This window comes from Vreelandella neptunia, from assembly GCF_034479615.1.
Classification (GTDB): Bacteria; Pseudomonadota; Gammaproteobacteria; order Pseudomonadales; family Halomonadaceae; genus Vreelandella; species Vreelandella neptunia.
On record NZ_CP140255.1, the window covers coordinates 284,249 to 398,628 of the forward strand.

The window sequence follows — 114,380 nt, forward strand, 5'->3', positions numbered from 1 at the left end:
AACGTGCGCGCAACGCACCGTTCGTTGTTCGACGGCACCTTGCAGGGAATCGAGCTTACCGACCGCCCGGCGTTCAGCTTTCAAGGCCACCCGGAAGCGAGCCCTGGCCCGCGTGATGTGGCGCCGCTGTTTGATCGCTTCGTCGCTATGATGCAGGCACGCCGTTAACGCGTCCCTGGCATCATCGTATCGCCGTCTTTTGTCGCTCATCGTCACCATTTTTTGCGGGAACCGTTATGCCTAAGCGTACCGACATCAACAGTATTTTGATCATTGGCGCTGGCCCGATTGTGATCGGCCAGGCCTGCGAATTCGACTACTCCGGCGCCCAGGCGTGTAAAGCGCTGCGCGAGGAGGGTTACCGGGTTATTTTGGTTAACTCCAACCCCGCCACCATCATGACTGACCCGGCCATGGCCGATGCTACTTACATCGAGCCAATTACCTGGCAGACGGTGGAGAAGATCATCGAAGCCGAGCGCCCTGATGCCATTCTGCCGACGATGGGTGGTCAGACGGCGCTGAACTGCGCCCTCGAGCTGGAAAAGCATGGCGTGCTGGAGAAGTTCGGTGTCGAGATGATCGGTGCCAACGCCGATGCGATTAACATGGCCGAAGACCGCGATCTGTTCGATCAGGCTATGAAGCGCATTGGCTTGGAGTGCCCGAAAGCGAAAGTCGCCCACACCATGGAAGAAGCCTGGGAGATTCAGGCTGAGCTGGGTTTCCCGACCATTATTCGTCCTTCCTATACCATGGGCGGCTCCGGCGGCGGCGTGGCGTATAACAAGGAAGAGTTCGAAGAGATCTGTACCCGCGGTTTTGAGCTTTCCAACAACCACGAGTTGCTCATCGATGAGTCGCTGCTGGGTTGGAAAGAGTACGAGATGGAAGTTGTGCGTGACAAAAACGACAACTGCATCATCGTCTGCGCGATTGAGAACTTCGACCCCATGGGTGTGCACACCGGTGACTCCATCACCGTGGCACCGGCGCAAACGCTGACTGATAAAGAGTATCAGATCATGCGTGACGCCAGCCTCGCGGTGCTGCGCGAGATTGGCGTAGAGACCGGTGGCTCTAACGTCCAGTTTGGTATGGATCCCAAAACCGGCCGTTTGGTGGTTATCGAGATGAACCCGCGGGTGTCACGCTCTTCGGCGTTGGCCTCTAAAGCGACCGGTTTCCCGATTGCTAAAATCGCCGCGAAATTGGCGATCGGCTATACCCTGGACGAGCTGCAGAACGATATTACCGGTGGTCAAACGCCGGCATCGTTCGAGCCGTCTATCGATTACGTGGTCACCAAGATTCCGCGCTTCACCTTCGAGAAATTCCCCCAGGCCAACGATCGCCTGACGACGCAGATGAAGTCAGTGGGTGAAGTGATGGCGATTGGGCGTACTTTCCAGGAGTCGCTGCAGAAAGCGCTGCGCGGTCTGGAAACCGGTAACGATGGTCTCGATCCAATCATTACCGATTTTACGCCGGACAACATGGCGATTATCCAGGGCGAGCTGCAGGCCGCCGGCGCAGAGCGTATTTTCTACGTGGCGGACGCCATGCGCTCAGGTATGAGCGTCGACGACGTCTTTGCCCTGACCAATATCGATCCCTGGTTCCTGGTGCAGTTGGAAGATCTGGTGCTGACTGAAAACGCCGTCGCCAAACGCACGCTGGCTGACTTCTCGGCCCGTGAACTCTATCAGCTCAAGCGCAAAGGTTTCGGCGATGCACGCCTGGCCAAATTGCTGAATGTCAGCGAAAAAGAGTTCCGTCAAACCCGCCAGGCCGCCGGTATTCGCCCGGTTTATAAGCGTGTCGATACCTGTGCCGCCGAGTTTGCCTCGGACACCGCCTATATGTACTCCACCTACGAAGAGGAGTGCGAGGCGGATGTTTCTGACCGTCAGAAGATCATGGTGCTGGGTGGTGGTCCTAACCGGATCGGCCAGGGTATCGAGTTTGACTACTGCTGCGTTCACGCCGCCTTCGCCATGCGCGACGATGGCTATGAGACCATCATGGTCAACTGCAACCCGGAAACCGTCTCTACCGATTACGACACCTCTGATCGTCTCTACTTTGAGCCGGTAACGCTGGAAGATGTGCTCGAAATCGCCGATAAAGAGAAGCCGGTGGGCGTGATCGTCCAGTTCGGTGGTCAGACGCCGCTCAAACTGGCCCGTGAGCTAGAGGCTGCCGGTGTGCCGATCATTGGTACCACGCCGGATGCCATCGACCGCGCCGAAGACCGTGAACGCTTCCAGGTGATGATCGACAAGCTGGGCCTGAAGCAGCCGCCCAATGCCACGGCGCGCAGCTTTGCGGAAGCCTTCGATAAAGCCGAAGCGATTGGCTACCCGCTGGTGGTGCGCCCCAGCTACGTGCTGGGCGGCCGGGCCATGGAGATCGTCTACGACGCCTCCGAGCTTGAAAATTACATGACCCACGCGGTGAAAGTCTCCAACGACTCGCCGGTGCTGCTGGATCACTTTTTGAGTGCCGCAATCGAGATCGATATCGATGCGGTGTCGGACGGTCAGCAGGTGGTGATCGGCGGCATCATGCAGCACGTAGAGCAAGCGGGCGTTCACTCCGGCGACTCTGCCTGCGCGCTGCCACCATACTCCCTGCCTGCGGATGTGCAGGACGAGATGCGCCATCAGGTTAAGCAGATGGCGGTTGAGCTGGGCGTTAAAGGCTTAATGAACGTGCAGCTGGCCTGGCAGGATGGCGAGATCTATGTGATCGAGGTTAATCCCCGTGCTTCTCGTACAGTGCCCTTTGTGTCCAAGTGCATCGGCACCTCGCTGGCGCAGATTGCGGCCCGCTGCATGGCCGGTAAAACCCTGGCTGAGCAGGGCTTTGAGAAGGAAATCGTGCCGCACTTCTATAGTGTTAAAGAGGCCGTTTTCCCGTTCAACAAATTCCCCGGTGTCGACCCGATTCTGTCGCCGGAAATGAAGTCCACCGGCGAAGTGATGGGCTCTGGCGATACCTTTGCAGAGGCCTTCTTCAAGGCGCAGTTGGGGGCAGGCGAGGCCATTCCTGGGCTGACCGGTGAGCGTAAAGCGTTCCTTTCCGTACGCGAACCGGACAAGGCGGGGATTATCGAAGTGGCTCGTTCTCTGTTAGCATTAGGCTTTACGCTATGTGCAACACGGGGAACAGCGGCTGCTTTGGAAGCTGCCGGGCTTGCCGTGGAACACGTCAATAAAGTCTACGAAGGTCGTCCCCATATCGTCGATCTGCTTAAGAACGACGAAATCGCCTACATTGTGAACACTACTGAAGGTCGTCAGGCTATTAACGACTCTTCGGTCATTCGCCGTACTGCTCTCTCGCGCAAGGTGCCCTATGCGACCACTTTGGCGGGCGCTAATGCTGTTTGCATGGCGCTTGAGTACGGTAGGGAGATTACGGTGCGGCGCCTTCAGGATCTGCATGCAGGAGCAAGTCAATGAACAAGGTCCCGATGACAGTTGCGGGAGAAAGAAGCCTTCGTGAAGAGCTCGACCACCTGAAAAGCGAAGCTCGTCCGCAGGTGATCGCGGCCATCGCCGAAGCGCGTGAACACGGTGATCTTAAAGAGAACGCTGAGTATCACGCCGCTCGCGAGCAGCAGGGGTTTATCGAAGGGCGGATTCAGGAGATCGAAAGTAAGCTCTCCGTCGCTCAAGTGATTGATGTCACCAAGCTGCCCAAAACCGGCAAAGTGATTTTCGGCGTAACCGTATCGCTAATGAATCTGGATACTGATGCGGAAGTCACTTACCGTATCGTCGGCGAAGATGAGGCGGACATTAAGTCTGGTCGTATCTCGGTTACTTCACCGATTGCCCGTGCCCTGATCGGCAAGGAAGAGGGTGATGTCGTGGTGGTCAAAACCCCCGGCGGTGACGTGGAGTACGAAGTAGGTAGCGTCGAACACGTATGATACAAAACGCCCCTTCGATTGGCCTGCATTAGGCCGGTCGAAGGGGCGTTTTGGTGTAGCGGCGCTTTTTCTCAAGTGAGAGTGATCTTAAGTGAGAATAGTCTTAAGTCAGTGCCTAAAGCGGGCGTTTAGCGCAGGTTCAAACTAACGGTTAATGCCGTCCGTGGTGATTCTCAAAGCGGGTAACGTTAGACAGCTTCGGGTTCACCTGCGGGTTTCTGCGATAGAGCAGTGCCATTTTGCCAATGGTTTGCACCAAATCGGCACGGCTGTTGGCGATCAGTTCGGCTATCATGGCAGCACGATCATCCCGCTCAGGAAGGGCAAGCTTCACTTTGATCAGTTCGTGATCAGTGAGTGCGCGGTTAAGTTCTGCGAGCAAATTTTCGGAGACGCCGTTCTCAGAAACGGTGACCACTGGGTTAAGATGGTGGCCAATGCTACGAAATGCTTTCTTTTGTGCCTGTGACAAGCTCATGGTATCTTGCGGTATCCCGGTTAGCGCTTAACGCTCCATCTTACGGTGAAACGCCACCGAGTGAAAGCGATCGCGTGAATGCGCCCATCTCTTATTCCAGTGTTAGATTCCCACATGCAGCAAAAGCCCCCGAACCGAAAACATTCCGTTAGCAAGACCAGCAATAACTGGAAGAAGGAGCATTTTGACGACCAGTACGTGAAGCAGAGCTGGCAAGATGGCTACCGTTCCCGTGCCAGCTATAAGCTGATTGAGTTGGATGAAAAGGATAAACTGCTGCGTCCTGGTATGACGGTGATTGACCTGGGCGCCGCCCCCGGCGGGTGGAGTCAAATTGCAGCGGAAAGGGTCGGGCCTGAAGGTGTGGTGATTGCCTCTGATATTCTGGAGATGGATGCACTGGCCGGGGTGGATTTTATCCAAGGTGATTTCACTGAAGAGGTGGTGCTAGAGGCGATACTAAAACGCCTGGATAATCGCCGTGTAGACCTTGTGATGTCGGATATGGCCCCCAATATGAGTGGTATGGCGGCGATTGATCAGCCCCAGGCGATGTATTTAGTGGAGCTAGCGTTAGAACTTGCCCGCGAAACATTGTCACCTGGTGGCCGGTTTTTAGCTAAAGTATTCCAGGGGGAAGGGTTTGACGCCTATTTGAAAGAGCTGCGCGGCAGCTTTAACAAGGTAGTAACCCGTAAGCCAGACGCCTCCCGGGCGCGTTCCCGTGAAGTCTATTTTCTGGCCGAGGGGTTTCGCGGGTGACTCTGCTTAACATGAGAGGCTGCCCGTGTGGTTCATAGCCAAGATTTATCAGCGCGATTGCCAGACAGGCAAGCGCAACGTGTGTCACATTAGTCGCCATAAGTGCGCGTGACACAGATGGCCCGAGGCATAAGACGCTTTGGCAATGGTTGAACGCTTGATGCTGATGTAATGTCGTATTACTAGGCTTATTGGTAGAAGGCTTTATTAAGCATCAGGGTTTAACTGACGGATTCTTGTAATGAGGGTAGCCCCTTGAACGATATGGCGAAGAACCTGATTCTGTGGTTGGTCATCGCGGCCGTCCTACTGACAGTGTTCAACAATTTCAGTACGGAAAGCGCACCGCAAAACACGAACTATTCTCAGTTTGTGCAGCAGGTGCAAAATCAGCAGGTACGTAGCGTAACGATTGATGGTTACACCATCAGCGGTGAGCGCACGGACGGCTCTCAGTTCCAGACGATCCGCCCGGCGGCGGAAGATCCGAAGCTGATGGACGACCTGCTGAGCAACAATGTGACGGTGGTGGGCAAAGAGCCAGAACAGCAAAGTATCTGGACGCGGCTACTGATCGCCAGCTTCCCGATTCTGCTGATTTTGGGCATCTTTATGTTCTTCATGCGCCAAATGCAGGGCGGAGCCGGTGGTGGTAAAGGCGGCCCGATGAGCTTTGGTAAATCGAAGGCCAAGCTGCTCTCTCAAGATCAGATCAAGACAACCTTTGCCGACGTGGCGGGCTGTGATGAAGCTAAGGAGGAAGTAGAAGAGCTGGTCGACTTCCTGCGTGACCCAACCAAATTCCAGCGCCTGGGCGGTATGATTCCCCGTGGCGTACTGATGGTAGGCCCTCCAGGTACCGGTAAAACGCTGCTGGCGAAGTCCATTGCGGGCGAAGCCAAAGTACCGTTCTTCTCTATCTCGGGTTCTGACTTCGTTGAAATGTTTGTCGGTGTCGGTGCATCCCGTGTGCGGGATATGTTCGAACAGGCCAAGAAGCAGGCGCCGTGCATTATCTTCATTGATGAGATTGATGCCGTGGGCCGTTCGCGTGGCACCGGTATGGGTGGCGGTAACGACGAGCGCGAGCAGACGTTGAACCAGCTGCTAGTTGAAATGGATGGTTTTGAAGCCAACGAAGGCATCATCGTTATTGCCGCGACCAACCGTCCTGACGTACTTGACCCTGCGTTAATGCGCCCAGGCCGCTTTGACCGCCAGGTTACGGTCGGTTTGCCGGACATACGTGGCCGTGAACACATTCTGGGCGTTCACCTGCGTAAAGTGCCGCTGGGTGATGACGTAAAACCGCAGCTGATCGCCCGTGGTACGCCTGGTTTCTCTGGTGCGGATTTGGCCAACCTGGTCAACGAAGCAGCCCTGTTTGCTGCGCGCCGCAATAAGCGTCTGGTCAGCATGGAAGAGCTTGAGCTGGCGAAGGATAAGATCATGATGGGCGCTGAGCGCAAATCGATGGTCATGACCGACAAAGAGAAGCTCAATACTGCTTACCATGAGTCGGGTCACGCCATTATCGGTCTGGTCGTGCCTTCCCATGACCCGGTCTATAAGGTAACGATTATTCCCCGTGGCCGTGCGCTGGGTGTCACCATGTTCCTGCCGGAAGAGGATCGCTACAGCCTCTCCCGTCAGCAAATTCTGGGGCAGATCTGCTCGCTGTTTGGTGGCCGTATTGCCGAAGAGATGACGTTAGGCCCGAACGGTGTAACGACCGGCGCCTCAAACGACATCAAGCGTGCGACTGAGCTGGCCCATAACATGGTTGCCAAGTGGGGCTTGTCGGACGAAATGGGCCCGATCATGTACGACGAGGATGAATCGCATCAGTTCCTCGGTGGCCCGGGTCAGGGTGGTGGCAAGATGAAGTCTGGTGACACCACCACGCGTCTTGATAAGGAAGTCCGCAAAATCATCGACGATTGCTACGAGCAGGCACGCCAAATCCTGACCGATAATCGCGATAAGCTGGACGCTATGGCCGAGGCGTTGATGAAGTACGAGACCATTGATGCCACACAGTTGAAGGACATCATGGAAGGTCGCGAGCCGCGCCCGCCGGAAGGCTGGGATGACGGTGATTCGTCCGGTGGCGGTACGCCTGTCAACGATGACAAGCCGCAAGCGAAGGCTGAAGACGATGCTTCTTCAAATGCGTCTGGAGGCGATTCGTCTGGTGGTGACAGTGAAGAGGATGACGACGGGCCGCGTCGCCGTCCCTCAGATCCGCTAGGCGGCCCTGCAGGCCCATAATAGCCAGCACTGCCGTATGAGCAAAAGGCGCCCCGTCATGGGGCGCCTTTTTTGATATGCTGTGTACATAACGGCAATGTTTCATTTCTTGATCAGGCTGCAGCATGAAATCAATTCTGGACACGTCCTCTTCACGAAACGTAGAAAATGCTCGCCAACTGCGTTGCGGGCGTCATCTGCTGGATCTCTCCTTTCCCAGGGTAATGGGGATTCTTAATGTCACCCCAGACTCTTTTTCTGACGGAGGCCAGCACGTGGCATTGGATGACGCTTTGCGCCACGCCGAGCGGATGTTGGCCGAAGGGGCAGCGATGATAGATGTGGGCGGCGAGTCGACCCGCCCCGGGGCAACCCCTGTTAGCCCCCAGGAAGAGTTGGATCGGGTGGCGCCGGTGGTGGAAGTCCTGGTGCGCGAACTGGATGCGTTGGTGTCGGTGGATACCAGCTGCCCGACGGTTATACGTGAGGCGAGCGAACTGGGCGCTGGTATGATTAACGATGTGCGTGCGTTAGAGCGCGAGGGAGCCCTGCTGGCCGCGGTGGGTAGCGGGCTGCCCGTCTGTTTGATGCACCGCCAGGGCGAGCCGCAGGATATGCAGCAGTCGCCCACTTATCAGCGCCCGATTGAAGAAGAGGTGGCGGATTATTTGGCCCGTCGGATTGCTGAGTGCGAGGCGGCCGGTCTGCGCCGCAATCGTCTATTGGTTGACCCTGGTTTTGGCTTCGGCAAAACCGTCGAACACAATCTACGCTTACTCAAATACATGGAGTCTCTGCAATCGCTGGAGCTCCCGCTGCTAGTGGGTATGTCACGCAAAAGTATGATTGGAAAAGTGTTGGGCCGCCCAGTGGAGGAGCGTCTCTCCGGTGGTCTGGCGCTTGCTGCCATGGCGGTTGAGCGTGGGGCAAATATTTTGCGCGTGCATGACGTGGCTGCAACGGTTGACGCAGTCAATATGGCGTGGGCGGTACTACAAGAAGGCTGCGAGCCGCCGCTAAACAAGGAGTTTGACGCATGACAAGGCGCTATTTTGGGACGGACGGTATCCGCGGTACGGTGGGTAAATCACCGATTACCGCTGACTTTATGCTCAAGTTGGGCTGGGCGGCGGGTCAGGTGCTGCGCCGTGATAAAGGGCGAACGCGGGTTCTGATCGGCAAAGATACCCGGATTTCCGGCTATATGTTCGAATCCGCCCTAGAGGCGGGGCTCTCGGCAGCGGGCGTCGATGTATCACTGCTGGGGCCAATGCCCACGCCGGGTATTGCCTATTTAACGCGCACCTTCCGTGCCGATGCGGGCATCGTCATTTCGGCATCGCACAACCCTTTTGATGATAACGGCATCAAGTTCTTCTCCGCTGAGGGCAAGAAGCTTCCCGATGACACTGAAGATCGTATCGAAGCGATGCTGGAAGCGCCGCTGACCACGGCCGAGGCCGCGCAGTTGGGTAAGGCAACGCGTATCGACGACGCTGCAGGCCGTTACATCGAATTTTGTAAATCGACCCTGCCTGACCGGCTTAGCCTGCACGGTCTGAAAATCGTCTTAGACTGTGCTCACGGTGCCACTTACCATATTGCGCCCAATGTGTTCCGCGAGCTGGGGGCTGATGTCACCACCATTGGCTCTGCGCCTGACGGGTTAAACATTAACCAGCAGGTTGGCTCAACGCACCCCGCGGCTCTGCGTGCTGCCGTTATTCAGCAAAGCGCGGATTTGGGGATCGCCTTTGATGGCGATGGTGACCGCGTGCTGCTGGTAGATGGCGACGGGCGCGAAATCGACGGCGACGATATCCTCTACCTGATTGCCCGTGATCGCCACGAGCGTGGTTTGCTGCAGGGCGGCGTGGTAGGCACCTTGATGTCAAACTTTGGCCTGGCGATGGCGCTGGACAAGCTGGGAATTCCCTTTGAGCGGGCTAAAGTGGGTGACCGCTTTGTGATGGAGCGTATGGCCGCCAATGGTTGGGAGCTGGGCGGTGAGTCATCGGGGCATATTGTGTGCGGTCATGTGCAGACCACCGGCGACGGAGTCGTCTCTGCGCTGCAGGTGCTGGCACTGATGATGCGCGAGCAGAAGAGCCTGCCGACACTGTTAAAAGAGCTGGAAAAAGTACCCCAGGCACTGGTCAATGTACGTTTACCCGCTCATGCCAACGCCAAAGAGGTCATGGCATCTGCGCCACTTCAGCAGGCGGTGGCTGCGTTAGAGCATGAATTGGGCGATGAGGGGCGAGTGTTGCTACGTCCGTCCGGTACTGAGCCGCTTATTCGAGTAATGGTGGAAGGACGCGTTCATTTAGATGTCGATCAATTGGCGCATAGCTTGGCCGATCAGGTTCAAGCGCTACTTAATTAAATGTGTTCAGCTAACCGGTTCGGTAAACTGGTTTGGTAAACCCAGCTTGTGGTTATAACAGCGGTTGTCTTGACAAGGCCGCTCCTATACCATTTCGCTCCACCTTGAGTGAGGAGAGTCGATGCGTACGCCTTTAATTGCCGGCAACTGGAAAATGAATGGTTCCGTGGCGTTGATCAATGAGTTCGGCCAGGCCTTCTCCGCCGCCGTATCGCCAAGCAGTGTGGATGTGGTTATTATTCCGCCGTTCCCATATTTGGATGCGGCGCGCCATGCGTTTGAAGGTACGGTGCTGTCATTGGGCGCGCAAACGTTGAATCCCATTCACTCTGGGGCGCATACCGGCGAAGTAAGTGGCCGCATGCTGAAAGAGTTTGCAGTTTCCCATGTGTTGGTGGGGCACTCGGAGCGGCGTCAGCTCTATAAAGAGAGCGATGAACAGATCTTTGCACGCCTGCTCGCAGCATTGAGCGTGGATATCACGCCGATCCTCTGTGTGGGAGAGTCCCTGGAGGAGCGCGACGCAGGGCGCACGATGGATGTGGTGCTTCGCCAGGTAGGGCATGCGATGTCCCGCCTAGAGCCTGAACAGCGTAAGCAGGTGGTCATTGCCTATGAGCCTGTTTGGGCCATTGGCACTGGGCGCACGGCAACGCCTGAGCAAGCCCAGGACGTTATGGCAGGCATCCGTGCCTACCAGGCGGGTTTCGATAAGGGCCTCGCCGAGCAACTGCGTTTGCTTTACGGCGGCAGTATGAACGCAAGCAATGCGGCTGAGCTGCTTGCTCAGCCAGATATCGACGGCGGTCTAGTGGGCGGAGCCTCACTCAAGATCGATGATTTTTATGCCATTTGTCAGTCAGCAGGATAACGCCATGCAAGTTGCAATTCTTATGATTCATGTGGTGATTGCGGTCGCCCTGGTGGTACTCATTCTGCTTCAGCAGGGTAAAGGTGCCGAAGCTGGTGCGGCTTTCGGGGGTGGTGCATCACAGACCGTGTTTGGTTCACGGGGCAGCGGTAACTTTTTGTCGCGCACCACCGGCATTTTGGCGGCGGGCTTCTTCGCCACTTCAATGGCGCTAGCGTACTTTGCCACCCAGGCGGGCCAGGCACCGGAAGCGGGCATTCCCGATTCGCGTCTGATCGAGCAGCAGCAAAGCGTCCCGACGCTTGACGACAGGCCTGCGGACGTGGATAATACCGCGCCAGTGCTAGAGGAAAGCAGCGAGTAAGTAGTTTCGCTGTTAGACAGATAACGTTTCTTTAGCCTCCCCTGTTGCCGAAGTGGTGGAATTGGTAGACACGCTATCTTGAGGGGGTAGTGACCGTATGGTCGTGCGGGTTCAAGTCCCGCCTTCGGCACCATCTGTTTTGCTGGCACGCCAGCTTCCCAGAACGTTTCTTTTGTTACCAGATTGCCAGTTGGCACCTGAGGCGAAAAAGACAGCTTTAAGTAAGTGGTTCTTGAAGCAAGTAGTTCTTGACGTAAGTGGCTTTAGTGTCTATTATCGTCGACCTAGATTGATGCGGGGTGGAGCAGTCTGGTAGCTCGTCGGGCTCATAACCCGAAGGTCATCGGTTCAAATCCGGTCCCCGCTACCATTTTCTAGTAGCATGTTCTAGATTGTTATTTCTAAGACGTATTGGAAGTAACGGTCATCTCAGGCAAAGCCTGTTACATGTTGCTAAGACGGTACTGGAAGTAGTACTTAAGAAATGGTAAACAAGGTTTCTTTCAAAAAGCCCCTTCCAGTGAAGGGGCTTTTTGTTAGCAGCTTTTGGCTAGCAAGCGCGCTTGGTCGCTGTTTTATTGGCGCTCCCGCTTTGTTAGCCAGAATATCGTTAGCACGAATATCTTAATAGCGGATGTCGTCCGGAAAACCGGAGACACATTCCCGAGTAACGCCAATCAGCCACCTAGCTTTTCTAATAACTCCTGGCCAGGTGCCTGATGCAACGGCTATAGGAGCTTTGTCTGTGGCCACTAAACACGCTGCGCTTCACGCGCTAATCGAACCTGTTGTTGCTGCCATGGGCTTTGAGCTATGGGGCATCGACCATCTTTCCCAGGGCAAAAATTCGCGGCTGGTGATCTATATCGAGCGCGAGAGTGGTGTCAGCGTGGAAGACTGCGCAGATATTAGCCGCCAAGTCAGTGCCGTTATGGATGTAGAAGACCCCATTGCCGGTGAGTACCGGTTGGAAGTCTCCTCGCCAGGCATGGCACGTCCCTTGTATTCCCTGGATCAGTTTGCCCGCTTTCAAGGTCATCACGTCGCGCTGAAACTGCGCACTGCCTTTGACGGGCGGCGCAAGTATCAAGGGCTTTTGGTCGGTGTTGAGGGGGATGAAGTACTGCTACAACTGGATGGCGAAGAGTACTGCTTTCCAATTGAGAGTATTGATTCTGCTCACATTGTACCGCAGTTCGACGATTGACCGGGTGGCGGCGCTGCCGGCAGGCTGCCGGGGTGATGCACATAAGGATAGGTTTTCTGGCGAGGCATACGCATGAGTAAAGAAATTTTAATGGTCGTTGACGCGATCTCCAATGAGAAGGGCGTCCCGCGTGATGTCATCTTCGAGGCGGTAGAAGCCGCTCTTGCGAGCGCGTCACGCAAGCGTTTTGAAAGAGAAGAAGCCAATGTGCGCGTGCATATTGACCGTCGCACTGGCGAATACGAAACCTTCCGCACCTGGACCGTTGTGGAAGATGACGAATTCGAAACGCCAGATTACGAAATTAAAGAGAGCATCGCCGAACAGCGCGATCCGCCGCTGAAATTAGGCGATGTTGTCGAAAAAAACATCGAAAATGCGTCGTTTGGCCGTATTGCTGCACAAACCGCCAAGCAGGTGATCGTGCAGAAAGTACGCGAAGCCGAGCGGGCCGAAGTCGTGCGCCAGTATGCCGATCGCGAAGGTGAACTGGTTGCGGGCATCGTTAAAAAGACCACACGTGATGGCCTGATCATTGATTTGGGTGAAAACGCCGAGGCGTTTTTGCCGCGCAATGAGATGATTCACGGCGAGCGTTACCGCATGAACGAGCGGGTGCGCGCTCTGTTAGTCAAAGTGGATCCCGATGCACGCGGTGCCCAGCTTCAGCTATCGCGGACGTGCCCCGAGCTGATCATCGAACTGTTCAAAATTGAAGTGCCAGAGATCGCAGAGCAGTTGATTGAGATCAAAGGTGCTGCGCGTGACCCCGGTTCACGGGCCAAAATTGCGGTAAAAACCAATGATCGCCGCATCGACCCGGTCGGTGCCTGTGTGGGTATGCGCGGTTCACGCGTTCAAGCGGTCTCTTCGGAGCTGCAAAACGAACGCGTTGATATCGTGCTGTGGGATGACAATCCCGCCCAATTGGTGATTAACGCCATGGCGCCTGCCGATGTGGGGTCTATCCTTGTGGACGAAGACGCTCACGCAATGGATGTGGCGGTGGCGCAGGATAACCTTGCTCAGGCCATTGGCCGGAGCGGTCAGAACGTGCGTTTGGCTTCTGAACTTACCGGCTGGCGCATTAATGTCATGACCGAAGAGGAAGCGGAGTCTAAGCGCGATCAAGAGATTGATAGCCTGGTGGACTCTTTTATCCAGCATCTCGATGTTGATGAAGATGTCGCTCGCCTATTGGTGGATGAGGGGTTCACTACCCTGGAAGAAGTCGCCTACGTGCCGATGGAAGAGATGCTCGAAATCGAAGAGTTCGATGAAGATTTAGTCGAAGCGCTTCGTGCACGTGCGAAAGACGAGCTGCTGACGATGGCCATTGCCACGGAAGAAGCGCTAGACGGTGCCCAGCCAGCAGCAGATCTGCTGGAGATGGATGGCATGGAGCGCCACCTGGCCTTCATTCTGGCCAGTCGCGGCATCGTTACCATGGAAGATCTCGCCGAGCAGTCTGTCGACGATCTGGTCGATATCGAGGAGTTGGACGAAGCGCGCGCAGCGGCACTGATCATGACTGCCCGTGCGCCCTGGTTTGAAGTCGATGACGCATCGGATTCGAACACACAGTAAACAGGTCACGGGCTGAGGAGGGTCAATATGTCAGATATGACAGTTAAAGATTTCGCAGGAAAGGTGGGCCGTGATGTGCCTCGCCTACTAGAGCAAATGAAAGAAGCGGGTTTGAAACACGCTTCTGAAAGCGATGCTGTGTCTGAAGAAGATAAGCAGAAGCTACTGAGTTTCTTGAAGAAGAGCCACGGCGGTAGCGACACCCCTGAAGCGGGCAAAAACCGCATCACGCTGACGCGCAAAACCCGTAGCCGTATCAATACCGGCGAGCGCGGCAAAACCATTGAAGTGCAGGTACGTAAGAAAAAAACCTACGTCAAAAGCGCTGAAGATGAAAAGCCGAAAGCGCCGGAGCCTAGCTATACCGGCCCGCGCCAGCTAGTGGGCGATATGGCGGAAGCCGAAGCTGAGCGCAAAGTGTCTGATGCGCGTGAAGCCGAAGAAAAAGCCGCTGCTAAGAAAGCCCGCGCTGCACAGGTAGCGGAAGCCACCGCGCGTAGTAATAAAGAAGCTGAAGCGACGGCTCGCAGTAAAGAGTCTGAAGCCAAGCCGAAAGCGCCTGCTGCAGCCAAAGCACCGGCTACGCCCGACATTCCGGTGCCGAATCTTGAAATCGACGATACGCCGTCCGGTGACGATATGCCGCCAGCGCCGCCGAAAGAGGGCCGCACTGACCGTCGTACCGCTCCGCCTAAGAAAACGGCAGCGAAGAACAAAGGTCGCCGTGACGATGAAGATCGTGGTGATCGCGAAGAGCGCAAGCGCGGTGGCGGCGGTAAGAAGGTAAAACGTGCCGAACAGCGTCGCGGTGGTCGCCGTGGTGGCAATCAGACCGGCAATGGCAAGCACGCTTTCCAGAAGCCGACTCAGCCGATCGTGCGTGAAGTATCGATCCCTGAATCGATCAGCGTAGCGGAATTGGCCGACAAGATGTCGATCAAGGCCAACGAAGTGATCAAGGCCATGTTTAACATGGGCGCTGCGGTGACCATCAACCAAACCATCGATCAGGATACGGCTGCGATCGTGGTGGAAGAGATGGGTCATACGCCGAAGCTGGTGAAAGATGACGCGCTGGAAACGGAAATGCTTGAAGGCATCTCCTATGAAGGCGAAGAGATCACGCGCTCACCCGTTGTGACGGTGATGGGTCACGTTGACCACGGTAAAACCTCGCTGCTGGATTACATCCGTAAAGCGAAAGTGGCGACCGGTGAAGCGGGTGGTATTACCCAGCATATCGGTGCCTACCACGTGGAAGATAACCACGGTGGCGTGACCTTCCTGGATACCCCAGGCCACGCGGCGTTTACCGCCATGCGTGCCCGTGGTGCCAAGGCGACAGACGTGGTTATTCTGGTTGTGGCTGCCGACGATGGCGTGATGCCTCAGACGATTGAGGCGATTGAACACTCCAAAGCTGCTGAAGTGCCCATGGTGGTCGCGGTCAACAAGATCGACAAAGATGGTATCGATCTTGATCGCATCAAGAATGAGCTTTCGCAGCACGGCGTGATCTCCGAAGAGTGGGGCGGTGATACGCAGTTTGTTCACGTCTCCGCCAAGACCGGCGAAGGTATGGAAGAGCTGCTGGAAGCGATCCAGCTGGCCTCTGAAGTGCTCGAGCTTAAAGCGGTTCCTTCTGCGCCGGGTAAAGGCGTGGTGGTTGAATCACGTCTTGATAAGGGTCGTGGTCCTGTGGCTACCGTACTGGTTCAGAACGGTACGCTGAAAAAGGGCGATATCGTCCTGGCAGGTCTGCACTACGGTCGCGTACGTGCGCTGACTAACGAACTTGCCCAGCAGGTTGATTCGGTTGGCCCGGCCATGCCGGTAGAGATTCAAGGCTTGGGCGGTACGCCGGATGCCGGTGATGACTTTATGGTTGTCGCTGACGAGAAGAAAGCCCGCGAAGTGGCTAACTTCCGTCAAGGCAAATACCGTGAAGTGCGCCTGGCGCGTCAGCAGAAGGCCAAGCTGGAGAACATGTTCAGCCAGATGGGCCAAGACGAAGTGGCCAAGGTCAACATCGTCCTCAAAGCCGATGTGCAAGGCTCGCTGGAAGCGATCAAAGGTGCCTTGGAAGAGCTTTCCACCGATGAAGTCGAAGTGGCGGTGGTGTCCTCGGGTGTCGGTGGTATCACCGGTACCGATGCTAACCTGGCGCTTGCTTCTGAAGCCATCGTGGTCGGCTTTAACGTCCGTGCCGACGCCGCTGCCCGTGAGATCATCGAACGTGAAGGTCTGGATCTGCGCTACTACAGCGTTATTTACCAGCTGATCGATGAGGTCAAACAGGCGATGAGCGGTATGCTCGCACCTGAGTGGAAAGAAGAGATCGTCGGTATTGCTGAAGTGCGCGATGTGTTCCGGGCGCCGAAGATTGGTGCCATCGCCGGCTGTATGGTGGTTGAAGGCAGCGTGCACCGTAATAAGAAGATCCGCGTGTTGCGTGATGACGTGGTGATCTACGAAGGCGAACTCGAATCGCTGCGCCGCTTCAAAGACGATGTGCAGGAAGTGCGCAACGGCATGGAGTGTGGCATCGGCGTGAAGAACTACAACGATGTCCAAGTCGGCGATAAGATCGAAGTCTTCGACCAAGTGAAGGTCGAGCGTAGCCTGTAAGGCTGCGAGGAGCTAAACATGCGCGAATTTAAGCGTACCGACCGGGTAGCCGACCAGCTCCAAAAGGAGCTGGCGGTGTTGATCCAACGAGAAGTGAAAGACCCGCGTTTGGGCATGGTCACGGTCAGCGGTGTCACCGTTAGCCGTGACCTTGGCTACTCCGACGTCTACGTCACTCTGTTGGGTGAACAAGAGCCCGAGCGTATTAAAGAGAATCTGCAGGTGCTTAAGCGCGCTGCCGGTTTTCTAAGAAGCCAGATTGCCAAGCGCATCAAGCTACGTCACGTACCGGAGCTGCGTTTTCATTTCGATGAGAGCGTGGTGCGCGGTCAGCAACTTTCTTCATTGATTGATGAAGCGGTGACGACGGATCGTGCACGCTATCAAAACGATGATGATGACGATTATCAAGACGCTGGCCAAGACAGTGCCTCAGACGGCGACGCCCAGCAAAGTGAGGAAACTCGCTAGTGGCGCGTCAACGTCGCGGTTTGCCGGTTAATGGCGTACTACTGCTGGATAAGCCCAAGGGCGTTTCCAGCAACCATGCGCTGCAGCGTGTGCGTCGGTTGTTCCAGGCTCAAAAAGCCGGGCACACCGGCACGCTAGACCCGATGGCAACCGGGTTATTGCCGATTTGTCTAGGCGAGGCGACCAAGTTTTCATCGCACTTGCTGGAAGCCGACAAGGTGTATCGCACCCGGGTAGAGCTAGGGGTGATCACCGATACCGGCGATGCAGAAGGCACGATTATTGAGCAGCATGAGGTTCCCAGCCTAAGCGCCGATGACGTGGAAGCTGTGCTCACCCGTTTTCGCGGTGAGATTGACCAAGTGCCGCCCATGTATTCTGCCCTCAAGCATCAGGGCAAAAAACTTTACGAGTTGGCCCGTGAAGGCAAGCAGGTAGAGCGTGCAGCCCGGCGCGTAAGCGTGTATGATGCGCGCCTGCTATCGTTTGAAGGCACTGCTTTTGAACTGGAAGTAAGCTGCAGTAAAGGCACTTACATCCGCACGTTAGCCGAAGATATTGGCCAAGCGCTTGGCTGTGGTGCACACATCAGTCAACTAAGAAGGCTCAAAACGGGACCTTTTTTAGCCGACGCGATGTGGACGCTAGAGGCCTTGGAAGCATTGGCCGACCAAGCGGCACTGGAAGCTGAGCTGATGCCCGTGGATGTGTTGGTGGATCATTTACCGTTACTGACGGTAGACGACACCGCCCATTCTCGTTTGGCCCATGGCCAGCCCGCTGCTCTCGAAACCGGCGCATTAGCCCCGGACGAAGTAGCCCGACTTTATTACGCCGAGACGTTTATCGGCCTTGGCGTAGTGAAAGGTGCTCAGGAAGTGGCGCCTAAGCGACTGTTAAGTACCGTCGCTATCTCGTAAACAGCGTTGCAAGGAGGCGACCGTCTACGTGAAAATTGCAAGATCCGACGTGCACGTCGAAACGTGTACGTAGAAAACAGTAGCCTGAGACTGCAAATATGCGTGGTCTCAACCATTCATTTTTAGGCATATTGCTTACTGGAGAGACAGATGGCTTTAACCGCTGAGAAGAAGGCCGAGATCGTCACTGAATACGGCCGCGGCGACAACGATACCGGTTCCCCTGAAGTGCAGGTTGCACTGCTGAGCGCCAACATTAATGGCCTGCAGGATCATTTCAAGACCAACAAACAGGATCACCACTCGCGTCGTGGTCTGATCCGCATGGTTAACCAGCGTCGTAAGCTGCTGGACTACCTAAAGCGTAAAGATTTCGAACGCTATCAGTCTCTGATTCAGCGTTTAGGTCTGCGTCGTTAAGCCTTAACGGCAACGATTAGAAACGGGCAGCTCCTTGTGAGCTGCCCGTTTTTTTATGTTTCGTGTTTACGGCAAGTAGGGAACTGGTAGCCCTATCGCGCTCCAGCGCCTAGAATGGTAACGAGTCAAAACGACCTAAACGAATAGACAAGTAGATATTGATAATGCTGAAGGAAGTCGCTGTGAATCCGGTAAAGAAAACGTTCCAGTACGGTCGTAGCACCGTCACGCTCGAAACCGGGCGTATTGCCCGCCAAGCTACCGGCGCTGTCATGGTTACCATGGATGACACCGTCGTGCTGTGTACCGTTGTTGCTCGTAAAGAGGCAAACCCGAGCCAACCCTTTTTCCCCCTCTCGGTACACTACCAAGAGAAAACCTACGCAGTGGGCAAGATTCCTGGCGGCTTCTTCAAGCGCGAAGGTCGTCCCACCGAGAAAGAGACGCTGACCTCGCGGCTGATTGATCGCCCGATCCGTCCGCTGTTTCCCAAAGGCTTCATGAACGAAGTGCAGGTCGTGTGTACCGTTCTCTCTACCGACCGTAACCACGATCCGGATATCGCCGCACTGCTTGGCACCTCCGCGGCGCTGAGCATCTCTGGCGTGCCTTTTAGTGGCCCGATTGGCGCAGCCCGGGTTGGTTTTAACGAAGAGAAAGGCTACTTCCTCAACCCAACGGTTGAAGAACTGGCCTCCTCTGAGCTCGACATGGTCGTTGCCGGTACTGAAAAAGCCGTGCTGATGGTTGAGTCTGAAGCAAAAGAGCTGCTCGAAGATGAAATGCTGGGCGCCGTTCTGTTCGGTCACCAGGAAATGCAGGTCGCGATCAGTGCCATTAACGAACTGGTCGCTGAAGCGGGCAAACCGCGCTGGGAGTGGCAGGCCGCCGAAGAGAACCAGGCGCTCAAAGCCGCCATGGCCGATGCCTTTGAAGCTAAAGTGGGCGACGCTTACCGCATCACCGACAAAATGCAGCGCCAGGATGCACTGGCTGAGTTGAAAGACCAGGCGATTGAACAGCTGGCAGCCGATGAAGGCGAACCGGTTAACGACAAGTTCAGTAAAGATGACGTCAAAGGTGCTTTTGCTAGCCTGGAAAAACGCGTTGTGCGTTCACGGGTGGTCAAAGGCGAGCCGCGTATTGACGGTCGTGACAATCAAACCGTTCGTCCGCTGGCCATCGAAGTCGGTGTGCTGCCAAAAGCGCACGGCTCTGCCGTCTTTACGCGTGGTGAGACCCAGGCGATTGCCGTAGCAACGCTGGGCACGCTGCGTGATTCACAGCTAATCGAATCACTGGAAGGTGAGCGTAAAGACCGCTTTATGCTGCACTACAACTTCCCTCCCTACTCGGTGGGTGAAGCCGGCTTTATGGGTGGCCCGAAGCGTCGCGAAATCGGCCATGGCCGCTTAGCACGTCGTGGCGTGCAGGCAATGCTGCCGTCAGAAGACGTCTTCCCTTACACCATTCGTGTGGTGTCTGAAATTACCGAGTCTAACGGTTCCAGCTCCATGGCCTCTGTATGTGGCTCTTCGCTGGCCCTGATGGACGCAGGCGTGCCGTTAAAAGCACCGGTCGCCGGTATTGCCATGGGCTTGGTAAAAGACCCGGACGGTTTTGCGGTATTGACCGATATCCTGGGTGACGAAGATCACCTCGGCGATATGGACTTTAAAGTTGCCGGTTCCGAAGAGGGCGTCACCGCCCTGCAGATGGACATCAAGATCGAAGGCATCAACGAAGAGATTATGGAGCTCGCGCTGCAGCAAGCACTGACCGCGCGACTGAGTATTCTCGAGCAAATGAATGTCGTGATCAGCCAGAGCCGTAGCGATGTCTCCGACAACGCGCCGTCCATGGCAACGATTAAAATCGATCCAGACAAAATCCGCGACGTAATCGGTAAAGGTGGCGCAACCATTCGCAAAATCTGCGAAGACACCGGCGCCTCTATTGACCTCGACGACGATGGCACCGTGCGTATCTACGCGGAAGATAAAGCCGCCGCCAAGCGCGCCATCGACACCGTACTGGCGATTACCGCTGAAGCGGAAATCGGCAAGCTGTATCACGGCAAGGTCGTGCGTATTGCCGACTTCGGTGCGTTCGTTAACATCATGCCGGGTACCGATGGCCTAGTTCACATCTCGCAGATCGTTGCCGAGCGCGTTAACAACGTGCGCGACTTCTTGAACGAAGGCGATGACGTGATCGTTAAGGTGCTGGATATCGACAACCGCAACCGCGTTAAGCTGTCGATGAAAGAGATCACCGAAGAAGAGAAAGCCGCTTTTGCAGCGGAAGCAGCGGAAACCGAAGCGACGATTTAAATCGCTGGCTAGGTTTCTGACAACGCCCTCGTAGCCTCTGGCTGCGGGGGCGTTGTTTTTACTAGGTACTGTTTTGCTAAGTACTGTTTTTGCTAAGTATTGTTTTGATGTTAGCTAAAGCTATGTTCGCCGGGATTTAGACAGTCAACAGTCAGGGAGCAGCAGATGGAGCAGCAACAAGCGCCGCGTTGGTGGGCGGTGGTGGCCGTGATGATCGGCATTTTTTTATTGGTGACCGCGGAGCAACTGCCGATTGGGTTGCTTTCCCAGGTGGCGTCGAGCATGGGCGTTACCCCCGGCATGGCAGGCTTAATGGTCACCGTGCCCGGCGTGGTCGCTGCCTTTTCAGCCCCGCTGCTGCCGGTAGCGGTGGGGCGCTTGGATCGGCGCATTATGCTCACTGTATTGATGGCCGTGATGGTGGCCGGAAGTGTGCTATCGGCATTGGCCAGCAGCTTTATCCTGTTGCTTGCCGCCCGCGTGCTGGTGGGGCTTAGCATTGGTGGTTTTTGGGCGGTGGCGGGCAGTATTGCCCCACGCCTGGTGCCGGAGGCTCAGGTGCCAAAAGCGATGACGATGATTTTTGGTGGCGTCGCGGCAGCCTCGGTGCTGGGTGTGCCGTTGGGTACGCTGCTGGGGGATCTAAGCAACTGGCGGGTCGCCTTTGGGGCGCTGGGAGGGCTAAGCCTGTTAACGGCCGTTGCGCTGTGGTGTTGGCTACCGCCGCTACCACCGCGAGAACCTGTGCGTTTGCGGGTATTGGCGCAGCAGTTTAGCAATCGCGGTGTGCGAGTCGCGGTGTTAACCACCGCCTTTGTAGTGGTTGGCCACTTTGCTGCCTATACCTTTATTAGCCCTATCCTGCAAGAGATCAGCGGTATTTCCCAGCGCCATGTGAGCAGTCTGCTGCTGCTTTACGGGGCGGCAGGCATTGTGGGCAATATTGCGGCAGGCATGTTTGCCGGGCGCCACCCCTACCGCGCTGTGCTGGCGATTCCCAGCCTGTTGTTCATTGTGGTGGCTGTCTTCCCGCTGCTGGGTGTTCAGCCGAGCAGCGGCGTCATGTTGCTCATGATGTGGGGCGCGGTGTTTGGCAGCGTATCGGTCAGCATTCAAACCTGGATTATACGCACCGCACCCAACACCGAAGCCGCCACGGCGTTGATGGCGTTTACCTTCAATATGTCGATTGGTTTGGGCGCTATGCTGGGTGGGCGTATCGTCGATGGTACTAGCTTGCCCATTGCCATGTGGGCCGCATCCGGATTATTCCTGCTAGGCGCGCTACTGGTACTAAGCACGCCAGCCAAGGTCGTTGGCCAGAAAACACGTTGAGCCAAGAGGCGCAAAAAAAATGCCCCCACGATCAGCGGGGGCATTGGTTAAGCGCTTACCTCAAACAATAATCAAGGACGCTCGATAGCCAGTGCTACGCCCTGACCGCCGCCGATACACAGCGTCGCGAGGCCTTTCTTGGCGTCGCGGGCGATCATTTCGTGGAGCAGCGTGACCAGTACGCGGCAGCCGGAGGCACCAATGGGGTGGCCTAGGGCAATCGCGCCGCCGTTGACGTTCACTTTAGACGTATCCCAACCTAGCTCTTTGTTGACGGATAGCGCTTGAGCGGCAAACGCTTCGTTGGCTTCCACCAAGTCCAGGTCGTCCAGGCTCCAGCCCGCTTTTTCCAAGCAGCGGCGAGTGGCCGGTGCGGGGCCGATACCCATAATGGCAGGGTCAACGCCTGCATTGGAGTAAGCCGCTATACGTGCCAGTGGCTCTAGCCCCAACTGCTTAGCTTTTTCGGCGGAGCAGAGCATCACCACCGCCGCGCCGTCGTTGAGCGCCGAGGCGTTACCGGCGGTAACGGTACCGTCTTTCTTAAACGCAGGGCGCATGCCGCCGAGCTTCTCCGCGGTAACTTCCCGTGGGTTCTCGTCGGTATCAAACACCACCGGGTCGCCTTTGCGCTGGGGAATTTCCACCGGCACGATCTGACCTTTGAACTTACCTTCTTTGATGGCGGCAGCGGCTTTCTGCTGTGACGCTGCGGCGAACTCGTCCATCGCTTCGCGGGTGATACCGTACTTCTCGGCTAAGTTCTCGGCGGTAATGCCCATATGGTAGTTGTTGAAAGCGTCCCATAAGCCGTCGTGCACCATGGAATCAATTGCCTTCCAATCACCCATGCGCTGGCCGTTGCGGGAGTTGGGCAGCACGTGTGGAGAGGCGGACATATTTTCCTGGCCGCCGGCCAGAATCAGCTCGGCATCGCCGCAGCGAATTGCCTGAGTCGCGAGATGCAGCGCTTTAAGGCCTGAGCCACACACTTTGTTGATGGTCATGGCCGGTACCGAATCCGGTAGGCCGCCTTTGATAGCCGCTTGGCGCGCCGGATTTTGGCCAACGCCCGCGGTGAGCACCTGGCCCAGCAATACTTCGTCAACTTGATCGGGAGAAACGCCGGTGGAGGCGAGTATATCTTTGATTACCAAGGCGCCCAGGTCGCTCGCGGCAATACCTGCCAGGGAACCACCGAAAGCGCCTACAGCGGTGCGGCGTGCCGCAACAATGACTACTTCTTGCATAAAATGACTCCTCGAGTAATTAACAGACAGTCTGAAGCCAGATGCCCGATAGGCGTGCTCTGTCAGCCGTACTCTTTTATTCGTACTCTGTCAGCCGTCTCTTCAGCATAGGGGAAGGTGGTGCATGGCGGCAATACGCATTTATAGGCAAATAAAAACGGGCCAACATGTGGCCCGTCAGGAGAAAGCGTTAGAAGCGCTATGATTAGCCAAATTTTGATTAGGCTAGCTGCACTGGAATAATATTGCTGGTGTGGCTGACGTGGTTACCTTCCTGCAGATACACCAGCGCAGGCTGGTGATTTTCCAGTTCTGCTTCGGAGTAGTGGGCGTAGCTGCAGATAATGATCCGGTGGCCAGGGGCGGCGAGGTGGGCCGCAGCGCCGTTGATCGAGATAAGCTTGGAGCCTTCCTCACCGCGGATAGCGTAAGTGGTGAAGCGTTCGCCGTTCTCGACGTTGTAAATCTGGATCTGCTCATTTTCACGAATGCCCGCCATATCCAGCAGGTCGCCGTCGATGGCGCAGGAGCCTTCGTAGTTGAGTACCGCGTGAGTGACGCGTGCCATGTGCAGCTTGGCTTTGAGCATGATGGTATGCATGTGAGTTCCTATTTTTACCCGTTGTTTGTTTATTCTCTGGCAGCGCTGGCCGGGAGTCGAACAGTGAGGTTGTCGATTAATCGCGCCGGGCCCAGCTTGGCGGCGGCCAGCAGTACCGCATGGCGGGTCGCTAGGTTAATGGGGCCTAGCGTGGCATCGCGCAGTTCCAGGTAGTCCAGCGTAAAGCCCGCATCATACAGCGCGGTGTGGCCCTGGTGTAGTACCTTTTCGATAGGTTCTCCTCGCTCTAACGCATCGCGAAGCGTACACAGCGTGCGATAAAGCGCAGGGGCGATTGCACGCTCCTCGCTACTCAAATAGCCGTTGCGTGATGACAGTGCCAAGCCATCTTCTGCGCGCACGATGGGCACGCCGATAATCTCGATAGGCATGTGCAGGTCGCACACCAGCTTCCTAATCACAGCCAGCTGCTGGTAATCCTTCTCCCCAAAGCAGGCAACGTCTGGCTGTACCAGATTAAACAGCATGCTGACCACGGTGGAGACACCGTCGAAATGGCCGGGGCGTGAGCCGCCGCACAGCCCTTCTCCCACCACGGGCACATGCACGCGGGTCTGGGCGTCCAAGCCGTTGGGGTAGAGCGAGCTCACCGCTGGGGCGAACAGCACGTCGCAGCCAGCCTCGATAAGCTGCGCTTGATCGGCATCAAAGGTACGCGGGTAGCCGTCTAAATCTTCGCCTGGGCCAAACTGCATCGGATTGACGAACAGGCTTGCGACCACGATATCGGCGTGCTGGCGCGCGCAGGCGACCAGCGCCAGGTGCCCGGCATGTAGGTTGCCCATGGTGGGTACCAGGGCAATACGCTGGCCGCGTTGGCGGTAATCTCGCAGCGTGCTGCGTAGCTGATCAATGTCTCGCAAAGTGCGCATAGTCGTTTCGCATTAGTAACAAAGTGGGGCGATAGTTAAGGCGTCTTTTAAAAACGGCGCTTAAAAACAGTGATTAAAGGCTATTCGTCATCAAATGTAGATTTAAGATTGGTTGGCTATTTTGTATCTCACGATTCAGATCGCAACCACTAAGCCAGCTATCTGTTGTGGGAGGCCGCTTCAGCGGTGGTTCGACACTTCGACGAAGGGTGCCGCAGGCACCCCCTTGGCTTCATCATGCTAATAGCCCAAACATTCGCGAGCTGAAGCTCCCTCCCACAGGAACTATCCTCATGCTGGCAGAGTTAATTCCACATCGAGCGACGAAAAACCGATTAAAAACAGTGCTCTTGAGCCGGGAAGGCGCGGGTTTTGACCGCTTCATGGTAGTCCTGAAAAGCAGCTTGAATGCTATCAGCCTCGGCCATGAAGTTTTTTACAAAGCGGGGTGTGCGGCCATGGGTGATACCGAGCACATCGTGCATCACCAGAATCTGGCCATCGGTATCTGGCCCTGCGCCAATGCCAATCACCGGCACATCCAGCGCAGCGGTGACCGCTTTGCCCAGACTGGCAGGAACGCACTCGAGCAGAATCACCGAAGCGCCCGCCTCGACAAGTACTTTTGCGTCATTAATGATGCGTTCCGCTTGAGCGGCGTCGCGCCCCTGCACTTTATAGCCGCCTAGCTGATGCACGGTTTGCGGGGTTAAGCCCAGGTGGGCACATACCGGTACGCCGCGGCGGGTGAGTTCACGAATGCCATCGGCCATCCACGCTTCGCCTTCCAGCTTGACCAGTTCCGCTCCCGCGCGCATCACGGCACCGGCATCTTCCAACAGGCGCTCGGTGGTGGCGTTGCTCATAAAGGGTAGATCCACCATCAGCAGGCTATGGCCTTTACCACGTGCCGCGCAGCGGGTGTGGTAAACGATGTCGTCAATGGTGACGGGGAGGGTGCTGTTATGGCCCTGTAGCACCATGCCCAGCGAATCACCGACGAGCAGGACATCAATGCCTGCCTGGCTTGCCGCATGGGCAAAGGAGGCGTCGTAAGCGGTTAGGCAACTGAACGTCTCGCCAGCCTGCTTATAGGCCTGCAGCGTGCTTAGGGTGACGGTTTTCATGGCGTGCTCTCATGTTTTACGTGAGGCCGCTGCGACATAGGCAGCCGACCATTATTGATGCTGCATCCCTGCATGCGCGAAGTGGCGTAACCGGCAATTGTTACCTGAATGGGGTGTCGGTGTCGAGATTTGTGTCAAATGGTAGCGTTAGCCGCAACTAGGCGCAGGGTAAGCGTTCCAAACCTTGGTTCTCAACTTGCTCAAGCCACGTGGATAGCGGCTGTTGGAGGAGGTCTAGAGAGGGGGCGATCTCTGCGAGGGGGAGCAATACAAAGGCCCGGGCAGTCATTTGCGGGTGCGGTACGCGTAAACGCGGGGAGTTGATATGGTCATCAGCGTAGAGCAGCAGGTCAAGATCGAGCGTGCGGGGCCCCCAGTGGCGCTGGCGGCGGCGGCGATGCTGCTGCTCTAACGCCTGAAGCTGGTCGAGTAGCGCCAGCGGCGAGAGCCGTGTCTCCAGCGCTGCCACCGCGTTGATAAAGTCCGGCTGATCCTGCGGCCCCACCGGGCGGCTGGCATAAAGCGATGATGCTGCCACCAATCGACTTAGCGGTAGCATTGCCAGCTCGTTGAGGGCCTCGCGAACCTGCTCGATAGGCGACTCCAGATTGCTACCCAAGCCGATATAGGCGAGCTGGGAAGGCGCACCCACTACTCTGGCGCGCTCGGCTTACGGCGCCGTTTGCGACGACGGTCGCCCTGGCTGGCTGGGTCGCCGCCAACTTTTTGCAGCAGGCGACGCTGTTCGTGCTCATCGCCGCGCTGAAACGCCGTCCACCACTCGCCTAAACCACTGGGTATCTCGCCCGCCTGTTCGCGCAGCAATAGCAGGTCATAGCCCGCTCTGAAACGCGAATGTTCGCGGGTTTGAAAGGCCTTTTTACCGCGCCGCTGGGGTAGGCGCTGCTGTAATTCCCAAATTTCCCGCATGGGGATGCCAAAGCGCTTGGGAATCGACGTGAACTCTAACTGCCGGGATACCACCTGCTGAGCGGCTGCTTGAAGCGCGGGAATGGGCGGCATGCCTTCTTGTTCCAGCGCTTCCTGGCGATGCTTGACCGGGGCCCATAAAAACGCTGCCAGCAGGAAGGCCGGGGTGACGGGGCGCTCTTCGGCAATGCGTTTATCGGTGTTGGTCAGCGCCTGCTCAATCAGCTCTTCGGCCCAGGCGGCATCGGCCATGGCTTCTTCGGCCTCGGGGAACAGCATGCCGAACAGGCCGTAGTGGCTGAGTAGCCGGAAGGTGACCAAACCGTGGCCCGACATAAACAGCTTGAGCACTTCATCGAATAGCCGCGCTGGGGGAATCTGCAGCAGCAGCGGCGCCTGATCGTACATTGGCGCTTCGGTGGCGGGGTCTAGCGTGAAGTCGAGCTTAGCCGCAAAGCGCACCGCCCGCAGCATCCGTACCGGGTCTTCGCGATAGCGCGTCGCCGGGTCGCCAATCAGGCGCAGGGTGCGGGTCTTAATGTCCTCGGCACCATTGGCAAAATCAGTGATGCTGAAGTCGGCGATATTGTAGTAGAGCGCATTAACGGTAAAGTCGCGGCGCAGCGCGTCCTCTTCAATATTGCCCCATACATTGTCGCGCAGCAGCAACCCTTCATCGGACTGGTGGGCAATGTGGTCGCCATGCTCGTCTTGGGGTTTGCCACGGAAGGTGGTGACCTCAATGACCTCGCGGCCAAAGCGAACATGGACAATTCGAAAACGGCGGCCGATCAGGCGCGAGTTACGAAATAGATCGCGAACCTGCTCTGGCGTGGCGTTGGTGGCGACATCAAAATCTTTGGGCATCTTGCCAAGCAGCGCATCACGAATACAACCACCCACCAAATAGGCGTCGAAACCCGCGCCGCTAAGGCGATAAAGCACTTTTAACGCGGCATCGCTGATGTGCTGGCGAGAAACAGGGTGCTCGGACCGAGGGATGTTGCGCGGAGTGAGGGCGTTGGTGGTGCTCTCTTGGGGATCAAGCAAGGTTTTCAATTGCTCCCCCGGGCTGTGTAGGAAACGGGTAAATCCTTTAAACATGCGACGATTTCAACTCGCAGGTACGAAAAAATGGCCGTAAAAATAGTCGTTAGAAAACACGTCAAACGAGTACTGAACATAAACCACGAATGGCTGAGTGTAGCCGACCCTCTATGGCTTGCAAAGAGCGGCTTGCAAAGCATTTGACGCTGGCGGAGGCTAACACAGGTTTTAAGCCCAGGCTTTAAACACGGAAAGGGGAGGCTAAGAGAGCCTCCCCTGTCAAGCAATTAATCAGCTTCCGTGCTGCTATTTTTCTTCATGATGGCACATCGCCCTGAATACGCACCGCAGTCGGTAGGCGTAAGGATCACGATGGTTCCGACCGCCTCGTATTCAAAACAATAATCCAACCGCGAACTTTTCTCCCCCCGGGGAATTATTATTGGCGCCGGGGTGTACACGCTGACAGCTATTGTTGTTATTAGAATGCCAAGTCACGTTGTACGTCGCGTCCTTTCGGGCCACTTGCTAACTCTTATTGTTGTTCGCTGCGCTTGTGTTGCCTGCGCAAGCAAGTAATGAGACTCAAGCCTATTGTTCTTGTTAGTACCGTTATCTCTACCTGGCCCTGTTGTTTTTGTTGTGGCTCAGGTTCTGGCGAGGTCATGTTGTTTTTGTTGGCGACCTGGCGCTATGCCCAGTTTGTTTTTCTTACCCAGTAATACTGCAGACCCTGTGCCACCTATTTAATAAATTATAAATTTCAGAAGGTTGGAGTTTTTTAAGTCGCTGCGGAACTTTGCGGCGCGAAAAGTGTTACCCCTTTTCCGTCAGTTTGTGCGCGGCGTTGTGTGGGAAGGTAACAATGCCTGGGTAGCGAAAGGCAGAATATTTCTTATTTAAATCAGTATATTAGACGATGGTCGTAGGTTTGCTGTGGAGGCGCGAAAGGATAGTAGTGCCCAGGTGCTTAACCTGGGCGCCGGGCGGTTTTTTTGCGCGGTATGCCAAGCCGCTGACGCCTCTCCCAAAGGTTTTTACGGCTAATGCCCAGTTTTTGTGCCAGTTCGGTTTCACTCATCTGGTCTTGGTGTTCGAGGACAAAATGCTGAAAATAATCTTCTAGAGAGAGATCATCTTCATTCTCTTCAGCACTTTTATCACCGCTACCACTGACAGCAGATGTGCCGGACGAGCCAGAGGGCGGATGCGGGCGTGGGGTGGTCGGCGCTAGACCCAGGTCGTCCGGGTGGATCAGATGCCCCTCGGCCAGAATCACGCCGCGCTCAAGGGCATTCTCCAGCTCGCGAACGTTACCCGGCCAAGGGTAGTCGCGCAGATCCTGGCGGGCTGCGCGGGACAAACGCAGCCCCGTGCGTTCGTGGCGTTTACACGCCTTGTCGAGCAGAATGTCGGCGATTTCAAGCACGTCGTCCTCGCGTTCGCGCAGCGGCGGCAGCTCGATCTGCATCACGTTCAGCCGGTAGTAAAGGTCAAGGCGGAACTCGCCGGTTTTTGACAGCGCGCGCAGGTCACGATGGGTGGCCGCAATCAGGCGGACATTGACGTGGCGGGTTTCCACCGAGCCAATTTTACGGATTTCACCCTCTTGAAGAACGCGCAGCAGACGCGCCTGGGCGTCCAGCGGCAGCTCGCCAATCTCATCCAAAAATAGCGTACCGCCATCGGCGGCTTCGACTAACCCGGTGCGCGCTGCGCTGGCGCCGGTAAAAGCGCCTTTCTCATGGCCAAACAGCTCGGACTCGATCAGCGTTTCAGGAATCGCTGCGCAGTTGACGCAGATCAGCGGTGCCTTGGCGCGCTTGCTCTGCTGGTGAATGGCCCGTGCTACCAGCTCTTTACCGGTGCCCGACTCACCAAGAATCAATACGGTGACATCGGCGGGGGCGGTTTTACTAATGCGGGTGTAGACCTGCTGCATGGCAACGCAGTTGCCGATCATGGTTTGTCGGCTGCCGCCTGCATCGGTGATATCCGGCGGTGGGCTCTGCTGCATCGACTGCTTGTGTAGGATCCGCTCAACGGTCTCCAGTAGCTCCGCGTGGTCAAAGGGCTTGGCCACGTAGTCCACGGCCCCCTGTTTGAGCGCTTCCACCGCAGAGCGCATGCTGGCGTAGCTGGTCATGATCAATACCGGTACGGGGGCTGCGGCGGTAATTAGTGTGGTACCCGGCTCGCCCGGCAGCCGCAGGTCGCTGATGATGAGGTCGAACCCAGTGAGTTCAAGCTGGCTGGCCTCCTCAGCGCTGCCTGCTTCGCTGACCGTATAGTCGTGGCGTTCCAGAAGGCGCTTTAACGCGCTGCGAATAATCGCTTCATCTTCAACAATCAGAATCCTGGGCATGGGTTGGCTGATCATCCTGTTGGTAAAGCGGCAGCCATAACGTAATGGCCGTGCCGCGAGGCTGTCCGGGGGGTGGCGAAGCCACGTCTATTTTACCCTGGTGCTCATTGATAATCTGGTAGGCCAATGAAAGGCCCAGACCGGTGCCCTCGCCGGCGGGTTTGGTGGTGGTAAAGGGCTCGAATAGGTGCTCACGCACGCGTGGATCGATGCCCTGACCGTTATCGGTTATCCGCCACCAGGCAAGCTGCTCGTGGCGTCCTGCGGTCATGTGAACTTCTCCCCCCTTGCCGCAGGCATCCCGGGCATTGCTCAGCAGGTTGACCATCACTTGCGTTAATCGCTGGGCATCGCCGCGCACCACCACATCGTCGGGCGTTTCATTGGTTAAGGTAACATCCTCTCCCGAGCGGGCGAGGTGGATCAAGTGCAGTGCATCTTCGCTAATTGATGCAAGTGCCACGGGTGAGGCAGGGAGCGGTACCGTTTGGCGCCCCCCATGGGCAAAACCCACCAGTGAGTTAACGATTTTGGTGACCCGTTGGGTTAGCTGCTGGATTTGCTCGGCGGTCTCCAGCAAGGCCGGGTCGTTGGTGTCGTAGCGTAGATTTTGCGCCAGCGACGAGATGCCGGTAATCGGGTTGCCAATTTCGTGGGCGACTCCAGCCGCTAGCTGGCCGATAGAGGCTAGGCGCGCGGCATGCACCAACTCATCTTCCAACCACTTCATTTCGGTATGGTCTTCAATCAGAATAACGCTTCCGCCACGGCTGTCATTGCCACTGAGAATCGCTTTGTGCAGGGTCAAAAAATAGTCTTTACCGTGCAGCGTGACCGCCTGTTTGTAGAGCGGTGTTGAGGTGGTCTCTAGCACCCCGCCGAGTAGGCTGGGCCAAGGGGCGGGTAGGCTGTCACGGCGTGAGCCGATCACGCTTTCACCGCTAATGCCCGAGAGTTGGGAGAGCGCCTGATTCCACATTAGCAGCTCATCATCATCGCCCAGAACACAGAGCCCCACTGGTAAATAGGCCAGGGTTTGGCGGTGGTGGCGGCGCAAACCGTCGAGTTCACGGGCTAACCCTGTCAGCCGTGAGCGGTAGGCTTCCAGGCGGCTTTCAACGAAGTGAATATCGTCGGTTTCCGGGGCGTCGTCGTGGCGGTAGGGTAGGTAGCGATCAACAATATCCCGCGCCACCGATGGGCCCATTAAGCCTGACAAATTGGCCTGGATACGGTCACGCAAGCGACGTAGCGCGTAGGGGCGGCGCTCCTGAGGGGTTAAATTGAGTGCTTGCAATGCCCGATTCACTTCACGGCTAGCCGCCTCATCGCCGAGGGCGTGGGCTAGGTGAGTAGAAAAGTCGCTCGCCGTCGCGGCTTCCAGTGGAAAGCGCTTGGAGCGGATAACCGCATCGACGGAGCACGCTTCTGCGGCGGACTGCTCCCCCTCAGAAATACGCGTGAACAGCGATATCACTATCAGCAGCAGAATATTGACCGCCAACGAGAGCAGCGTGACGTTGTACCACAGCGGCGCATCAGCGGCGGTAAATGGCGTAAAGGGGAGTTGTGGTGCCGGTAACGAGAGCATGAGCGGTAGCCATAGCCCCCATAGCCATACGCCGACGCCTGCGATGAGGCCAATAATCATGCCTTTACGGTTAGCGCCTGGCCAGTAGAGCAGCGCCAACATGCCGGGCAGACACTGGGCCATGCCGACAAACGCGGCTAACCCCAAGCCGATGAGACCATGGTGGCGGCCTACCCACTGGTAAAACACCCAGCCGCCGATAATCACAGCGACCACTAAGCCTCGGCGCAGCCACAGCAGCCAGCCGTAGAGATCACTGCGTGCCTCAGGGGGCCTCGCTACCAGCACAATATGATTAAGCACCATGCCTGAAAGCGCCAGGGCAATCATAATCATGGTGCCGCTGGCGGCGGCTAGCCCACCGATAAACGCCAGTGCGCCCACCCACCAGTGTTCGGTCATTAGGTAGGCGGCATAGGCGGTGATGGGTATGTCGGGATTAACCGACTGCGCGGCCCACCAGATCAGTGGTACAGGCAGCGCCATTAGCAGCAGAAACAGCGGCAGTGCCCAGCTCGCTTGTAGCAGGGTATGTCGCGATAGACTTTCTGCAAAACTGATATGAAACAGATGCGGCATCATAAACGCCGCCACAAAAAACAGCAGCAGGAGGGTGCGCCACTGGGCCGGATCAAGTTTGGGTGTCTGTTGCTGGAGGAGAGCCCCGGGGCCTTCCAGCCACAGCTGCAGATCGCCTGGGCCGTCAAACACTATCCATAGCGCCACCGCACCCAGCCCCAGCATGGCCAGCAGTTTAACAATGGATTCAAATGCAATGACGCTAAGTAGGGTGTCGTGGCGGCCATGAGACTGACTGTGGCGGGCACCGAAAATGACCGCAAAGGCGGCAATAACGGCGCAAAACAGCAGTGCAACGCTACCGCCCGCTTGGCTGGCGGTGATGATATTGATGGCTTCGCTCAGGGTTTGTACTTGAATGCCGAGCAGTGGCAGCACCGCCAGTAGACTGACGAGGGTGACCAGCGTACCTGCCCAGCGGGAGCGAAAGCGGAAGGCAAACAGATCCGCCAGCGACGTTAGTTGATAGGTGCGGGTGATGCGCTGGATGGGCACCAGCAGCACAGGGGCGAGTAAGAAGGCGCCCGCTGCGCCCAGGTAGTAGGCGAGGTAGCCAAACCCCGCGTTGGCCGCCATTTCCACGCTGCCGTAAATCGCCCAGGCGCTGGCATAAACACCCAGGGCAAGGATGTAAACAATCGGGTGGCGGGTAATGCGCACCGGCACCCAGCCGCGCTCCACCGCAAAACCGCAGCCAAACAGCAGTGCCAGGTAGCCCAGCCCAAGCAGTAGGACGCCGACTATCTCGACGTTCATCTCAACGTTCATCAAGCTTTCTCTTCTGCTCCAGCCAGAGGGTAAGCGCAATCAAGCCACCCCAAATCGCAAACGGTCGGTACCAGGCAGCCTCAGGATCGCTCCAGCCATTCATCAGGAGCGGAGAGAGCAGGTAGCCGCCAAACACCAAAAACAGCATGATGCGGTAGACGTACATATCAATCTCCTGCTGGAGGTGAGGGGGGATTTAAACGGTGTGCCGTTGGGCTTAAGCGTAACAACGACCAGTTCGCTACCGCCCAGTGTAGCTGAGTCGCGGGGGGCTCTGAGGCAAGTTCTTGGGGTGGTGCCTGATCAAGCGCTTCCAGCGCCTGAAAGAGCTGCTGGCGCACTTCCTGCTCGTCTTCTGCAAGAGCCGGGGCCAGGTTTTGCTTAGAGAGTTTCTGGCCTTCAGGGGTCACGATGAGCGGCAAGTGCAGGTAGCGCGGCTGCGGCAGCTGAAGCGCGCTCTGCAGTTGGCGCTGCCAAGGGGTGTTATCGAGCAAATCGAGCCCGCGTACCACATCGGTAATCTGCTGCTCGGCGTCATCCACTACCACGGCGAGCTGATACGCCCATAGGGCATCTTTGCGCTTTAATACCACATCGCCCAGTTCAGCCGGGTCAAACTGCTGATCGCCAAACAGTCGGTCTTGCCAGCGAATAGGGCTTTCGCCACGGTCGCTGCGCAGCCGCCAGGCCAGCGGTTTGTTCGCATCGCAAACGCCATCGCGGCACCAGCCGGGGTAAATATCAAACGCCTGCCACTGCTTACGCGAACAGCTGCAGGGATAGGCAAGGCCGAGTTGGATAAGTTGGTCAAGCGCCTGCTGGTAAGCATCGCCGCGGTTGTGCTGCCACATTATCGCTTCGTCCCACTCCAGGCCGAAGGTTTCCAGCTGGCGCAGGATAGTGCTCGCCGCGCCTTCAGGGCAGCGAGGTGGGTCGATATCTTCAATGCGCACCAGCCACTGCCCATCCGCTGCGCGGGCGTCTAAATAGCTGCCTAAGGCGGCGACCAAAGAGCCAAAGTGCAGCGGGCCAGAGGGCGTAGGGGCAAAGCGCCCCCGGTAGCGAGCAAAATCAATCATGGTAGCGTCATTGTTGAGAGGGGCTGATCATTCACAAAAAGCTATTCACAAAAAGCCATTCACAAAAACGGGCACCCTAAGGTGCCCGCGTTCGAGTAGCACGGTCTTTTAGCGCTCAGCCGCCTAGCTGTTTCTCTTTGAGTTCCGCCAGGGTTTTGCAATCCACGCAAAGGGTGGCGGTGGGGCGAGCTTCTAAACGACGAATGCCGATTTCAACGCCGCAGGCTTCGCAGAAGCCGTAATCGTCATCATCGATGTTATCTAGCGTCTCGTTAATTTTCTTGAGCAGCTTACGCTCGCGATCCCGGGTACGTAGCTCCAGGCTAAAGCCCTCTTCCTGGGTAGCACGGTCGGCGGGGTCGGCGTAGTTGTTCGCATCTTCCTGCAGGTGGCGTACAGTACGATCCACCTCTTCCATGAGATCCTGTTTCCAATCCAGCAGCAGCTGACGGAAGTGCGCTAGCTGCTGCTCGTTCATATACTCTTCACCCGGCGCTGGCTCATACGGGGTGAAGGACTTGGACGCTTCCGGTTTCTTTTCTGCTACTGGCATGGGACTGCCCCTTACATATGTGACTACTGATCGACCATGAGCGATTGTCACGATCTCACGCCAAAGGGATGCTTGTTTAGCTGAAAAATGACTGGGTTGCAAGCATAATGGTGAGCTTTCGACGAATGTTTGACCTTGAATATGACTAGCGCCATGTTTTAGTTAGTTTTTCAATATTTGTCCAGTTTCAAAAATGATTAGATGAAGGAGCCGTTATGGCCTGGAATTCGCGTGTCGATCACGTTGCCCCTTTTCGGGTCATGCATCTGCTGGAAATGGCCCAGGCGCGGGAAGCCGCCGGCTTTGATGTGATTCACCTGGAAGTAGGCGAGCCGGATTTTGCTACCCCCGAGCCGATTATCGCTGCCGGGCAGCAGGCGTTGGTCAGTGGCCATACCCGCTATACCCCAGCGGCGGGGCTCCCCGCGCTGCGCGAGGCGATCGCCGGGCATTACGCTGAGCACTTTAATGCTACGGTAGATCCAGCGCGTATTTTGGTAACCCCAGGGGCGTCGGGGGCACTGCTGCTGGCCAGCCAGCTATTAGTCGAAAGCGGCTCGCGGGTGCTGATGGCTGACCCTAACTACCCCTGCAACCGCCACTTTATGGCCCTGGCGGGCGCTGAGATTGATGCGATCTCCGTGGGGCGTGATAGCGGTTGGCAGTTGGATGCCGCCTTGGTGGCGCAGCATTGGCGTGAGGATACTAGCCTGGCAATGTTGGCTTCGCCCTCCAACCCCACCGGCCACACGTTGAGTGCGCAACAGCTCTCTGCAGTGCTGGCAGCGGTCGCTGAGCGCGAAGGCGAGGTCATCGTCGATGAGATTTATCAGGGCCTCAACTACGACGATGCGCCGCTGTCGGCAACGTCGCTCTCCGCCAACGCCTTTGTGGTCAACAGCTTCTCAAAATATTTTGGTATGACCGGCTGGCGCTTGGGCTGGCTGGTGGCGCCGGAGCATGCGGTAGAACCATTAACCCGACTGGCGCAGAATATGTTTCTGGCCGCGCCGACGCCGTCGCAGCATGCCGCCCTGGCGGCGTTTACGCCCGAGTGCCGGGGGATTCTTGAACAGCGCCGTGAAACCCTGAAAGAGCGCCGCCAGGTTCTGCTGGAGGGCCTTGCAGGCTTGGGGCTGGCACCGGATCTCCCACCCCAGGGGGCGTTTTATCTATGGCTGGATATCTCCCGCTACAGCCATGATAGCCAGGCCTTCTGCGAGCGCCTGCTGCAGGAAGAGAGCGTGGCGATTACCCCGGGTATTGATTTTGCCGTACGCGGCGGCGAACACCATGTGCGCATTGCGTTTACCAATGATGTGGCCCGCCTGGAAGAGGCAGTGGCGCGGATTACACGCTTTGTGGGCAGGCTGTGATGCTACCTTATCCGGCGCTGGTACCGGGCACGCTGATCAAGCGTTATAAGCGCTTTCTCGCCGATGTGCGTTTGGATGATGGTCGCGACGTCGTCGCCCACTGCCCCAATACCGGCTCAATGAAGGCGGTGAACGTGCCAGGGTGCCGGGTGTGGCTGTCACCCAGCGATAACCCCAAGCGCAAGCTTGCCTGGACGTGGGAGTTTATCGAGCTGCCCCAAGCCAGCGGGCAGGTGGCGCTCGCCTCGGTGCATACCGGCCGCGCTAATCGCATCGTGGAAGCGGCGCTGGAGGCGGGGGAGTTGGCACCCTTGGCGGGCTACGCCACTTTGCGCCGGGAGGTGAAAGTAGCCGACGCCCGCCTGGATTTTAGGCTGGACGACCCAGAACGGGGGCGGGCGTATATCGAGGTGAAGCAGGTCACCCTCAAAGAGCCGGACGGCCACGGCTACTTTCCGGACTCGGTAAGCGTGCGCGGTACCAAGCATCTGCATTCGCTGCGAGTGCTGGCAGAGCAGGGCGAGCGGGCGGTGCTGCTGTTTTGTGTTGCCCACGAAGGCATTGCTGACGTGGCCGCCGCTGCCCATATCGACGCGACTTACGCAGCAGCTCTCGCGGAGGCCTCGGCCAGCGGGGTGGAAGTGCTGGCCTATGGTATTGACGTGATCCGGGAGCAACAGCGCCCCATTGGAGTGCGGTTAACCCGTAGCCTGCCTGTACGGCTTTAAAGTGGCATGAGCTTGCCGAGGGCAGGTGACGCAAGGGCGCTGTGAACCCTTCCCTGGGCGCTACTTTCGCCATCCATGGCGAAAGACCCTTGCTTACACCAACCCTCGGCGCTTTGGATGCTAATTTACATGTTTCTAGGTACGACTTAGCGATCAATATAAAAACGCTGAATAAAGTTCACCGGCTCGGGGGCGGCGTTGCGGTCGTAGCGCACGCTTAGCTCAAAGCGCATGCTTTCATCTTCGCGCATGGTAAAAGGCGCCAGGTGGTAGGTCGCATCGCCGTCATGCACGGTGCGAAAGCTGAGCGACTCCTGAACGCCCGTCAAGCCGCTAACGTGGCCCTGTACGCTGGCGTTAACGGGGCGGGTGCTGCCATCGTCCTTGCGCTCGCGAACGCTAACATTGACTAGGCCGCGGTTTGCACTGCGCTGGAGGTTGTTCGCCTGGGCCACTTCCGGGGTCAAAAAGCTGCTGTTCACCGCGCTGTAGTGAATCTCGTAATCGCCCACGCTGACGAACTGCTCAGCGTTGGCCCCAGCGGCGGCTAAGAGCGTGCCGACAAGGGCGGCACCGATCATTAATCTGCGTAACATGGCGTGGCTCCTTGGATGATCGATAAGTTGAATGTTTAAGCCTAGCGTCGGCGAACGCGGAAAATGGCAATTTCACCAAATAGATTGGGCCAAAGCCGCGATTTCCAGTGACCTTGATGATCTCCCACGCCCACCGCGCGATCAACAATCATCAGACCCTTCTCGCGGCACAGATGCTCAAAGTCGTTGAACGTTGAAAGGTGGATGTTGGGCGTGTCGTACCAGGCGTGGGGCAGCGATTTGGATACCGGCATATAGCCGCGCAGACCCAAATGAACGCGGTGACGCCAGTAGGCGAAGTTGGGGAAGGTAATGATGCCCTCTTCGGCGACGCGCAGCATTTCATCAAGCATCTTGTCGGGCCGGCGCAGCGCCTGCAGGGCCTGGGTCATGATCACCTGATCATAGCTGTTATCGCAGAAGCTGCTTAAGCCGTCATCCAGGTTGTGCTCAATCACGCTGACGCCACGGGCGACGCAGGCATTAATGCCGTCGTGGTCGATTTCCAGGCCATAGCCGGTCACGCCTTTATTTTTCGCCAGCGTCTCCAGCAGTTCGCCGTCGCCACAGGCGAGGTCGAGGACGTGGGCCCCTTCGGGCACCCAGTCATAAATCAGTTCAAGATCGGCGCGCATCATGGCGTCTCCTCCAGGCTCGCTTTATCTTTACCCGCTTCATCTCCGCTCGTTTCGGCGAGATTAAGCTCGCGGGAAGCGCGGTTCATAAAGGCGCTAAAGATGGCGTCGTAGCGCGGCTCTGAGAGTAAGAAAGCATCGTGCCCATGGGGCGAGTCGATGTTGGCGTAGCTAACCGCTTTGCCCGCACGAATGAGCGCATCGACCAGCTCGCGGGAGCGCGAGGGCGGAAAGCGCCAGTCGGTGGTAAAGCTAACAATCAAAAACGGGCACTGCGCTGGGGCCAGGGCTTTGGCTAAGTCGCCCCCTTGGGTGGCAGAAGGGTCAAAGTAGTCCAGCGCTTTGGTCATCAGCAGGTAGGTATTGGCATCAAAGGCCGTGGAGAAGGTATCGCCCTGATAGCGCAAGTAGGACTCCACCTGGAACTCAACGTCAAAGCCAAAGTTGAGGTCGTCGCTACGCAGGTCGCGGCCAAACTTGCTGCCCATGGCGTCTTCTGACAGGTAGGTGATATGGCCTACCATACGCGCCAGCTTTAGTCCGCGTTTGGGCACGGTGTCGTGCTCAGCGTACCAGCCGTCAAAAAACTCCGGATCAGAGCGAATTGCCTGGCGAGCTACTTCGTTAAAGGCGATATTTTGCGCCGAGAGCCGCGGCGTGGCGGCAATCACCACCGCGTTGGCCACCCGCTCCGGGTAGGTCATGGTCCACTGCATCACCTGCATGCCGCCCAGACTGCCGCCCACCGCGGCGGCCCAGCGCTCAATCCCCAGGTGGTCGGCAAGCCGCGCCTGGCTGGCCACCCAATCGCTCACCGTGACCATGGGGAACTCAGGCCCCCACTGGCGGCCGGTGTCGGGGTTGTGGCTGACCGGCCCGGTGCTGCCATGGCAGCCCCCCAGGTTATTGAGCGACACAACAAAAAAACGGTTGGTGTCGATCGCTTTACCGGGGCCAATATGGGCATCCCACCAGCCGGGCTTGCGGTCTTCTTCGCTGTGATAGCCCGCGGCATGGTGGTGACCTGAGAGCGCGTGGCAAATCAGTACCGCGTTACTGCGATCGGCATTCAATGTGCCATAGGTTTCGTAAATCAGCTCGTAGGCAGGCAGCACTTTGCCGCAGGCGAGAGCGAGCGGCGTGTCGAAGCGTGCCAAGTGCGGGGTGACCACGCCGACGGAGCCCGCCGGTCGGTCTGCAAATGCAAGCGTATCTGAGTCAGGCATTGAAGGTGCTAGTCCTGCTGAAAGAGGGCGACTGAATTAGCTCTTGGAGTGCGGGGTTGGCAGTCACCATCACAGCCCGACCAGCGCGCCTGAAATGCCCGCCGCACGAATCAGGGAGCCGACCACCAAACCATCGATCAGGTTAATGGCGATAAACACCACGATAGGCGATAAATCGATCATGCCCAGCGCAGGGATCACCTTGCGCACTGGTGCCATAATCGGCTCCACCAGCTGCATGACGAGAAGAGCGCCTGGATGGCTGGCGTTGGGCGCTACCCAGCTCAAAATAATCATCACAATCAAGGCGAAGAAGTAGATTTTTAAAATCGCATTTGCCAACGCCGCCACACCGGCAATCAGCAGTCCAGCAATGGGCGGCATGCCAACGCCAATGACCATAAAGATGGCGATGATGCTAACCACCTTCAATACAAAACCTGCCGCTAAGGTGGCGAGGTCGAAGCGGCCAGCCACCGGGCCTAAAAAGCCTTGAAATAGCCCGACTACCGGCTGGGTGATTTTGACCACCGATTGGCTTAACGGGTTGTAGTAATCCGCCCGCGACGCCTGCAGCAGGAAGCGCAGCATGAGTAAAAAGAGGTAAATATTGATGAGGGTATTTACCAGCATTAACCCTGCACTGCCCAATTCATTGCCCATTATTATGTCTCCTTAATGATCCGGTAGCTTAACGGCTTTGTTAGCCGAATGGCTGTGTTAGCTGCCGCTTAGTTCCTTGGCCATTGCCTGGGCGCGGTCGGCGCAGGCCTGCATGGCGTCGGCAATCGTGGTGCGCAATTGTGCCTCTTCCATATGTTGAATGGCACGTTCGGTGGTGCCGCCCGGCGACATGACGTTCTGTTTTAGCGTGGCCGGGTCTTTATCGCTCTGCTGTGCCATGGTGGCGGCACCCAGCGCGGTTTGAATAGCCAGACGGCGCGCGGTGGCGGCAGGTAGGCCGAGTTTAACTGCGGCTTCTTCCATGGCTTCGAACATCAGAAAGAAGTAGGCCGGGGCACTGCCCGAAACAGCGGTGACTGCGTCTAATAGGGCTTCCTCTTCTACCCACTCCACAATGCCGACCGCTTCCATTAACTGGGTGGCCACTTCCCGCTGGGCATCGCTGACGTTGGCATTGGCGTAGAGCCCGCTGGCGCCATAACCGACCAGCGAGGGCGTGTTGGGCATGCAGCGAACCATGGCATTTTGGCCACCTAGCCACTGGTCGATTGTGTCGGCATCCAGCCCAGCGGCAATCGAAATTACCAGCGGTTTCTGGCGCTGAACGCTGTCGCGCAACGCTTCGCAGACGTTGCGCATGATCTGCGGCTTCACTGCGAGTACCACTACATCGGCCTCAGCCACCGCCGCATTGTTGTCGGTGTCGGTATTGATGCCTAAGCGTTGTTTAATCGCTGCCAGTTCGCTGTCATTCGGCGCGGTGGCGGTAATAGTAGAAGGCGCGACGCCGCTGTCGATTAGGCCGCCGATAATGGCGCTGGCCATATTGCCAGCCCCAATGAAGGTAATCTGATTCGCCATGGTAGGTGTCCCTTTAGTAAAAGTGTTCTACGTAAAAAAGTAAGCTACTTGTCGTCTAAGCCGATGGGCGAGCGCCGAAAATGGCGGTGCCCAAACGCACCAGCGTGGCGCCTTCCAGCACCGCCGCTTCTAAATCGTCGCTCATGCCCATCGAGAGCGTATCAAGGGGCGCGTCTGGCAAACTGCTTTGTAAGGCGGTAAAAGCCTCGCGTAGTGCTGCCAATGGCTGGCGCTGAGCGCTTATATCCTTTGCCGGTGCGGGGATCGCCATCAAGCCGCGCAGGTGCAAATTTGGCAGCGTGGCGACTTCCCTGGCCAATTCTTCTAACGCCTCGGGCAGCACACCGGCTTTGCTCTCTTCGCGGCTGATATTAACCTGCAGGCAGATATTAAGTGGCGCAAGGTGCGTTGGGCGCTGTTCGCTAAGGCGTTTGGCTATTTTTAGCCGGTCGACGCTGTGCACCCAGTCAAAGTGCTCGGCCACAGAGCGGGTTTTGTTGGACTGCAGGGGGCCAATGAAATGCCATACAATGCCGTCAAGGTCAGTAAGCTCGGTCTGCTTTTCCAGCGCTTCTTGCAAATAGTTTTCACCGAATTCACGCTGACCCAACTGCCAAACCTGACGAATCATCGCCGCAGGCTTGGTTTTGCTGACCGCCAGTAGCTTGGCTGCACCCTGGGAGCGCCCCGCGTTTTCTAATGCGTTATGCAGGCGTTCAAGCGCCTGAGCATATGAATGGCCGAGTGACTCGTTAAGCGCAATGTCTGTCATACTCAAGCACCTTACCGCAGCTGGGAAGAGAGATGGATATTACCGAACTGCTAGCATTCTCGGCAAAGCAGAATGCCTCTGACTTGCACCTTTCGGCCGGTTTGCCGCCCATGATACGTGTTGATGGTGACATTCGTCGGCTCAATGTGCCCGCTATCGATAATAATGATGTGCGCAAATTGATCTACGACATCATGAATGATCGTCAGCGGCGCGACTACGAAGAGCACCTGGAAATTGATTTTTCCTTTGAAGTGCCGGGGATCGCCCGCTTCCGCGTTAACGCCTTTACGCAAGCGCGCGGGGCGGGAGCCGTGTTTCGCACCATTCCTAATCAGGTGCTCTCCATGCAGACCCTGGGGCTCGGTGAGGTGTTCGAGCGCCTGGCGATGTTGCCGCGGGGCCTGGTGCTGGTGACTGGGCCAACGGGGTCGGGCAAGAGCACCACGCTGGCCGCGATGATCGATTACATTAACGATCATCGTTACGAGCATATTCTCACCATTGAAGATCCCGTTGAATTTGTCCACGCCAGCAAGCGCTGTTTGATTAACCAACGCGAAGTGCATCGCGACACCCATAGCTTTGCCGATGCGTTGCGCAGCGCGCTGCGTGAAGACCCGGATGTGATCCTGGTCGGCGAGCTGCGTGATCTGGAGACCATCCGTTTAGCATTGACCGCGGCTGAAACCGGCCATCTGGTGCTGGGGACGCTGCATACCACTTCTGCTGCCAAGACAATCGATCGGATCATTGATGTTTTTCCCGGTGAAGAGAAAGCCATGGTGCGCTCCATGCTCTCAGAATCACTCCAGGCAGTGGTGTCGCAATCGCTGCTTAAACGTCAGGGCGGCGGACGCGTAGCGGCCCATGAGATCCTCATTGCCACTTCTGCGGTGCGCAACTTGATCCGCGAAGACAAAGTGGCGCAGATGTACTCGGCCATTCAGACCGGCGGCAGCCTGGGCATGCAAACCCTGGATGCCGCGCTGTCTCGGTTAGTGAAAGACGGTACGGTAAGTTTGGAAGAGGCGCAGCTGAGTGCGAAGGGAACGCTGGCGATAAAAGATGAATAAAGACAGTTCAATTCAAGCGCCGTCTGTCGAGCTTTCGCCTACTCAATGGCTGCATGAGCTGCTCGATATTATGGTTGAGCAGAACGCCTCCGATCTGCTCATCTCTGTGGGCGCGCCGCCAAGCCTAAAAATGCCCGATGGCCTGGTGCCGCTGGGTCAGCAGCGTTTAACCACCCATCAGGTTAATGAACTGGTCACCCATGCGCTGCCGGAAGGGTTGCGGGAACGTTTTGCCAGTGAGCGAGAGGCGAATTTTGCCCTCAGTCGCGAGGGCAAAGGGCGTTTTCGGGTCAGCGCGTTTCAGCAGCGCAACCAGATGGCCATGGTGGTACGCAGCATCGCGATTGAAATTCCTCGCTTGGATGCACTGGGCGTACCGGAGCAGTTGGCAGAATTAGCTCAGGCCAAGCGTGGGCTGGTGCTGGTGGTGGGCGGCACGGGAACGGGTAAATCAACGACCCTGGCGGCGATGATTCAGCAGCGTAACGAGACCGTCGGTGGGCATATCATCAGCATCGAAGACCCGATTGAGTATTTGCACCCGCATAAGCGCGCCATAGTGAATCAGCGCGAAGTGGGGATTGATACCGAGTCGTTTGAGGTGGCGCTTAAAAACACCCTGCGCCAGGCGCCGGATGTGATTCTGATTGGTGAAATCCGCACTCGGGAGACCATGGAACACGCGCTGACATTTGCTGAAACCGGTCACCTCTGTTTGGCGACACTGCATGCCAATAACGCTAACCAGGCGCTGGAGCGCATCATTCACTTCTTTCCCCATGAACGCCATGAGCAGATATGGATGGATCTTTCGTTGAATCTGCGTGCGGTCGTCGCCCAGCAACTGCTGCCCACGCTTGCTGGTGGGCGCCGTGCGGCTATTGAGATCATGCTGCAGTCGCCGCGCATTGCCGACTTGATCCGTAAAGGGGAGGTCGCCGAGATTAAAGCAGCGATGGCCAAGTCCCGCGATGCCGGGATGCAAACCTTTGATCAGGCGCTGCATGACCTGCATCAGGCGGGGCATATCAGTAGGGAGGTGGCCATGGCTCACGCCGACTCGGCTAACGACCTGCGAATGCTGCTCAACGTCAGTGACGCCAAGGGGCGTAACCTGTCACTAGATGAACAGGTGCCTAGCCATCTAGGGCTGCGCGATGGCGATGATTACTGAGCGACTCTGAGTGCAGTTCTAAGCAACTCAGCATAAGCAATTCAGCAAAAGCTATGCAGCATAAATGCCGCCCAATACCCGGGGGCCCTGCGCGCCAGTGACCGAGGGCAAGTTGCCAGGCAGATGATTCAACCGCTGGTGAGCCAGCCAGGCAAAGGCGCCCGCTTCAATCCAGTCTTCAGGCCAGCCGTACGCCGCTGGCGAAGTGAGCGTGGCGCGAGGCAGGTGATGGGCAAGGCGCTGCATTAAGTAGCCGTTGTGAGCGCCGCCACCAGCAGTAATCAGCGCGAGCGGGCCACTATCTATCCGGAGCTGTTCAATCCCCTGGGCGACACTGACAGCGGTGAGTTCAGCCAGCGTCGCCTGAACATCGGCGGCGGCCTCCTGGCCGCTGAGATGTTTTTGAAGCCAATCCAGATGAAAGAGTTCACGCCCTGTGCTTCTCGGCGGTGGCTGCTGGAAAAACGGTTCTGATAACAACCGGGCTAAGAGCGCTTCATCTACATTGCCGCTAGCGGCCCAATCGCCGTCCTGGTCAAAGCGGCCGCCCTGGTGCAAGGCAAACCAGCCATCCAGTAAAACATTCGCGGGGCCGGTATCAAATCCGATCACTGGATCGGTCGGCTGGCTAGAGAGCCAGGTGAGATTGGCAAAGCCGCCTAAATTAAGCACCAACTGATGCGCGTCTGCTCGCCCAAATAGCGCCTGATGAAACGCCGGTGCCAGCGGTGCCGCTTGACCGCCTGCGGCTAAGTCTCTGCGACGAAAATCGGCCACCACCGTGCAGCCGGTGAGTTCTGCCAGCAAGCTTGGATTATCCAACTGCAGTGTATACGCCGGGCCGTCGCCGTGGCCTGCGGGGGCATGCTCAACGGTTTGGCCGTGGCTGCCGATGGCATTGATCTGTTCTATACCCACTGAAAGGGGGGCTAATAAGTGCTGCACGGCTTGGGCCTGGCATTGGCAGAACGCGTGCTCGGCTGCTGCGAGTTGCGCAAAACTGACCTGATCCGCATGACACAGCTTAAATAGTAGGCGATGAAGCTCGTCCGGCATCGGTTCTGCGTGGGTCGCCAACAGGCGCGGCGGCGAATCATTTTCGATGGCGATAAGCGCTGCATCAATACCGTCCAGACTAGTGCCGGACATCAGGCCAATATAGTAAAGCGGCGAAGCGGTAGGTGTTTTCATAAGCAGACTCGTACAAAGCGGGGCTAAAGCGCAGCCAAGGCTCAACCAAGGCGAACGAGCATGGTAACATCGTCGGCTATTTATCACCTGAGCCCGGTAAGGGCGGTTCTTTATAGTGGAGAGAGGCAATGAGTGAGGTGGATCAGGCTTTAGCGCTGCTGTCGCGGGGTACGCATGAAATCCTGGTAGAGGATGAGTTAAAAAAGAAGCTGGCTTCAGGCCGCAAACTGCGTATCAAAGCGGGTTTTGATCCCACGGCCCCTGACTTGCACCTGGGGCACAGCGTGTTGCTGACCAAAATGCGCCAGTTCCAGGACTTGGGGCACACGGTTATCTTTTTGATCGGTGACTTTACCGGGCGTATTGGAGACCCTACCGGAAAGAACGTGACGCGCAAACCGCTCACCGAAGAGGACGTGAAAGCCAACGCCGAAACTTATAAAGAGCAGGTGTTTAAAATTCTCGACCCTGAAAAGACCGAGGTGCGCTTTAACGCCGAATGGTTTGGCGAACTCTCCGCTGCCAAAATGATTGAGCTGGCTGCCCAAAGCACCGTTGCCCGTATGCTGGAACGGGATGACTTTGAAAAGCGCTATAAAGCCAATCAATCTATTGCTATCCACGAATTTCTCTACCCGCTGGTACAAGGCTATGACTCGGTAGCCCTTGAAGCGGATGTGGAGCTGGGCGGTACCGACCAGAAGTTCAACCTGCTGATGGGGCGTGAGATTCAAAAGCACTTCGGTCAGGAGCCCCAGGTAGTAATTACCATGCCGCTGTTGGAAGGGTTAGACGGCGTGCAGAAGATGTCGAAGTCCCTGGGCAACTACATTGGTGTCGATGAAGCGCCGGGATCGATGTTCAATAAGCTGGTCTCTATGCCGGATAGCTTAATGTGGCGCTATTTTGAGCTACTCTCTTTGAAATCGAACGAAGAGATTGACGCGCTCAAGCAGAGCGTTGAGCAGGGCGCGAACCCGCGGGATATCAAAATGGAGCTGGCCCGTGAGCTAATTGCCCGCTACCACGGCGATGAAGCAGCCGCCAATGCGCACAAGTCTGCGGGTAATCAACTGGCCGATGGCGAACTTCCGGAAGACCTGCCCGAAGTCACGGTCGATTTTGAGGGCAGTGAACAAGCACCTATTGCGGCAGTGCTCAATCGAGCAGAGCTCGCGAACAACAGCGCCCAAGCCAAAGATATGCTGGGTAATGGCCGGGTCAAGGTCGACGGCGACGTCGTTGCCAAAGACACCATGCTGGCGACAGGTAAGAGCTACGTTATCCAAGCGGGTAAGAAACGTTACGCCCGTGTGACGCTTATTTGAATTTTCTGTCAAAAAGCTCTTGCCAACCCGGCAGCGAATCCGTAAAGTACGCATCCGCTGCCGGGGACGCCAAGCGTTACCAGCGGTGCATAAGGTGTAAAAGCCTTGGTTTGTCAGGAAGTTAGAGCCGGTTTCATCGCTCGCTTCACTCGCTAAAAACAGCGGTTGACAAACACCAGGAAATGCGTAGAATACGCCTTCCTCGCTGAGGCAAGCCAAGTCAACGGCAGCCCGGTTGCTTTCACAGCAACCTAACAGCGAAACAGCTCTTTAACAATTTGATCAGGTAATTCATGTGGGCGCTTGCTGATGTTGGTGACAAATCACCAAATATCAAGGCAAGCGACTCAAGCAATAGGGTTTTAAAGGATTCGTCCTTTGGGATCTGTTTTGAATGAATTCGTTTGAACCTTGAGCCAAGTTTGATCCGCTTTTGTTGCCTTTGGGTGACATGTAAGGATCACATAGATCTTAAACTGAAGAGTTTGATCATGGCTCAGATTGAACGCTGGCGGCAGGCCTAACACATGCAAGTCGAGCGGTAACAGATCTAGCTTGCTAGATGCTGACGAGCGGCGGACGGGTGAGTAATGCATAGGAATCTGCCCGGTAGTGGGGGATAACCTGGGGAAACCCAGGCTAATACCGCATACGTCCTACGGGAGAAAGGGGGCTCCGGCTCCCGCTATTGGATGAGCCTATGTCGGATTAGCTAGTTGGTGAGGTAATGGCTCACCAAGGCAACGATCCGTAGCTGGTCTGAGAGGATGATCAGCCACATCGGGACTGAGACACGGCCCGAACTCCTACGGGAGGCAGCAGTGGGGAATATTGGACAATGGGGGCAACCCTGATCCAGCCATGCCGCGTGTGTGAAGAAGGCCCTCGGGTTGTAAAGCACTTTCAGCGAGGAAGAACGCCTAGTGGTTAATACCCATTAGGAAAGACATCACTCGCAGAAGAAGCACCGGCTAACTCCGTGCCAGCAGCCGCGGTAATACGGAGGGTGCAAGCGTTAATCGGAATTACTGGGCGTAAAGCGCGCGTAGGTGGCTTGATAAGCCGGTTGTGAAAGCCCCGGGCTCAACCTGGGAACGGCATCCGGAACTGTCAGGCTAGAGTGCAGGAGAGGAAGGTAGAATTCCCGGTGTAGCGGTGAAATGCGTAGAGATCGGGAGGAATACCAGTGGCGAAGGCGGCCTTCTGGACTGACACTGACACTGAGGTGCGAAAGCGTGGGTAGCAAACAGGATTAGATACCCTGGTAGTCCACGCCGTAAACGATGTCGACCAGCCGTTGGGTGCCTAGAGCACTTTGTGGCGAAGTTAACGCGATAAGTCGACCGCCTGGGGAGTACGGCCGCAAGGTTAAAACTCAAATGAATTGACGGGGGCCCGCACAAGCGGTGGAGCATGTGGTTTAATTCGATGCAACGCGAAGAACCTTACCTACCCTTGACATCTACAGAAGCCGGAAGAGATTCTGGTGTGCCTTCGGGAACTGTAAGACAGGTGCTGCATGGCTGTCGTCAGCTCGTGTTGTGAAATGTTGGGTTAAGTCCCGTAACGAGCGCAACCCTTGTCCTTATTTGCCAGCGAGTAATGTCGGGAACTCTAAGGAGACTGCCGGTGACAAACCGGAGGAAGGTGGGGACGACGTCAAGTCATCATGGCCCTTACGGGTAGGGCTACACACGTGCTACAATGGCCGGTACAAAGGGCTGCGAGCTCGCGAGAGTCAGCGAATCCCTTAAAGCCGGTCTCAGTCCGGATCGGAGTCTGCAACTCGACTCCGTGAAGTCGGAATCGCTAGTAATCGTGAATCAGAATGTCACGGTGAATACGTTCCCGGGCCTTGTACACACCGCCCGTCACACCATGGGAGTGGACTGCACCAGAAGTGGTTAGCCTAACGCAAGAGGGCGATCACCACGGTGTGGTTCATGACTGGGGTGAAGTCGTAACAAGGTAGCCGTAGGGGAACCTGCGGCTGGATCACCTCCTTAAACGATGCGTCACAGTCGGTAAGCGTCCACAATGAATTACCTGATCAGATAGCTGTTGTATGAGCAGTGATAAGCGAATGCTTTTCTAGCTTAGAAAAAGAAAAAGGTCTTCTTTTTTTAAAGTGAAAAAACGCTTATCACTGCTTATAGCAGTCGCTCTTTAACAATGTATATCATGCTGACAAGAACACTTCGCAAGAAGTGCTTCTTAAATTGTGATACGCGCAAGCGTATCCGGCAAAATGAAACGTGATTATTGCGAACCCCAGACTCCTTCGGGTTATAGGGTCAAGCAATTAAGCGCACACGGTGGATGCCTAGGCAGTCAGAGGCGATGAAAGACGTGGTAGCCTGCGATAAGGTTCGGTGAGGTGGCAACAACCTGTGACCCGGACATTTCTGAATGGGGAAACCCACTGGCCATAAGGTCAGTATCTTACACTGAATACATAGGTGTAAGAGGCGAACCAGGGGAACTGAAACATCTAAGTACCCTGAGGAAAAGAAATCAACCGAGATTCCCCTAGTAGCGGCGAGCGAACGGGGACCAGCCCTTAAGCATGTGAATGATTAGGCGAACAGATTGGGAAGTCTGGCCGTAGCGGGTGATAGCCCCGTAGTCGAAAATCTGATCATGTGAAATCGAGTAGGTCGGGGCACGAGAAACCTTGACTGAAGACGGGGGGACCATCCTCCAAGGCTAAATACTCCTGACTGACCGATAGTGAACCAGTACCGTGAGGGAAAGGCGAAAAGAACCCCGGAGAGGGGAGTGAAATAGATCCTGAAACCGTGTGCGTACAAGCAGTAGGAGCAGACTTGTTCTGTGACTGCGTACCTTTTGTATAATGGGTCAGCGACTTATATTCAGTGGCGAGGTTAACCGTATAGGGGAGCCGTAGGGAAACCGAGTCTTAACTGGGCGACACAGTCGCTGGATATAGACCCGAAACCGAGCGATCTATCCATGAGCAGGGTGAAGGTTGAGTAACATCAACTGGAGGCCCGAACCAGGATCTGTTGAAAAAGATTTGGATGACTTGTGGATCGGAGTGAAAGGCTAATCAAGCTCGGAGATAGCTGGTTCTCCTCGAAAGCTATTTAGGTAGCGCCTCACGTATTACCGCCGGGGGTAGAGCACTGTTTCGGCTAGGGGGTCATCCCGACTTACCAACCCGAGGCAAACTCCGAATACCGGTGAGTAGAGCGTGGGAGACACACGGCGGGTGCTAACGTCCGTCGTGAAAAGGGAAACAACCCAGACCGTCAGCTAAGGTCCCGAAATCCTGGTTAAGTGGGAAACGATGTGGGAAGGCTCAGACAGCTAGGAGGTTGGCTTAGAAGCAGCCATCCTTTAAAGAAAGCGTAATAGCTCACTAGTCGAGTCGGCCTGCGCGGAAGATGTAACGGGGCTAAACCAGGTACCGAAGCTACGGGTGAGTTCATATTTCGATATGGATTCGCGGTAGAGGAGCGTCGTGTAAGCCAATGAAGGTGAATTGAGAAGTTCGCTGGAGGTATCACGAGTGCGAATGCTGACATGAGTAACGATAAAGGGAGTGAAAAACTCCCTCGCCGGAAGACCAAGGGTTTCTGTTCGACGCTAATCGGAGCAGAGTGAGTCGGCCCCTAAGGCGAGGCCGAAAGGCGTAGTCGATGGGAAACGGGTCAATATTCCCGTACCGGACATGGTTGCGATGGGGGGACGAAGAAGGCTAGGTGAGCCAGGCGTTGGTTGTCCTGGTGAAAGTGAGTAGGCTTGGATCTTAGGTAAATCCGGGATCCTTTAAGGCCGAGACACGAGATGAACTGACCACGGTCAGGAAGTCACTGATGCCACGCTTCCAGGAAAAGCCTCTAAGCTTCAGATCATGTGCGACCGTACCCCAAACCGACACAGGTGGTCAGGGTGAGAATCCCAAGGCGCTTGAGAGAACTCGGGTGAAGGAACTAGGCAAAATGGTGCCGTAACTTCGGGAGAAGGCACGCCGGCGTAGGGTGATGAGACTTGCTCTCTAAGCCCGAACCGGTCGAAGATACCAGGTGGCTGCAACTGTTTATTAAAAACACAGCACTCTGCTAACGCGCAAGCGGACGTATAGGGTGTGACGCCTGCCCGGTGCCGGAAGGTTAAATGATGGTGTTAGCCGCAAGGCGAAGCTCTTGATTGAAGCCCCGGTAAACGGCGGCCGTAACTATAACGGTCCTAAGGTAGCGAAATTCCTTGTCGGGTAAGTTCCGACCTGCACGAATGGCGTAATGATGGCCACGCTGTCTCCACCCGAGACTCAGTGAAATTGAAATCGCCGTGAAGATGCGGTGTACCCGCGGCTAGACGGAAAGACCCCGTGAACCTTTACTATAGCTTCACACTGGACGCTGATGTTGCCTGTGTAGGATAGCTGGGAGGCTTTGAAACTCGGACGCCAGTTCGGGCGGAGCCAACCTTGAAATACCAGCCTGGCATCATTGGCGTTCTCACTCAGGTCCGTTATCCGGATCGAGGACAGTGTGTGGTGGGTAGTTTGACTGGGGCGGTCTCCTCCTAAAGAGTAACGGAGGAGCACGAAGGTACCCTCAGCACGGTCGGACATCGTGCATTGAGTGCAAGAGCATAAGGGTGCTTGACTGCGAGACAGACACGTCGAGCAGGTGCGAAAGCAGGTTCTAGTGATCCGGTGGTTCTGTATGGAAGGGCCATCGCTCAACGGATAAAAGGTACTCCGGGGATAACAGGCTGATACCGCCCAAGAGTTCACATCGACGGCGGTGTTTGGCACCTCGATGTCGGCTCATCACATCCTGGGGCTGAAGTCGGTCCCAAGGGTATGGCTGTTCGCCATTTAAAGTGGTACGCGAGCTGGGTTTAGAACGTCGTGAGACAGTTCGGTCCCTATCTGCCGTGGGCGTTGGATGTTTGAGAAGGGCTGCTCCTAGTACGAGAGGACCGGAGTGGACGACCCTCTGGTGTTCCGGTTGTCACGCCAGTGGCATTGCCGGGTAGCTATGGTCGGACGGGATAACCGCTGAAAGCATCTAAGCGGGAAGCCCCCTTCAAGATGAGACATCCCTGAGGCCTAGAGCCTCCTGAAGGGCCCAGCGAGACCAGCTGGTTGATAGGCACGGTGTGGAAGCGCTGCAAGGCGTTGAGCTAACGTGTACTAATGGCCCGTGAGGCTTGACCCTATAACACCCAAGGGGTCTGGTCGTAATGATGACGTGAATGAATGCCGGATACGCAGCGTGTGGCCCCAGCAAAAGAATGCCAGGGCGGCAGGCAATGAGACGATCACAATTTAGTTAAAAACAGTCAGCATGATGTACATTAACAGTTACGCCTGACGACCATAGCACGCGTGAACCACCTGATCCCTTGCCGAACTCAGAAGTGAAACCGCTTAGCGCCGATGGTAGTGTGGGGTCTCCCCATGCGAGAGTAGGTCATCGTCAGGCACTTATTTAACAAGAAACCCAGCCCATCGGCTGGGTTTTTTGTTTGCGCAGAAGAAAAGCATCTCATACTAACGTGCGATTTTCTGATATTTTATGCCATATATAACAATAGCTTGTGCATTCGGCATGGTATTGTTGCCACGCAGCATCTAGTATTATGTTGCACGTACCCAGAAGTAAATTCTCAGGAGGAGAAACGGTATGACGACGCAAGTAGCCAAGAAGTTAGCAATCGCTCTATTTATGGCTTTGATGGCGGGCGGACTGATCGCTTGTGACGATCAAGGCCCTGCTGAAGAAGCGGGTGAAAACATTGATAACGCCGTAGAAGATGCCGGTGAGAGCATGGAAGAGCTCGGCGAAGATATGGAAGATGCGGCCGAGAACTAAGCCGAGTGGTTGTTTGATGAGTTAACCGAAGCAGTCGCTGAAAAGCGGCTGCTTTATTGTTTGTATCGCGTCTATTATGGTTGCCTAAATAACGATAAAAAGGCGGAGGCAACGTGCTACTACAACGCGATAAAAGTTTGCTGTTAATGGTCGATTTCCAAGCGGGGTTACTGCCTGTGATTGATGGTGGTCAAGAAGCCGTTAACGAGGCTGCTTGGCTAGGCGAAATGGCGTGCCTGCTTGAGGTGCCGGTTTGGTTAACCGAGCAGTCTCCAGAAAAACTGGGGGGATCCTCGGCGTCACTGCTCGCCTGCCTAAATGACTATCAGCTCTGGCAGAAACAGCATTTTGGGGCCATGGCGGAAACTGAATTTCGTGAAGCGCTAAACGCAACGGGTAAAACACAGATTGTACTGTGTGGAACAGAAGCGCATATCTGCGTGCTGCAAACGGGATTAGGGCTATTAGACGCAGGCTACGAGCTGTACTGGCTGAGTGACGCCTCTGCCAGCCGCCGCCCGCAAGAGGCTGCGTTTGCCCGTGAGCGCGCCTGCGCGAGCGGTGCTGTGGCGGTAACGGCGGATATGGTGGCTTATGAGTGGCTTCACCGCTGCGATACAGCGCTGTTCAAAGAGGCGCACCAACGTTTTTTAAAACCGCGCGCGTCACGCCCCGTACGTTTCTTCTAGGCCGTTCGCTTTAGCGATCGGCTTCTTTACGGGTGAAAACAAAGGTATCACCCTGGGATGCCGCTGCATCGAAACGATAGCCTGCCACATCGAACGCCTTGAGTTTATCAGGATCGTTCACCTGTTCCTGGATAAGCCAGGCGCTCATCAGTCCACGTGCTTTTTTGGCATAGAAGCTGATGATTTTAAAGGTGCCGTTTTTCTCATCTTTAAACACCGGCGTAATGATCCGGGTATTAAGCTGCTTGGTATCTACCGCTTTGAAGTACTCATTGGAGGCGAGATTAACCAACACGTTGGAGCCGCTTTCAGCAATGGCTTCATTAAGTGCAGGTGCCAGGATGGGCTTCCAATAGGCATACAGATCCTTACCCGCACTGTTAGGCAGCTTGGTACCCATCTCCAGCCGGTAGGCCTGAATTAAATCCAGGGGCCGTAGCAGGCCATATAGGCCAGAAAGTATGCGCAGATGCGACTGTGCGTAACGGTTCTCCGCTTCGCTGAAGCTTTCCGCTTGCAGGCCGCTATAAACGTCGCCCTGAAAAGCCTGTGCAGCAGGTTTGGCATTGCTCAGAGTGAAAGGAGGGCACCACTCCTCAAAACGCGCCGCATTCAGGCCCGCCAATTTATCGCTGATACCCATGAGTTCGCTGATTTGCTGCGGCGAGTAGTCACGCAAAATAGTGATAAGCGCTTGGCTGTGTTTCAGAAAGTCGGGTTGTGACACTTGCTCTGTGGTCGGTGGGGTTTCAAAGTCCAGCGTTTTGGCGGGAGAGATAACGCTCAGCATCGCATGCTCCTGGTCGTGCCCTGATAAATAAAAGCCTGATATAAGTGGGCTCAGTATACCAAGCCTCGGCAAAGGCCGAGGCTATAGCGGTGATAGCCTTATGAGAGTTGGCTGTTTTTAAGGGGTGTTTGTTTTAAGGACAGGGATTGGGCATACGGCGGTGAATATCTTCGATTGCCTCTAGCACTTCGTTGTCCAGCTTGAGGCTCTCGCTGGCAAGATTGCTTTCCAACTGCTCCATGGTGGTCGCACCAATGATATTGCTGGTCAAGAAGCTGCGTGAGTTAACAAACGCCAGCGCCATTTGTGCAGGATCCAGCTCGTGCTTTTCAGCAAGCGCAACGTAAGCCTGGGTGGCCGCTTCGGCTTCGGGCGAAGTGTAACGCTTGAAGCGCTCATACAGCGTCAAACGACCTTTAGGTGGCTGCGCGCCATTCAGGTATTTACCTGAGAGTACCCCAAACCCTAGCGGTGAATAGGCAAGTAGGCCGACATCTTCACGGTGGGCAATTTCCGCCAAGCCGACTTCAAAAGAGCGGTTAAGAAGGTTATAGGGGTTTTGAATAGACGCCACGCGCGGTAAATCCAGCTTATCGGCAAGCTGCAGTGAGCGCATCACACCCCAGGGCGTGTCATTAGAGAGCCCAATAGCCCGTACTTTGCCTGCATCAACCAGCTCTTTCAGCGCATCAAGCGTCTCTTCTAGCGGCGTCGCATCTTCGTTTTCGCTATGAACGTAGCCTAGCTTGCCAAAGAAATTGGTTTGACGGTCGGGCCAGTGCAGTTGGTAAAGGTCAACGTAATCGGTATTCAATCTCTCCAGGCTTGTGTCGATGGCCTGATGAATATGCTCACGGGTTAAACGCGGCCCACCTCGTATATGGTCAAGCCCTGGGCCTGCTGCCTTGGTGGCTATGATCAGATCGTCCCTGGCGCCACGCTGCTTTAGCCAACTGCCGATATAGCGTTCAGTTAAGCCCTGGGTCTTGGCCATGGGGGGAACGGGGTACATTTCTGCGGTATCAATAAAATTGATGCCAAACGCCACGGCTCTATCAAGCTGTTCGTGGGCTTCAGCTTCGCTATTCTGCTCGCCAAACGTCATCGTGCCTAAACAGAGTCGACTTACCTCCAAGCCGGTTCTGCCAAGTGGGCGCGTTTGCATTTTTATCTCCTTACTAAGGCGGAATTGCCACAAGATAAGCCACCATTACCAGGCTGGTAAACGGCGTATGAATGGCATGTTAGCGAGGCTTATTGCAAGCAGCAAATTAATAGGGTTGAGTCGTCGCAAAGGCAGGCGTATGCTTGCCAGCCCATCGACCGGCTAAAGGCCGGTTTCTCGTGTGGTTGGTAGCTATTTTGTGACTGCTAGCCCAAGGTTCCAACAGACAGGCAGGGTGGTTTGCCATGCTGCAGGCATCAACGTTGTTTACTCGGCTAGAATTTCGCCTAGCTGAACGGCTGTTTCATAATCACTGGCTGTTGCCGCGTTCACCGCGCACCCAGCGTTTAACGATGCGCTTGTTTAAGCGCTGTGCGGAAGCGGGTCACCCTGACGCGCTCTCCGTTTACGGCCATATGCTGTTTCATCGCAGCCAGACGCCCCAGGACAAGGCGCGCGGAGCGCGGTACGTTCTGGAAGCTGCGCATGCCGGAGATGTAAAGTCACAGTACCAGGTGGCACAAATCCACGAGCACGGCTGTGCTCAGTACCCGCGCCGTGAAGATTACGCGGTGACCTGGTACGCACGCGCCGCCCAGTCTGGGCACTATCTAGCTGCGGAGCGGCTCGCTCGCGCTTATCGCCTGGGTGAATTAGGCTTGGCGGTAGATGGCGAGCGTGCGGCTTACTGGCAGCGACAGGCGGATCAGCCGACACTAAATAACGTGGCCGCTGCGTGAAGCGTTACCGCGTTCTAATTGAGTGAGGAAGGTTGTGTCCGAGACGCTACCCACAGTGCTAGATATTGAAGCGTCCGGATTTGGGCGCGGCAGCTACCCCATTGAAGTAGGCATCGCCCGTGCCGATGGAAGCTGCTGTGCTTTTCTCATTCAACCGCTGGAAGAGTGGACGCACTGGGATCCCAAGGCCGAACTGCTGCATGGTATCTCCCGTGATCGCCTTATTCAGGAGGGCTACCCGGTACGCCAGGTCGCCCACTGGCTGAACGATGAACTACGCGAGCTGGGTAAGGCGTACAGCGATAGTTGGGGGTACGACAATACCTGGCTGTCGCTGCTTTTTCATCACGCGGGCATGCTGCCGCGTTTTCGCCTTGAGGCGCTAAGGATTTTGCTTAGCGAAGAGCAGCAGGCAGTGTGGAGCGACACCAAAGAAGCGCTGATCGCCGAACAGGGGATTCACCGCCATCGGGCAGGTGAAGATGCCCGCTTACTGCAGCTGACCTATCAGCATACCCGCAAGCTCACCGAGCACCCGGGACGTTAGCCACTCTTCCCTCTCCAGTTTTATAGCTGGGCTTCCAGCACCTCGAGCAACTCATTGGGTGACGGTGCGTCGAACAGCATCTCCCGGGTGGGAGACGCCAAAAAGCCATGGCTGACCGTGCTGTCTAAAAATGTCAGCAGCGGTGAATAGAACTCGTCGATGTTCAACAACCCCATGGGTTTTTCATGCAAGCCTAGATAGCCCCACGTCCATATTTCAAACAGCTCTTCCAAGGTGCCAATCCCGCCGGGTAAGGCAATAAAAGCGTCGGCGTTGGCCGCCATAGTGGCTTTGCGTTCGTGCATATTGCGCACCCTAATCAGCTCGCTTAAGCCAAAGTGGGCCTGTTCGCGCTCCACCAGGTGGTCGGGCATGACACCAATGACTTCACCACCGGCCTCAAGTGCTGCGTTAGCCAGCTCGCCCATCAGGCCAACGCGTGCCCCACCGTAAACCAACGTGTGGCCGCGTTCAGCGAGCGTGCGTCCCAGTTGATTGGTCGCTTGGCGGAAGGCAGGGCTGTTACCTTCACGGGAGCCAAGATAAACGCAAATTCGAGCCATTCGTTTATTCCCTGTCGTTAAAAAATGAACGTGACTAAAACCGTAGTCAAAAAGAACGCGAGATTACTACGAGGCTTAGGTTAAAAGGGGCTTAGGGTAAATAGCGGTCTACCTGATAGTGCTCATCCATCCACTGCCCAATCACATTGTCACCGCACAGGTGATGGGCGTACTGGGTATGCAGGCAGCGTATCTGGTGCCAGTTGCTAATGCCGCCAATACCGCGTTTGGTCATCACATCGGTATAACCCAATTTAGCGACTTCTTCACGCTGAGCATCGCTCATAGCGTCCCAGCGAGCGGTCACATAGTCGCGATGGCTCTGTTGATAAGCCTCAAGAAACTCAGGCTCTTCCTGTAGGCGTTGTTCGAGCGCTTTGATAACCCCAACGGCTTCGATGCGGGAAATCTCAACTTTCAGCACATCGGAACAGAGCCAATACAGGGTGGGGAAGGGTTTGCCGTCGACAATCGGCGCCATGCGCAGTACTAGCGGTGTACCTTCACCGTCGGTAGCGGCTACCGCTTCGATACCACGCGGTGCGCGGCCAAGCTGCTGGGCAATAATGGCGAGCTGACGTTCGTCAGGCGCTTGGTTGGTGCGTATCACCATTGGGTTGGTCTCTCACGAACGGTCGTCTTGAACAAATTTAGTCGAGCGGCCAACGGCACGGAAAAAGCAGCGATTGAGCTGTTCAGGCGACGCGACATAGCACCACGTCCGCTCACAGTATTCAGCGGCTCGTGCCATTAGCACGTCATAAAGGCGATTGAAGGGGGCATCATAATCGTAGGGGTCGGCACCAAACAAGCGGATATGCGGATAGTCGGCAAAGCGCTCAATGAAATAGCGCTCAAGGTCTGCCTCCACGGCGCGATGCTGGGCGACGTTGTCAGGGTCTATCCAGAGGTTGTAGCGGATTGCCATTATAAGGCTCCTGTTGCCCCGGCAGCGCGGGGCAGCGTCAATCAGGCGGGCTCAGGCGCGTCTTGTAAGTGCGACGTTAGCGCCTCGCGCAGGTCACCCTCAATGGGCATGGCGCACTTGGCCTGGTGGTCATACTGCACCATAACGGTATGTCCCAGGTTAGTGAGCTTGCCGTGCTGCCGCGCCTCTTGGGTCACTGTAAACGAGCTATTGCCTAACCGCGTTAAGTAAGTACGTATTTCGATATCGTGACCGTAAAACAGTTCAGCCCGGTAGTCGACTTCCATGCGCGCCATAATCAAGCGCCACTGCTTAGGGTTTAAGTCAGGGGTAAAGAGTTTGAACAAGTCATTTCGGGCAAGCTCAAACCACGCTGGCAGGCGGGTGTTGTTAATGTGCCCTAAGGCGTCGGTATCGTAAAAGGCGGGTTCAATGGTACGGGTAAACATGGCTTGTCCTTGTTATGAAAAAAACAGCTATTAGTACGGTTAATCGCAACGGCAACGGTTAGGATTAACCCAAGCAAGCGCTTGGTCAAGAGGTCTTGGTCAAGCGATGCGGCGTTGATACCACGCAGTGAGTTGCATCCACCCCAACAGCCATAGCGTGGCAGCTGCGAAGCCAGCCAATGTTCCCCATAGCAACCCCAGCGTGCTGTAAGTATAGGAGACACATAGCGTGTAACTCAGTAGCGAGCCAAGTCCCATCGGGTAGTGTTTGATGACCGTGGCCACCGGCGCTGCCCCATGGTTCAGGTGTAGGATCAGCAAAAAAGGCAGCATCGTGACAGGAAAGGCAGCCAACGTTCCCGCCCAGGCGGGCGGCAGCCAGTGGGCCAGGCTGGTAATGGTAAATATGATCACGGTGGCGAGTGCGGCGCGGGCGGCAAGCGCCGGTAACGAAAACGTTCGGCTGGCGGGTATCCTGACATCAGCAATGTTGCGAAATAAGCTGCTGAACAGAGCAATGGCGCATAGCGTCACCAGCGTGCCGCTCAGGCGCGTAAAGTTAAACTGAGCGAGCAGCGTACTAACGGCGAGCCAAGCAACCAAACCGCCCGCCACGCCGCCAATGACACCTTTAACGCCCGGCTGTCGTCCTGCCATCCAATAACCGGCCCCTAGCGCCATTGTGGCCGTAAAGCCCGCCAGGGTATGCACCGCACTTTGGGTCGCAAACTGAGGGGAAATTTCCAAGCCGATAAAAAATAGCGCCAACGCCGTGCCTAATGGGTAGCCCGCCAGCAGGCCCGCCAAGCGCGGGCTAGCGCGTACGGCAATCGCGCCTAGCCCCAGCACCATACTGATCGAGAGCCCTAATTTCGCTAGCTGCCAAGTGAGAGGGACTTCAATCATGCGGGGTTTTCCTTGCTGTTTTTGTTTGGGTATTGTCAGCGCGCGCTTTTAATTAAACCAAGCGCAGGCCTTGCTGGTCACGCCAGGCGGCTTCAAGGGCATCTTGTAGGGGCGCTTTCAAGTGCGCTGGGAGCGCCTCATGAGCCGCTTGCAGTGAATCAAACGAGCGGTTGCGCAGCCAGCAGTACGCCCAGGCGCAGGCTTCGGCGTCGCTATCGGGGGTCGGGCGAGCGGGCATTTGATTGAGCAGAAAGACCGCCGTGCGCGGCGCCCATAGCGGCATTTCACCTAGCTCATCCTGGCTCCACTGCTCCAGGGTAGCGCCGCTGGGCGTGGCGTCGGGGGTGCCTAATTTAGCTACCCGTGCTGTTTCGGCCAAAATGAGCGCTAGCTGATCCGTATTCGCTTGCCCAAGCGAGCGCCATTGCCGCAACAGCGCCGATAGCCCCGCCCGCATCTTGGTATAAAAGTCATCTTGCGGCATGCTTGGCACAACCCCTATTGAATGAGTGAGATGTTTCATGGCCTACGATTTTGCCACGCCTGTGGAGCGACGCCACCCAGAAGGTGGCTGGGCATCGCAAAAATGGCACCGCTACGGCGACGACGTACTGCCTCTTTGGGTCGCCGATATGGATTTTCGCTCCCCGCCTGCGGTGATTGATGCACTGCAGGCGCGGGTGGCCCACGGTGTATATGGCTATGGCGAAGTGCCCGCTACGTTAACAGAAACCCTGTGCCAGTGGAGCGCCCACCACTACGACTGGCCCATTCAGCCGGAGTGGCAGCAGTGGCTACCGGGCGTCGTGCCGGCCTTGCATCTGGCCGCGTTAGCGCTGACCGAACCAGGCGACGGTGTGTTGACGGTGGCGCCGATCTACCCGCCATTTTTAGAGGTTGCAAAGCGTACAGGCCGATTGCCCCAGCAGGCGATGCTGGCAGCGCCCTCAACACCCAATGAGCCTTGGCAGCTCGATATTGCCGCCTTGGAGGCCGCTATTACGCCACGTACGCGCTTGCTGCTGTGGTGTCAGCCCCACAACCCTACGGGGCGTGTGTGGCGCCATGAAGAGCTTGCAGCGCTGGCTGAGTTAGTGGAGCGCCACGACCTGTGGGTGGTCTCCGATGAGTTGCACTGCGACCTGTTATTGGACGAAGGCGCTCAGCACCGCCCGTTAGCCGCGGCATTTCCTGAATTAGCGAAGCGCACCATTACGCTATGGGCACCGTCGAAAACCTTTAACCTGGCGGGCTTAACCAGCGCCTGCGCGGTGATTCCCGATCCTGCACTGCGTGAGCGCTTTGCGGCGGCTACCAAAGGGTTACTGCCCGATGGCAACGTGCTCGGCTTGGTTGCGGCGGAAGCAGCGTATCGACACGGCGAGCCTTGGCGCCAGGAGCTGTTAAGCGTGTTACGTGAGCATCGTGAGACGCTGCAGGCGCGCGTAGCGGCTTGGCCGGGCGTGCGCTGGAGTGCGCCGGAGTCCACCTATCTAGCCTGGCTGGATATGCGCGAGGCAGGGTTAGGCGATGCGCCCTACAAGACGCTGCTGAAAGAAGCGGGAGTCGCGCTTTCGGACGGAGCGGCCTTTGGCTGCCCCGGCTTTGTACGGCTTAACTTTGGTACTACCGCTTCCCAGCTGGAAGCGGCGCTGTCTCGTATGGATTCCCTGCTGAAGCGGGATTGAAAGCCTTCAGAAGACCTTAGTACAGCATCGCAAAGAGTTTGCGGCGGTAAGCAACGGTCAGCGGGTGGTCGGCGCCCAGTGCGTCGAACACCTGCAGCAGCGTTTTACGCGCCGCGTCATCGTTATAGGCGCGATCCTGCTTCATCAGCGCCAGCAGCGCTTCCAGCCCTTCATCGTAATGACCGTCGGCCACTTGGCGCAGGGCGCGCTGATACTGCGCTTCGCTATCGGTACGATCGCCCAGGGCCGCAATCTCCTCGGCTGAGAGTGCCTGCTCGCTAAACTCAATGCTGGCGCGTACGCCACGAGCGGGAGCCGCATCGCGCTCTTCCGGGGGCAGATTGTCGAGTACTTCACGGGCTTCGCTGCCGCGCCCTTCGGCCACCAATACCCGAGCGAAGGCTATCTGGTAAGCGTAGTGTTCGGGGTACTGGCCCATCAGGGTTTGATAAATCTCACGGGCAGCGGCGGTGTCTCCTGCTTTAAGTGCTTCTTCCGCCTGCTCTTCAGGAGTGGGCGGCGCTTCGCCGGGGGCTGGGAAGTAGCGATTGAGCCACTCGCGCACCTCTTTTTCCGGCAGCGCACCCTGGAATCCATCCACCAAACCACCCTGGCTAATCAGCTTCACATCGGGCACCGAACGCACGCCCAATTGGCCGCCGATTTCAGGGTTCGCTTCGATATCGAGCTTGCCGAGCAGGAAAGCGCCCGCGTACTCAACCACCAGTTTATCCAGCACTGAGAGGAGAGTGCTGCTGCCTGCGTTGGAAGGCGAGTAGCAGCCCAATAGCACCGGCACCTGCATGGACGCTTCCAGCACCTGCTGAATATTGCCAGCATTGAGCTCGATAATGACATCTTCAGGGCGCACCGCCGCCTGTTCAGCGTTAGGCGCGGTAGCGTCAGCACTTCCGGTATCCGCCGTAAGCGGCTTACCTGAGCGGGGATCAATAATCTGCATGGGTAGACTCGGCATCAAAAAATGAACAATAGTTCCCCATGATATGCAGGCATATGCCGGTGGATTCAAGGAAAAGGAGGGAAATAAAACTCACTGCTATTGGGTTTCAAGCGGCGTGAACCTGATAAAACAGAAACAGGGCGCGGTTAGGCGCCCTGGTGGAGCTACTGTTTCTGGCACTGTTTCTGAAATTGCTTAAGGAATGATGCGCTCCGCGCGTAGGCGGGCGAACAGGTCGAAAAACGCTGCGCGTGTTTCGCGGAAGTGGTCAAAGCCGAAGTCACGGGACTTGGTGACGTCGTTGACGCACTCAAGCTCGCGCCCCAGGTCGGCATCGGTGTGCCACCAGGAAGCCAGTTGGGTGACATCGGCTTCAACGAGCTCGTTTTGCTCGGCAATCTTGGCCCAGGTAGGCGCAATGTCGGCCATCTGGGTTTCAAGCGGCTGCGGCGTTTCGGGGCAGTCGGCGACTTCGAGCTCGAAGAACTCGCCAATCTCATGCCACAGTCGACGCCAGCGGAACACATCGCCATTGACCGTGTTAAAGGCTTCATTGTGGGCACCGGGCGTGGTCGCCGCCCACTCCATCTGCCGCGCCAACACCAGCGAATCGGTTAGATCGGTCAAGGCATTCCACTGCATCTGCGAGCCAGGGAAGGTGAACGGCTTGCCCGTGGCTTTGCAGATAGAGGCGTAAACCGCCAGCGTCACGCCCATGTTCATGGCGTTCCCGCGAGCATAGCCGATCACCGTGTGCGGACGGTGCACGTTCCAGCTAAAGCCGTCTCGCTCCGCCGTCGCGAACATGATGTCTTCGAGGGTGTAGTAAAAGTTCTCGCCAGGTACGCGGGGCGCTGATTCACGAAACGGCGTCTCGGTCTTGCCGCTACCGTAGTTCTCGAAGGCACCCAGGTACTGCTTGGTGCCGGTCACCAACGAGACGTGCGCCAAGCTTGCATCCTGCAGGGCGTCGAGCAAGTTGTGCATCATCGCGCCGTTGGCCTCGACGTTGGCTTTTTCATTTTCGCGCCGCACCCAAGTGCAATAAAACACGTGGGTGATGGGTAGCCCCGCTAATGCTTCCGCTGTGGCCTCGCGATCTAACAGATCGGCAGCGACGGGAATGACCCCTGCCTGTTCAGAAGGGCGACGAGATAATCCATAGACACTCCACCCGCTAGCGGTGAGGTAGCTGGCTAGGTTGCCGCCGGTAATACCGGTAGCGCCGACGACTAATGCGGTGCCTTTGCGCATGATTAACTCCTTTTGCAGACAATATTTTCGGAACGGGCAGTGGAAATGTGCTTTGTGCCCGATGAAAAGCAGTCTGGTCGCCAAGGATCATTGCTACAATTGGAAAAATCGCAAATCTTTATTGCGCTAGGAGCAACTTGATGGATCTCAATGCGCTACGCATCTTTGAACGCGTTGCCGCGACAGGCAGTTTTACCGCCACCGCACGTCACTTTCATCGGGCTGTGTCCTCTGTCTCGCGTCAGATTGCCTCTTTAGAGGAGGCGCTTGGCCAGCAGCTGTTCTATCGCCACACACGCGCCGTAACGCTGACCGAGGCGGGCTGGCGATACTATCAGGAAGTTCGCGAGATACTTGAACGACTCGACCTGGCGACAGAAGCGCTAACGGCTCCTAATACAGCGCCTAGCGGCGTGCTGCGCCTCAATGCTCCCGTGGCTTTCGGCCAGCGCCAAATCGTGCCGATTCTGCATCACTTCCAGCGCCGCTACCCGGCAATCAAAGCCGAACTGATGCTGACCGATCAACTGACCGACCCGGTGCGCGAGGGCATCGACATCACCTTTCGTGTCGGAGAATTGGCCGACTCCACGCTGGTCGCACGCCGCCTAGCGTCAATGAACTACGTGGTAGCCGCTGCCCCCGCCTATATACAGCGCTGCGGTAGGCCCAACAGCCCAGATGACCTTGAACACCACGACTGCCTGCTCTACCAGGGTGAAATGGGCCGCCAGCGCTGGTACTTCCATCATGCCGATCAGCCGCAAGCCTTCGCTTACAAAGTCGACGGCAGCCTGTATAGCAACGATGCCGAGAGTCTGGTGAGAGCAGCGCTAATGGGGCAGGGGCTGGTGATGTTCCCTACCTGGCTAATCGCTGATGAGCTAGCCTCGGGCAAATTGCTGCCCCTGCTCGAAGCGTGGCGTTGTGAAGTCGTGCCAGGCAGGCGCGATATCCACGTGCTCTACGCCCAGCGTCGGCTGCACACCCGCAAGGTAAGCGCTTTTCTGGATCATCTGTTTGAGATGGTGGGGCCTATGCCGAGATGGGATCGCTGGCGTGAGCAGCAGACGGTGTAAGTGTTCAGGCACGAAAAAAGCCGCTACCTTTCGATAACGGCTTTCCCAATGTTGGGTGGTGAGGGTCGCTGATTTTAAAATAAGAGAGAACCTATCTATGGCCTTCTGGGGTGATAAGGCGTTGAACCCAGCAGCTCTACTGAGCGCAACCGTCAAACTTCAGGCAATAAAAAAAGGCAGATCAGTAAGTAACTGATCTGCCTTTCAAAATATTGGTAGCGGGGACCGGATTTGAACCGATGACCTTCGGGTTATGAGCCCGACGAGCTACCAGACTGCTCCACCCCGCATCAACGTGTGGCGTATTCTACAGAAGTTTTAGGCGAAGTCAATAGCGGTATTAACACGTTCGGCGTATAGCGGTGACGCGCATCCTGCTGCAACATGGAGAGAGTGCAGCTATGCTTTAAATAGCCATAACAAAAAGCTTACGTTGGTGCATTACTCAAGCAAATAATGCACTAGGGTAATACAGGCGCAATCGCGCTTTTTCACAATGGCTTGTGGCGCAGCGTACGTGTTTTTAGGCTCAAGTCATTTGTCATTTCAGGGAGGTAGTCAATGGCCAATCAAGCCCCCGTCGCCTGGGTAACTGGTGGAACTGGTGGTATCGGTACGGCAATTTGTCGTTCGTTGGCAGATGCGGGATATTTAGTCGTGGCGGGTTATCGCAACCCCGACAAGGCTAAATCCTGGCTAGAAACGCAGCACGCTGACGGCTATAACAATATCGAATTGTCGGGTGTCGATCTTGCTGACCACAACGCCTGCCTGGAAGGTGCCCGCGAAATCCATGACAAGTATGGCCCCATTAGTGTGCTGGTGAACTGTGCGGGGATTACCCGTGATGGCACCATGAAGAAAATGACCTATGAGCAGTGGTACGAAGTGCTCGACACCAACCTCAATAGCGTGTTTAACACCTGCCGTAGCGTCATTGAGATGATGCTTGAGAATGGCTATGGCCGGATTATCAATATTTCATCCATCAATGGCCGTAAAGGTCAGTTTGGTCAGGTCAACTACGCGGCGGCGAAAGCCGGTATGCATGGCTTGACCATGTCGCTGGCACAGGAAACAGCGACCAAAGGGATTACCGTCAATACCGTATCGCCTGGCTATATCGCCACCGATATGATCATGAATATTCCTGAAAAAGTGCGCGAGGCAATCCGGGAAACAATCCCAGTGAAGCGCTATGGCACGCCAGAGGAGATTGGCCGATTGGTCACCTTCTTAGCCGATAAGGAGTCAGGTTTTATCACCGGTGCGAACATCGATATCAACGGTGGTCAGTTCATGGGCTAGTGGTTAGCCCAAGAAGAGAAGGCAAGCGGGAGGCTATAAGCCTCCCGTTTTCTTGCTAATGCCTAAGGTAGCGGGACGCGCGCCAGTCGGCTGAGCAGGTTATCCAACTCTTCCACTTCAGCATCCCATAGCGTGGCTGGCATTGGCCCTAGCGCCAATAGTGCAATCAAGATGTCGATCACTTCTTGATCACGGCTGCGCTCTTGGTTGAAGCCTTCATTCAAACGCTCTACCTGAATCGCCAGGCGCAGTGGCTCATCGCTTTGCCGCACACTACCCACGGCCAGCATCGATAGGTGCACTCTCAGCCTGGCAAGGGAATCGGCGATGCGAGCGCGATCAGCGTCTGATAGCGGTACCGCGACGCTATGGCGCTGTTGATTGCGCGCGTTATGCGCCTCATTAAAGGCGGTAGGGAGTGAGCTGCCGAGAACCGTTTGCGCTTCCACATCGCTTGGGGTTCCCTCGCTGAGGTAGCGCTGGTCAGCAGCCAAGTGTGCGTTCACTAACGGCATTATCGAGTGCCACTGTTGAACCGTATTGGCAACCGCCAGACGGTTTAAGCGTTCTCTGCGCGCACGCACGATGCCGCTCATCCGCTTCTGCATTCCTTCGCTGCGCCGATTGCGGGGCAACGGCTCAAGCTGGTTGGCCTGTTCGATAAAGCGCTCCAAGGTGGCCGACTCACTCGCTTCAATAGGCTGCCAGCTATCCATTGCGTCGATGAGGGTTTGCATCTCATCAAGCTGCTGTTGCTGGCGCGCCGCCTGCTCATTTTTATGCGCATCGCGCTGGGCAAAGAGTTGATCACACTCGTGGCGGAAGGTTTTCCACAGCGTTTGCTCTTCACCTTTGGGCGCCCGGCCTAGCGCTCGCCACTGCTGCTGCAGCTGTTTGGTCAGGTGAATGCGCTGGGCAAGAGGCTGGCTTGTGTCGCTGCGCAGCGCGCTCACTTGGCTGATCAGATCCCGTTTTTGCGCGGCGATCGTTTCAGCACGCTGATCGATCAGCGCCTGTAGCTGATGACGAATGGTACCAAAGCGCCGGCCAACGGCCTCGGAGCGTTCACGGGGAACGGGGCTATAATGGCGCCACTGGTGGCGCGCTTTGTCGCGGATTTGCCTTAGCACATCGGGATCGGCGTCTTCGGCAGGCTGGGCTAGCAGGCTTTCCAACTGATCGCATAGCGCTTCGCGGGCTTGAAGGTTGGTCTCACGCTCTTCGCTGAGCTGGTCTCGCCAGGGGGCGAGGCGCTCGTGGATGCGATCCGAGGCGCTGCGAAAGCGAGCAGACTGCTCGCGGTTAGCCGCTGCATCGCCCAGCGCTTTCCACTCTTTGACCAGTTGGCGATGGTGGCGGTCAAGCGCTTCTTCCGCCATGTGGAGGTCGTTAGCGAGAGTTTCGATGCTTTCACATAGCTGTTCGCGCTTTGGACCTGCGACAAAGCCCCGCCAGTCGCGTAATTCTGCAAGCCGGGCAGCCAAGTGCTTCAAGCGCGTTTTGAGCGGTTGAGCAGCGGGGCTTTCCAGCGCTTCAATGCGTTGTTTTAGCCGCTGATGCAGGCGGCTGGCGCTTTTAAAGGCGCCGCGCTCTAACAAGTGCTCAAAGGTGTCGAGTTCCGCGCCATGGGCCTCCAGTGTGGCGTTGTCTTCTGCCGGCTGCGAGGGCGCGGTGTTTTCAGCGTTGAGAGCCGCTTTGGCACGGCCGAGCAGCGCGGGCGGCGTTAGGGCCTCCGGCCATTGGCATTCGCTAATCAATTTAGCCAGGGTAGCGTGGTCGCCACCGGTCAGTGCGGTTTCGATGTCGGTGCTGACCGAGCACCAGCGCTGCCATGCCTCTAAGCACTGGTCGTAGTGATGAATCGCCAACGTGTAGCGCTGGCGCATAGTCTCGCTGGGCGGATGGATATCAGATAGCGCCTGCCAGCGTTGGCCTAGCAGTTGGCGCTGGGCGCGCAGGCTGTCGATATCCTGCACGGTCATGGCTGAGGCGTGGCGCAGACCATCAAGGGTTTCTTCGATGCCTTCGAGCAGCTGCTCGCGAGTGTTTTCGGCTTCTTCACGGCGCTCGTCGCTCTGCTGGCGAGCCTGCTCCTGGGTTTCGTGGTCGTGAAGCGTCTTGCGGCAAGCGAGTAGGGCTTGATGAAAACGCTGCTCCTGCTCCACGCTTGGCGGCTGAGTCAGCTGTTCCCACTGCCGTTCAAGGTGGCGAAAGCGCCCGCCGTAAAGCGGTTCCCAGGGGGCACGGGCGTGCTGCTCAAGCTGTTTCAGGAGCGTTTCGCGCTGCTGCTCTTCCGCCTCCAGCCACTGGGCGTCGCTGCGCAAGCGGTTGAGGCGTTCCCGTGCCAGACGAACCACCTGGCGGTCACGGCGTGCCTCTTTCAATAATCGCTTAAGCCCCTCCTCGTCCTCAATGCGCTCGGCGGCCTGATGGCGAACGGCGGCCACACCGTTGTGGCAAGCTTGATGAATTAGGTCATTCTCATCATTCAGCTTGCTCAGGGCGGTCAAGCGTAGATTAAGGTTGTCGCCCTGGAGGGCGACCGCGCTCAGCACCCGTGGCTCTTCTATCTGCTCGACCAATGTTTGGCGTTGGTGAAGGTCGGTATGTCCTTCACGCCCGCTGAGCCGTTGGCAAATGGCATTGAACCAGGCTTCATCCTGCTGATGGTGTGGGTAAGCGTCGACCAGGCCTACGCAGTCATCCAGGGCCAACAGAGCGGCAAGGCGAATCTGGCTGTCGCTATCTTGAGTGAGCGACTGCAGCGCTTGTCGCTGTTCTGCTTGCTCGGGGTTCAGTCGTTGGAGGGCCTGACGGCGTACCTCGGGGTCAGGGTGCTGCCACCGAGGGGCAAACAGGCGTCTTAACAGTCCGTGCATGGATCATCCTGCCAATATGAAATGCGTAGCATGAAAAAAACGGCTCGGTGGTTGCAGTCACCGGCGCTGTCGCTTAGCTTGGCCTTACTATGGTGTGACAGACGTCTAATTTCTAGGCCACACTGCTTCTAGACCACACTGTTTTTAGACTACAGTGTTTCTAGACGACGAAATGCGTGATAGTACGCTACCTTTATCTTATCTGAACATGACGGGGAGTTCGGCCATGAGCCTTAACGTGGATAGTGCCGCAGTGGCCTTTACCTTCAAAGGCGGCATGCTGCCGATGACCGTCATGGAGCTAAGTAGCGCTGATCCGGAGCAAATCCGGCAACAGTTGGCTGGCAAATTCTCCCAGTCCCCTGCTTTCTTTCAGCATACACCGGTTGTCCTCAGCGTGGAAAAACTCGATGAACCCCACTTAGCCCTTGAGCGCATTTGTGCCGTGTGCCGTGACCATAAGCTGTTGCCGGTAGCCGTGCGCGGCGGCACTGAGCCGGTTCGCCAATCGGCCTGGGCGCTGGGGTTGGGTTGGTTTCCTCCGGTGGCAGAGGGCCGCGCCCGGGTGCTGGAAAGTGTCAGTAACTCGCCAGTGCAAGAAGTCACCCGTGAGGAGGCAGTGAGCGAGGCGGAAGCGCCTTCGCTTGCCACGCGGCTTTATCGCGGTACCGTGCGGTCGGGGCAGCAAGTAAGCGCCTCTGATGGAGATTTAGTGGTGATTGGGGCGGTGAATGCCGGGGCAGAAGTGCTGGCCGCGGGAAGTATTCATGTTTATGGCGCGTTGCGTGGCCGTGCGCTGGCGGGCATTCATGGTAATACCCAAGCGGGTATCTACTGCCGAGAATTGGAGGCTGAACTGCTTTCTGTGGCAGGCAACTACAAGCGCTCGGAAGATATTGATGCACAGCTTCTGAGGCGGCCCGCAGAAGTTCACTTTATAAAAGAACAGCTTGAAATTAAGCCACTGAGCTAAGGTATTTGTATGAGGCTGCGTTGGTGCTTCATGCCTAGCGACGCCGAAGGCGCTATCCGTTACAGTATGGCATGTTGATGACATTGACGTTCCCGTTATGCGCAGAGCGCTGACTGACTCGCGCTCGCGACGAACGACTTCAAGAAGGAAGTGACTCTTGGCCAAGATAATTGTAGTGACCTCTGGTAAAGGAGGGGTCGGTAAAACCACTAGCGCGGCAGCCATCTCAACGGGGCTTGCGCTGCGCGGTAAAAAAACAGTCGTCATCGATTTTGATGTGGGCCTGCGGAATCTCGACCTGATCATGGGCTGCGAACGACGCGTGGTATATGACTTAGTCAACGTGATTCAAGGTGAAGCGGGGCTTAACCAGGCGCTGATTCGCGATAAGCGTGTCGAGAATCTGTTTATTTTGCCAGCTTCCCAGACCCGCGATAAGGATGCCCTGACCCAAGAGGGGGTCGCGGAGATCCTGGAGAAATTGAGAGAAGATTTCGACTTCATTCTTTGCGACTCTCCCGCTGGTATAGAGCGTGGTGCGCAGTTGGCCATGTACTTTGCCGACGAGGCGATTGTGGTTACCAACCCTGAAGTATCGTCAGTGCGTGACTCTGACCGTATTTTGGGGCTACTAGCCTCGAAAACCCGGCGTGCAGAGCAGGGCGATGACCCTATCAAAGAGCACCTGTTGGTGACCCGCTATAACCCAGAGCGAGTTACCTCTGGCGATATGCTGACGCTTGACGATATTCGCGAGATTTTAGCGATTAATTTGCTGGGCTTAATTCCTGAATCGGAAGCCGTACTGCGTGCTTCTAACCAGGGGGTGCCGGTAACCCACGATATCTCCAGCGACGCGGGCCAAGCCTATAGTGATACGGTATCGCGCCTGCTCGGTGAGGACATGCCGCTGCGTTTTCACGAATTGCAGCGCAAAGGCCTGCTGAGCCGTATGTTTGGGGGGGCGCGCCGATGAAATTACTGGAGTTCTTGAAGCGTGAGCGCAGGAAATCTGCCTCGGTAGCCAAAGAACGCTTGCAAATTATTGTGGCACATCAGCGCAGTCAGCGCGGCCAGCCCGACTATATGCCGATGCTGGAGCGCGAACTGCTTGAGGTGATCCGTCGCTACGTCCACGTGGATGACGACGCCATTCAAATTTCCTTGGACAGTGAAGACAACTGCTCGGTGCTGGAGCTTAACGTTACGCTTCCCAAGAGCTGAGCCTTCGCCTAAGTGCAAGAACTGAAGACGGGGCGAAAGGGGCGGCGGGTGTGCTAGGCTTGGGCTTTTAACTGCCCAGCGGAGTGATTGTTCATGGCGCCACCCAATGCTGCCCCTGCCAGTTTTCTATGGCATGACTATGAAACCTTCGGGGCGGATCCGCGTCGCGACCGGCCCGCTCAGTTTGCTGCCCTGCGCACTGATGCCGATCTGAACGAGATCGGTGAGCCGATCGAGCTCTACTGCAAGCCCGCCGATGATTACTTGCCTCATCCTGCCGCCTGTTTGATTACCGGTATTACCCCTCAAAAAGCTCAACGCCATGGTCTACCCGAGGCAGAGTTCGCTGGCGAGATTCAGCGCCATATGAGTGAGCCGGGCACCTGCGTGGTGGGCTATAACAGCCTGCGTTTTGATGACGAAGTCTCCCGCCATCTGTTTTACCGCAATCTGCTCGACCCTTATTCCCGTGAGTGGCAAAACGGCAATTCCCGCTGGGATTTAATCGATGTTGTGCGCGCCTTTTATGCACTGCGCCCGGATGGCATTGAGTGGCCGCTGCGCGAAGACGGCGCGCCCAGCTTCAAGCTTGAGCACTTAACCGCGGCGAACGGCATTGCCCATGAGGGTGCCCACGATGCGGTAGCCGACGTGCGCGCCACGATCGCCTTGGCCCGTTTGCTCAAAGCGCGCAATGCGAAGCTGTTCGACTATCTACTCGGCCTGCGCGGTAAACGTGCGGTGGCCAAGCAGCTCGACCTACCCAACGCCAAACCGCTGCTGCATATCTCCCGCCGTTATCCCGCCAGCCGGGGCTGTAGTGCGTTGGTCATGCCGCTGGCCGAACATCCAACCAACCCTAATGGGGTGATCGTTTACGATTTGAGCGTTGATCCCAGCGATATGTTGAGTATGTCGGCGGAGCAGATTCGTGAGCGCGTGTTTGTCAGCCAGCAGGATTTAACCGAAGGCGAGGCGCGTATTCCGCTGAAGGTGATCCATATCAACCGCTGCCCGGTGGTGTTTCCCGCCAGTGCCTTGAAAGACGTTGAGGGGCCTCAGCAGGGTGAGTATGGTGCCATCGTTGCGCGCTTAGGCTTGGATGTGGCGGCCTGTCGGCAGCACTGGAAAACCCTGCGCGATGCCAGCGGTGTTGCCGCCAAGGTCGCCGAGGTGTTTAGTGCAGGTTACGACGATGCGCCGCAAGACCCGGATCTAATGCTCTATTCGGGCAGCTTCTTCTCCGCCGCCGACCGTCAGCAGATGGAGCGAGTGCGAGAGATGGAGCCGTGGGATTTGGTGGGGCAGCGCTTTGCGTTTCAGGATCCGCGCTTGGAAGAGATGCTGTTTCGCTTTCGTGCGCGCAGTTACCCCGACACGTTGGAAGGTGAAGAGCGCGAGCAGTGGGAAGCATTTCGCTGGATGCGGATCAATGATCCGGCCTTGGCGGGCTTTACGCTTAAGGCGTTTGCGCGGGAAATTGCTCAGTACAATCAGCAAACCCTCACTGATCGTGAGCGCCAGATTCTGGAAGAACTGGTGATGTTTGTGGAAGCCATGATGCCGGCTCAAGCGTTTGACGCCTGAGGTGCTGAGTAAAAAAAACGAAACAGCTCTCTGCGGGGGCGCTATGAACCCCTCCCTGGGCGCTAAATTCGCCATCCATGGCGAATAACCCCCGCTTCAAGCTGATTCCGTTTGCTAGCTTCACGAGCTCTTATTTAGTTTTGGGCAGGGGCGAGCGCTTCTCACGATAGTCGCTGACATCACTAGGTTCGTCGCCCGGATTAAAGCGTATGTCCAGGCTGTGTTCGCGCAGCGATGGCCATAGGGCCTTAATATCCTCAAGGCTAACGTTCAGCACCAGCTCGGCCAGTTGGTCGCGTCGATCAAAGCGCACGTCTTCCAACGCGGTGGCTTGCCAGTAGCGGTTAGCCATGCCCGCAAGGCTGGTATCGCGCTGGCGCAACTGGTCGTGAACAGCCTGGCGATAAGGCGCTAAGTCAGCGTCGCTGAGTTGCTCAAGACGCTGGTTAGCCTCATCCAGAAACACATCCATACGCTCGGCAATGGTGCCGCTCTCCACGTCGGGTGATTGCACCATAAGGGCAATCCCTGGCGCTTCGAGCAGCGGCGAATAGCCAGCGTTCACGATGTAGCCGAGCTGCTGCTCGGTGCGCAGCTGTTGGTAGAACGGTGTCTCCAGCCACTGAGCGATCACCATGGTGGTGGCTTGCTCCTCTGGCGTCTGATCGCGGCCTTGCAGATAGCGCAGTACCAAGGACTCATCCCGAGAGCTGTGAGGGTGCAGCACGCTGTGCTCTTCACTCGCTGCAAGCGGGGTGAGGTTGGCAATATCGTCGCGCTTTAACCGCGGTTTTAGCCTGGCACGCATCAGCTGTGTCTGTTCACTTGCCAGATCCGCGTCCAGGTTGCCCACCGCCATGGCATCGACGTACAGGTCATCTAGAAAGCGCTGGCGAAAATCTTCCAGGTGGCTGCGGTCAAAGCGATCGCTGGCAGCGAGAAGCTCAGCGGTAGACCATTGTGGCGTGAGTAACGCTTCGCCCAGCGTGCGGCTAGCTTGACCGTAGAGCGACGCCTGGGGCGCGTTGCGCCACTCACGCTGCAGCTGATAACGCACGCGCTCGAAGGCACTGTCGGTGATTTCGGCGCTCTCTAATTGCTCAAGGGCTTGTTCAATCAGCGGGGTTTGGCCATCACGCCAGCCTGAGAACGATAGCGTCATGCCCCTGGCGTGGGGATAAGCGCTAAACGATTGCCCGGCCAGCCACGCTGGGTAGAGGGATTCATTCAAACTGTCGTTGAGCCAACTGGCGAGCAGCCGAGTGAGCACTGCTTCATGAGCTGAGTAGCTGGCGGTGGGGCTTTGTAGGCTGACCCGCCACTCAACTTTGGGAGTGTTAAAACGATCATCCTGCATATGCCAGGCGGTAAATGATGGTGTTTCGACTAGCAGGCTGGGGCGCTCATCCTGGCCTTCAAGCAGCGTCAGGTCACTGGCGATAAAGGGATTGGGCCCCGGAAGTGCCAAACCGCTCAGGGGCTGGCCCGGCTGTTCGGGCACTTGCTCGTCCCATTGGGTGTTGAACCAAGGTGAGACGGTGTTGCTTTCGATATCCGGTGCTGAGTAGAAGCGCAGCATGTTATCCGGCGTTAGCGCGTCAAGATAAGCCTGCTGACGCTCTGCATCGGGGCCATCCATGCGGTAGGCCGCGTACTGCACGTCCTCTACTGGGTAGCGAGATAGGCTCATGGAAAGGCGAGTGGCTTCCTGCTGCGGGGCGCCATACTGCTGAAAGCGGAAGGCCTGCTCATTGAGTTTTGCCTGCTCTTCGTAGCGCCATCCGGCGAGGCCATCATTGCGCAGTTGCTCAATGGCGGCAAACAGGGTGGCTTCAATATCGTCCAAGCGTTCGGCGCCTGCGGGCGTCAGGCTGATGGAAATAGTGAATAGCGCTTCGTTGCCATCGCCGCGGCCTACACCGGCGGAAAGCCCGTCGGCCAGACCTGCATCGCGCAGTACCGCTAACAGGCTAGCTTCACCTTCATCGCCAAGCAGGTGGGCGATTACCTGGGTCGGCTTTGTACGGTAGTCGTCAGTGGGGTCGGGTACTGGGAAGTAGAAGCGTAATTGACGACGATCCTGTAGCGACTGCCGCTCGATATAGCGGGGTAGCGTGTCTGAATCAACCAGCGGCGCGTCAATCGTCGGCACGCTTAAGTCGTTGTCGGGAATATCGGCAAAGCGCTCGGCTACCCACTCCTCAAGCGTATCGAGCGGCTGTGGCGCCACTACTGCCAGGTTCATAACATTGGCGTCGTAATGCTGGTGATAAAAATCGATCACCCGCTCGCGTAGCGTTGCCTCGCCTTCCGGCGGGCTGGCTAAGGTTTCCCGGCTACCCACGGCAAAGCCGGTGGTGGGGTTGTCAGGGTTGAGCAGTTGGTTGAGCACATCGTTTTCGCGCCGGGACTCATCACGAATACGCGCCATGTACTCCGAGTGAACGATATTGCGCTCGCTCTCCAGGTGGTCGGCGTTAAACAGCGGCGAGAGGAAAAATTCGCTGAAACGGTCAAGCGCGCCCGGCAGTGCCGAGGGCTCAATATCAAAAAAGTAATTGGTATCCTGCTGCGCGGTAAAGGCGTTGTGAGAGCCCGCGTTATTGGAAATATAGCGTTGGTAAGCATCAGATTCCGGGTAGGGCTCGGTGCCTAAAAACAGCATATGCTCTAGAAAGTGTGCTAACCCCTTAAGATCATCAGGATCTTGGGCGCTGCCTACCCGCACATTCATCGACGCTGCCGCCTTGTCCGCTTCCGGGTCGCTGACCAGCAGCACATTGAGGCCGTTATCGAGCGTTAAGACCCGGTAATCGCGGCTGTCATAGGGGCTAATGATCGGGGTGACCGTGTCAGCAATGGCATCGTTAACGGCGTCATCGGTGGCCGCGAAGGCCCGCGGCGTTAACGCCATGCTGGCGATAACGCCAATCACTGCGCACTGCGGGAAAACACGCCAGCGGGTTATGCAAGTGGATCGCAACATTACAGCTCCTGTGACACAGCCCAACGCAGCATCGACCCGGTAGGATGGGCACAGGCCGGTGACTGGTAGGCGGGATTATTGACATGTTTAGATACCGGAAAAGCGCCCAACAGTTCCAATGGTGCGGGTGCTAACAGTGAATTAAGCGTTTCGGTATCGGTGTCTGGGTTGAGCCAGGCGGATAACGCATGGCTGGGTATAGTGACCGGCAAGCGGTCGGTTAACGGCGACAACAGCAGGTTGGCGGGCACGGTGATCAGTGCAGCCGAGTCGGTAAACGCCGTTAACGTGGTGTGGTAGCGGCACCAGAGTGCACCCAGCAGCAGCGGCGCCCGGGATACCTGGGTCACTAAATAGGGTTGCTTGCTGCGTGGCTGGGTTTTCCATACATAGAAACCGCTCACCGGGATAACGCAGCGGCGCGCGCTAAAGGCATCGCGAAACATTGCCCGTGATTCAAGGGTTTCCGCCCGTGCGCAGTGGGGCGCGTGATCCAGCACCTCCAGCCAGGGCGGCGTCAGGCCCCAGAAAAGCGATGAGAGCCGGTACTGCCCCTGCTCTAAGCGAATAGCAGAGATTGGCCGACGAGGCGCTAGGTTGGGCGACTCAATCAATGGTTCAGGAGTGGCTAGCGTTGGCAATAAGCGGGTCAGCGGTAAATTTTGCACGTGCAATCGCCCCGTCATAGCTATCTCCTTAAGCAGAATCGTCGTGGAAGTGTACCTGGATGGCGGGGGACTTCGCGCAATAAAGCACGAAATGTAGCGTTTTAGTGTCGAAAACAGTGTTCGATGTAAGGTATCCTATCGTATCCCTTGCTCCCGCTAAAGCGCAGTGAGGCTTCCTCCTTGTTTGCCGTTGACCTTAAGAGATCGCCATGGCCCGTCCTAGACAGCATGCGCCCGATGCCCTCCACGCGCAGGTCATGCACGCTTGCGATGAGTGGTTGGCTGAGCAGCCAGTCCATGGTCTCTCGCTGCGTGCCCTGGCTAGAGAGGTCGGCTGCGCCCCCAGCACCCTACTGAAGCTATATGGCAGCTTCAATAACTTATTGCAGCACGTCAATGTAGAAACGTTGGCGCGTTTACAGCACACCATTACCAGCCTGAGCGACGATGCCCCTGAACCCTGGTTACGTTCGCTGGCGCGTGCCTACTGGCATTTCGCCGAGCAGGATTGTTACCGCTGGCAACTGCTGTTTGATTACCCGCTGGCCCAAGAGGGCGAGCTTGATCAGCGCCAGAGCGATTTGATCGAAGCGCTGTTTACCCAAGTAGAAGCATCGCTTAAAGCCTACCAGCCGGCGCTGGATGATCTTGAAGCTCGCCGTTTGGGACGCACACTGTGGGGCAGCGTTCATGGGTTAGTCCAGCTGGGGCTGAATGAGCGGTTGGGCTATTGGCAGGGGCAGCAATTAAAAGTAGATGAGCTGCTGGATCAACTGATGAGTACCATTTTGGCGGGCCTACGCCATCGTGAGGCGGCGACGTGACTTGGTGTGTCAATGCGGCACGTCAGGCGCTGCGCTGGCTGATTTTTGTCTCAATGCGCCTCTGCTACCGGCTGCAGGTGCATGGGCGTACCCATATCCCCAAGCAGGGGCCCGCGCTGGTGGTGTGTAACCACGTCAGTTTTATGGATGCCTTGGTGCTTGGAGGCGCTAGCCCCCGGCCGCTACGCTTTGTGATGGATCAGCCGATTTTTGACTCGCCTTGGCTTAAGTGGTGGTTCCAGCTGGTTGGCGCAATTCCCATTGAGTCTGAACGCCGCAGCCCCGGCGCTCTTAGGCGCGCCCTGGATGACGTGAGCGCAGCGCTGCGAAAGGGGCAGGTCGTGATGGTCTTTCCTGAAGGGCGATTGACCCCGGATGGCGAGATTCACGCCTTCCGGCGTGGCCTAGAGGCTATTCTCGCTCGGGACGATGTGCCGGTGATTCCGGCGGGGCTGGCAGGCTTGTGGGGGTCGTGGACCTCTCACCATGATGGCAAGGCGCTAAAGAAGTGGCCTAAGCGTTTTCGGGCGCCGGTGAGCCTGCACTTTGGGCCCCCGCTCAACCGCCTGGACGCCGATGACATAGCGCTGCGGCGGTTTCTCGAAGCGCGGGTTAGGGCGCTAAAGGCGGCGGCTGACCAAGATTTAGCCAACCGCCGTTAATTCGTTTATGACTGACTAGCGCCGTGGCGCCCGCAACTTTTGCCAGCAGCGCGCCGAGGTAATGAGATTATCGCGGATCTCCAGAATCTCCATGCGCATATTGCCGATCTGTAGGCATGCCGGGCCTTCTGGAAAGGCTTCAAGGTGCTCAAGAATTAACCCGTTGAGCGTTTTGGGGCCATCGGTAGGCAGCTGCCAGCCGAGCATCTTGTTAATCTCACGAATATTGGCGGTGCCTTCAATCACGTGACTGCCGTCGTCCTGCTGGTGAATTTCTTCATCCTCAGAGACATCGGTGGTGAACTCGCCCACGATCTCTTCCAGAATATCTTCCAGCGTAACCAAGCCCTCTACGTCGCCGTACTCATCCACCACAATGCCGATGCGCCGTTTCTGCTTTTGAAAGTTGAGCAGTTGGGTATGTAGCGGTGTGGATTCGGGAATGAAGTAGGGCTCACGAGCTTCCTGCACGATAGACGCTTTGGTGACTTCGTCCCGGGAGAGAAAGCGTGCCGCGTTACGTAGATGTAGCATGCCGATAATGTTATTGATATCGCCTTTATAGACCGGCAGCCGGGTGTGTTGGCTGGTACGGATCTGAGTCAAAATATCTTCGAGCGTATCATCCAGGTCGATACCCAGCACCTCGTGGCGCGGCACCATGATGTCGTTCACGGTGACGTTCTCAAGATCAAGAATCGACAGCAGCATCGCCCGGTGACGATAGGGGATTAGTGTACCCGCCTCGTGAACCACCGTGCGTAATTCGTCGCGGGTCAGGCTGTCGCCCCCGTTATCAACGCTTTTAACGCCTACCAACCGGAGCAGGCCGTTAGACATCACGTTAACCAGCCATACGAGTGGGTAAAGCAGCTTGAGCAGCGGCTCAAGGGCGTAGGAAGTCGGGTAGGCGATCCGCTCGGGTTTAATCGCGGCGTAGGTCTTCGGCGTGACTTCGGCAAAAATCAGAATCGTGATGGTCAACAGAGCGGTAGAGATTGCAGGCCCAGATACGTCGCCGAAGAAGTGAATGGCGATAATGGTCGCAATTGAGGCCGCCAGGTTGTTGACGAAGTTGTTACCGATCAGGATAACGCCAATCAGGCGGTCTGGACGGGTGAGCAGGCGCATGACCCGTTTGGCTCTGCGGTCACCGCTGTTGGCCTGATGGCTCAAGCGGTAGCGGTTAATCGACATCATGCCGGTTTCAGAGCTGGAGAAAAACGCAGAAAGCAGTATCAGTAAGGCTAGCAGGCCGAACAGTAACCCCAGGGGGAAGTCGTCGCTCAAGTCGAAAAGTCCTTTGTGGCGAATTAGGCTCGATTTGTAGAAGGTAGCGAGTAGTGTGTCAAGACAACCAAAGGCGTGGTTGCGCCCCGTTAGCGGTTGAGCCGTTATCGATTGAGCAGTATCTCAAGTACAAACTTACTGCCAAAGTAGGCCAACACCAGCAGACCGCAACCGCCCAGTGTCCAGCGCACGGCACGCATGCCGCGCCAGCCAAAGCGATATCGACCAACCAACAGGGTCGTGAAGATTACCCAGGCCAGTAGCGAAAGTACGGTTTTGTGCGCCAAATGCTGGGCAAAGAAGTTGTCCAGAAAAATAAGCCCGCTCGCGATGGAAAGCGTCAATAAAATAATGCCCGCCCACACCAGCTCAAAAAGTACCCGCTCCATGGTGGTGAGCGGCGGTAACGACTGCACAATGCCGCGGATATGATGGTGGCGTAGCGCCTGGTTCTGTAGACCGACCAGCACCGCTTGGATGGCGGCAATGGCCAACACGGCAAACGCCAGCGCTGAACTTATCGCATGCAACAAAATGCCCGGTGTAAGCCCGGTATGACCACCTTGATTCGGCAGCCAAGTGGCGGCGAGTAGCGCAATACCCGCCAGCGGGAAGAGTGCAATCCCGGCGTTAAGCACCGGTTTAAACAGGCTGGCAACTAGCACGACGTTGACCGCGACCGCCATCAGCAATGTGGCGCTGGTGGTAAAGCCGGGCAGTAGGCCAGGGGATTGGCCGACTAATTTGACCACCACAGGGATGTGTAACAGTAGGCCCAATACGGCGAGCAGGCGAACCATGCCCTGGCGGGGAGGCACTCGCCGGAACAGCGTCATGCCCTGCCAAATGGCAGCGGCAACATAAAGAACAAAAGCAATCGTGGCGAAAGGGAGCGCCTGCATGATGCTATCCGTGCGCCTTGCAGCGCGTTGCTGTGAATAAATAAACGAATTAAGTGTGATTACGATAGAGAATCTATCCAACTACTATAACTAATCCAAGCGGCGTCGCCCAGCGGGGCAAACGCATGAAAATAGCTAAAGACTCGGAGTAAGTATGCATGAATGCCAGGGAAAGCTGTAAGCAAGGGTCTTTCGCCATGGCCGGGAAAATGTTCCCGACAATTCCGGCATTTCCGCCATCCATGGCGGTCAGATGGCGACTTGCGCTGGTCGTTTGCAATAGGAACGCTGGCACTTGCCCATGGAGACTCAAAGCATGAGCGCGTATAATCTTTTTACTAATTAGTCCAGGGCGTGCGCGCCGACGGCAGTGACGGAGGCAGAGAGGCCCCATGTTCCAGAATCTAAGTGAGCGTCTTTCCCAGACGTTAAAGTCGATCAAGGGTCAGGCTCGCCTGACCGACGACAATATTAAAGATACCCTGCGCGAAGTACGCCGCGCACTGCTTGAGGCCGACGTAGCACTGCCGGTCATCAAGGCATTTATTGAACGCGTGCGCGAGCGGGCGGTTGGGCAGGAAGTATCCAAAAGCCTGTCGCCAGGCCAGCAGTTCGTCAAAATCGTCCAGCAGGAGCTGGAAGCGATTATGGGCGAAGCCAACGACGGCTTTGTGCTTAAGGGTTCCCCCGCCGTTGTATTGATGGCTGGCTTACAGGGTGCGGGTAAAACCACCTCTGTGGCCAAGCTGGCCCGCTACCTGCGCGAACGCGAGAAGAAGAAAGTCTTGGTAGTGTCTGCCGACGTTTATCGCCCGGCAGCCATCGACCAGCTTGAAACCCTGGCCAAAGAAGTCGAAGTGGACTTCTTCCCCTCGCGCTCTGACCAGCAGCCGGTAGCGATTGCCGAAGCGGCTATCAAGCACGCCAAGATCCAGTTTCACGATGTGGTGCTGATCGATACCGCCGGTCGCCTGGCGATTGATGAAGCCATGATGGCGGAGATCCAGGCGCTGCATAAAGCGGTCTCGCCTCAGGAAACGCTGTTTGTCGTCGACGCCATGACCGGCCAGGATGCTGCCAATACCGCCAAGGCGTTCAGCGAAGCGCTGCCGCTAACCGGTGTGATCCTGACCAAAGCGGACGGTGATGCCCGCGGCGGTGCGGCGCTATCAGTACGTCACATTACCGGCAAACCGATCAAATTTATGGGCGTCGGTGAAAAAGTCGATGCCCTAGAGCCGTTCCACCCAGACCGTGTCGCCTCGCGCATCCTGGGGATGGGCGACATGCTGTCGCTGATCGAGGAAGCCGAACGCACCGTCGATAAGTCCAAAGCCGAGAAGTTGGCTAAAAAGGTCAAGAAGGGTGACGGATTTGACCTGGAAGATTTTCGCGACCAGCTCCAGCAGCTCAAGAAAATGGGCGGTATGGGCGGTCTGATGGGCAAGTTGCCGGGTATGGGGCAGATGGCCGAGATGGCCCAAGGCCCCGGCCCTGAGAAAGAGCTGGGCAAGCTGGAAGCGTTGATTAACTCAATGACGCCTAAAGAGCGCCGCAAGCCCGATATTATCAACGGCTCGCGCAAACGCCGCATTGCCACCGGTGCCGGCCTGCAAGTGCCTGACTTGAATCGCCTGCTCAAGCAGCATAAGCAGATGCAGAAGATGATGAAGAAAGCGGGCCAGAAGGGCGGCATGCAGAAAATGATGCGTGGCATGTCCGGCATGATGGGCGGCGGAGGCCCAGGTGGGCCTGGCGGAATGGGAGGCCCCGGTGGCATGGGCGGCCCCGGTGGTCTGCCGCGGCGCTAAGCTTCTGCGGGCTCAGGTAACCTGAGCCCCTAAGTCCAGATCTAAGCCTGAGCCACATGACGCAGGTGTACGATCACGCTGCCATCTGGCTGACAGTCGTGCAAGGGGTAGCTGTAAGGTACCTTGCAGGCAGTCGGTACGCTGACACTGCCCGGCACTAAATTGTATTGAAACGCCGGGCTTCCGGCGATTCCAGCGTAATGCCCTTCCCAGTAGGTATGCAAAGGCTGGTGGATGTGCCCGCACAAAATGCGTTTGGGTGAGCCGCTAATGATCTCCATAAAGCGCTCCCTTCCTTCGATCAGGCTGTAAGGATCCCAGTGCGGGTTACCGGTCATAAAAGGCGGATGATGCAGAACCAGAAAAGTGACTGGCTGGGTGTGCTGAAGCTGCTTTTCTAGCCACGCCAATCGCGTATTGCACAGCGCCCCCCGTGCTTCTCCCTCTACTACCGAATCCAGGCCCAGCAGGGTGACGTCATGGGTGTCGATTCTGGATTGCATAAACTCGCCTGCTTCAAGCCCCGCCAACCGATTGCCCAGCACTCGCCGCATCGCTTCGCGTCTATCGTGATTGCCAGGCACTGCCAGAATGGGCATGGGGAGTGGCGCTAGCAGGTGGCGTATCAATTGATAGTCCTCATCACTGCCGCCGTCGGCCAAATCGCCACTGATAGCCACAATATCCGGTAAAGGGTTCAGTGTAAGCAGGTCAGCGATGATGCTTTCGACAACCTGCGCGATATCGGCGCGGGTTTCTCCCGTTTCGGAGCACTCGGTGAAAAGATGTAAATCAGATAAATGGGCAATCAGCATTTAGGTAAAACCTGGCAAAAGTTTGTTAAGAGGCCGGCAACGGCTAGCGGCCAATGCGGGCCAATACATCGGCTTTCAAAAAGCGCTCGATAATCAGCATGAAGCCGACAGAGGGGATCAGCAGTATTAGCGCGGTAATAGCAGCGACCTGATAGTTGCCGCCCATTGAGGCGTTGAACATGAGAAGCGGAAGCGTGGTGATTTCCGGCGCACCGACAAAAAACGTACCGGTGAACTCATCGATACTGTCGAGAAACACGAAGATCGAGGCTGCTAGTAGCCCAGGTAGGGCCTGGGGCAGAGTGATGTCGGCGAAACAGCGTAGCGGTGAGGCACCGAGGTTGCGTGCGGCCTCCTCCAGCGAGCGATCCACCGTTGCAAAGGTGGCCGTCGCAATCCAAACCGCATAGACGAGCCCGGGCAAAGAGTGCACCAGCACCACGCCGACCAGGGTGCCGTTAAGCCCCCACTGATAGAAGATGGCCGCGATGTTGACGAAAATCGGCAAATTGGGAAATGCTTGCGGCAACAAAAAAAGCAGCATGATGACATTACGCGCAGGCAGTGCTTGGCGTGCCAACGCATAACCCGCGGGTATCGCCAGCGCCATCGAAAGCAGTACCGCCAGCAGTGCAACGACCACCGTGTTAAACAGCGATACCCAGGCCCCTGCGCGAGGGCGAAATACGCGTTCCCAGAAGGCGAAGCCCCAGTCGGTCGGAAAGCGGTTCGGGTAGAACCACTGCTCGGCAAATGCCCACATGGCAAGATTCAGTAGTGGGCCAAAGACAATAAAAGCCACCAAGCCCAGCATCAAACCAAGCCCGATCTGCGCAAGTCGTTTAGATACCCTCATGCGGTTGCCTCCCGGCGTAGCGTTAGACGCAGATACACCCAGGCGGTCATGGCGGTTAGCGCATAGGAGAAAAGCCCTAAGGCGTTGGCGATGCCGTAATCACCGTAGTAGGTAATGCGGTGGGCCATCATCGAGGTCATCATGGTGGGGTTGCCGGCGATCAGCATAAGCGGCACGGATAGCACCGAGAGCATAGCGACCAGCGAGAGAATCAGTCCTACCCACAGCGTTGGCGCCGCTTGCGGCAATAGAATGTTGAAAAGGCAGCGCAACCGCCCCGCGCCCAGATTACGGGCGGCTTCAATATGACTGCGGTCGATTGCTGCCATGGCGCCCGCGAGCAGCAGCGTAACGAACGGGATCTGCTTCCAGGCGAAGGTGAGTACCAGTCCCCGCCAGTCGAGGAAACTCTGGGCGCTGTCTGCCGCCATCAAGCCCGATTCCACCAGCACCCCGTTCATCATGCCGTTAGTGGACAGAAACGAGCGCGCGAGCTGACCGGACACCACGAAAGGAATAAATAGCGGCCAGCGGTAGAGCCAACGCAGCATGCGCACTGCCCAGGGCGTGGTGCCCAGTACGAGATAGCCAGCAATGGCGATGGAGACCAGCGCGATTAGCGTAAGGGATGCCGATACAACGCCGATAGAGAACAGTACGTCGCGGCCATAGAGTGAAAATGCCCGGGCAATATGCTCGCTTGTCCAGGTGCCGTCGCTGTCACGAAACGCAGTGATGAGCGAGCGGGCCAAGGGCAGCGCATAGAGCAACGCAATGGCTGTCAACGCTGGCAGAACCAGCAGCGTGCCCAGGGCTGATTGGCTAAATGGCTTTCGCGGTGCGATAGCTGAAACTGCTATAGAGGATGAAGTGGTCATAAAAGCGTTCTACGAAGAAGGGGGCAAACGCCCCCTTGGTAATGGGCGGCCTAAACGTTAACGACTAACGTGGCTTTCGTAGGCTTCAAGGATGGCGCGAAAGTAGTCAGCCTGGGGCATCGAAAAGCCGCGGGCGGCGAGGGTCTCGGGTGACACGTCCGCGTAGAGCTGTTCCCACTGAGCGTCGCTTAGCTCGCCGCGAACATGCTCAGCGTCGATGCCAGGGAACCAGTTGAACTGACCAACGATGCCTTCGGCCTGAACCTCTGGGCTGGTTGCCAGGGCAATGAACTCGGCGGCCAGGTCAGGTTCAGCGGCGCGCTCGGGAATCGTGTAGTACATCGGTTGGCCGGGCATGCCGGGTTCGAGCAGCAGCAAGCGGAAGTTGGGGTTGAGGCGGCCATCGGCCTTCCAGGTGTAGTACATATCCATCCACACGGGCCCCATGGCGATTTCGCCGCGGTTCATGGCGTCCAGGGTGCCCGCATTGCCGGGCGTCATGGTGACGTGTTGATTAAATGTGCTCAGCTGGTCTAGCGCTGACTCCCAGCGTGCTGGCGCATCCTCTTCCCAAGGGCCGTTTTGCAGCGCATCGGCCATGTCGGTAAAGGCGTACATCCAACCGAACACAAAGCCGACCCCGGCCATGCCACCGGTAATGCCGTTATAGCCGAACTCGCCTGGATGCTCTTCAACCCAGTTGGCTAGCGCTGCGTAGCTTTCAGGCGGCTGTTCTAAAAGGTCAGGGTTATAGGCGATGGCGATCTGGCTCTGGAACATCGGCATCACGTAACCTTCGACATCGACGCCCAATGCATTGCGCGCGCTTTCCGAGTTGGCTAAAGCGCCGGTGGAAATGTCATCAACGTAATTGGCGAGCAGACCTTCTTGAACCATTTGCCCGGCCATGCGCTGGTGGACAACCGCCACGTCGACGCCCCAGGTTGCCTGGTCGCGCTGGGCGCTAAGGGTTTCATAGATAGCTTGACTACCAGCATCACCAGGGCCGGTACCCATTGCGCGCACGGTAACGTCGGGGTGCGTGGCCTCGAATCGTGGGGCGAGAAACTCGTTGATGTACTCAACCATGTTGTAATCACCCGCGGTAAACACGTTAAGCGTTGTGTTGGCCATGGCGGGGGCGGCGAGAGTGGCGGTTAACAAGCCGAACGTAAGCGTTAAGGGTTTCATGCGATATCCTCATGTCGATCAAGTGGCGGCAGTTGCCGTTCATCCGGCCCGAAGGGGATCAGAGCCGACTCAGGCACCTGAAGCGTCACGAAAGTGCCTAGAGCAATAGGGGAAGTGGCCGTGGCGCAGAGTTCTTCGCCCTCGGCCGTCAGCGAGACCTGATAGCCATCGCCGGTGTAAACACAGTCATTCACGCGCCCTTTGCGGGTAAGGGCGGCCTTGTTAGGAGCGGTATTGATCAACGCATCACGCGTCCGGAAGCCGAATATGGCGGCGCCTATGGCGCTGTGCGGGTCATGCTCTCTTCCGGTCACCGTGTTATCCACGCCAAGAAAACGTGCGGCGTTGAGGTCGGCGGGGTGCTGATAGAGATGTTGCGGTGAGGCAATTTGTACGATCTCACCCGCGCGCATTAGTACGATCTGGTCAGCCATCTGGAGGGCTTCCTCCTGGTCGTGAGTCACCATGATGGTGGTGATACCCAGCGACTTTTGCAGGCGGCGTAGCTCACCGCGCAAGCTGCGTCGGATGGCGGCATCCAAATTGGAGAGTGGCTCGTCAAGCAACAGCAGCGGTGGGTCAATGATTAGTGCACGACCAAGGGCGACTCGCTGTCGCTGTCCGCCGGAGAGCTGTGTTACCGCACGGCTCTCAAAGCCGCTTAATTCGAGTCTGGCTAATATCTCGGCCACCCGCTGCTGGCGCTCAGGGCGGGGGATTCCACGCAGCTTTAGTGGATAGCCCAGGTTGTCGCCAACGCTCATGTGGGGCCACAGGGCATAGGATTGAAATACCATCGCGGTCTGGCGCTTTTCGGGCGGCAAATGGGTAATCGATTTTGAGCCGAGACGAATATCGCCGCGACTCAAGGGCGTAAAGCCGGCAATAGCGCGCAATAGCGTTGTCTTGCCGCAGCCGGAAGGTCCTAGCAGGCAGGTGAAGCTGCCCGGCTCCACATCAAGGTGGATGCTTTCCAGAATGCGCTGCTGCCTGAGGTCAATTGTCACGTCACTGAGTGCCAGCGCTTCGGTACGCATCGGTCAGCCTCCGCTTTGAGAGTAATGTTAAAAAATGCTTTTGAACGCGCGTGCAAAGTTGCGATAAAACAAAACTACCGTGCATCTGTGACGCTTTGATGTAGCTTTTAAAACACTCCGGTGTCTGCTCACTAATGCTAAAATGGCCGGTGTTATCTCGTTGATAGAGCGGTAAAAGCGTGCCTGAAATAGTTAAATGCGGTGGGTTATGCCGGTGCGTGTAACCGCAGATGATGTCGCCAAAGCGGCCGGTGTATCCCGGGCAATGGTGTCGCGGGCATTTACCCCGGGAGCGTCGGTGGCCGTCCGGAAGCGAGAGCACGTGCTGCGCGTGGCTCAAGCTCTGGGCTATCGCCCCAACTTGATTGCCCGCGGTCTAACAGGTCAGCGTACTGGCCTGGTGGCCGTAGTGGCGGGTGAGATATCCCGGCCCTATGAGGCTTGGTTGCTGGAACACATCGTTCGAGTGCTGAGTGCCAATGGCTATCAGCCGTTGCTTTTGCCCGCGTTTCGGGATGCCAACATGACCGAGATGATTGACCATGCGCTGGCCTACCAAGTGGAGGGGGCCATTGTCGCCGCGGGATCGGTCAGCCGTGATATTGCTGATCGCTGCCAGGCATCGGGAGCGCCGCTGGTGCTGATCGGTCGGGTTCTGGAAAAAAACGGCGCCGATGCGGTGTGTTGCGACAATATAAAGGGCATGTGGCAGCTGGTGGAACGTCTGGTCAAGCAGGGGCGACGGCGTATTGCTTGGCTGGGTGGCACGGCAGATACCTTTTCGGATCAAGAGCGCCGTCAGGGCGTTGAAGAGGCATTGGCCCATTACGGCTTGTCACTGCAGGTACAGCGCCGGGGGGATTTCTCGCTATCGAGCGGGGTGAGCGAAGGGCTGGCGCTGTTGGATTCCCGTTTGGCACTCGATGCCATTATGTGTGCGAACGACGCCATGGCATTGGGGGTTGTTGAAGCTGCAGCGCAGCGCGGAATCAAGGTGCCGGATGACGTGGCTATTACTGGGTTCGACGATGTGCCCGGGGCTGCCTGGGGGCGCTGCCCGCTGACCACTGTGCGTAATCCTGTCAATGAGACGGCGCTTGAGGCGCTGCGCCTGCTCGAAACCCGGGTTCACAATCCAACCTGCGACAATCAGGTCATCAGAGTAGGCGTTACCCTTGTCCCGCGCAGCAGTGCCTAATGCAGCGGTTGACGCGTTGTGAGTTTTCTGGCTGTCAGGCTTTCCAAGTCGTGCGCATTTGCGTAGAATGCGGCCTCTTCATGCGTGGGTGTTGCCCAAATACGTCAAAACGTAGCAGTAGCAGCGCTCAATGAAGGCCTTTATGGTGCTAAAAAAGGCCGTGCAAGCCGCTTTTATGTGGCTGTATGCCAGTTTAGCGCCAAGCAAACAGCACGACGAGTGTTCCGATAGCGGTTAGCGCTATAAACACACTCTCGTAACCTCAACCGAAGGATAGTTATCGTATGGTTACCATTCGTTTGGCCCGTGGTGGCGCCAAGAAGCGTCCCTTTTACCACCTGACCGTTACCGACTCGCGTAACGCTCGCGACGGTCGTTTCATCGAGCGTATCGGCTTCTTCAACCCGGTTGCCCGTGGTCAGGAAGAGCGTCTGCGCGTTGACCTAGACCGCGTTGTTCACTGGCAGAGCCAAGGCGCCCAGCTGTCTGGTCGTGTTGCTGAGCTGGTAAAAGAAGCACGCAAACAGGCTTAAGCCTGCTTTTGAGTCTTGTTGTTCAAGACTTGTTGCGTGAGAAAGAAAGTGAGTGCTGGGTAGCTGAGGTCGTCGATGACGCGTTTTGAAATAAGCCAAACTGACGACACGCATGTGGTGCTAGGCAAGCTGACTAGCCCTTATGGGGTGAAAGGTTGGCTCAAGGTGTACTCCTACACTAGCCCAATGGACAGCATTCTTGAGTACCCGGAATGGTGGGTGCGCCAAGGTGAAACCCTGAAGCGCATAAGCATTGTTCAGGGACGTCGGCAGGGCAAAGGACTTGTAGTGCAGCTTGAAGGGGTCGATGACCGTAGTGCGGCGGAAGCATTAGCCCAAACGGATATCTTGATGCCCAAAGAGTCGCTACCTGAGCTTTCCGACGATGAGTACTATTGGCATGAGCTTGAAGGCATGGCGGTCTTCACTCAGGCCGGCGAGCGGCTAGGACGGGTAAGCTACCTGTTTGAAACCGGCGCCAACGATGTCATGGTGGTTCGCGGCGATTCAGACTCAATCGACAAGCGCGAGCGACTGCTGCCATTTTTGCCAGACGACGTCATTATTGAAATCAGTTCCCAAGAGGGCCGTATGGTCGTCGACTGGGATCCTGAGTTTTGACCAAACTTATGAACAGTTTGAGCAATGATGCATCAACCGACTCAGCTGAGTTGGATAGTGGCAACGCGCCGGAAACGGCGAGTGAAGTAGCAGTGCCTGCCATGTGGATTGGTGTTGTATCGTTGTTTCCCGAAATGTTTGACGCGCTAACGCAACAGGGCGTGGTCGGCAGAGCGGTAGAGAAACAGCGTATTGCACTGGAGTTTTGGAATCCGCGGGATTACGCCACTGACCGCCACCGCAGCGTCGATGACCGCCCCTATGGCGGTGGTCCAGGCATGTTGATGAAAGTCGACACCCTACGCGCAGCGATCTTTGCTGCACGGGAACGGGCGCAGCAAGCCACCGGCTTAGTGCCGACGGTGATCTACCTTTCGCCCCAGGGGCGTAAGCTGGATCAGCAGGGCGTTCAAGCACTGGCTTCCGCCGGGCCTTTAGTGGTCGTGGCAGGACGCTATGAAGGCATTGATGAACGCGTGGTGGAGAGTGACATCGATGAAGAGTGGTCGATTGGCGACTATGTGTTGAGCGGCGGTGAGCTGCCAGCGATGGTGCTGATTGATGCAGCGGCAAGGCTGATTCCCGGTGTACTGGGTCATCAGGATTCCGCTGTCGAAGACTCGTTTAATGACGGTCTGTTAGACTGCCCGCACTATACCCGTCCAGAAGTCATCGACGGGCGCCAAGTGCCGGATGTGCTGTTAAGCGGCAATCATGCAGCCATCAAGCGCTGGCGGTTAAAGCAGTCACTAGGCCGTACATGGCAGCGTCGTCCCGACCTGTTGGAAGGGCGGCCGTTAGATGCCGAACAGCGTAAGCTGTTGAACGAGTTTATCGAAGAACACGCTCTGTCAGCTAAAGCTGAGTAGGACAGAGCGGCGGTGCAGGGCGGGACATGCGCACCTGTGTCACCCATAACGACTCCCGCGTAGCTCGTTTCGAGCGCCGGGATCACGGCATCCGCCACCCATGATTGAGCGGACAAGCCAACACGTTATTCAGGAGTATGATGATGAGCAGCAAAAGCAAAGTGATCCAGGCGATCGAATCTGAGCAAATGGGCAAAGAAATTCCTCCCTTTGCCCCCGGCGACACCATTGTCGTTCAGGTAAAAGTAAAAGAAGGTACTCGCGAGCGTCTGCAGGCGTTTGAAGGTGTGGTCATCGGTAAGCGTAACCGTGGCCTGAACTCCGCTTTCACCGTGCGTAAAATTTCTCACGGCGTTGGCGTTGAGCGTACCTTCCAGACCTACAGCCCGCTGGTTGACTCTATCGAAGTCAAGCGTCGCGGTGACGTGCGTCAAGCCAAGCTTTACTACCTGCGCGAGCGCAGTGGTCGTTCTGCACGTATCAAGGAAAAGCTGGCTTAAACGCCACTGTTCCTCGGGCGCACGCTGTTCTCGAACAGGCGTCGCGCCCAGATACCAAGACCCCGTCACCGCTTTGCGGGGCGGGGTTTTGTTTATGTCGCTCAATAAAAGCGGCGGGAGGTGACTAACGTATGAGCGTTATCGATGCATTTTTAGATGCTCTCTGGCTTGAGCAGGGCGCCAGCGATCATACGTTAGCCGCCTATCGGCGTGATTTAACCGCTTGGCAAACCCACTTGGAGAGCCTCGGCGAAGCCCTTTTGGCGCCGCCACCGGAGCGCCTCAGTGAATGGCTGGCCAGCCGCCGGGAGGAAGGCTATCAGTTGCGCAGTAATGCCCGGCTGCTGTCGACGCTACGCAGCTTCTACCGCTGGGGGCGTTTGAACAACCAAGTGGAAAGCGACCCCCTCACCGATATCAAGCTGCCGCGGGTCATACCCGGCTTGCCCAATACCTTGGAAGAGGAGGAAGTCGAGCGTCTGCTCTTGGCGCCGGATACCGAGACTCCTTTGGGGATCCGTGACCGTGCCATGCTGGAGCTGCTGTACGCCTGCGGCTTGCGGGTATCTGAATTGGTCGGGCTCACCGGCGATGCGGTCAATCTGCGCCAAAACGTGGTTAGGGTGCGCGGTAAAGGCGATAAAGACCGCCTGGTACCCATGGGTGAAGAGGCCGCAGATTGGCTGGCGCACTATATGCAGACCGCACGGCTGGCGCTTATGAGCGACCCCACACGCCCAGCGCTGTTTCCTGGGCGGGGCGACAAAGCCATGACCCGACAAACCTTTTGGCACCGGATTAAAGTGCATGCCATCACCGCAGGGATTACCCGGCCACTGTCTCCGCATACGCTTCGCCATGCATTTGCCACCCATTTATTGAATCATGGGGCCAATTTGCGGGTCGTACAGCTGCTGCTGGGTCATAGCGACCTGTCGACGACCCAAATTTATACCCATGTAGCCCAGGCGCGCTTGGAAAGCCTACATGCTGAACATCACCCAAGAGGCTGAATTGATGATGCGTCAACGCCGTTTTGTAGCACTACCTTTACTGACAACTTCCTCGATGCTGGCGTGTTTGCTAACTGCCAGCCTACTATCTTCCGCTGCACAGGCTGACGACGTGGGAGATCGTTTGGCTGAATCACTGAGCGTCAATGGCCAGTCTATGCCCGTGAAAGCTGTCACCGAAACGCCTATGGATGGCGTTTATCACGTGCGGCTGGAGAGCGGCGAATCGTTCTACTCCAATGCAGACGGTAGCCACTTCCTGGTCGGCGACCTGTATGAAAATGCGCCCGACGGGTTGGTCAACTTAACCGAGCAAGAGCAGAACCAAGAGCGTGCCGATGCGCTGGCGGCAGTGCCTGAAAGTGAGTTAGTGATCTTCCGCGGTGCCGATGAGCCGAAAGCTACCATAACGGTGTTTACCGATCCCACATGTCCCTACTGCGCGCGGTTACACGACACCATTCCGGAGTTGAATGAACGCGGCATTGCCGTTCACTATATGGCGTTTCCCCGCGCGGGCATGGCCAGCCAAGCTGCCACCACGCTGCAGCAGGTTTGGTGCTCGGATAATCGCAGCGAAGCGATGACACAAGCCAAAGAAGGCAAGAGCATTTCCAGCGCAGCAGACTGCGACAATCCGGTGGCGGGGCAGTATGATCTGGGTAAGGCGCTGGGCGTACAGGGCACACCCGCGATTATTTTGCCCAACGGGCAGCTAGTGCCGGGTTTTGTGCCCCCCGAGCGACTCTCCGCCATGTTAGGCTTGGAAAACGGCTGAATCAAAGCACTGGAACAAAGAACGGAAACAAAGAAGAGTGCCGCGTAAATTAGACGGCGCACAACGCTGAGATACTGTCTTGAAGAGCGCTTTTAAAACCGCCTTTAAGACTGAATTTAAGACTAGCACCACCAGGTGCACGACACGAAAGGGGAAGTATTTTGAAACCGGTAAGAGTAGGTATTTGTGGTCTAGGCACTGTCGGTGGCGGCACCTTTAACGTATTGACTCGCAACGCTGATGATATTGCGCGTCGTGCCGGCCGTCCTATTGTGATTGAGCAGGTTGCTCACCGCAGTATTCATCCTGACTGCGATATTACCGGCATCAACGCTACCACTGATGTGTTCGAAGTTGCGACCAATCCCAATGTGGATGTCCTGGTGGAGCTCATTGGCGGTTACGATATCGCCCGCGAGCTGGTGCTCACCGCCATTGAAAACGGCAAGCACGTGGTTACCGCCAACAAGGCGCTGATTGCCGTTCACGGTAATGAAATTTTCAGGGCCGCTCACGAGAAAGGCGTGATCGTAGCCTTCGAAGCGGCGGTCGCTGGCGGCATCCCTGTCATCAAGTCGCTACGCGAAGGTCTGGGCGCCAACCGTATCGAATGGGTAGCGGGCATTATCAACGGTACCGGCAACTACATCCTTACCCATATGCGCGATGAGGGCCGGGCGTTTGAAGACGTGCTCGCGGAAGCCCAGGCGCTAGGCTACGCCGAATCTGACCCCACCTTTGATGTGGAAGGCATCGACGCCGCGCATAAACTGACGATTTTGGCCTCGATTGCCTACGGCGTACCGCTGCAGTTCGAGAAAGCCTTCACCGAAGGCATTTCACGGATCACCGCCGAAGATGTTGAGCAAGCCGACAACCTCGGTTACGTGATCAAGCATTTAGGTATCTCCAAGCGCACCGACCAAGGCCTGGAGTTGCGGGTGCATCCCACCTTGATTCCCAAAGAGCGCCTGCTAGCCAGTGTCCATGGGGTTAAAAACGCTATTGCGGTGATGGGCGATGCGGTTGGGCCCACGCTTTATTATGGCGCAGGTGCGGGTGCCGAGCCCACCGCGTCAGCGGTGGTAGCTGATCTGCTCGACGTTGCCCGTGATATCTCCACCGAGCACCGCTACCGGGTGCCATACCTGGCCTTCAGTGGTATCGACGAAGACGTCAGCCAACTGCCCATCATGCCGATGGAAGACATCACCACGGCCTACTATCTGCGCCTGCTGGCGGTGGACCGCCCCGGCGTGTTGGCGCGGGTGGCCACGATTCTATCTGAGCAGGGCATCTCGATTGAAGCGCTGATCCAGAAAGAGGCCACCGAAGGCGAACTGGTGCCAATCATTCTGCTCACGCATCGCACCAAAGAGAAGCAGATGAACGCAGCGATTCGCGAAATCGAATCCATGGCCGATATTGCGGGCCCCGTCACGCGTATTCGCGTGGAAAGCTTGAGCGAAGGGGAGTAAGCCTAGATGCGCTATATCAGCACGCGCGGGCAGGCGCCCGCGCTCTCCTTTGAAGAAGTAGTGCTCACCGGTATGGCCAGCGACGGCGGCCTCTATGTGCCGGAAACACTGCCTGAGTTCTCCCGGGAAGAGCTGGCCGACATGGCCGGGCTCTCCTACGCGGAAATCGCCTTTCGGGTGATGAAGCCGTTTGTGAACGGTGAGATCGACGATGCGACCTTCCGCAACATCGTGACCGAGGCCTATGCGACCTTTAATCACGACGCCGTGCTGCCGCTCAAACAGCTGGATGCCAATCACTTCCTGCTTGAGCAGTTCCACGGCCCGACGCTGGCGTTTAAAGATGTAGCGCTACAGCTGCTCGGCCGCCTGCTCGACCACTTCCTGAAAAAGCGCGGCGAGCGTGCGGTGATCATGGGCGCGACCTCTGGCGATACCGGCTCGGCGGCGATTGAAGGCTGTCGCCACTGTGACAACCTGGATATCTTTATCCTGCACCCGCACAACCGGGTCTCGGAAGTACAGCGCCGCCAAATGACCTCGGTATTGGCCAACAATGTCTTCAATCTTGCCATTGAGGGTAATTTTGACGACGCCCAGGCGATGGTCAAAGCCAGCTTTGCTGATCAGTCGTTCCTCAACGGTACTCGCTTGGTGGCGGTGAACTCGATCAACTGGGCGCGCATTATGGCGCAGATCGTTTACTACATTGCCTCCGGCGTTGCCCTGGGCGCGCCGCACCGTGAAGTGAGCTTCTGCGTGCCGTCGGCTAACTTCGGCAACGTGTTTGCCGGCTATATGGCCTACAAAATGGGTCTGCCGGTGAAGCAGTTCATCATCGCTACCAACGCCAACGATATTCTGCATCGTACGCTGACCGCCAACGACTTCTCCAAAAAAGAGCTGGCGGCGACGCTGGCTCCATCGATGGATATCGTGGTGTCGTCTAACTTTGAGCGCCTGCTGTTTGACGCCTACGATCGCGATGGCTTGGCCGTGGCGGCGCTGCTTGAGCGCTTCCAGCAGGAACCCACGGCCTTGGCCGATGCGCCGCTGGCCAAGCTGCGCGAGAAGTTCTCCAGCTACAGCGTGGACGATGCGACGATTCTGGAAGTGATTCGCGACGCCCATAAACGCACCGGTGAGATGCTAGATCCGCATACCGCTACCGGCTATCGCGCCGCCGAGCGGGCCCGGGCAGATCAGTCAACGCCGATGATTACCCTTGCCACTGCGCACCCGGCTAAATTTGCCGAGGCCGTAGTGAAAGCGGGCTTCCTGGGCGTGCCACTGCCGCCGCATATGGAAGACCTGATTGAGCGCGAAGAGCGCTATACGGTACTCCCTGCGGAACTTGCCGCCGTGCAGCAGTTCGTTGCGGAAAACCGGCGTTAACGAATTAATGACCTCAGTGACTGATTTACCCCATCGCACGCTGTCGTCTAGCAAGAGCGAGCCACGCTTAGAGCCTCGTCCAGTGGACGAGGCGCTCTATGCCCGTGCCCAGGCGGAGGGGCTAAGCGAACTGCAGGCGCGTTTGCTGGCCTCGCGCTTACCGGGCTACAGTGGTGAGTTGCTACCGTTAATCGCACCTAGCCTGCGTTATTTGGCCCACCCGGAGAAACTGGCTGACGGTCGCCGCGCCGCTGAGCGCATCGCTCAGGCAGTGGCAGAGGGTGAGGCTATCGGCATTCTCACCGACTACGATGTGGATGGCATTACCTCCCATGTGGTGATCCGGCGCACGCTGGTGGAGCTGTTTGGAGTCCCGGAAGGCAAGCTGCACAGCCTGATTGGCCATCGGATTCATGATGGCTACGGGATTAGCCTGCCGCTGGTAGAGCGCACCTTGGCGCAAAAGCCGTTTCCCACCTTGGTGATTACCGCCGATTGCGGCAGTTCCGATGAGCCGCGTATCGCACGTTTAAAAGCGGCGGGTATCGACGTGGTGGTCAGTGACCACCACGCTCTGCCCGTTGAAGGGCCTCCAAAGTCGGCATTCGCCTGTGTTAACCCTACCCGTGATGACTGTGAGTATCCCGACAAAACCATTGCCGGCTGTATGGTGGCGTGGCTATTGATGTCACTCGCCCGCGGCGTGCTGATTGAGTGGGGGGCGCTATCAGAGTCGACGCCCAAGCTGTCGCCCTGGCTCTCCTACGTAGCTTTGGGCACCGTGGCTGACTGTGTCTCCCTGGGCGGCAGCCCCGCCAACCGCGCGGTGGTCAATCAAGGGTTAAAACTGATCAATCGTATGGATGCGGCGTGCTGGCGGGCGATGGCCACGCGCTTAGGCGCTGACAGCGTGCCGTTTAACGCCGAGACGTTAGCGTTTCAGATGGGGCCGCGCATCAATGCCCGCTCGCGGCTGGACGACCCCTACGCGGCGCTGCACTTTATGCTGGCCGAGAACGATGGGGTCGCCAATCGTCAGCTCGACGTGCTGGATCAGGATAACCAGTCCCGCAAAGCGATTGAGGCCGATATGGCCGCCGAGGCGCGCACTCTTGCTACGGCAGCGCTTGACGCCGATGAGGCCGCCGTGGTGGTGCTGTTGGAAGACGGGCACCCTGGCGTACAGGGTATCGTCGCCTCGCGATTGGTGCAGGCCTACGGGCGCCCGGCGCTGGTGCTAACACAAGCCTCGGCACCGGGCATGCTAACCGGCTCCGGCCGCTCGATTGATGGGCTGCACCTGCGTGATGCCCTACAGCGTACCTTTGAGCTTGCTCCCCAGGCGTTACCGCGCTTTGGCGGCCACAGTGGCGCAGCAGGGGTGGGCGTGCCCAGGGATCAGCTTGACGCCTTTAAAGCGGCTTTCCTGCAGGCAGTGGGTGAGCAGTTAGAGGGACGAACGCTCTATCCGCGCCTATGGACGGATGGTGAGCTTTCTACGGCGCAGCTTTCCCTGACCACCTTGCAAGAGATCGAAACGCTCGGCCCCTACGGACGGGAATTCGATCCGCCGCTGTTTGAAGGCCGCTTTATTGTCGAGGCGCTGCGCCCGGTGGGTGCCGACGGCGCACACCTGATGCTGGAGCTTTCCACTGGCCCTGTGACCTGCAAAGCGATTTGGTTTCGCGCCTTAACGCCGGGAGAACTACCTGGGTTTAACGTGGGCGATACGCTGCACTGTGCTTACAAGCTTAACCGCAACCGCTGGCGCGGCCGCGAGACGCTGCAGTTGATGGTCGAACACGCCAGCCCTTGTTGATGTGTTCCTAATGATGCCGATCGGCACATTACCCTAGCAGTGCTGTGGTAAAATTAGGACACGTAGATAGGAGCGTGCATGGTCAGCAAAGTGCACAATCGCCACGATCATAGCTACAAATTACTCTTCTCTTACCCCGAAATGGTCAGAGACTTACTGACTGGCTTTGTTAAGGAAGCCTGGGTCGAGCAGTTGGACTTCTCGACGCTGGAAAAGGTTAGCGGCTCCTACGTCACCGAGGATCTGCGTGATCGTGAGGATGACGTCATTTGGCGAGTGCGCTGGGGCGATGATTGGCTCTACGTCTATCTACTGCTGGAGTTCCAGTCTTCCGAAGACAAACATATGGCTGTGCGCATAATGACGTATCAGGGGCTGCTGTATCAGGATCTGATTCGTCAGGAAGCTTTTACGCCGAGCGGAAAGCTGCCACCGGTCTTGCCGATAGTCCTCTACAATGGTGAGAAACGTTGGACAGCGGCACAAAACGTGGCGGAGCTAGTCGAACGTGTACCGGGAGGGCTTGAGCGCTATCGACCAGACTTGGCGTATCTGCTTCTCGACGAAGGTGCTATCGTCAATGACCCTGCGTGGTCGGATCAAATGCGAAACGTGGCGGCTGCGCTCTTTCGGTTAGAGCACAATCGTGACGAGCAAGACATGCTGGAGGTGCTCGGAGCCTTGGTTGAGTGGCTCAAGGCGCCTGAGCAAACTGGTTTGAGGCGTGCGTTTGTGGTGTGGATACGCCGAGTGCTATTGCCTAGTCGGGCAGCTGTGGTGGAGTTACCTGAATTCTCGGATTTACAAGAGTTACACGAGGTGCATGACATGCTGGCAGAACGAATCAAACAATGGCCTGAGCGTTGGGAAGAGAAGGGTCGTATGAGTGAAGCCCGCGATAACCTGTGCTCTCTAATCAGGCTGAAATTTGGCGAAGTGCCTCAATGGGTAGAGCTGCGTGTAGAGCAGGCCGACCACGCACAGCTGAAAGCCTGGATGGACAAGATCCTGTTTGTCGATAGCCTGGATAAAATGTTCAAGCCGTAACATGGCTGGATGTAAGCTAACTTGGCTCTGCAGGCCATGGATATCCCGGTGCCAAACCAGTCGCGAGCTGAAGCAGCCTATAAATAGCTAGCTGAGTGGTATTAGCCTATGCAGTGAATCGCTGTCTGGCTAAAAATATTTAGCCAGCATGAGGTGCCGAATAACCATTTCACATCCTTAATAATTTAAGTAAGGACGCCCCATGCGCGTAGAAGATTTACCCCAGGATCAGCATCGCCCCTATGAAGATATGATGGCGATGCTGCTGGGCACGTTCTTTGTTGCGCTGGGGGTAACCTTTTACACCCATGCGGTGCTATTAACCGGTAGTACGGCAGGCTTGGCGTTGCTGCTTAGCTATATGACCAGCAGTGTGACCGGCTGGGGTTTTGGGGTGTACTTTTTTGCCATTAACCTGCCGTTTTACTACTTGGCGGTGAAGCGCATGGGCTGGAGCTTTACCCTTCGCACCTTTGCCGCCATCGGCTTGGTATCGCTGTTTTCAGAGTTAACCCAAGGCTGGGTGCAGTTTGCCAGCGTGCCCTCGATCTACGCCGCCTTGATGGGCGGCGCGCTGATGGGCATCGGTATGCTGATGCTATTTCGCCACCGCACCAGCCTGGGCGGTATCAATATCCTCGCGCTCTACTTACAGGATAAACATGGCCTGCGCGCAGGCTACGTTCAACTGGCGATTGATGGCGTTATCCTGCTAATTGCACTGACCCAACTGCCGCTGGATCGTGTGGGTTATTCGGTACTAGGGGCGCTGACGCTAAACCTGATTATCGCCCTGAACCATAAGCCAGGGCGATATATCGGAGTGACCTAAACACGTTTAGCCAAGCCAGAACCACCACACTATCAGTGCTATAAGCCCAAGGCCTGCCAGGTTGATCAATAAGCTCATGAGGATTCCTCCTGGCTGGCTTTCCATAGCCGCAAGCGGTTGGCGTTACTCACCACGGTGATGGACGAGAGTGACATGGCAGCGCCCGCAATCATCGGTGAAAGCAGCATGCCGGTGAGCGGGTAGAGCACGCCCGCCGCGATGGGAATACACAGTAGGTTGTAGCCAAAGGCGCCCACCAGGTTCTGTTTGATATTGCGCAGCGTGGCGCGGCTGATCTCTATCGCTGATGCCACCCCATGCAGCGAGCCGCGCATTAGCGTGATACCCGCGCTCTCAATGGCCACATCGGTGCCTTGGCCAATGGCAAAGCCCACATTTGCTCGGGCCAGCGCCGGGGCATCATTGATGCCATCGCCTACCATGCCAACGATTTCTCCTGCCTTCTGACGACGCTCTATCTCGGCGTGCTTGTCCTCGGGTAACAGCCCTGCTCGAAACTCATCAATGCCCACTTCCTGGGCAATGGCCTTGGCGGTGTGCTCGTTATCGCCTGTCAGCATAACGATGGTTAAGCCGTCTTTTTGCAGGCGCTTGATCGCGGCCACGGTGTCGTGGCGAAGCGGGTCGCTGATGCCAAACAGGGCGGCCAATTTGCCATCTACCGCCAAGTACACCAGCGTGCGGGCCTGCTCTTCTAGGGCGCGTGCTTGCTCTTCACCTGCCTTGAGATCCACCCCTGCCTCGCTCAATAGACGTGCATTGCCCAGCAGCAGCACTTTGCCGTCAGCAGTTTGCGCTTTTACCCCGCCACCGGTCACGCTATCGAAATCCTTAATCTCGGAAGGGTTGGCGTTGTGTTCCTCCGCGTAGGTCATTAACGCCGCCGCCAGCGGGTGCTCGGAGCCGCGCTCCAGCGCGTTCACCAGCGCGAGTGCCGTGGATTGTTCCACGCCAAACATCTGTGCATCGGTGACGCTGGGCTTGCCCTGGGTGAGCGTGCCGGTCTTATCGACCACTAGCGTGGTCAGCTTGCTGGCGGTTTGCAGCGCTTCGCCGCTGCGCACCAGCACCCCTTGCTCCGCTGCTTTACCGACGCCGATCATGGTAGAGATCGGCGTCGCCAAGCCGAGCGCACAGGGGCAGGCAATAATCAGCACGGTGGTCGCCGTCACCAGCATATGGATTACTTGGGGGGCGGGCCCTAGGTTGAACCACGCCAGGGCAGTCAATACGGCAATGATCATTACCGCAGGCACAAAAACGCTGGAGACCTGGTCGGCTAGCTCGCCAATCGGTGGGCGCGAGTTTTGGGCGCTCGCTACCTGTTCGGTAATCTGCCCCAGGCGAGTGTCGGTGCCCACCCGCGTGGCGCGATAGATCAAGCCGCCTTTGCCATTCACCGTGCCCGCGCTGACTTCATCTCCCGCGCTTTTGTCGATCGGCAGTGGCTCACCGGTAAGCATCGATTCATCGATATGGCTTTGGCCTTCAACAACGTCACCATCCACCGGCAAACGCTCACCGGGGCGCACCCGTACATGGTCGCCAGCACGCACCGCGTCAATCTCAATCTCCTGCTCGTGTCCGTCGCGAATCACCCGCGCCGTACGGCTCTGCAGATCGAGCAGACGCTTTAGCGCATCGCTGGTGCGGCCCCGGGCGCGTAGCTCCATGGCATTGCCGAGCAGAATCAGCCCGATCACCATCGCTGAGGCTTCAAAGTAGATGCCCTGGGCAACCTCGGGCAACCACGGCGCAAACAGCACCACGGCCATGGAATATAGCCAGGCGGCGCCAGTGCCCATGGCAACCAAGGTATCCATATTGGCCTGGTGGTGCTTGAACTGCTTCCAGGCGTTGACGAAAAAGTGGCGTCCTGGGAAGGCCAGAATGCCCAAGGTTAATAAGCCGATCACCAGCCAGTAGAGACGCCCCATGCCCATCGGGTGGGGGTGGAAAAAAAACATGCTCATCATCAGCGGAACCGCCAGTGCCAGCGAGATCGCACTTCCGCGCAGCCGTTTTTGGTACGTCTTGGCATCCTGCTCTTCACGAGTGCGTTCTGCTTCCCGCATATCCACAATCGGTTCGGCGCCATAGCCGGCTGACTCAACGGCGGCGATTAACGCTTGGGTCTCGGCACTGCCAAACACCTGGGCGGAGTGGGTGCCAAAATTGACGCTGGCGGTGTCGACTCCCTCCGTGCGCTCTAGTGCTTTCTGCACGCTCTTAACGCAGCTGGCGCAGGTCATCCCGCTAATCGCCAGGCGCTGTTTCTTGCCTTGCCCTTGAGGCTGGGAGTGAGCACTTGCGGTTTTTTCAGCTTCGGCATCAGCGGGTGCCGCGGTTTCTGGCTGCTTATCAGCATCGTCTGGGGCTGTTTCCTCCAGAGCTGCTTCGCCTGGCGGGTAGCCCGCCTCGGTCAAGCGTTGATCAAGCTCGGCGTCGGTTAGCGATGAAACAACCTCAAGGCGTTTTTCGCTAGGCGTGCCGACGACATCGGCGCTTGGGTCAACGCTTTGCACTGCCTCGCGCATACGCTTGACGCAGCCCTGGCAATTCATGCCAGGAATGGTTCGCGTGGTGGCCCCATTGGCAGGGCTTACGCTTGAGGCGGCTTCGGTAGAGGCGTCGCTCATGGGGTCTCCTTGGTAGACGTGGCGTCAGGAAAACTCTCAATCAGGCGGCACACGCTGTGGCCGTCGGGGGAGCCGTCGGGCATTTGCTGCCAGCTCTCCATGGCCTGTTCCATGCGTTCGGCTAGCGCTTCCAACTCGGCAATGCGTGCCCGAATTTGCGGCAGGCGGCTGGCGAGTAAGTCGCGTACCAATGGGCAGGGTGAGTCACCTTGGTCGGCGTGGGTCAGAATGTCGCGAATCTCCGCCACGCTAAAACCTAATTTGCGCGCCCGCTGAATAAACCGCAGACGCTCTAGGTCGGTATCTGAAAATAGCTGATAGCCGTTATCTGGATGGCGCTGGGGGGCAAGTAGCTGCTCACGAGCGTAGTGGCGCACGGTCTCAGCGGTAACGCCGCCCCTTTTGGCAAGCTCGTTCACTTTCATGGCCTGTTCTCCCGACCGGTCAAGTAGTGGTTATTCAGTGTAGAACCTATGGGTAACCCATAGGTCAAGGCCTCTTGGCTCTGTAAGCTGAAATGACTAAAACACTGATTTAAAACGACCGTGCGACTAATGTATAAGCCAAAAATAAAATAAAACGAGCGTTTGCCCTTGAACCTTTGGCTCAGTTGCGAGAAAACAGTCATGTAAAAATAAAGAGGGTGGATCGTCGGTATCCACTGGATCATCGGGAAGAGAGGCCCACTATGAATAATAAGTTTAATAAGCTCACCCTGGCTGCTGCCATTACGGCCGCTTTCGCCAGCCAAGCCCACGCGGGCGGGTATCAAATTAACGAGCAGAGCGTGAGTGGGCAGGGCTATGGCCATGCCGGGCGAAGCTCTAACATCCATGATGCAACCATTGTGTACGGTAACCCGGCGGGGATGTCGTTTTTAGACCGTGCCCAGGTGACTGCTGGTGGTACGTATCTAAATGTGAATACTGACATCTCTAATGTCGAAGCTTCCCGCTATATCGACTCTGGAGTCGCGCTTGGCGGCGCCCCAAATGGCAATCAGATCCCGGTCGGTAGCATTCCCGGAGGGAATGATGGCGATATGGTGCCAGGTACGCCGATCCCCTTTGCTTTCTATGCGCACCCAGTGACCGATCAACTGGCGTTCGGGTTTGGGGTGTATGCACCCTTTGGCTCAAAAACTGATTATGAAGATGATTTTCAAGGGCGCTATTTTGGCGACTACACCGAAGTCAAAGTGGTCAGTGCACAGCCGACGGTTTCTTACCGCTTTAATGACCAATGGTCAGTAGGCGCGGGAGTTACTTATAACCGTATAGAAGGTGAGCTACGCCGCCAGCTCCCCTCTGAGCCAACCTTTAATGCAGCGAACGATATCGACTCGCGGGTTGACGGTGAAGACGAAGCGTGGGGCTACAACTTGGGTGTTATCTATCGCCCGGCCCCTGAAACCACCTTGGGTCTGACCTACCGCTCGAAAGTAGACTACACCCTGGAAGGCGATTTTAGCGCGACTGATCCCATGGGTAATGTTCTGCGCTCAGATACCGCTAACCTGGATTTGACCACCCCAGAGACAGTTAACTTCTCGCTCACCCAGCAGATGACCGACCGTCTCAAGCTGATGTTCGGGGCTTCCTGGGTGCGTTGGAGCCACTTTGATCAAATTTTGGTTACCGGTAGTCAGGGTAATACGATTACCCAGGAAGTTCAGAACTACTCAAACGCCTGGGCATTTGCCACTGGCGGCGAGTACCAGTTAACGAAAACATTAGCGCTTCGTGCTGGGGTAACGTTAGACATGACGCCGACCAATGATGAGGATCGTAGCGTACGTATTCCTTCCGATGATCGACGTATTTTCTCGCTGGGGGCAGGCTGGAGTCCCACACCTGACCTGACTGTCGATGTGGCTTACTCCTATCTGTCAGAGCGCGGCACCTTTGTTGAGCAGGATCGTAGCGACCTATTGGCCAGCCAAGCGACGGGTGGCCAGCCGGTAGGCGGAGCCTCCTACTCAGCCGACTACAAAAACGAAGCTCACGGTTTTGGTGCTCAGTTAACCTACCGCTTTTAAGCCCTAGAGAGCCAAACCCCAATGAAACCCGGCGCAGGCCGGGTTTTTTATTACCTAGTGGCAGGCCATTGGATGCGGGGCGTGTCGGCTTTCGTTACACTATGCGCTTTTCTGATCGATACACCTCTGTACGATCCGAGTAGACCAAGCTAGGGCGATCCCATGTTGGAAACCAATCCGATTCACAACCAGCTCAAGAACCTGTCTGAGCGGACAGACGTTCTTAGGGGGTATCTTTGACTATGCCGAGAAGAAAGATCGGCTAGAAGAGGTCACCCGCGAACTGGAAGACCCCAATGTCTGGAACGATCCAGACTACGCGCAGAAGTTAGGCAAAGAGCGCGCCTCCCTCGAAGCCATAGTGGCCACCATTGATGAACTTGAGCAGGGACTTGGCGATAGCCGGGATCTGCTAGAGCTTGCCGAAATGGAAGAGGACGAAGGCACCGTCGAAGAAGTGTGCAAAGAGCTGGACAGCATGCAGGCGGCGTTAGAAAAGCTGGAATTTCGGCGCATGTTCTCCGGTGAAATGGATCAGAACAACGCCTACCTGGAAATTCAGTCCGGCTCTGGTGGCACCGAAGCCCAGGATTGGGCCAATATTTTACTGCGCATGTACCTGCGCTGGGCGGAGAGCCACGGCTTCAAAGCCGATATCACCGAAATCTCTGCTGGCGAAGTGGCGGGCATTAAGTCGGCCACGGTGCATATCCAGGGCGATTACGCTTTCGGCTGGCTGCGTACTGAAACCGGCGTGCACCGCCTAGTGCGTAAAAGCCCGTTTGATTCCGGTGGCCGTCGGCATACCTCCTTTGCCTCGGTATTCCTGTCCCCGGAAATTGACGACAGTTTCGAGGTAGAGATTAATCCCTCGGACTTGCGCGTCGATACCTACCGCTCCAGCGGCGCGGGCGGTCAGCACGTAAACACCACCGATTCGGCCGTGCGGATTACCCACGAACCGACCGGTATCGTCGTGGCCTGTCAGGGGCAACGCAGCCAGCACGCCAACCGTGATTTTGCCATGAAGCAGCTGAAAGCGCGTCTGTGGGAACACGAGATGCAAAAGCGCAACGCCGCCAAGCAGGAGGCCGAGGACTCCAAGGCTGATATCGGCTGGGGCAGCCAGATTCGCTCTTACGTGTTGGATGATCAGCGCATCAAGGATTTGCGCACCAGCGTGCAGTCCAGCAACTGCGATAAAGTGCTCGACGGGGATATTGATCAATTTATCGTCGCCAGCTTGAAGCAAGGTTTGTAATTTTTTTAGCGTTTGAACATGAACAGGGTGCCCCATGGCTAACCAAGACGCGTCTCCTGCAGACAACGAAAACCACCTGATCGCCGAGCGCCGTGCCAAGCTGACTGCTCGCCGTGAGCGCGCCGCTGAGCAGGGAAAGAGTGCATTTCCCAATGATTTTCGCCGCGACAGCTTAACCGTCGAGCTGCAAAATGCCTTCGGCGATAAAGACAAGGCCGAGCTTGAAGCGCTGGATCACCACGCCGCTGTGGCTGGTCGTGTGATGCGTCAACGTGGCCCCTTCATCGTCATTCAGGACGTGGCCGGGCAAATCCAGCTCTACGTGGATAAAAAGGGCCTGCCCGCCGATGTGCTTGAAGACGTTAAAAGCTGGGATATCGGTGACATCGTCGCTGCGCACGGGCCGGTGCATAAATCCGGCAAGGGCGATCTGTACGTGATGATGAAAGAGGCGCAGCTGCTCACCAAGAGCCTGCGCCCGCTGCCGGATAAGTTTCACGGCCTCACCGATATGGAAGCCCGCTATCGCCAGCGCTATGTGGATCTGATCATGAACCCGCAGTCGCGTAAGGTGTTTGAAACCCGCGCAGCGGTTATCAGCTCCATGCGCCGCTTCTTTGAAGCGCGCGGTTTTATGGAAGTGGAAACGCCGATGCTCCAGCCCATTCCTGGCGGTGCGGCGGCACGGCCGTTCATTACCCACCACAATGCGCTGGATATCGATATGTATCTGCGTATTGCGCCGGAGCTTTACCTCAAGCGTCTGGTGGTGGGCGGTTTTGAAAAAGTGTTCGAGATTAACCGCAACTTCCGCAACGAAGGGTTATCAACGCGCCACAACCCAGAATTCACCATGGTGGAGTTCTACTGGGCGTACGCGGATTACCGCGACCTGCTGGATATGACCGAAGCGATGCTGCGCACCGCGGCTGAAGAAGTGCTCGGTAACGCAGTGATTGAATATCAGGGGGCAAGCTACGATTTCGGCAAACCTTTTGCCCGCTTAACGCTGCGTCAGGCGATTCTTGATCACGGTGACGGCATTGCCGACAGCGACTTGGATTCGTTGGAGGCGGCGCGGGCAACCGCTGAAAAGCTCGGCATCAAGGTCAAGGAGAGCTGGGGGCTGGGTAAGGTGCAAACGGAAATATTTGAAGAGGTTGCCGAGCACAAGCTCGACCAGCCGACCTTTATCACCGAATACCCGGCGGAAGTGAGTCCGCTGGCGCGGCGTAATGACGCCAATCCCTTCGTCACCGACCGCTTTGAGTTCTTTGTGGGTGGTCGCGAAATCGCCAACGGCTTCTCCGAGCTCAACGATGCCGAAGATCAGGCTGAGCGCTTCCGTGCCCAGTCAGCGGAAAAAGATGCCGGCGACCTGGAAGCGATGTACTACGATGCAGATTACGTGCGTGCACTGGAGTACGGCATGCCGCCCACCGCGGGCGAAGGTATCGGTATCGACCGCCTGGTGATGCTGTTCACCGATAGCGCCTCCATTCGCGATGTACTGCTGTTCCCTGCGATGCGTCCTGAAGTGGACTAACACGCTACGATAACGGATGAAAAGTTGGTAAGGGCGCGTTATAGCGCCCATAATGGTCAACGTTTCGACGGCGAGGAGAATCCCATGAAACTGCTTAACCGCTCCGCACTGAGCGTCAGGCCGACCCAGCCCTTTGTGGACTGGATCAACGCGCTGGAACCCACCATGGGAGACGACGACCTGACCCTGGACGACGTCGAACGTGAAAGTACCATTTACCTGATTCCAGAGATGGATACCCCGGAAGCGCTGGAAACTTTTGTGCGCGACCGCTACGTGGAAATTCTCGAGACTGAGCTGCGCGCTTGGGAAGAGGACGAACGGCAGTGGCCGGATAAACTCGACTGGGCACTGTTCCAGGAGTTTGTGCGCGTCGAGCACAGCTACCTGGCAATAGACCTGGATGACGAAACGGCGTTAGAGATTTCAGAAGTCGATGATGCGCTACTGCTCGATAGTGAGCAGGACTAGCCGTTAGCGTGCTAGTATTTAGGCAAGCCTAGTACTACGTGAGCCCAGTACTACGTAAGCCCAGTGTTTGCCTACGCGTTTGGCTGGTAGCAGCTAGATAGCACACTGTTAAGTAGCGTACTTCGGAACCGGCTTAGGCCGGTTTCATCGTTTCTAATGCTGTGTCTTTAGAAGCAGTGGCTTTTAAAGCAGTGTCTTTAATCGTTTCGCGTTGGCCGTTTCGTTTAAGATCTCTCCTGCCTAGGAACGCTTGCATGCGACTGTTTGAAACCCGCCCCGGCGATGATGGCCTGCCTGGGCCTGAACGCGCCCTTGCCGTGCTGGCGCTGGTGACCGGCACCTTGATGGCGGTGGTCGACACCACCATGATCAATCTGGCGCTGCCCACTATCGCCGCCGACTTGAATGTCTCGGCATCCCGGGCGGTATGGATTACCAACCTGTTTCAGGTCGTTTGTGCGGCTTTTTTGCTCGTGTTTGCGGGCATTAGTGAATTGATCACACGTCGCAGGCTCTACCTGTTTGGGCTGGCCACCTTTGTCGCTGCCGCGCTGGGGGCAGCGTTATCGCGCAATTTAGAAACGTTGCTGGTGTTTCGTGCCTTTCAGGGGCTAGGCGCTGCGGCCACGCTATCGATTGGCCCATCGCTTTATCGCGCTATTTTCCCCTCGCGCCTATTGGGCAGCGCCCTTGGCTTGAGTGCCTTGGTGGTAGCCGGTGGCTACGCGGCAGGGCCCACGCTGAGTGGGGTAATCCTGTCCTTTGCCGACTGGCCCTGGCTATTTGCGCTGAATGTGCCGCTGGGCCTCTGCTCGCTGTGGCTCGCCAAGCGTGCGTTGCCCCGAGAAGAGCCACGCAAAGGCAGTTTTGATGTGGCTGGGGCGCTGCTCTCAATCGTTATGCTGGCCAGCTTCTTTATTGCCATGGACGCCGTGAGCCACGCCGCGCCGCTTTGGCAAAGCGGTGGCTGGGTGCTATTGGCGGTACTGGCCTGCGCTGGGTTTATTGCGCGTCAGCGTCGCGCACCGTATCCATTGCTGCCGCTTAGCGTGTTTGCCGAGCTGCGCTTTACACTGGCGGTATCTGCCTCTGGGCTTGCCTTTATAGGTCAGGGCCTTACGTTTGTAGCCCTGTCGTTTTTCTACCAGGAGCAGATGGGGTTTTCGCCACTGGAAACCGCTTGGCTGTTTACGCCTTGGCCACTGGCTATCATGTTCGTTGGCCCTGTAGCGGGGCGCTTAGCCGACCGTATTAATCCCAGTATTCTCTCCAGCGCAGGGCTTGGCCTACTTATCATTGGCCTGATTGCACTGGCGCTGGTCGATGAGTCGACCGGCGTGGCGGGAAGTCTATGGCGCACTGCGCTATGCGGTATTGGTTTTGGCCTGTTCCAGCCGCCCAACAACCGCGAAATGATGGGCAGCCTGCCACCGGAGCGCAGTTCCAACGTCTCGGGCGTCATGAGCACCACCCGAACCGTCGGGCAGTCGTTTGGCGTGGCTCTAGTCGGTGCTGCGTTGGCGCTAGGCTGGCCGGTACAGGTAACGCTCTGGCTGGGCGCGGCGACCACGCTGCTGGCGCTTGTGGCAAGCGTGGCGCGTATGCCGCTGGCAAGGCGTGCGTTACACGCTCGACGGGCATCGTCTGCGGGCCAGTAAGCGCGTACAATAAAACGGTTTGTGATCTCTCAAGGAGAACCTTATGACGCTGCAGACACAGATTGAGCAGAAGTTAACGGCACTCGCGCCGGACGTGCTGCAGGTTGAAAACGAAAGCCACATGCACAACGTGCCCGCGAACTCTGAAACCCACTTCAAAGTGACGCTAGTAAGTGACTCCTTCGACGGCATGATGCCGGTGAAGCGTCACCAGCAAATTTATGCGCTGTTGGCCGATGAGCTTTCCGGGCCGGTGCACGCCTTAGCGCTGCATCTTTATACCCCCAGCGAGTGGCAGGCACGCGGCGGTGAACGCCCGAATTCACCCAACTGTCGCGGCGGCGGGAAGTGAATCAAGAAGTTACACGGCGCCACTACCTGGATGCCATGGGGATTACCGCTTGGGCCGCTAAATACCAGTTGCCTAATGCGCTGCCCACCGAGGCCTGTGAGTGGGAGGATTCGACGCCTGCTCCTACGCCGCCTCGGGAGCGGCTACAGGCATTGCTGGACGACGCCCCGGCGCCCAAGCGGCAAACGTCCAAACCCCATACGCCCGAGTCTCAATCGCCCGATCCCTTGGCCTCAGGCGAAGCCATTGCCTCACCCTCGGCGGTGCGGGCACTGCTGGATCAAGACAAGCAGCGTGCGGACAAGCCGGGCCAACATAAGCCGGCGATTGCCAACCCGGATACGGCAGGGCCCCGCGCGGAGGCAGCGCGGCCAGCCAAACCTCTTAAGTTCGCGCTCTCCTGCGTGTGTCTTGAGGGCCGCTGGATGGTGCTGCAGGCGGGGGAGATGAGTCCTCTTGAACAGCAGCTATTGGCTAACCTGTTACAGGCCGCAGGCATTCAGCGTGGAGCGTTGCCGGAAGTGAGCCACTTCACCTGGCCGCAAATGGCCAACGCCTTTGCGGTGGAGGATCCTCTGGACGAAGCCCGGGAGGGCTTGGCGGCGTTTATTGCTGGAAGCGCGAGCCGACAGGGGTGGCGGCTAGAGCGATTACTCTGGTGGGGTGAGTTGGAAGCCAAGCCTGATGCTGAATCTGGGGCTGAACAAGCGCCGCTGGAGCGCATACTGAACGTAACTGAAGGCCACAGCCAAACGCTTTCGCTGCCCTTATGGCAGGGCCCTTCACTTGGGTCGCTTCTCGACGGTAGCCATAGCAAGCGTGACCTCTGGCCAGCGCTGCAGGCGCTAGGCCAGCTATGGGCGGCTGGCGCTAAGCAGACTGCTGATGGTCACTGAACTCAACGTTGAGCACCTGGCCCTGCTGATTGCGCTTGAGCAGCGGGCGCAGAGCGGCACTTCTGAGACGCAAATGCTGGCAGCATTGGGCAGCCAGGATACCTGTGTACTGGGCTGGTGGCAGGCTGAGCAGCTGTTAGGATACGCCATTGTGGCGCGACTGCCGTTTGAGGCGGAACTGCAAGCCATTGGGGTGCATCCAGAGCAGCGTTGCAGTGGAGGAGGTCGGGCGTTGATGGAGGTCGTGCTGTCCACCGCACGCGGCTGGCTGAGTGAGCGACTGCTGCTAGAGGTGCGAGCGGGGAATCTTAGCGCAATCCGACTCTACCAGCGCTGCGGGTTTAGCGAAGACGGGCGGCGCAAAGGCTACTACCCAGCGGCCAACGGGGCCGCTGGGCGAGAAGACGCGCTACTCATGTCTCAGATCATCTAAGTAGCGCAAAGCTAGTTACGAAGCGCTAGTTGTTTCTAGGCTGTCGAACTTGCTAAGTAGACTGTTGAGGCGACGCTCCCACTCTTCGCGCTCCTCTTTCAGCTTGGCGTTTTCGCCGCGCAGCTCTTCATTTTCCAGTTTCATCATCTCCAGTGCATCAACAGTGTCGGTGACTTTCTGTTCAAGCTGATTAAATAGCTCCAGACTCATGTATCTCTCCCTAGCGTAAAAACGAAAACCCAAAACAGGTCATAAAAAGGCACCCAAATAAACAAGCACAAAGCTTGTCAGTAGGGACGAATGAGGCGAGCGTAACGCCACCGCCGCGTGGCGGCAAGCGCTGTTTACGGTGCTTGACGTTGATAGAGCCTTGCCGTGCTTTCGCCCGCCTGGGTTTCGCGGTGCAATAGCCAGTTGGTGGGCACCTTGGGAGCGAGCGACGTCTCGGTTTCCAGGTAAATCATTGCCTCGTTATCAAGCCAGCCGCTATTTTCCAGCGCCGTACAACACGGCGCGGCCAATTGCTGATGGAAGGGCGGGTCGAGAAAGACCAGCGTATAGGGCTTGGCTGGGTACGTCAGGTAGGCTTGAACGTCGTTAACATGCACCGCGCTTGCGGTAATGTTGAGCGATGCCAGATTGGTCGACAGCTGCTCCGCTACTCGCGGGTTGCGCTCGACAAAATCGACCCAGGCCGCGCCGCGAGACACGGCTTCAATGCCCAGCGCGCCAGTACCTGCGAATAGGTCGAGTACCTGTTGCTCGTAAAGCTGTTGGCCGAGCCAGTTGAACAGCGTTTCACGCACGCGGTCTGGGGTTGGACGCAAGCCAGGGCTATCCAATATCGGCAACTGACGGCGGCGGAACTCACCGCCGATAATGCGCAGTTTGCCAGGTTGTTGAACGCCACGCCGAGCAGATGCAAGGCGGGGAGCAGAAGATTTAGGGGGGCGTTTTCGTGTCATGAAACGGATTGTAGCGGGCTGTTTATCCAAAGTCTTGGATTACGGTGTTAGCATAACCTTAATGTCCACACTTTATGTCGGGTAACACTCATGTTTGGTTTTTTTAAACGCAAGAATAAGCAAGATCCGCAACAAGCGCCTCAAGACAAGCAGGCGCAGGAGGAGCCGTTAAAGGAGCAGCCTCCAGAACAAGCCGATGAGCTGGACATTGCGACGCCCGAGACTTCCACTGACGTTGTTACTGACATTGTTGAAGAGACCTCAATAGCGCCGGAAACTTTGCCAGAGCCAGAGCCAGAGCCAGAGCCAGAGCCAGAGCCAGAGCCAGAGCCAGAGCCAGAGCCAGAGCCAGAGCCAGAGCCAGAGCCAGAGCCAGAGCCAGAGCCAGAGCCAGAGCCAGAGCCAGAGCCAGAGTTGACGCCCGCGCCCGCCTTGCAAGAGAAACCGGTGGCCACCAAAAGTGACCAGAAAGGCTGGTTTGCGCGTATAAAGTCAGGCCTGGGGAAAACCCGCGCCAATTTAACCGACGGCATCGCCGACCTGTTTTTAGGTAAAAAACAGATCGATGACGAACTGCTGGAAGATCTGGAAACGCAGCTGTTAATGGCCGACGTGGGCATTGACGCGACGACCGAGATTATTGGCCGCCTGGAAGCGCGCGTCTCGCGCAAAGAGTTGAACAACCCCGAAGCGCTCTACCGTGGCCTGCAAGAAGAGTTGTCCACCATGCTGGCGCCGGTCGCTAAGCCGCTTGTGCTTGAGAAGGCGGGCAAGGGGCCGTTTGTCATTTTAGTGGTAGGCGTTAACGGCGTGGGTAAAACCACCACCATCGGTAAGCTCACCCAGCGTTTTCAGCGCGAAGGCAAAAGCGTTATGTTGGCGGCCGGTGACACCTTCCGTGCCGCCGCCGTCGAACAGCTCAAAGTCTGGGGCGAGCGCAACAAGGTGCCAGTGATCGCCCAGCACACCGGCGCGGACAGTGCCTCGGTGATTTATGACGCGGTAGCAGCCGCTACCGCGCGCGGTGTCGATGTGTTGATCGCCGATACCGCCGGTCGACTGCATAACAAAAGCCACCTGATGGAAGAGCTGAAAAAAGTCCACCGGGTGATGCAGAAGCTAGATGACACCGCCCCTCATGAAGTAATGCTGGTGCTGGATGCGGGCACCGGGCAAAACGCTATATCCCAGGCCAGCACATTTAATGATGCCGTGCCGGTCAGCGGAATCACGCTAACAAAGCTGGATGGCACCGCCAAAGGCGGGATTATTTTCGCGCTGGCCAAACAGCTGGAAACGCCGATTCGCTTTATTGGCGTGGGGGAGGGTATCGACGATCTGCGCCCCTTCGAGGCCAATGATTTTGTCCAAGCGCTGTTTGACCGCCAAGAGGACGATGCCAGCGCATGATCGCTTTTGAGCATGTGGGAAAACGCTACGGCGGGCGCTTTGAGGCGCTGGCGCATCTTAACTTTCGGGTTGCCCGGGGCGAGATGGTGTTTCTTACCGGCCACTCCGGTGCCGGTAAAAGCTCGCTACTACGCTTAGTGATGCGCCTAGAGAAACCTAGCCGTGGGCGCGTCGTCGTAGCGGGGCACGATATCGCCCAGCTGCATGCCAGCCAAGTGCCATTCTATCGTCGCCAAATTGGCGTGGTTTTCCAGGATCATCAGTTGCTCTTTGATCGCAGCATTTTTCATAATGTTTCTCTACCGCTGGAGATTCAAGGGGTTGAACCTCGGGAGGCCGCCCGCCGTGTGCGTGCCGCGTTAGATAAGGTGGGGCTGCTGCATCGTGAAAAGGCGTTGCCCATAGAGCTCTCCGGGGGCGAGCAGCAGCGGGTAGGCATTGCCCGGGCGGTGGTTAATAAGCCCGCGTTGCTGCTTGCTGATGAACCGACGGGCAACCTGGATCCCCAGCTCTCGGCGGATATCATGGCGCTGTTTGAGGACTTTAATCGGATTGGTACCACGGTGATGATCGCCAGCCACGATTTGGCCCTGATTGCCCGACTGCGCCACCGCATCCTGCGCTTAAGCGACGGCAGGCTGGTAGCCGATGAGGGGGCGCTATGAAGTCATCTGCGACGCCCAAGCGTCGTCAGGGAGCAGCATTAAAAACGCCGCGCAAAGCCGCTGTTAAACCAGCGGTTGAGAAAGCCCAAGCACCCCAGCGGGGCGCCAGGTCGCAGCAAACGCGCTTTTCCAGCCGCCTGCGGGCATGGGGTCGCCATCACCGCAGCATGGCGTGGGATAGCTTTCAGCGCTTGATACGCTACCCGCTGGGTAACCTCCTGACCATGCTGGCGATTGCTATTGCGCTAGTGCTGCCTGCGGCGCTGTGGCTAACCCTTGACAGTGCGCGGTTGCTGGATGCAGAGCTTGATGAGAGCGCCACCCTAACGGTTTACCTGGAGTTGAGTGCCGATGATGCCCAGTCGTTGCGTATCGAAGAGGCGGTCAACGCGGAACCGGACGTGCTCGAAACTCATCTGATCAGCGCCGAACAAGGGATGGCGGAGTTCCAGCAGTCGCTGGGGCTCGATGATGCCTTGGCAGGGCTGGAGAGTAACCCGCTGCCTATCAGCATGGTGGTGCGCCCGGAAAGCGTTGACCCGGTTGCCATGCAGCAGTTGGCCGCCCGCCTTGAAGCGCTCTCTGGCGTTGATGAGGTGCGACTTGATCTGGCCTGGGTGGAGCGGCTGAGAAACCTGGCCGAGCTAGGCCGCCGTGTGGCACTGGCGCTAGGGGCGCTGTTTGGTTTAGGCGTGCTGCTGGTGGTCGGCAATACCATTCGCCTCTCGGTGGAGAGTCGCCGCCGGGAAATTGAAGTCGTGATGCTCATTGGCGCCACGCATGCCTTTGTGCGACGGCCGTTCCTATACAGCGGTGCTTGGTACGGCTTAGGCGGTGGGCTGCTGGCGCTGGGTTTGTTAGGCCTGGGCAATCACTGGCTTTCCCTGCCGGTATCCGCTCTGGCAGCCAGTTACGGGGCGAGTTTTTCTTTACCCCAACTCGACGTGACAGGCTCTACAATTCTGCTATCTTGCAGTACACTACTAGGCTGGTTGGGTGCCTGGTTGGCGGTGACTCGTCACCTTTCGAGCATTCGGCCAAGATAATTGATAGATTTTAGGCAGTTGATGCGATACTGCTGGTGATGCTTAACCTGCGAACTTTATGCTTGCATTAAGGTCTCACTAGCGCAGACATTCGTATGGCTGAATGCGCATGACTGAATTAGTATCACGGTTTTGTAATAGGTTATTGATAACGTGCTACGTCAACCACGATGGGTTACAGGGGAGACCACCTGCACATGAGCACTAGTCTTCTACCGGTGGGGCAGCTTTCGCCCGGCGGCGATCTGGGCGGTTACATCCGCGCAGTCAATGGAATTTCGGTATTAACGGCCGATGAAGAGCGCGAACTCGCTTATCGCCTCTATGATGAAGGCGATCTGGAAGCCGCTCGTCGTTTGGTACTGTCGCATTTGCGCTTTGTGGTGCATATCGCGCGTAGCTATTCGGGTTATGGGTTGGCTCAAGCGGATCTGATTCAAGAAGGTAACGTTGGCTTGATGAAAGCCGTCAAACGCTTCGATCCGAACCAGGGCGTTCGTCTGGTTTCGTTTGCCGTGCACTGGATTAAAGCGGAAATTCACGAATTTGTGCTGCGTAACTGGCGGATCGTTAAGATTGCCACCACCAAAGCCCAGCGCAAACTGTTCTTTAACCTGCGTAGTGCGAAGAAGCGTTTGGCGTGGTTGAACAACGACGAAGTGGACGCCATCGCCAAGGATCTCGACGTTAAGCCTGAGATTGTGCGCGATATGGAAGGGCGCTTGTCGTCTTACGATGCCGGCTATGATGCCCCGGCAGGTGATGATGAAGAGAGCACCTATCAAGCGCCTGTTCACTTCTTAGACGACGCCGCTTCCGACCCTGCCACGCAGTTGGAAGATAGCAACTTCGAGGAAGACTCGACGCGCCGTTTACAGCTTGCCCTTGAAGGGCTTGATGAGCGCTCGCGGGATATTCTTCAGCGCCGCTGGTTGGCCGATAGCAAAGAGACGCTGCATGATCTGGCCGATGTGTACGGCGTCAGTGCAGAGCGAATCCGTCAGCTTGAAAAGAA

103 protein-coding genes, 3 tRNA genes and 3 rRNA genes (2 of these 109 running past the window's edge) are annotated in these 114,380 nt (G+C 56.9%); 65 read left to right on the forward strand and 44 right to left on the reverse strand.

Features of this window, described 5'->3' with window-relative positions; all coding sequences use genetic code 11:
- The 3 genes from carA to greA all read left to right on the forward strand — a co-directional run.
- Positions 1–168 carry the 3' end of a glutamine-hydrolyzing carbamoyl-phosphate synthase small subunit gene (gene carA, locus SR894_RS01405; protein WP_223288912.1) on the forward strand. Its footprint begins 978 nt before the window's first position, so 168 of the gene's 1,146 nt are visible here — the last part of the coding sequence; its start codon lies off the left edge, out of view; its stop codon occupies positions 166–168.
- 68 nt (positions 169–236) lie between these two features.
- Positions 237–3,467, forward strand: a complete 3,231-nt coding sequence (carB, locus tag SR894_RS01410) for a carbamoyl-phosphate synthase large subunit (protein WP_133731595.1) — start codon at positions 237–239, stop codon at positions 3,465–3,467.
- Entirely contained in the window at positions 3,464–3,940 is a 477-nt protein-coding gene (gene greA / locus SR894_RS01415; protein WP_009287920.1) for a transcription elongation factor GreA, read from the forward strand. The genes carB and greA overlap by 4 nt, the downstream gene beginning before the upstream one ends.
- A gap of 151 nt (positions 3,941–4,091) precedes the next feature.
- Here the strand turns inward: greA and yhbY are convergent, their stop codons facing one another.
- Positions 4,092–4,418 carry a ribosome assembly RNA-binding protein YhbY gene (gene yhbY, locus SR894_RS01420; protein WP_022520713.1) on the reverse strand — a complete coding sequence of 109 codons (327 nt, stop codon included), beginning with the start codon at positions 4,416–4,418 and terminating at the stop codon, positions 4,092–4,094.
- A gap of 114 nt (positions 4,419–4,532) precedes the next feature.
- Between yhbY and rlmE the strand changes: the two genes are divergently transcribed.
- From rlmE to SR894_RS01500, 16 genes are all read left to right on the forward strand, one after another.
- Complete coding sequence (rlmE, locus tag SR894_RS01425; RefSeq protein WP_133731594.1) at positions 4,533–5,180, forward strand: 23S rRNA (uridine(2552)-2'-O)-methyltransferase RlmE; 648 nt, start codon at positions 4,533–4,535, stop codon at positions 5,178–5,180.
- 255 nt (positions 5,181–5,435) lie between these two features.
- Positions 5,436–7,451 (forward strand): ATP-dependent zinc metalloprotease FtsH, encoded by a 2,016-nt coding sequence (gene ftsH, locus SR894_RS01430; protein ID WP_133731593.1) that lies wholly within the window; start codon positions 5,436–5,438, stop codon positions 7,449–7,451.
- Between the two features lie 104 nt (positions 7,452–7,555).
- The gene (gene folP / locus SR894_RS01435; RefSeq protein WP_133731592.1) at positions 7,556–8,470 is read left to right on the forward strand and encodes a dihydropteroate synthase; all 915 of its coding nucleotides are present in this window, start codon (positions 7,556–7,558) and stop codon (positions 8,468–8,470) included.
- On the forward strand, positions 8,467–9,816 hold the full coding sequence (gene glmM, locus SR894_RS01440) for a phosphoglucosamine mutase (RefSeq protein ID WP_133731591.1): 1,350 nt from the start codon (positions 8,467–8,469) through the stop codon (positions 9,814–9,816). Before folP ends, glmM begins: the two co-directional genes overlap by 4 nt.
- A 121-nt stretch (positions 9,817–9,937) precedes the next feature.
- A complete protein-coding gene (gene tpiA, locus SR894_RS01445) occupies positions 9,938–10,687 on the forward strand; it encodes a triose-phosphate isomerase (protein ID WP_133731590.1) in 750 nt (249 codons plus the stop codon).
- 4 nt (positions 10,688–10,691) lie between these two features.
- Complete coding sequence (secG, locus tag SR894_RS01450) at positions 10,692–11,051, forward strand: preprotein translocase subunit SecG (protein ID WP_133731589.1); 360 nt, start codon at positions 10,692–10,694, stop codon at positions 11,049–11,051.
- Positions 11,052–11,097: 46 nt separating this feature from the next.
- Positions 11,098–11,184: transfer RNA gene (locus tag SR894_RS01455), tRNA-Leu, on the forward strand.
- 160 nt (positions 11,185–11,344) lie between these two features.
- Positions 11,345–11,421 (forward strand) — tRNA-Met (locus SR894_RS01460).
- A gap of 375 nt (positions 11,422–11,796) precedes the next feature.
- A complete protein-coding gene (rimP, locus tag SR894_RS01465; protein WP_133731588.1) occupies positions 11,797–12,258 on the forward strand; it encodes a ribosome maturation factor RimP in 462 nt (153 codons plus the stop codon).
- Between the two features lie 72 nt (positions 12,259–12,330).
- On the forward strand, positions 12,331–13,845 hold the full coding sequence (gene nusA / locus SR894_RS01470; RefSeq protein ID WP_133731587.1) for a transcription termination factor NusA: 1,515 nt from the start codon (positions 12,331–12,333) through the stop codon (positions 13,843–13,845).
- Positions 13,846–13,872: 27 nt separating this feature from the next.
- Positions 13,873–16,473: a translation initiation factor IF-2 gene (infB, locus tag SR894_RS01475; RefSeq protein ID WP_133731586.1), complete on the forward strand. Its 2,601-nt coding sequence runs from the start codon at positions 13,873–13,875 to the stop codon at positions 16,471–16,473.
- A gap of 18 nt (positions 16,474–16,491) precedes the next feature.
- Entirely contained in the window at positions 16,492–16,944 is a 453-nt protein-coding gene (gene rbfA, locus SR894_RS01480) for a 30S ribosome-binding factor RbfA (protein WP_133731585.1), read from the forward strand.
- Entirely contained in the window at positions 16,944–17,864 is a 921-nt protein-coding gene (gene truB / locus SR894_RS01485; RefSeq protein ID WP_133731584.1) for a tRNA pseudouridine(55) synthase TruB, read from the forward strand. Before rbfA ends, truB begins: the two co-directional genes overlap by 1 nt.
- A 150-nt stretch (positions 17,865–18,014) precedes the next feature.
- Entirely contained in the window at positions 18,015–18,284 is a 270-nt protein-coding gene (gene rpsO / locus SR894_RS01490; protein WP_007111823.1) for a 30S ribosomal protein S15, read from the forward strand.
- Positions 18,285–18,448: 164 nt separating this feature from the next.
- Positions 18,449–20,617 carry a polyribonucleotide nucleotidyltransferase gene (gene pnp, locus SR894_RS01495; RefSeq protein WP_133731583.1) on the forward strand — a complete coding sequence of 723 codons (2,169 nt, stop codon included), beginning with the start codon at positions 18,449–18,451 and terminating at the stop codon, positions 20,615–20,617.
- 165 nt (positions 20,618–20,782) lie between these two features.
- A complete protein-coding gene (locus SR894_RS01500) occupies positions 20,783–21,952 on the forward strand; it encodes an MFS transporter (protein WP_133731582.1) in 1,170 nt (389 codons plus the stop codon).
- 71 nt (positions 21,953–22,023) lie between these two features.
- Here the strand turns inward: SR894_RS01500 and SR894_RS01505 are convergent, their stop codons facing one another.
- The 11 genes from SR894_RS01505 to dksA form a co-directional block, all read right to left on the reverse strand.
- Complete coding sequence (locus tag SR894_RS01505) at positions 22,024–23,202, reverse strand: acetyl-CoA C-acetyltransferase (RefSeq protein WP_133731581.1); 1,179 nt, start codon at positions 23,200–23,202, stop codon at positions 22,024–22,026.
- A 220-nt stretch (positions 23,203–23,422) separates the two neighbouring features.
- Positions 23,423–23,803 carry an aspartate 1-decarboxylase gene (gene panD, locus SR894_RS01510; protein ID WP_007111819.1) on the reverse strand — a complete coding sequence of 127 codons (381 nt, stop codon included), beginning with the start codon at positions 23,801–23,803 and terminating at the stop codon, positions 23,423–23,425.
- Between the two features lie 29 nt (positions 23,804–23,832).
- Complete coding sequence (panC, locus tag SR894_RS01515) at positions 23,833–24,696, reverse strand: pantoate--beta-alanine ligase (RefSeq protein ID WP_133731580.1); 864 nt, start codon at positions 24,694–24,696, stop codon at positions 23,833–23,835.
- A gap of 335 nt (positions 24,697–25,031) precedes the next feature.
- The gene (gene panB / locus SR894_RS01520) at positions 25,032–25,823 is read right to left on the reverse strand and encodes a 3-methyl-2-oxobutanoate hydroxymethyltransferase (RefSeq protein ID WP_133731579.1); all 792 of its coding nucleotides are present in this window, start codon (positions 25,821–25,823) and stop codon (positions 25,032–25,034) included.
- Between the two features lie 157 nt (positions 25,824–25,980).
- Positions 25,981–26,475: a 2-amino-4-hydroxy-6-hydroxymethyldihydropteridine diphosphokinase gene (folK, locus tag SR894_RS01525; RefSeq protein WP_133731578.1), complete on the reverse strand. Its 495-nt coding sequence runs from the start codon at positions 26,473–26,475 to the stop codon at positions 25,981–25,983.
- The gene (gene pcnB / locus SR894_RS01530) at positions 26,475–27,857 is read right to left on the reverse strand and encodes a polynucleotide adenylyltransferase PcnB (protein ID WP_133731577.1); all 1,383 of its coding nucleotides are present in this window, start codon (positions 27,855–27,857) and stop codon (positions 26,475–26,477) included. The genes folK and pcnB overlap by 1 nt, the downstream gene beginning before the upstream one ends.
- Before the next feature lie 913 nt (positions 27,858–28,770).
- On the reverse strand, positions 28,771–30,165 hold the full coding sequence (locus SR894_RS01535) for a sigma-54-dependent transcriptional regulator (RefSeq protein ID WP_133731576.1): 1,395 nt from the start codon (positions 30,163–30,165) through the stop codon (positions 28,771–28,773).
- Positions 30,143–33,091: an ATP-binding protein gene (locus tag SR894_RS01540; RefSeq protein ID WP_133731732.1), complete on the reverse strand. Its 2,949-nt coding sequence runs from the start codon at positions 33,089–33,091 to the stop codon at positions 30,143–30,145. Before SR894_RS01540 ends, SR894_RS01535 begins: the two co-directional genes overlap by 23 nt.
- Before the next feature lies 1 nt (position 33,092).
- Positions 33,093–33,269, reverse strand: coding sequence for a hypothetical protein (locus SR894_RS01545; protein ID WP_007111811.1), 177 nt, complete (start codon positions 33,267–33,269; stop codon positions 33,093–33,095).
- Between the two features lies 1 nt (position 33,270).
- Positions 33,271–34,182 carry a tRNA glutamyl-Q(34) synthetase GluQRS gene (gluQRS, locus tag SR894_RS01550; RefSeq protein ID WP_133731575.1) on the reverse strand — a complete coding sequence of 304 codons (912 nt, stop codon included), beginning with the start codon at positions 34,180–34,182 and terminating at the stop codon, positions 33,271–33,273.
- Between the two features lie 115 nt (positions 34,183–34,297).
- Entirely contained in the window at positions 34,298–34,735 is a 438-nt protein-coding gene (gene dksA / locus SR894_RS01555) for an RNA polymerase-binding protein DksA (protein ID WP_007111809.1), read from the reverse strand.
- Between the two features lie 215 nt (positions 34,736–34,950).
- Between dksA and SR894_RS01560 the strand changes: the two genes are divergently transcribed.
- Positions 34,951–36,111 (forward strand): aminotransferase class I/II-fold pyridoxal phosphate-dependent enzyme, encoded by a 1,161-nt coding sequence (locus SR894_RS01560; RefSeq protein WP_133731574.1) that lies wholly within the window; start codon positions 34,951–34,953, stop codon positions 36,109–36,111.
- On the forward strand, positions 36,111–36,839 hold the full coding sequence (gene sfsA, locus SR894_RS01565; RefSeq protein ID WP_223288910.1) for a DNA/RNA nuclease SfsA: 729 nt from the start codon (positions 36,111–36,113) through the stop codon (positions 36,837–36,839). The genes SR894_RS01560 and sfsA overlap by 1 nt, the downstream gene beginning before the upstream one ends.
- Before the next feature lie 146 nt (positions 36,840–36,985).
- Here sfsA and SR894_RS01570 read toward each other — a convergent pair whose 3' ends face one another.
- From SR894_RS01570 to SR894_RS01595, 6 genes are all read right to left on the reverse strand, one after another.
- Complete coding sequence (locus SR894_RS01570; RefSeq protein ID WP_133731572.1) at positions 36,986–37,435, reverse strand: DUF4426 domain-containing protein; 450 nt, start codon at positions 37,433–37,435, stop codon at positions 36,986–36,988.
- 41 nt (positions 37,436–37,476) lie between these two features.
- Positions 37,477–38,070: a methionine biosynthesis protein MetW gene (gene metW, locus SR894_RS01575; protein ID WP_133731731.1), complete on the reverse strand. Its 594-nt coding sequence runs from the start codon at positions 38,068–38,070 to the stop codon at positions 37,477–37,479.
- On the reverse strand, positions 38,070–39,296 hold the full coding sequence (metX, locus tag SR894_RS01580) for a homoserine O-succinyltransferase MetX (protein ID WP_133731571.1): 1,227 nt from the start codon (positions 39,294–39,296) through the stop codon (positions 38,070–38,072). Before metX ends, metW begins: the two co-directional genes overlap by 1 nt.
- Positions 39,297–39,365: 69 nt before the next feature.
- Positions 39,366–39,959, reverse strand: a complete 594-nt coding sequence (locus SR894_RS01585) for a YggT family protein (protein WP_133731570.1) — start codon at positions 39,957–39,959, stop codon at positions 39,366–39,368.
- 57 nt (positions 39,960–40,016) lie between these two features.
- The gene (gene proC / locus SR894_RS01590; protein ID WP_133731569.1) at positions 40,017–40,841 is read right to left on the reverse strand and encodes a pyrroline-5-carboxylate reductase; all 825 of its coding nucleotides are present in this window, start codon (positions 40,839–40,841) and stop codon (positions 40,017–40,019) included.
- 55 nt (positions 40,842–40,896) lie between these two features.
- The gene (locus tag SR894_RS01595) at positions 40,897–41,613 is read right to left on the reverse strand and encodes a YggS family pyridoxal phosphate-dependent enzyme (RefSeq protein WP_133731568.1); all 717 of its coding nucleotides are present in this window, start codon (positions 41,611–41,613) and stop codon (positions 40,897–40,899) included.
- Between the two features lie 32 nt (positions 41,614–41,645).
- Here SR894_RS01595 and SR894_RS01600 point away from each other — a divergent pair, with 32 nt between their 5' ends.
- Positions 41,646–42,689, forward strand: coding sequence for a type IV pilus twitching motility protein PilT (locus SR894_RS01600; protein WP_133731567.1), 1,044 nt, complete (start codon positions 41,646–41,648; stop codon positions 42,687–42,689).
- Positions 42,682–43,863: a PilT/PilU family type 4a pilus ATPase gene (locus SR894_RS01605; protein WP_133731566.1), complete on the forward strand. Its 1,182-nt coding sequence runs from the start codon at positions 42,682–42,684 to the stop codon at positions 43,861–43,863. The genes SR894_RS01600 and SR894_RS01605 overlap by 8 nt, the downstream gene beginning before the upstream one ends.
- A gap of 51 nt (positions 43,864–43,914) precedes the next feature.
- Here the strand turns inward: SR894_RS01605 and SR894_RS01610 are convergent, their stop codons facing one another.
- Positions 43,915–45,054, reverse strand: coding sequence for an anhydro-N-acetylmuramic acid kinase (locus tag SR894_RS01610; RefSeq protein WP_133731565.1), 1,140 nt, complete (start codon positions 45,052–45,054; stop codon positions 43,915–43,917).
- A gap of 128 nt (positions 45,055–45,182) precedes the next feature.
- Between SR894_RS01610 and tyrS the strand changes: the two genes are divergently transcribed.
- The 6 genes from tyrS to SR894_RS01640 all read left to right on the forward strand — a co-directional run bounded on the left by tyrS (position 45,183) and on the right by SR894_RS01640 (position 52,920).
- On the forward strand, positions 45,183–46,382 hold the full coding sequence (gene tyrS / locus SR894_RS01615) for a tyrosine--tRNA ligase (protein ID WP_035582992.1): 1,200 nt from the start codon (positions 45,183–45,185) through the stop codon (positions 46,380–46,382).
- Positions 46,383–46,855: 473 nt separating this feature from the next.
- A 16S ribosomal RNA gene (locus tag SR894_RS01620) occupies positions 46,856–48,388 on the forward strand.
- 286 nt (positions 48,389–48,674) lie between these two features.
- Positions 48,675–51,574 (forward strand): 23S ribosomal RNA (locus SR894_RS01625).
- A gap of 151 nt (positions 51,575–51,725) precedes the next feature.
- A 5S ribosomal RNA gene (gene rrf, locus SR894_RS01630) occupies positions 51,726–51,841 on the forward strand.
- The 16S, 23S and 5S rRNA genes sit together here, the layout of an rRNA operon.
- Before the next feature lie 201 nt (positions 51,842–52,042).
- Positions 52,043–52,231 carry a hypothetical protein gene (locus tag SR894_RS01635; protein ID WP_133731085.1) on the forward strand — a complete coding sequence of 63 codons (189 nt, stop codon included), beginning with the start codon at positions 52,043–52,045 and terminating at the stop codon, positions 52,229–52,231.
- 113 nt (positions 52,232–52,344) lie between these two features.
- Positions 52,345–52,920 (forward strand): isochorismatase family protein, encoded by a 576-nt coding sequence (locus SR894_RS01640; RefSeq protein WP_133731084.1) that lies wholly within the window; start codon positions 52,345–52,347, stop codon positions 52,918–52,920.
- Positions 52,921–52,930: 10 nt separating this feature from the next.
- Here the strand turns inward: SR894_RS01640 and yaaA are convergent, their stop codons facing one another.
- Together yaaA and SR894_RS01650 are read right to left on the reverse strand one after the other, a co-directional pair.
- Entirely contained in the window at positions 52,931–53,710 is a 780-nt protein-coding gene (gene yaaA, locus SR894_RS01645; protein WP_133731083.1) for a peroxide stress protein YaaA, read from the reverse strand.
- Between the two features lie 133 nt (positions 53,711–53,843).
- Positions 53,844–54,875: an NADP(H)-dependent aldo-keto reductase gene (locus SR894_RS01650; RefSeq protein ID WP_133731082.1), complete on the reverse strand. Its 1,032-nt coding sequence runs from the start codon at positions 54,873–54,875 to the stop codon at positions 53,844–53,846.
- A 245-nt stretch (positions 54,876–55,120) separates the two neighbouring features.
- On the opposite strand from SR894_RS01650, the gene SR894_RS01655 reads away from it, so the two are divergent.
- Both SR894_RS01655 and SR894_RS01660 read left to right on the forward strand, forming a co-directional pair.
- A complete protein-coding gene (locus tag SR894_RS01655; protein WP_071695160.1) occupies positions 55,121–55,615 on the forward strand; it encodes a tetratricopeptide repeat protein in 495 nt (164 codons plus the stop codon).
- 34 nt (positions 55,616–55,649) lie between these two features.
- Positions 55,650–56,162 carry a hypothetical protein gene (locus tag SR894_RS01660; protein WP_027957659.1) on the forward strand — a complete coding sequence of 171 codons (513 nt, stop codon included), beginning with the start codon at positions 55,650–55,652 and terminating at the stop codon, positions 56,160–56,162.
- A gap of 20 nt (positions 56,163–56,182) precedes the next feature.
- On the opposite strand, the gene SR894_RS01665 is transcribed toward SR894_RS01660, so the two are convergent.
- The 6 genes from SR894_RS01665 to SR894_RS01690 all read right to left on the reverse strand — a co-directional run bounded on the left by SR894_RS01665 (position 56,183) and on the right by SR894_RS01690 (position 59,492).
- Positions 56,183–56,725, reverse strand: a complete 543-nt coding sequence (locus tag SR894_RS01665) for an LOG family protein (RefSeq protein ID WP_088698781.1) — start codon at positions 56,723–56,725, stop codon at positions 56,183–56,185.
- Positions 56,726–56,816: 91 nt separating this feature from the next.
- A complete protein-coding gene (locus SR894_RS01670) occupies positions 56,817–57,338 on the reverse strand; it encodes a DUF501 domain-containing protein (RefSeq protein ID WP_133731081.1) in 522 nt (173 codons plus the stop codon).
- A gap of 12 nt (positions 57,339–57,350) precedes the next feature.
- On the reverse strand, positions 57,351–57,653 hold the full coding sequence (locus SR894_RS01675; protein ID WP_007111787.1) for a hypothetical protein: 303 nt from the start codon (positions 57,651–57,653) through the stop codon (positions 57,351–57,353).
- Between the two features lie 41 nt (positions 57,654–57,694).
- The gene (locus SR894_RS01680) at positions 57,695–58,102 is read right to left on the reverse strand and encodes an acyl-CoA thioesterase (RefSeq protein ID WP_035576454.1); all 408 of its coding nucleotides are present in this window, start codon (positions 58,100–58,102) and stop codon (positions 57,695–57,697) included.
- Between the two features lie 99 nt (positions 58,103–58,201).
- Entirely contained in the window at positions 58,202–59,008 is an 807-nt protein-coding gene (locus tag SR894_RS01685; protein WP_133731080.1) for a hypothetical protein, read from the reverse strand.
- 52 nt (positions 59,009–59,060) lie between these two features.
- Positions 59,061–59,492 carry a hypothetical protein gene (locus tag SR894_RS01690; RefSeq protein ID WP_133731079.1) on the reverse strand — a complete coding sequence of 144 codons (432 nt, stop codon included), beginning with the start codon at positions 59,490–59,492 and terminating at the stop codon, positions 59,061–59,063.
- Positions 59,493–59,529: 37 nt separating this feature from the next.
- Here SR894_RS01690 and SR894_RS01695 point away from each other — a divergent pair, with 37 nt between their 5' ends.
- Positions 59,530–60,696: a MalY/PatB family protein gene (locus SR894_RS01695; RefSeq protein WP_133731078.1), complete on the forward strand. Its 1,167-nt coding sequence runs from the start codon at positions 59,530–59,532 to the stop codon at positions 60,694–60,696.
- A 16-nt stretch (positions 60,697–60,712) separates the two neighbouring features.
- Here SR894_RS01695 and SR894_RS01700 read toward each other — a convergent pair whose 3' ends face one another.
- The gene (locus tag SR894_RS01700) at positions 60,713–61,657 is read right to left on the reverse strand and encodes a co-chaperone YbbN (protein ID WP_133731077.1); all 945 of its coding nucleotides are present in this window, start codon (positions 61,655–61,657) and stop codon (positions 60,713–60,715) included.
- Positions 61,658–61,852: 195 nt separating this feature from the next.
- Complete coding sequence (locus SR894_RS01705; protein ID WP_223287976.1) at positions 61,853–62,911, reverse strand: SDR family oxidoreductase; 1,059 nt, start codon at positions 62,909–62,911, stop codon at positions 61,853–61,855.
- A gap of 140 nt (positions 62,912–63,051) precedes the next feature.
- Between SR894_RS01705 and SR894_RS01710 the strand changes: the two genes are divergently transcribed.
- Positions 63,052–63,990, forward strand: a complete 939-nt coding sequence (locus SR894_RS01710; protein ID WP_133731074.1) for a LysR family transcriptional regulator — start codon at positions 63,052–63,054, stop codon at positions 63,988–63,990.
- A 213-nt stretch (positions 63,991–64,203) separates the two neighbouring features.
- Here the strand turns inward: SR894_RS01710 and SR894_RS01715 are convergent.
- A tRNA-Met gene (locus SR894_RS01715) sits at positions 64,204–64,280 on the reverse strand.
- A 271-nt stretch (positions 64,281–64,551) separates the two neighbouring features.
- Between SR894_RS01715 and phbB the strand changes: the two genes are divergently transcribed.
- Complete coding sequence (phbB, locus tag SR894_RS01720; protein WP_035576493.1) at positions 64,552–65,298, forward strand: acetoacetyl-CoA reductase; 747 nt, start codon at positions 64,552–64,554, stop codon at positions 65,296–65,298.
- A gap of 62 nt (positions 65,299–65,360) precedes the next feature.
- Here the strand turns inward: phbB and SR894_RS01725 are convergent, their stop codons facing one another.
- Positions 65,361–68,177: a DUF349 domain-containing protein gene (locus tag SR894_RS01725; protein WP_133731015.1), complete on the reverse strand. Its 2,817-nt coding sequence runs from the start codon at positions 68,175–68,177 to the stop codon at positions 65,361–65,363.
- Positions 68,178–68,403: 226 nt separating this feature from the next.
- On the opposite strand from SR894_RS01725, the gene minC reads away from it, so the two are divergent.
- The 4 genes from minC (at position 68,404) to sbcB (ending at position 71,961) form a co-directional block, all read left to right on the forward strand.
- On the forward strand, positions 68,404–69,150 hold the full coding sequence (minC, locus tag SR894_RS01730; RefSeq protein WP_133731014.1) for a septum site-determining protein MinC: 747 nt from the start codon (positions 68,404–68,406) through the stop codon (positions 69,148–69,150).
- Between the two features lie 157 nt (positions 69,151–69,307).
- On the forward strand, positions 69,308–70,126 hold the full coding sequence (gene minD / locus SR894_RS01735) for a septum site-determining protein MinD (protein WP_133731013.1): 819 nt from the start codon (positions 69,308–69,310) through the stop codon (positions 70,124–70,126).
- The gene (gene minE, locus SR894_RS01740) at positions 70,123–70,374 is read left to right on the forward strand and encodes a cell division topological specificity factor MinE (protein WP_007111776.1); all 252 of its coding nucleotides are present in this window, start codon (positions 70,123–70,125) and stop codon (positions 70,372–70,374) included. The genes minD and minE overlap by 4 nt, the downstream gene beginning before the upstream one ends.
- A 93-nt stretch (positions 70,375–70,467) precedes the next feature.
- A complete protein-coding gene (gene sbcB, locus SR894_RS01745; protein WP_133731012.1) occupies positions 70,468–71,961 on the forward strand; it encodes an exodeoxyribonuclease I in 1,494 nt (497 codons plus the stop codon).
- A gap of 130 nt (positions 71,962–72,091) precedes the next feature.
- Here the strand turns inward: sbcB and SR894_RS01750 are convergent, their stop codons facing one another.
- Both SR894_RS01750 and SR894_RS01755 read right to left on the reverse strand, forming a co-directional pair.
- A complete protein-coding gene (locus SR894_RS01750) occupies positions 72,092–74,947 on the reverse strand; it encodes an insulinase family protein (RefSeq protein ID WP_133731011.1) in 2,856 nt (951 codons plus the stop codon).
- Positions 74,947–75,633: an SOS response-associated peptidase gene (locus SR894_RS01755; RefSeq protein WP_133731010.1), complete on the reverse strand. Its 687-nt coding sequence runs from the start codon at positions 75,631–75,633 to the stop codon at positions 74,947–74,949. The genes SR894_RS01750 and SR894_RS01755 overlap by 1 nt, the downstream gene beginning before the upstream one ends.
- A gap of 191 nt (positions 75,634–75,824) precedes the next feature.
- Here SR894_RS01755 and SR894_RS01760 point away from each other — a divergent pair, with 191 nt between their 5' ends.
- Positions 75,825–76,439 (forward strand): TetR/AcrR family transcriptional regulator, encoded by a 615-nt coding sequence (locus SR894_RS01760; RefSeq protein WP_133731009.1) that lies wholly within the window; start codon positions 75,825–75,827, stop codon positions 76,437–76,439.
- The gene (locus tag SR894_RS01765; RefSeq protein ID WP_133731008.1) at positions 76,436–77,101 is read left to right on the forward strand and encodes a 1-acyl-sn-glycerol-3-phosphate acyltransferase; all 666 of its coding nucleotides are present in this window, start codon (positions 76,436–76,438) and stop codon (positions 77,099–77,101) included. The genes SR894_RS01760 and SR894_RS01765 overlap by 4 nt, the downstream gene beginning before the upstream one ends.
- A 15-nt stretch (positions 77,102–77,116) precedes the next feature.
- On the opposite strand, the gene SR894_RS01770 is transcribed toward SR894_RS01765, so the two are convergent.
- Positions 77,117–78,391, reverse strand: coding sequence for an HlyC/CorC family transporter (locus SR894_RS01770; RefSeq protein WP_133731007.1), 1,275 nt, complete (start codon positions 78,389–78,391; stop codon positions 77,117–77,119).
- 104 nt (positions 78,392–78,495) lie between these two features.
- Positions 78,496–79,293, reverse strand: a complete 798-nt coding sequence (locus SR894_RS01775) for a cytochrome C assembly family protein (RefSeq protein WP_133731006.1) — start codon at positions 79,291–79,293, stop codon at positions 78,496–78,498.
- 392 nt (positions 79,294–79,685) lie between these two features.
- Between SR894_RS01775 and ffh the strand changes: the two genes are divergently transcribed.
- Positions 79,686–81,104: a signal recognition particle protein gene (gene ffh, locus SR894_RS01780; RefSeq protein ID WP_133731005.1), complete on the forward strand. Its 1,419-nt coding sequence runs from the start codon at positions 79,686–79,688 to the stop codon at positions 81,102–81,104.
- Between the two features lie 41 nt (positions 81,105–81,145).
- Here the strand turns inward: ffh and SR894_RS01785 are convergent, their stop codons facing one another.
- From SR894_RS01785 to SR894_RS01805, 5 genes are read right to left on the reverse strand one after another with little or no spacing between them, the layout of a single operon-like run.
- A complete protein-coding gene (locus SR894_RS01785; RefSeq protein ID WP_133731004.1) occupies positions 81,146–81,919 on the reverse strand; it encodes a metallophosphoesterase in 774 nt (257 codons plus the stop codon).
- A gap of 43 nt (positions 81,920–81,962) precedes the next feature.
- The gene (locus tag SR894_RS01790; protein ID WP_133731003.1) at positions 81,963–82,775 is read right to left on the reverse strand and encodes an ABC transporter permease; all 813 of its coding nucleotides are present in this window, start codon (positions 82,773–82,775) and stop codon (positions 81,963–81,965) included.
- Positions 82,772–83,653 carry an ABC transporter permease gene (locus SR894_RS01795; RefSeq protein ID WP_133731002.1) on the reverse strand — a complete coding sequence of 294 codons (882 nt, stop codon included), beginning with the start codon at positions 83,651–83,653 and terminating at the stop codon, positions 82,772–82,774. Before SR894_RS01795 ends, SR894_RS01790 begins: the two co-directional genes overlap by 4 nt.
- Positions 83,654–83,710: 57 nt before the next feature.
- Positions 83,711–84,844 (reverse strand): extracellular solute-binding protein, encoded by a 1,134-nt coding sequence (locus SR894_RS01800; RefSeq protein ID WP_133731001.1) that lies wholly within the window; start codon positions 84,842–84,844, stop codon positions 83,711–83,713.
- Positions 84,841–85,881: an ABC transporter ATP-binding protein gene (locus tag SR894_RS01805; protein WP_133731000.1), complete on the reverse strand. Its 1,041-nt coding sequence runs from the start codon at positions 85,879–85,881 to the stop codon at positions 84,841–84,843. The genes SR894_RS01800 and SR894_RS01805 overlap by 4 nt, the downstream gene beginning before the upstream one ends.
- A 208-nt stretch (positions 85,882–86,089) precedes the next feature.
- Between SR894_RS01805 and SR894_RS01810 the strand changes: the two genes are divergently transcribed.
- From SR894_RS01810 to SR894_RS01865, 12 genes are all read left to right on the forward strand, one after another.
- Entirely contained in the window at positions 86,090–87,079 is a 990-nt protein-coding gene (locus SR894_RS01810) for a LacI family DNA-binding transcriptional regulator (RefSeq protein ID WP_133730999.1), read from the forward strand.
- Positions 87,080–87,363: 284 nt separating this feature from the next.
- Positions 87,364–87,612: a 30S ribosomal protein S16 gene (gene rpsP, locus SR894_RS01815; RefSeq protein WP_007111767.1), complete on the forward strand. Its 249-nt coding sequence runs from the start codon at positions 87,364–87,366 to the stop codon at positions 87,610–87,612.
- Positions 87,613–87,687: 75 nt separating this feature from the next.
- On the forward strand, positions 87,688–88,233 hold the full coding sequence (rimM, locus tag SR894_RS01820; protein ID WP_133730998.1) for a ribosome maturation factor RimM: 546 nt from the start codon (positions 87,688–87,690) through the stop codon (positions 88,231–88,233).
- Positions 88,234–88,334: 101 nt separating this feature from the next.
- Positions 88,335–89,102 carry a tRNA (guanosine(37)-N1)-methyltransferase TrmD gene (trmD, locus tag SR894_RS01825; RefSeq protein WP_133731097.1) on the forward strand — a complete coding sequence of 256 codons (768 nt, stop codon included), beginning with the start codon at positions 88,335–88,337 and terminating at the stop codon, positions 89,100–89,102.
- Between the two features lie 143 nt (positions 89,103–89,245).
- The gene (gene rplS / locus SR894_RS01830) at positions 89,246–89,602 is read left to right on the forward strand and encodes a 50S ribosomal protein L19 (RefSeq protein WP_027957738.1); all 357 of its coding nucleotides are present in this window, start codon (positions 89,246–89,248) and stop codon (positions 89,600–89,602) included.
- A 131-nt stretch (positions 89,603–89,733) separates the two neighbouring features.
- Positions 89,734–90,615 (forward strand): site-specific tyrosine recombinase XerD, encoded by an 882-nt coding sequence (gene xerD, locus SR894_RS01835; RefSeq protein WP_133730997.1) that lies wholly within the window; start codon positions 89,734–89,736, stop codon positions 90,613–90,615.
- Positions 90,590–91,393 carry a DsbC family protein gene (locus SR894_RS01840; protein ID WP_133730996.1) on the forward strand — a complete coding sequence of 268 codons (804 nt, stop codon included), beginning with the start codon at positions 90,590–90,592 and terminating at the stop codon, positions 91,391–91,393. The genes xerD and SR894_RS01840 overlap by 26 nt, the downstream gene beginning before the upstream one ends.
- Before the next feature lie 161 nt (positions 91,394–91,554).
- Positions 91,555–92,871 (forward strand): homoserine dehydrogenase, encoded by a 1,317-nt coding sequence (locus SR894_RS01845; protein WP_133730995.1) that lies wholly within the window; start codon positions 91,555–91,557, stop codon positions 92,869–92,871.
- Between the two features lie 6 nt (positions 92,872–92,877).
- Positions 92,878–94,266 (forward strand): threonine synthase, encoded by a 1,389-nt coding sequence (thrC, locus tag SR894_RS01850; RefSeq protein WP_223287975.1) that lies wholly within the window; start codon positions 92,878–92,880, stop codon positions 94,264–94,266.
- A 7-nt stretch (positions 94,267–94,273) separates the two neighbouring features.
- Positions 94,274–96,085: a single-stranded-DNA-specific exonuclease RecJ gene (locus SR894_RS01855; protein ID WP_133730993.1), complete on the forward strand. Its 1,812-nt coding sequence runs from the start codon at positions 94,274–94,276 to the stop codon at positions 96,083–96,085.
- Positions 96,086–96,163: 78 nt separating this feature from the next.
- Positions 96,164–97,132, forward strand: coding sequence for an Rpn family recombination-promoting nuclease/putative transposase (locus SR894_RS01860; protein WP_133730992.1), 969 nt, complete (start codon positions 96,164–96,166; stop codon positions 97,130–97,132).
- A 202-nt stretch (positions 97,133–97,334) separates the two neighbouring features.
- A complete protein-coding gene (locus SR894_RS01865; RefSeq protein WP_133730991.1) occupies positions 97,335–97,964 on the forward strand; it encodes a YitT family protein in 630 nt (209 codons plus the stop codon).
- 74 nt (positions 97,965–98,038) lie between these two features.
- Here SR894_RS01865 and SR894_RS01870 read toward each other — a convergent pair whose 3' ends face one another.
- On the reverse strand, positions 98,039–100,624 hold the full coding sequence (locus tag SR894_RS01870) for a heavy metal translocating P-type ATPase (RefSeq protein ID WP_133730990.1): 2,586 nt from the start codon (positions 100,622–100,624) through the stop codon (positions 98,039–98,041).
- A complete protein-coding gene (locus SR894_RS01875) occupies positions 100,621–101,049 on the reverse strand; it encodes a MerR family transcriptional regulator (protein ID WP_223287974.1) in 429 nt (142 codons plus the stop codon). Before SR894_RS01875 ends, SR894_RS01870 begins: the two co-directional genes overlap by 4 nt.
- 263 nt (positions 101,050–101,312) lie before the next feature.
- On the opposite strand from SR894_RS01875, the gene SR894_RS01880 reads away from it, so the two are divergent.
- The 8 genes from SR894_RS01880 to SR894_RS01915 all read left to right on the forward strand — a co-directional run bounded on the left by SR894_RS01880 (position 101,313) and on the right by SR894_RS01915 (position 109,279).
- A complete protein-coding gene (locus tag SR894_RS01880) occupies positions 101,313–102,662 on the forward strand; it encodes an OmpP1/FadL family transporter (protein WP_133730988.1) in 1,350 nt (449 codons plus the stop codon).
- Positions 102,663–102,824: 162 nt separating this feature from the next.
- A protein-coding gene (gene prfB / locus SR894_RS01885) for a peptide chain release factor 2 (protein ID WP_133730987.1) occupies positions 102,825–103,923 on the forward strand; the annotation gives its coding sequence in 2 pieces (ribosomal slippage) (positions 102,825–102,899 and positions 102,901–103,923; 1,098 coding nt in all).
- A 34-nt stretch (positions 103,924–103,957) separates the two neighbouring features.
- Complete coding sequence (lysS, locus tag SR894_RS01890) at positions 103,958–105,469, forward strand: lysine--tRNA ligase (protein ID WP_039860384.1); 1,512 nt, start codon at positions 103,958–103,960, stop codon at positions 105,467–105,469.
- Positions 105,470–105,553: 84 nt separating this feature from the next.
- Positions 105,554–105,940 (forward strand): hypothetical protein, encoded by a 387-nt coding sequence (locus SR894_RS01895; protein WP_022520220.1) that lies wholly within the window; start codon positions 105,554–105,556, stop codon positions 105,938–105,940.
- A 254-nt stretch (positions 105,941–106,194) separates the two neighbouring features.
- Positions 106,195–107,598, forward strand: coding sequence for an MFS transporter (locus SR894_RS01900; protein WP_133730986.1), 1,404 nt, complete (start codon positions 106,195–106,197; stop codon positions 107,596–107,598).
- A 43-nt stretch (positions 107,599–107,641) separates the two neighbouring features.
- Positions 107,642–107,950 carry a BolA family protein gene (locus tag SR894_RS01905; RefSeq protein WP_022520218.1) on the forward strand — a complete coding sequence of 103 codons (309 nt, stop codon included), beginning with the start codon at positions 107,642–107,644 and terminating at the stop codon, positions 107,948–107,950.
- Positions 107,947–108,846, forward strand: a complete 900-nt coding sequence (locus tag SR894_RS01910) for a hypothetical protein (RefSeq protein ID WP_133730985.1) — start codon at positions 107,947–107,949, stop codon at positions 108,844–108,846. The genes SR894_RS01905 and SR894_RS01910 overlap by 4 nt, the downstream gene beginning before the upstream one ends.
- Positions 108,836–109,279: a GNAT family N-acetyltransferase gene (locus SR894_RS01915; RefSeq protein WP_133730984.1), complete on the forward strand. Its 444-nt coding sequence runs from the start codon at positions 108,836–108,838 to the stop codon at positions 109,277–109,279. The genes SR894_RS01910 and SR894_RS01915 overlap by 11 nt, the downstream gene beginning before the upstream one ends.
- Before the next feature lie 15 nt (positions 109,280–109,294).
- On the opposite strand, the gene zapB is transcribed toward SR894_RS01915, so the two are convergent.
- Positions 109,295–109,489 (reverse strand): cell division protein ZapB, encoded by a 195-nt coding sequence (gene zapB, locus SR894_RS01920; protein ID WP_133730983.1) that lies wholly within the window; start codon positions 109,487–109,489, stop codon positions 109,295–109,297.
- 134 nt (positions 109,490–109,623) lie between these two features.
- Complete coding sequence (gene rsmD, locus SR894_RS01925) at positions 109,624–110,244, reverse strand: 16S rRNA (guanine(966)-N(2))-methyltransferase RsmD (protein ID WP_133730982.1); 621 nt, start codon at positions 110,242–110,244, stop codon at positions 109,624–109,626.
- Positions 110,245–110,334: 90 nt separating this feature from the next.
- On the opposite strand from rsmD, the gene ftsY reads away from it, so the two are divergent.
- The 4 genes from ftsY to rpoH all read left to right on the forward strand — a co-directional run.
- Positions 110,335–111,654, forward strand: a complete 1,320-nt coding sequence (ftsY, locus tag SR894_RS01930) for a signal recognition particle-docking protein FtsY (RefSeq protein WP_322535479.1) — start codon at positions 110,335–110,337, stop codon at positions 111,652–111,654.
- Positions 111,651–112,319: a cell division ATP-binding protein FtsE gene (gene ftsE / locus SR894_RS01935; RefSeq protein ID WP_133730980.1), complete on the forward strand. Its 669-nt coding sequence runs from the start codon at positions 111,651–111,653 to the stop codon at positions 112,317–112,319. Before ftsY ends, ftsE begins: the two co-directional genes overlap by 4 nt.
- Positions 112,316–113,365 carry a permease-like cell division protein FtsX gene (ftsX, locus tag SR894_RS01940; RefSeq protein WP_133730979.1) on the forward strand — a complete coding sequence of 350 codons (1,050 nt, stop codon included), beginning with the start codon at positions 112,316–112,318 and terminating at the stop codon, positions 113,363–113,365. Before ftsE ends, ftsX begins: the two co-directional genes overlap by 4 nt.
- A 197-nt stretch (positions 113,366–113,562) precedes the next feature.
- On the forward strand, positions 113,563–114,380 hold the 5' portion of the coding sequence (gene rpoH / locus SR894_RS01945; protein WP_133730978.1) for an RNA polymerase sigma factor RpoH. 49 nt of this gene lie beyond the right edge of the window; only the first 818 of its 867 coding nucleotides appear in the window; it begins with the start codon at positions 113,563–113,565; its stop codon lies beyond the right edge, outside the window.

What these genes read in the sequence shown, in the direction of transcription:
- carB (WP_133731595.1), top strand. Translation starts at nt 237, where the DNA reads ATGCCTAAGCGTACCGACATCAACAGTATTTTGATCATTGGCGCTGGC.
- greA (WP_009287920.1), top strand. Translation starts at nt 3,464, where the DNA reads ATGAACAAGGTCCCGATGACAGTTGCGGGAGAAAGAAGCCTTCGTGAA.
- yhbY (WP_022520713.1), bottom strand. Translation starts at nt 4,418, where the DNA reads ATGAGCTTGTCACAGGCACAAAAGAAAGCATTTCGTAGCATTGGCCAC.
- rlmE (WP_133731594.1), top strand. Translation starts at nt 4,533, where the DNA reads ATGCAGCAAAAGCCCCCGAACCGAAAACATTCCGTTAGCAAGACCAGC.
- folP (WP_133731592.1), top strand. Translation starts at nt 7,556, where the DNA reads ATGAAATCAATTCTGGACACGTCCTCTTCACGAAACGTAGAAAATGCT.
- glmM (WP_133731591.1), top strand. Translation starts at nt 8,467, where the DNA reads ATGACAAGGCGCTATTTTGGGACGGACGGTATCCGCGGTACGGTGGGT.
- tpiA (WP_133731590.1), top strand. Translation starts at nt 9,938, where the DNA reads ATGCGTACGCCTTTAATTGCCGGCAACTGGAAAATGAATGGTTCCGTG.
- secG (WP_133731589.1), top strand. Translation starts at nt 10,692, where the DNA reads ATGCAAGTTGCAATTCTTATGATTCATGTGGTGATTGCGGTCGCCCTG.
- nusA (WP_133731587.1), top strand. Translation starts at nt 12,331, where the DNA reads ATGAGTAAAGAAATTTTAATGGTCGTTGACGCGATCTCCAATGAGAAG.
- infB (WP_133731586.1), top strand. Translation starts at nt 13,873, where the DNA reads ATGTCAGATATGACAGTTAAAGATTTCGCAGGAAAGGTGGGCCGTGAT.
- rbfA (WP_133731585.1), top strand. Translation starts at nt 16,492, where the DNA reads ATGCGCGAATTTAAGCGTACCGACCGGGTAGCCGACCAGCTCCAAAAG.
- rpsO (WP_007111823.1), top strand. Translation starts at nt 18,015, where the DNA reads ATGGCTTTAACCGCTGAGAAGAAGGCCGAGATCGTCACTGAATACGGC.
- pnp (WP_133731583.1), top strand. Translation starts at nt 18,449, where the DNA reads ATGCTGAAGGAAGTCGCTGTGAATCCGGTAAAGAAAACGTTCCAGTAC.
- SR894_RS01500 (WP_133731582.1), top strand. Translation starts at nt 20,783, where the DNA reads ATGGAGCAGCAACAAGCGCCGCGTTGGTGGGCGGTGGTGGCCGTGATG.
- SR894_RS01505 (WP_133731581.1), bottom strand. Translation starts at nt 23,202, where the DNA reads ATGCAAGAAGTAGTCATTGTTGCGGCACGCCGCACCGCTGTAGGCGCT.
- panD (WP_007111819.1), bottom strand. Translation starts at nt 23,803, where the DNA reads ATGCATACCATCATGCTCAAAGCCAAGCTGCACATGGCACGCGTCACT.
- panC (WP_133731580.1), bottom strand. Translation starts at nt 24,696, where the DNA reads ATGCGCACTTTGCGAGACATTGATCAGCTACGCAGCACGCTGCGAGAT.
- panB (WP_133731579.1), bottom strand. Translation starts at nt 25,823, where the DNA reads ATGAAAACCGTCACCCTAAGCACGCTGCAGGCCTATAAGCAGGCTGGC.
- pcnB (WP_133731577.1), bottom strand. Translation starts at nt 27,857, where the DNA reads ATGTTTAAAGGATTTACCCGTTTCCTACACAGCCCGGGGGAGCAATTG.
- SR894_RS01535 (WP_133731576.1), bottom strand. Translation starts at nt 30,165, where the DNA reads ATGCCCAGGATTCTGATTGTTGAAGATGAAGCGATTATTCGCAGCGCG.
- SR894_RS01540 (WP_133731732.1), bottom strand. Translation starts at nt 33,091, where the DNA reads ATGAACGTCGAGATAGTCGGCGTCCTACTGCTTGGGCTGGGCTACCTG.
- SR894_RS01545 (WP_007111811.1), bottom strand. Translation starts at nt 33,269, where the DNA reads ATGTACGTCTACCGCATCATGCTGTTTTTGGTGTTTGGCGGCTACCTG.
- gluQRS (WP_133731575.1), bottom strand. Translation starts at nt 34,182, where the DNA reads ATGATTGATTTTGCTCGCTACCGGGGGCGCTTTGCCCCTACGCCCTCT.
- dksA (WP_007111809.1), bottom strand. Translation starts at nt 34,735, where the DNA reads ATGCCAGTAGCAGAAAAGAAACCGGAAGCGTCCAAGTCCTTCACCCCG.
- SR894_RS01560 (WP_133731574.1), top strand. Translation starts at nt 34,951, where the DNA reads ATGGCCTGGAATTCGCGTGTCGATCACGTTGCCCCTTTTCGGGTCATG.
- sfsA (WP_223288910.1), top strand. Translation starts at nt 36,111, where the DNA reads ATGCTACCTTATCCGGCGCTGGTACCGGGCACGCTGATCAAGCGTTAT.
- SR894_RS01570 (WP_133731572.1), bottom strand. Translation starts at nt 37,435, where the DNA reads ATGTTACGCAGATTAATGATCGGTGCCGCCCTTGTCGGCACGCTCTTA.
- metW (WP_133731731.1), bottom strand. Translation starts at nt 38,070, where the DNA reads ATGCGCGCCGATCTTGAACTGATTTATGACTGGGTGCCCGAAGGGGCC.
- metX (WP_133731571.1), bottom strand. Translation starts at nt 39,296, where the DNA reads ATGCCTGACTCAGATACGCTTGCATTTGCAGACCGACCGGCGGGCTCC.
- SR894_RS01585 (WP_133731570.1), bottom strand. Translation starts at nt 39,959, where the DNA reads ATGGGCAATGAATTGGGCAGTGCAGGGTTAATGCTGGTAAATACCCTC.
- proC (WP_133731569.1), bottom strand. Translation starts at nt 40,841, where the DNA reads ATGGCGAATCAGATTACCTTCATTGGGGCTGGCAATATGGCCAGCGCC.
- SR894_RS01595 (WP_133731568.1), bottom strand. Translation starts at nt 41,613, where the DNA reads ATGACAGACATTGCGCTTAACGAGTCACTCGGCCATTCATATGCTCAG.
- SR894_RS01600 (WP_133731567.1), top strand. Translation starts at nt 41,646, where the DNA reads ATGGATATTACCGAACTGCTAGCATTCTCGGCAAAGCAGAATGCCTCT.
- SR894_RS01605 (WP_133731566.1), top strand. Translation starts at nt 42,682, where the DNA reads ATGAATAAAGACAGTTCAATTCAAGCGCCGTCTGTCGAGCTTTCGCCT.
- SR894_RS01610 (WP_133731565.1), bottom strand. Translation starts at nt 45,054, where the DNA reads ATGAAAACACCTACCGCTTCGCCGCTTTACTATATTGGCCTGATGTCC.
- tyrS (WP_035582992.1), top strand. Translation starts at nt 45,183, where the DNA reads ATGAGTGAGGTGGATCAGGCTTTAGCGCTGCTGTCGCGGGGTACGCAT.
- SR894_RS01635 (WP_133731085.1), top strand. Translation starts at nt 52,043, where the DNA reads ATGACGACGCAAGTAGCCAAGAAGTTAGCAATCGCTCTATTTATGGCT.
- yaaA (WP_133731083.1), bottom strand. Translation starts at nt 53,710, where the DNA reads ATGCTGAGCGTTATCTCTCCCGCCAAAACGCTGGACTTTGAAACCCCA.
- SR894_RS01650 (WP_133731082.1), bottom strand. Translation starts at nt 54,875, where the DNA reads ATGCAAACGCGCCCACTTGGCAGAACCGGCTTGGAGGTAAGTCGACTC.
- SR894_RS01655 (WP_071695160.1), top strand. Translation starts at nt 55,121, where the DNA reads ATGCTGCAGGCATCAACGTTGTTTACTCGGCTAGAATTTCGCCTAGCT.
- SR894_RS01665 (WP_088698781.1), bottom strand. Translation starts at nt 56,725, where the DNA reads ATGGCTCGAATTTGCGTTTATCTTGGCTCCCGTGAAGGTAACAGCCCT.
- SR894_RS01670 (WP_133731081.1), bottom strand. Translation starts at nt 57,338, where the DNA reads ATGGTGATACGCACCAACCAAGCGCCTGACGAACGTCAGCTCGCCATT.
- SR894_RS01675 (WP_007111787.1), bottom strand. Translation starts at nt 57,653, where the DNA reads ATGGCAATCCGCTACAACCTCTGGATAGACCCTGACAACGTCGCCCAG.
- SR894_RS01680 (WP_035576454.1), bottom strand. Translation starts at nt 58,102, where the DNA reads ATGTTTACCCGTACCATTGAACCCGCCTTTTACGATACCGACGCCTTA.
- SR894_RS01685 (WP_133731080.1), bottom strand. Translation starts at nt 59,008, where the DNA reads ATGATTGAAGTCCCTCTCACTTGGCAGCTAGCGAAATTAGGGCTCTCG.
- SR894_RS01690 (WP_133731079.1), bottom strand. Translation starts at nt 59,492, where the DNA reads ATGCCGCAAGATGACTTTTATACCAAGATGCGGGCGGGGCTATCGGCG.
- SR894_RS01695 (WP_133731078.1), top strand. Translation starts at nt 59,530, where the DNA reads ATGGCCTACGATTTTGCCACGCCTGTGGAGCGACGCCACCCAGAAGGT.
- SR894_RS01700 (WP_133731077.1), bottom strand. Translation starts at nt 61,657, where the DNA reads ATGCAGATTATTGATCCCCGCTCAGGTAAGCCGCTTACGGCGGATACC.
- SR894_RS01705 (WP_223287976.1), bottom strand. Translation starts at nt 62,911, where the DNA reads ATGCGCAAAGGCACCGCATTAGTCGTCGGCGCTACCGGTATTACCGGC.
- SR894_RS01710 (WP_133731074.1), top strand. Translation starts at nt 63,052, where the DNA reads ATGGATCTCAATGCGCTACGCATCTTTGAACGCGTTGCCGCGACAGGC.
- phbB (WP_035576493.1), top strand. Translation starts at nt 64,552, where the DNA reads ATGGCCAATCAAGCCCCCGTCGCCTGGGTAACTGGTGGAACTGGTGGT.
- SR894_RS01725 (WP_133731015.1), bottom strand. Translation starts at nt 68,177, where the DNA reads ATGCACGGACTGTTAAGACGCCTGTTTGCCCCTCGGTGGCAGCACCCT.
- minC (WP_133731014.1), top strand. Translation starts at nt 68,404, where the DNA reads ATGAGCCTTAACGTGGATAGTGCCGCAGTGGCCTTTACCTTCAAAGGC.
- minE (WP_007111776.1), top strand. Translation starts at nt 70,123, where the DNA reads ATGAAATTACTGGAGTTCTTGAAGCGTGAGCGCAGGAAATCTGCCTCG.
- sbcB (WP_133731012.1), top strand. Translation starts at nt 70,468, where the DNA reads ATGGCGCCACCCAATGCTGCCCCTGCCAGTTTTCTATGGCATGACTAT.
- SR894_RS01750 (WP_133731011.1), bottom strand. Translation starts at nt 74,947, where the DNA reads ATGTTGCGATCCACTTGCATAACCCGCTGGCGTGTTTTCCCGCAGTGC.
- SR894_RS01755 (WP_133731010.1), bottom strand. Translation starts at nt 75,633, where the DNA reads ATGACGGGGCGATTGCACGTGCAAAATTTACCGCTGACCCGCTTATTG.
- SR894_RS01760 (WP_133731009.1), top strand. Translation starts at nt 75,825, where the DNA reads ATGGCCCGTCCTAGACAGCATGCGCCCGATGCCCTCCACGCGCAGGTC.
- SR894_RS01775 (WP_133731006.1), bottom strand. Translation starts at nt 79,293, where the DNA reads ATGCAGGCGCTCCCTTTCGCCACGATTGCTTTTGTTCTTTATGTTGCC.
- ffh (WP_133731005.1), top strand. Translation starts at nt 79,686, where the DNA reads ATGTTCCAGAATCTAAGTGAGCGTCTTTCCCAGACGTTAAAGTCGATC.
- SR894_RS01785 (WP_133731004.1), bottom strand. Translation starts at nt 81,919, where the DNA reads ATGCTGATTGCCCATTTATCTGATTTACATCTTTTCACCGAGTGCTCC.
- SR894_RS01790 (WP_133731003.1), bottom strand. Translation starts at nt 82,775, where the DNA reads ATGAGGGTATCTAAACGACTTGCGCAGATCGGGCTTGGTTTGATGCTG.
- SR894_RS01795 (WP_133731002.1), bottom strand. Translation starts at nt 83,653, where the DNA reads ATGACCACTTCATCCTCTATAGCAGTTTCAGCTATCGCACCGCGAAAG.
- SR894_RS01800 (WP_133731001.1), bottom strand. Translation starts at nt 84,844, where the DNA reads ATGAAACCCTTAACGCTTACGTTCGGCTTGTTAACCGCCACTCTCGCC.
- SR894_RS01805 (WP_133731000.1), bottom strand. Translation starts at nt 85,881, where the DNA reads ATGCGTACCGAAGCGCTGGCACTCAGTGACGTGACAATTGACCTCAGG.
- SR894_RS01810 (WP_133730999.1), top strand. Translation starts at nt 86,090, where the DNA reads ATGCCGGTGCGTGTAACCGCAGATGATGTCGCCAAAGCGGCCGGTGTA.
- rpsP (WP_007111767.1), top strand. Translation starts at nt 87,364, where the DNA reads ATGGTTACCATTCGTTTGGCCCGTGGTGGCGCCAAGAAGCGTCCCTTT.
- rimM (WP_133730998.1), top strand. Translation starts at nt 87,688, where the DNA reads ATGACGCGTTTTGAAATAAGCCAAACTGACGACACGCATGTGGTGCTA.
- trmD (WP_133731097.1), top strand. Translation starts at nt 88,335, where the DNA reads ATGTGGATTGGTGTTGTATCGTTGTTTCCCGAAATGTTTGACGCGCTA.
- rplS (WP_027957738.1), top strand. Translation starts at nt 89,246, where the DNA reads ATGAGCAGCAAAAGCAAAGTGATCCAGGCGATCGAATCTGAGCAAATG.
- xerD (WP_133730997.1), top strand. Translation starts at nt 89,734, where the DNA reads ATGAGCGTTATCGATGCATTTTTAGATGCTCTCTGGCTTGAGCAGGGC.
- SR894_RS01840 (WP_133730996.1), top strand. Translation starts at nt 90,590, where the DNA reads ATGCTGAACATCACCCAAGAGGCTGAATTGATGATGCGTCAACGCCGT.
- thrC (WP_223287975.1), top strand. Translation starts at nt 92,878, where the DNA reads ATGCGCTATATCAGCACGCGCGGGCAGGCGCCCGCGCTCTCCTTTGAA.
- SR894_RS01855 (WP_133730993.1), top strand. Translation starts at nt 94,274, where the DNA reads ATGACCTCAGTGACTGATTTACCCCATCGCACGCTGTCGTCTAGCAAG.
- SR894_RS01860 (WP_133730992.1), top strand. Translation starts at nt 96,164, where the DNA reads ATGGTCAGCAAAGTGCACAATCGCCACGATCATAGCTACAAATTACTC.
- SR894_RS01865 (WP_133730991.1), top strand. Translation starts at nt 97,335, where the DNA reads ATGCGCGTAGAAGATTTACCCCAGGATCAGCATCGCCCCTATGAAGAT.
- SR894_RS01870 (WP_133730990.1), bottom strand. Translation starts at nt 100,624, where the DNA reads ATGAGCGACGCCTCTACCGAAGCCGCCTCAAGCGTAAGCCCTGCCAAT.
- SR894_RS01875 (WP_223287974.1), bottom strand. Translation starts at nt 101,049, where the DNA reads ATGAAAGTGAACGAGCTTGCCAAAAGGGGCGGCGTTACCGCTGAGACC.
- SR894_RS01880 (WP_133730988.1), top strand. Translation starts at nt 101,313, where the DNA reads ATGAATAATAAGTTTAATAAGCTCACCCTGGCTGCTGCCATTACGGCC.
- lysS (WP_039860384.1), top strand. Translation starts at nt 103,958, where the DNA reads ATGGCTAACCAAGACGCGTCTCCTGCAGACAACGAAAACCACCTGATC.
- SR894_RS01895 (WP_022520220.1), top strand. Translation starts at nt 105,554, where the DNA reads ATGAAACTGCTTAACCGCTCCGCACTGAGCGTCAGGCCGACCCAGCCC.
- SR894_RS01900 (WP_133730986.1), top strand. Translation starts at nt 106,195, where the DNA reads ATGCGACTGTTTGAAACCCGCCCCGGCGATGATGGCCTGCCTGGGCCT.
- SR894_RS01905 (WP_022520218.1), top strand. Translation starts at nt 107,642, where the DNA reads ATGACGCTGCAGACACAGATTGAGCAGAAGTTAACGGCACTCGCGCCG.
- SR894_RS01915 (WP_133730984.1), top strand. Translation starts at nt 108,836, where the DNA reads ATGGTCACTGAACTCAACGTTGAGCACCTGGCCCTGCTGATTGCGCTT.
- zapB (WP_133730983.1), bottom strand. Translation starts at nt 109,489, where the DNA reads ATGAGTCTGGAGCTATTTAATCAGCTTGAACAGAAAGTCACCGACACT.
- rsmD (WP_133730982.1), bottom strand. Translation starts at nt 110,244, where the DNA reads ATGACACGAAAACGCCCCCCTAAATCTTCTGCTCCCCGCCTTGCATCT.
- ftsY (WP_322535479.1), top strand. Translation starts at nt 110,335, where the DNA reads ATGTTTGGTTTTTTTAAACGCAAGAATAAGCAAGATCCGCAACAAGCG.
- ftsE (WP_133730980.1), top strand. Translation starts at nt 111,651, where the DNA reads ATGATCGCTTTTGAGCATGTGGGAAAACGCTACGGCGGGCGCTTTGAG.
- ftsX (WP_133730979.1), top strand. Translation starts at nt 112,316, where the DNA reads ATGAAGTCATCTGCGACGCCCAAGCGTCGTCAGGGAGCAGCATTAAAA.